Here is an 88,157-nt window from a genome sequence, read left to right as displayed (position 1 = left end):
GCCCGAATCCGTACAACATCATGAATTTCGTGCAGCGGGTGCCGGACGGTGCGTGCCTGACCCTCGAGACGTTGATGCGCAGTGTGCTGCCGGTCAACGCGATGGCGATCGCGATGGGTCTGCATCCGCGGTGCGGGAACGAGGACACGATCTGGGGTCGCAAGGGCGAGAAGATGACGTCGGTCGCGCAGGTCGAGCAGTTGGTCCGGGTGGCCGGGGAGCTGGGCCGGGAGGTGGCCACCGGTAAGGAGGCCCGCGACATCTACCGGATCGGTCAGACCTACGCCGATGCCGACGAGACCCTCGCCAAGCTCGGTTACGCCCCGAACCGCCGTCCCGGCCAGGTCGGCTTCACCCAGCACGCCTGACCGGCGCGTGGTTGCTCGCTACCACTTCCGCGCGGTGAGCAGGAGGTACTCCCAGTTCATCACGGTGCTGCCGGTGCCGTGGTCGAAACGCCGTGCAAGGTCGGCGAGTTCGTGGTCCAGCTCGGCCACCCGGGCGGGGTCGTCGGCGATGTACCGGTACACCGCGATGGTCGGACCGTAGCGGGTCTTGAAGTAGTCGCGGAAGTCTTCGGGTGTCCGGAACTGATCGATGCGGACGGTGTGCCGCGTTGCCACGACGTCGGTCACCCGATGGCCGAACAACGCCCGGACGTGGTCCTCGCGACCCCACAGCGGCGGCGGCTGCGCGCCGGGAGGGGGCGGGGGTGCGTACGGTTTCATCGTCGCGAACATCTGACCGATGAACCCCTCGGGGGTCCAGCTGAGCAGTCCGATCGTCCCGCCCGGCCGGCAGACACGGACGAGTTCGTCCGCGCTCTCCTGATGGTGCGGGGCGAACATGACGCCGACACAGGACATCACGGTGTCGAATTCGTTGTCGGCGAACGGCATGGCCTCGGCGTCCGCTTCGCGCCACTCGACCTCGGCGCCGAGTTCGGCGGCCCGGCGGCGTCCGGCGTCGAACAGTTCCGGGGTGAGGTCACCGGCGACGACGCTCGCACCGGACAGCGCCGCGGGGATGGCGGCGTTGCCGGAACCGGCCGCGACGTCGAGGACACGGTCGCCGGGCCTGACCCGGCTCGCCCGGACCAGGGCGGGGCCGAGGCCGGCGATGATGTCGGTGGCCAGGGCGGGGTAGTCGCCGAGGGCCCACATGGCGCGGTGTTTGGTCTTCAGGTCGCGGTCGGCTCGTACTGCGTCGATCGTGTCATCCATCTCGGTACTCCGGTGGGTCGGCTTCATCGGTCGAGATCCAGCCTGGCCGGTCGGCGGTGCCCGGGACAGGCACCCTCGGGGTGGGTTCCCGCCACCCGGGACGTCAGTCCTGGTCGCGGAACTGCGCCGCGAGTTCGCTGCGTGAGCGGATGCCGAGCTTCGCGTAGACGCGGGTCAGGTGGTACTGCACGGTCTTGACGGACAGGAACAGCTCGCCTGCGGCCTCCTTGTTGCTGGCTCCGCCGGCGACGAGTTCGGTCACCGCCCGTTCCTGCGGGGTCAGTTCCTCGAGCGTGAACCTGCTGCGCTTGACGTTGAGGCCGCCGGCCTTCAGTTCGCGGTCGCACCGCTGCACGTAGGAGGCGGCGCCGAGCGCGGAATACCCTTCCCGTGCGGCCTGCATGACGGCGTCGGCTTCGCGTCGTTTGCCTGCCCGGCGCAGGGTCTGGCCGTACGCGAAGTTCACCCGGGCGCGGTCGTAGGGGAGGGGCAGGGTGTCGAGTTGGGTCAGCGCGTTCTCGAACACGTCCCTGGCGGTGTCGATGTCGCCGCGCGCACCGGCGATGCGACCGCGGGCGTAGCCGAGACGCGCCATCGCGGACCGGTGCCCGCGTTCCGCGGCCCGCTCCTCGTGCGGGGTGAGGAAGGCGTCCGCGTCGTCGACGTGCCCGGCCATCACGAGCGCGTTCGCGTAGACGTCGGGCCACTGCCAGAACCCGGGCTCGTCGACGCCCTCGCGGGGTTCCAGGCGGGTGAGGGGCTCCAGCGCCCTGATGACGGCGGCGTAGTCGGCCTCCACTTCGGCGCACTGGGCGCGCGCCAGTGAGGACGGGATGAACATCATCGGGTAGTCGTGCGAACTCGCGGCGGCGAGCCGGAGATGCTCGTGCGCCGCGGGCCAGTTCCCGCGCAGCGCGTGCGTCTGCGCGCCGGTCCAATGGACGAGGGGCCGGAGGAGGTCGAGCGTGGCGTCCTCGAGTTGGTGCGCGGCACGGTCGACGGTGGCGATGGCGCCGTTCCAATCGCCGAGCGCGAATTGTGTTCGCGCCAGCCAGGCTTGCGCCCACAGCGAGATGCGGGTGGAGCCCATCCGGAAGGCCGTCGGCACGGCACTCTCGAGTTCCTGGCGTGCCGATTCGGGATCGTCCAGCGCCAGGTCGAGCCAGCCCCGGGCCATGTCGAAACGCTGGGACTGGGCGCCGAGGGCGATCTTCGCGGACAGTGTGTCGTAGTGTGCCCGCGCCTCCGCGATCCGGCCGGTGGCGGCGAGTCCGAGCCCCATGATCGCCGCTGATTCGACGGCCGACGGATCAGCCGAATCGACGAGAGCGACTGCCCGGGAACCCCATTCGACGAGGTCTGGTCCGTGCCAGCGGGCCAGCGAGTCGAGGACGCGCCGCTGGCAGATCAAGGCGGCGGTGGCCGGATCGGTCTCCGAGTCGCAAGCGGTCCAGGACTGGGTGAGCAGTGCATCGGCCTCCGCGCGACGGCCGCGTTGGATCGCGAGGTAGCCGAGCACGGCGTCGCGCAACGGGCTCTCCGGGAAACTCTCGATCTCCGGAGCGAAAGCCACTGCCTGGGACAGATTTCCGGTGCCGAGGAGGGCGTCGACGGCACGAATCAGCCGCTGCTCGCGTTCCCCCCGGTCCGCGGTGAGGCGGCTCGACTTGATCAGTGCGTCTGCGACCGCCGACCACGCCCCGACCGTCGCCCTGCTCGCGGAGTAGCGGTCGAGTTCGTCCGCGAGCGCCGGGTCGGCGAACGGGGCGGCCGCGGCGCGGTGGTCCAGGCGTCTGCCCTCGTCCTCGACGATCCGCGCGGCGTGATCGTGCAGGTCGCGCCGTCGGATCGGCCCGAGGCTGTGGTACACGGCGGCGCGGGTGAGTGGCGACGGGAAGGTCAGCACGGTCACGCCGCGGTGCTCACCGGCGGTGAGGAGGCCGGCCCGGTGAAGTTCGTCGAGCGCGTCCACCGGGTGTTCGATGCCGGCGAGTGCGGCGGCGTCGGCGAATCTCGGATCCCCGGCCAGGACTGCGGCCGCTTCGACGAGCGCCCGGGCCTGCGGGGAGGCCTCCGACAGCAGCGACCGTACTTTCGCCGCGAACGTGTGCGGCACCGGGAGGACCGCCTGCCAGCGTCCCCACAGAACAGGATCGACCTCCTGGAGGAGTTGCGTGAGGTGCCGCGGATTCCCGGCCGTGTGCTGCACCAGTTGGTGCGCGACCGGGGTGGGAAGGTCGACGTGCGCGAGGCTGCTCGCGAGGGCGCGAGTGTCGGACGCATCGAGTGGGCGGACGCGAACCCGATGCCTGCTGTGCCGGTCGAGAACATCGAGGACGTCCGCGGGAACACCGTCGGGCGGATCCGGGTTCGTGACGAGAACGATCACGGCCGGGCGGTCGAGCAGCTGCACGGCGGAGGTCAGCGACTGCAGCGACGCCAGATCTGCCCAGTGCGCGTCGTCGACCACGACGACGAACGGCGTGTCACCGGCGCGCGGAGCCGCCGCCGTGACGAATTCACGGGCGACGTCGAGAGGTTCCTGCGCCGTGACGGCCGCACCCAGTAGCTGTTCGGCGACTCCGAAGGGGCGGCTCGACGCCCACGGGGCACACACCGCGGAGAACGCGGGCACGTCGGAATGCGCGGCGAGGAAGTGTTCCACCAGAGTGGTCTTGCCGATGCCCGGCACACCTTCGACGACCACGACGACGGGCACACCCTGGGCGGTCTCGTGCAGGGCCGCCTCGAGTTCGGCGAGCTCGCGGGAACGTCCGACGAACTCGATATTCCCTGGGTCACTCACGTCACTCACCGTATCGCGACGCGCTATTTCGGCGTCTTCCTGGCGAAAATTGGGAACGCTTGTAACGTGAGGTGAGAAGCTGCTGGTCAGAGCGAACACGAGTCGAAGGATTCGGTGAATTCATGACGGAGGCGAACTCCACGAAGCTGGAGCGGGTGGCGATCCGCTTTGCCGGAGACTCGGGTGACGGTATGCAGTTGACCGGCGACCGGTTCACGTCGGAGGCGGCGGCGTTCGGCAACGACCTCGCCACCCAGCCCAACTTCCCCGCCGAGATCCGGGCGCCGCAGGGCACCCTGCCCGGGGTGTCGTCGTTTCAGATCCAGATCGCGGACTACGACATTCTCACGGCCGGAGACCGCCCGGACGTCCTGGTCGCCATGAATCCGGCGGCGTTGAAGGCGAACGTGGCCGATCTGCCGCGCGGCGGCATGATCATCGTGAACACCGACGAGTTCACCAAGCGCAATCTCGCGAAGGTCGGTTACGCCACGAGCCCGCTCGACGACGACTCCCTCGAGGACTACGTGGTGCATCCGGTGGCGATGTCGACGCTGACGTCGGGCGCGGTGGAACCGGCCGGGCTGAGCCGGAAGGACGGCGAGCGGGCGAAGAACATGTTCGCGCTCGGGCTGCTGTCCTGGATGTACAACCGCCCCACCCACGGCATCGGGCGGTTCCTGCAGACCAAGTTCGCGGAGAAGCCGCAGATCGCGGAGGGCAACCTGCTCGCGTTCAAGGCCGGGTGGAACTACGGGGAGACGACGGAGAGTTTCGCGACGACGTACGAGGTGTCGGCGGCGACGCTCCCACCGGCCACGTACCGCCAGGTCACCGGGAACACGGCCCTCGCCTACGGGGTGGTGACCGCGGGGCAGCTGGCGTCGCGGGACGTCTTCCTCGGCACCTACCCGATCACCCCGGCGTCGGACATCCTGCACGAGCTGAGCAAGCACCGGAATCTCGGCGTCACCACGTTCCAGGCGGAGGACGAGATCGCCGGGATCGGCGCGGCGCTGGGCGCGTCGATCGGCGGTGCGCTCGGGGTGACGAGCACGTCCGGGCCTGGGCTGGCGCTCAAGAGCGAAGCGATCGGGCTGGCGGTGATGACGGAGGTTCCGCTGCTCGTCATCGACGTCCAGCGTGGCGGCCCGTCCACCGGTCTTCCGACGAAGACGGAGCAGTCGGACCTGTTGCAGGCGATGTACGGGCGCAACGGCGAGTCGCCTGTGGCCGTGATCGCACCGTGCTCACCCGCGGACTGTTTCGATGCCGCGGTCGAGGCCGCCCGGATCGCGTTCACGTACCGCACCCCGGTGCTGTTGCTGTCGGACGGTGCGATCGCGAACGGAAGTGAACCGTGGGCCGTCCCGGACGTGTCCGCACTGGACCGGATCGATCCCGGTGTCGACACGGCACCGCCGGTGGACGGCGAGTTCGCACCGTACGTCCGCGACCGGGAGACGCTCGCGCGTGCCATGGCGCTGCCGGGAACTCCCGGGCTCGAACACCGCATCGGCGGTCTGGAGAAGGCCGACGGCAGCGGCGACATCTCCTACGATCCCGCCAACCACGACCTGATGGTCCGGTTGCGCCAGGCCAAGATCGACGGAATCACCGTTCCCGACGCCGTCGTCGACGACCCGTCGGGGGAGGCCGACCTGCTGCTCGTCGGGTGGGGAAGTTCGTACGGGCCCATCGGCGAGGCCTGCAGGCGTGCTCGCCGAGAGGGCAAGAAGGTGGCCCACGTGCACGTGCGCAACCTGAACCCACTGCCCGCGAACCTCGGTGCGGTGCTGCGCAGTTACGCGACCGTCGTCGCCCCGGAGATGAATCTGGGACAACTCGCGATGATCCTCCGCTCACGGTTCCTCGTCGACGTGCAGTCGGTGACCAAGGTGAAGGGCCTCGCGTTCCTCGGCGACGAACTGCACGAGGTGATCGACTCCGCGCTGGCCGGGACGTTGCGGGAGCACGAACTCGCGAAGACGTCCGACGCGCTCGCGTCGGCGACCTATCGATCGACCGGACCCCGGCAGGAGGAGTCGGCGTGACCGCGCAGCGTAGCGCGCATGCCCGGTCCTTCGGGGCCGTGTCAGCGCGTCGATTTCGGCCTGCCGGGAGCGCGGGGCGGTCGCCGCTGTTGCTCGATGTACTGCCGGATGATCGAGGTCGGTGCCCCGCCGCACGATGCGGCGAAGTAGCTCGGGGACCAGAGGTGTCCGTTGATGGAGTGCTGGTTCACCCATCCGGGGTGCTGGTCGCGCAGGCGGCGTGCGGAGACGCCTTTGAGGCTGTTCACCAGCTTCGAGACTTGGATGGTCGGAGGGTAGTCGATCAGCAGGTGCACGTGGTCGCCCTCCCCGTCGAACTCGACCAGCCGGGAACCGAAGTCGTCGCACACGCTGTGCATCACCTGTTCGCAGGTGGTCAGCATCTCGTCGGTGAGGGCTCCGTGCCGATATTTGGTAACAAAGACCAAGTGGACGTGCAGGGCGGAAACTACGGAGCGGCCGCGTCTGTATTCCGGTTCAGAAACCATAGACCAATGGTATTCTGTGGGTGTGCAGTTGCGATACCAGTACCGCGTCTATCCGACGCCCGGTCAGCAGGACATGCTGGCCCGGTCGTTCGGGTGTGCACGGGTGGTGTTCAACGACTGCCTGCGCATCCGCCAGGACGCGTATGCGGCCGGGGTGAGCCTGTCGGATACCGCCGTACAGAAGCAGGTGGTCACCGCGGCGAAAAAGACTCCGGAGCGGGCCTGGTTGGGCGAGGTCGCCTCGGTGGTGCTGGTGCAGGCGTGCCAGGACGCGCGGCGGGCGTACCGAAACTGGTTCGACTCGCTCTCCGGGAAACGGAAGGGCCGCATGGTCGGCGCGCCGCGGCTGCGGTCCCGCCGGGACAATCGGCAGACGATCCGTCTGACCCGCAACGGGTTTTCGATCCGACCGAACGGGAAGCTGTACGTGGCGAAGGTCGGCGAGGTGGAGGTCGCCTGGTCCCGCGATCTGCCGTCGGAACCGTCGTCGGTGACGATCGTCAAGGATGCGGCGGGCCGGTATTTCGCGTCGTTCGTGGTCGAGACGACCGACGAACCGCTGCCGCCGGTCGATGCGGAGGTCGGGATCGACCTCGGGTTGGCGACGTTCGCGGTGCTGTCGAACGGCGAGACGATCAGCTCGCCGAAGTTCCTGCGCCGTGCCGAACGCAAGCTCGGCAAGGCGCAGCTGGTTCTCTCGCGCAAGGAGAAGGGCAGCAACAACCGGGTCAAGGCACGTCTTCGCGTCGCGAAGGCCCACGCCAGAGTGTCCGACGCCCGCAGGGACTGGGCGCACAAGCATTCCACGGCGATCATCCGCGAGAACCAAGCGGTGTTCGTCGAGGATCTGTGCGTGCGGGGGCTGGCGCGGACACGGTTGGCGAAATCGGTACACGACGCCGGGTGGGGGATGTTCACCCGCATGCTGGAGGAGAAAGCCGCCCGCTACGGGCGCACCTTCGTCAAGGTGGACCGGTTCTATCCGTCGTCGCAGATCTGCTCCCGATGTGGGGTCCGGGGCGGCCCGAAACCGCTCTCGATCCGGGAGTGGACATGCACGGTGTGCGGCGCGGTTCACGACCGCGACGTCAACGCCGCGAAGAACATCCACGCCGCAGGACGTGCGGAGTGGTTAAACGCCTGTGGAGGGGTCGTCAGCCTTCCCTCCTAGTGGGAAGCGAGCCCCGGTGAAACAGGAACCCACCCCAGCGGCGCGCAGCGGCGCAGAAGGAATCCCGGCCGTTCACGACCGGGAGGACGTCAAACGGATGATCAGTCGGTTGGGCGCGGATCTGGGCCTGAGCGCCACCGCGCACGTGCCCCGGACCGACGAACCGCAGAAGGCCAAGGACTTCACGTCGGACCAGGAGGTCCGCTGGTGTCCGGGGTGCGGAGACTACGTCATTCTCGCGACGATCCGAAGCTTCCTTCCGGAGTTGGGACTTCGGCGTGAGAACCTGATGTTCGTCTCCGGCATCGGATGCTCGAGCCGGTTCCCGTACTACCTCGACACGTACGGTCTGCACTCGATCCACGGCCGCGCGCCCGCCATCGCGACGGGCCTCGCGGTGACGCGCCCGGACCTGTCGGTGTGGGTGGTGACCGGCGACGGCGACGCGCTGTCGATCGGCGGCAACCATCTCATCCACGCCCTGCGGAGGAACGTCAACCTGACGATCCTGCTGTTCAACAACAGGATCTACGGGCTGACGAAGGGCCAGTACTCCCCGACGTCGGAGGTCGGGAAGGTCACCAAGTCGACGCCGCTGGGGTCGGTGGACCACCCGTTCAACACGCTGTCCCTCGCGTTGGGCGCCGAGGCGACGTTCGCGGCCCGCGCGATGGACTCGGACCGCAAGGGGCTGACGGAGGTGCTGCGGCAGGCGGCGGCCCACCGCGGCACGTCCTTCGTGGAGATCTACCAGGACTGCCCGATCTTCAACGACGGCTCGTTCGACGTCCTGCGCAAGGACGGTTCGGAGCAGCGCCTGATCCCGCTGGTCCACGGCGAGCCGATCGTGTTCGGGGGTTCAGGCGAATACTGCGTCGTCCGATCGGGTTTCGGTCTGAAGGTGGTCGCGACCGACGACGTCGACCGGGACGAGATCGTGGTGCACGACGCCCACACCGACGACCCCGACTACGCCTACGCTCTGTCGAGGTTGTCCGATCAGGATCTGACGCACACCGTGACGGGTGTGTTCCGCAGCGTCGCGCGGGACACGTACGACGACATGGTGCGTCTGCAGAACGAGATCGCGCGGGAGACGGACCCGGTCGACGACGGTTCGCTGCAGCGGTTGCTGACCGGTCACGACACCTGGACGGTGGAGTAGGACTCCTCGCTCGTGGTCGCAACCGCATCCCGTTGGCGCGGGACGAAGAACGTCACGATCCCGCCCAGGACGGCGATGCCTGCGAAGACGTAGAACGCCACCTGGCTGCTGATGCCGGCGCTGATCAGGGCGCCGCCGATCAGCGGGCCGAAGATGCCGCCGAGCCGGCCGAACCCGGCGCACCAGGCCACCCCGGCGCCGCGCGCGGACGTCGAGTAGTAGTTGGAGACGAATCCGTAGATCAGGACCTGGGTGCCGATGGTGCCGACTCCGGCGACGGCGACGGACGCGAGGAGCACCGGAAGCGGGAAGCCGAGCGTCAGGAGGATCAGGGCCAGCGCGGCGAGACCGAACGTGGTGGCGACGACGCGTTGCGGTCCGATACCGTCGGCTACCTTCGAGGCGATCAGGCCGCCGAGGATGGCGCCGCCGTTGAGGACGAGCAGGAACGACAGCGACCCCTTCGCGTTGAACCCGGCGTCCTCCATGATCTTCGGAAGCCACGTGTTGAGGCCGTAGGTGAGCAGCAGGCCGGAGAAGCTCATCAGGCCGAGAAGTGCGGTTCCCCAGGCGTAACGGCGCGTCGCGAGTGCCGCGAAGCCGACCTTCTCGACCGACGCCCGGTCCGCGGCGATCTCCTCGGCGCCGGGCATCGGGATACCCGTCCGTTCGGAGACGCGACGGGCCTTGTCCTCCTGCCCGCGGGCGACGAGCCACTTCGGCGACTCCGGCAGTTTCGCGAGCGCCAGCGGAAGGAGGATCACGATGGGCAGTGCGCCGATCCAGAAGAGCCCGCGCCACCCGATCGTGTCGCGCAGGACGATCGCGAGGAGGGAGGCGAGCACTCCGCCTGCGGGGACGCCGCTGTAGACGATCGCGTTGTACAGGTTCCGCTTTCCGGGAGGGGCGAACTCCGCCACCATCGCGCCCGCGGTGGCGACGAGGCCCCCGACGCCGATGCCGGTGAAGAACCGCAGCAGGCCGAACATGGTGACGTTCGTGGCCAGCGCGGCGAGTCCCATGCCCACGGAGAACCATGCGATGTTGACGAGCATCATCCGGCGCCTGCCGAGGTAGTCGCCCACCGCGCCTGCGGTGAGTGCGCCCACCATGACGCCGATCAGCGCGTACGAGCCCAGTGCGCCGGCCTGCTGGGCGGAGATCTCGCCGAGTTGGCCGGGATCGTTCATCAACGTCGGGAGGATGGTGCCGTACACGACGAGGTCGTAGCCGTCGAAGATGATCGCGATCGTGGCGATCGCGACGATCCAGGTGACGGCGCTTCGGTGTCTCGGACTTGCCCAGGTGCCGGGGGTGGATTGGGTCATGGTGATCTCCGCTCGGTGGGTGTGACGGGGAACCGGGTCTTATATGAAAGTGCGTTGTGTCACAGTCGAATTCGGGTAGAGAAATGCCCCATCGGCGAGACGGTGCAATGCGCCCCGCCGATGAGGCGGTCGAGATCTGTGGGGGTTAGCCGAGGTCGCCACCGGCGACGGGCAGGACCGAGCCGGTGATGTACGAGGCCTCGTCCGAGGCGAGGAAGACGATCGCGGCGGCCTGCTCGTCGAGAGTGCCGTACCGCTTCATCAGGGACGAGTCGACCGTCTGGTCGACGATCTGCTGATACCAGGCCTTTTCCCGATCGGTCTCCGCGCCGGGACCGCGGGGGACACGACGAGCCGGCGCTTCGGTGCCGCCGGGAGCGGTGGCCACCACGCGGATACCGTACTGCGCCGCTTCGAGCGCGAGGGAGGCGGTGAGGGCGTTGACCCCGCCCTTCGACGCCGCGTAGGGCACGCGGTTGACACCCCGGGTGGCCACCGACGACACGTTGACGATGGTGCCCGACTGCTGCGCGATGAGGTGGGGGAGGACGGCACGGCACGTCCACAGGGTCGGGAACAGCGAGCGCTGCACCTCCGCCTGGATCTGCTCGGCGGTGTAGTGCTCGTACGGCTTGGCCCAGATGGTGCCGCCGACGTTGTTGATCAGCACGTCGAGCCGGCCGTGCTGCTGCCGCGCCTCGTCGATCGCCGCCTCGGCGTCGGCGAACTGCTCCAGGTCGGCGGTGATGCTGTGCGCCTCGGTGCCGTTCTCCCGCAAGCCCTTCGCGACGTCGTGTACGAGGTCGGCGCGGTCGATCAGGATCAGCGACGCACCCTCGGCCGCGAGTCGGGTCGCGACCGTCAGCCCGATGCCCTGCGCTGCGCCGGTGACCGCGACCACCTTGCCGTCGAATCGGTGCGGAGTGACGAATCCACTCATGCGACGGCACTCCTCTCGATGGCGCGGCACATGGTGGCCTTCGCGTGCGCGCTGTGGCTGACGATCAGGTCGTGGGCGGCGGCGCGGTCACCCCTCTCGAACGCGGCGACGATGTCAAGGTGGTCGTGCTGGATGTGCTCGTCCACCCAGTCCGCGGTGCGGAGCACCTTGGTCATCAGCTGGGTGACCTCGAGGCGGTTGTACGCCTCCAGGAGTACGTCGTTGGCGGTGCAGCGGAACAGGAACTCGTGGAACGAGGCATTGGTGTCGGTGAACGCGCCGGCGTCCGTGAAGTGGTCGTTCTCGATCGATTCGCAGGAGGTCTCGGCGAGGATCCGGTACTCGGACAGCTGTTCCCGCGTCATCCGGCCGATGGTCAGTTCCATCGCGCCGAGTTCGAGGGCCATGCGGGCGTCGAACTGCGCATCCGACTCGGACAGCGGCTGGTGCTCCTCGCCGATCTCGTACTCGGGTGCCGCCGGGGCCGCGTCCGCCGCCGGCGGTGCGGATGGCTCGGACCCGCTCGGTGTCGCCGCGTTATTGAACTTCTCGAAGTAGAAGTTCGCCGGCGTGACGCCCTCCGCCTTCAGGTGGTCGCGCACCGCTTCGACCATGGGCGGCGGGCCGCACAGGTACACGTCCACGTCGCCGTCGTTCAGGTGCGCGGGTTCGAACAGGCCGGTCACGTACCCCTTGTTCGGGGCACTGCTCGCCGGGTCGGACACGCAGTAGTCGAACGTGAACTGCGGCAGCGACTTCGTGTACTCCTCGAGCTTGTCCAGTTCCACCAGGTCCGCGTCGGACGACACACCGTAGATCAGGTGCACGGGGTGGTCGGCGGCGTCGGCGCGCATCTTGTCGAGGATCGACAGCAGCGGGGCCAGCCCGGTGCCGCCGGCGAGCAGCAGTGCGCGGCGCTTCTGCTCACGCAGGAAGAAGCTTCCCATCGGGCCGGTGAACTCGAGTGCGTCGCCGACCTGGGCGCGGTCGCGGAGGTACTCCGACATCAGGCCGCCGTCGGTGATCTTGACCAGGAACGACAGTTCCTTCGACGTGGGTCCGGTGCTGAACGAATAGGACCGCGTCGCTTCGGTTCCGGGAATGGTGATGTTGACGTACTGCCCCGGGAGGAAGACGAGGTCGTCCCGGTTCGCGATCTCGATGGTGAACCCGATGGTGGTGTCGGAGAACTTCCGGATCTCCGTGATCGTCGACGTGAACGTGCCCGCCGCCGTCTTGGCGACATCCGAGGTGGTCGGGATCTGCAGCACCAGATCGCTTTCCGGCATCATCTGGCACGGAAGGCAGTAACCCTGCTCCGCCTCGTCGTCGGTGAGCGCTTCTTCGATGTAGTCGCCGCCGTCGTAGGTGCCGGACTCGCAGAGCGACTTGCAGGTGCCGCACGCCCCGTCTCGGCAGTCGAGGGGAATGTTGATGCGTGCGCGGTAGGACGCGTCGGCGACCGTCTCGTCGCCGTCACACTTGATGAAGCGGGTGATCCCGTCCTCGAAACTCAGTGCAACTTGGAAAGTCATGGAAAACAGCTCGATTCGCGAAGAATGGAAGGAGATCAGATGTGATAGATGTCGACCACGTGGTGGATGTAGTCGTTCTTGAGCACGACCTTCTTCTTCATGATCAGAGGCTGCTCACCGGAAAAGTCGATCGTGTAGAAGGAGTTCCCGAAGTACGTGTCGACCATGTTGTACCGGAAGTACAGGGTGAACCAGTTGAACCGGATGTCCACGACGTCGCCGCGCCGCTCGATCACCTCGACGTTCGAGATGTTGTGCCCGGTGCGCGGTTCCGGGAGGCTCGTCGCGCTCGACCGGTCGGTCTTGATGCGGAACACCCGGTCCTCGATGCCGCCGCGATTGGCGTAGTAGATCAGGGAGATCTCGGTCATCGGGTCGGTGGTCAGTTCACCGTCGTCGGCCCACGCCGGCATCCAGAACTCGGAGTCGGGGTGATAGCACTCGATCCACTTCTCGAACTCGCGGTCGTCGAGGTAGCGGGCCTCACGGTAGAGGAACTGCTCGATGTCGTGCTGGGTGACGGTGCTTTCGGCTACTGCAGTCATGGTGATCGTCTCCCTCAGCGGTTGTTCGCGGCAACGTCGGCGTCGAGCGCCTTGGTGAGCGTCTGCACCCAGTAGCCGTGCTGGATCGGGTAGAGGCCCTCGTCCTCGGTCTTCACACCACTGGAGATGGGGTTGATGCCGATCTTCTTCGCGTCCTCGTCGGGGCCCCGGAGTTGATGGGTGACACCGCGGCTGAGGTCGTTGAACGGTGCGGCGCCGGCCTGGTACGTCTTCTGGCAGGAGCGGAACTCCTCGAGATCGTCCGGGGTGGCCATGCCGGTGGCGTTGAAGAAGTCCTCGTACTGGCGGATGCGGGCGGCGCGTGCCGTCCGGCTCTCACCCTTGGGGGCGATGCAGTAGATGGTGACCTCCGTCTTGTCGACGGAGATCGGACGGAAATGCCGGATCTGCGAACCGAACTGGTCCATCAGGTACACGTTCGGGTACAGGCACAGGTTGCGGGACACCCCGATCATCCAGTCGGCGCGGTCCTCGCCGTACTCGGCGACCAGTTCGTCGCGGCGCTCGTTGAGGGGGCGGTTGGCGGGGTCGGCCCACTTGGTCCACAGCAGCAGATGGCCGTTGTCGAACGAGTAGTAGCCGCCCTGCTGCTTCGACCACTTGCCGGCGTCCATCGCCTTCGTGGCGTTGGTGGACTCACCGGATTCGCGCCGCGATGTGGTCGCCGCGTAGTTCCAGTGGGTGGCGGACACGTGGTAGCCGTCGGCACCGTTCTCGGTCTGCAGCTTCCAGTTGCCGTCGTAGGTGTACGTGGACGCACCGCGCAGCACCTCGAGTCCGTCGGGGGACTGGTCGACGATCATGTCGATGATCTTCGTGGTGTCCCCGAGGTGTTCCTCGAGCGGCGGGACGTCGGCGTTGAGGCTGCCGAACAGGAATCCGCGGTAGTTCTCGAACCGCGCGACCTTGGTGAGGTCGTGGGAGCCATCCTTGTTGAACTGCTCCGGATAGCCGGCCTCGCGCGGGTCCTTGACCTTGAGCAGCTTGCCGGAGTTGTTGAACGTCCAGCCGTGGAACGGGCAGGTGAATGTGGTCCGGTTGTCCGTCTTGCGCCGGCAGAGCATCGCGCCGCGGTGGCTGCACGCATTCACCAGGGCGTTGAGTTCGTCCTCCTTGTTGCGGGAGATCACGATCGGCTGGCGGCCCATGTACGTGGTGAAGTAGTCGCCGACATTCGGGATCTGGCTCTCGTGGGCCAGGTAGATCCAGTTGCCCTCGAAGATGTGCTTCATCTCCAGTTCGAACAGGTCCTCGTCGGTGAAGACGCTTCGTCGCACCTGGTAGCGGCCGGTTTCCGAGTCTTCGATGAGTGCGTCGGCCAGCTTGGCGCGCACGTCCTCGGACGGCGCTGAGTACAGGGTTTCAGTCATGGGATCCTCCAAGATCTCCGGGGGCTTGCGCCCTGCGGGGGCGCCCGGGTCCGGCAATGGATTCCACTCTTGCAGCCTGTGCGCTGCATCACACTAGGCATTTACCGAGTACTGGCTAGGACGTGTTCGGCATGCGCACGCCGGGGTCTCGGGGGCCCCGGCGTGCATCGATCCCGTGATCAGCCGGCGGGGGTGAACTTCTCCCGGAAGATGCGCCGCGGAGCCATCCGCCTGCGTTTGAACGCTTTGATCCCGGCGTCGACCATCGCGGGCGGCCCGCACAGGTATCCGGAGTGGCCGCGACAGGTGTCGAAGTCCTCCACGAACGCATCGGTGACGTAACCGGACCGCCCGGACCACGCCTCGTCACTCAGGCACGGAACGTATCGGAACCCCGGGTGCGCCCGCTCCCATTCCCGCAGCAGGTCCACGTCGTACAGGTCGGCTTCCCCGCGCACGCCGTGATACAGGTGGACCGCCCGGTCCGGTTCTTTCGTGAGTGCCTGGCGAGTTATCGATTTCAGCGGGGCGAGACCGGTTCCGCCGCCGAGCAGGATCATGGGACCTTCGTCCTCCGGGTCGAGACGGAAGTCGCCGAGCGGGCCCACCATGTCCACGCGCTCACCGACGGACATCGAGCTGAACACCCAGCCGTCCGTCGCCGCTCCGCCTGGTTGCCTGCGGATGTGGAACTCGAGCTGTTTCGACTCGCCCGGCGTGTTCGCCATCGAGTACTGGCGACCGTGGCCGGTGCCGGGGACCCGCAGTTCGACATACTGCCCTGCGGAGAATTCGAGCGGGCTGTCGAGCGTGACGAGAACACGCCTCGTGTCGCGGGCGACGTCCTCGATCGCGCTCACGGTGCCGACGAAGTCCCGCAGTGCGTGGACGTCGCCCGCGGGCGACGCGTCCAGGCGTTCGACCACCGTGTCGCTGCACGGGGTCGCCTGGCAGGCCAGCGCGAACCCCTGCTCGCGCTCGGCCGGGGACAGGGTGTTCTCGGGCGAGCGCCCGTGGTCGACGGACCCCGACACCACCCGCAGCTTGCACGTCCCGCACGTGCCCTGATTACACGAGTTCGGCATCCACACGCTGCCCCGGAGGAAGGCGTCCAGGATCGGCTGGTCGGGGCGGCATTCCACGCTGTCGGTGCCGACCGAGACGGTGAAGGTCACGGCTACACCTCCCACGTGGTCCGCAGAGCGGTCGGACCGCGGAAACCCCAGCCCCAGAACTCGACGTCTGCGCCGGCGTCACGTTCGAGGTTCGGGATCGCCTCGAACAGCTCCTCCAGGCCGATCCGGCACACGTGGTTGGCGAAGTAGATGCCCGCACACGCATGGTTGCCGGAACCGAACGCCAGGTGGGGGAGCGGGGGACGCGTCATGTCGTAGTCGGTGGGGGCGTCGTAGACGGCGGTGTCGTGGTTGGCCGAACCGTAGGACAGCAGCACCACGGATCCCTCGGGAAGGAACACGTCCCCCAGCGTGACGTCCCGGGTGCTGATGCGGGCGGTGGCCGACCAGATCGGGGAGGTCCAGCGCATTCCCTCGGAGATCGCCCGCGGAATCAGCGCCGGCTCGTCGACGACGGCCTCCAGCTGCTCGGGGCGGGTGAACAGACCCACGAGCGTCGACGCCATGCCGTGGCCGGGCTCCTGCATCGCGCCCAGCAGGTAGACGAACAGGGTGGGGTAGATGTACTCGCGGTCGCGGACCTGCCCCTCGGGCATGCCGTCGTGCAACCAGTGCGAGATGGCGCTGTCGTCGGGGTCGACGGTCCACTTGTCGATGAGCGGATCGACGACGGCCCGGATCTCGGCCTTCGCCTCGTCGCCCTGCACGAAGCCCTCCGGGTTCGTGAATTCTCCGTTCGCGTCCACGCCCGCGTTGGTGAAGGAGTTCGACAACCGGTGGAACCAGTCGCGCAACGTGTCCGAGCTGACGTCGTTCAGACCCAGCAGATCACCGAGTGCGCGCACACTGACCGGCTCGCAGTACTGCGACACCAGATCGGCGGTGCCGTCGTTCTCGAACTGCTCCACGTAGCGCCGCGCGATGGGCCGGACGAGCCCGTCGACCCACCGATCCACCTCCGACGGTTGCAGCGCCGGGTCGACCATCGACCGCAGGTCACGGTGGATTTCACCGTTGACTCCGATCACCGCCGGGTGGCCGAACGTGCGTCCGCCGGCCTTCGTGATGATCCCCTCGAAGTCGGGGCTGTTGGCGATGGTGTGGCACAGGTCGGCGGTGGTCGCGACGAACGACCCGAGAACCGGAATGTACGCCAGGGGCGCCTCGGCGCGCAGCCGTTCGTAGACCGGGTACGGGTTGCGCTCGAGCTCCGTCATCGTGATCTCGTCGATCCAGGACAGCGTGGCGGTCATGTCAATTCTCCTCTTCGGAAACAACTTTCGCGGCCGTGGCGGCGTGGGGAGAACGTATTGCGCAGGTCGGCGGGTCGTCTAGCCACTCTGCGCGGGGTCTGGACGATGTGCGCGACAAGTTGTGATCGGCATCTCAGTTATCCTCGACCCGGAGTCCCGGCGCAGCTTCAATTGGTCGGAATCGATTCTTCAGCGAGGCAGGTGCATGACGATGGCATCGACGATCACCGAGACCCGGGACTGGGATGCGGCGTCGAGAGCGGTGGCCGGTGCGTACTTTCCCCATACGCTGACCGACCTGTCGTCGGGCGGTGCGATGACCTTGTCGATGCGGACCGTCGACTTCGGTCCCGTCACCCTCGGCAGGTTGGGCTGGGGCGCGGACGTGTCGATTGAATGTGACTACCCGGGTGCGTACGAGGTCAACATCCCGCTGTCCGGTTCGCTGGAGTCCCGTTCGCCGGGAGGCACGGTGGTGTCGCGGCCGGGGCAGGCCACCGTCTTCCGGGCGGACGAGCCGACCCTGATCACCCGGTGGAGCGGCGACTGCTCGGTGCTCGGCGTCAAATTCGACGGCGACTTCCTCGAACAGGAGGCCGACCGGATCCTCGGTTCCGAGCTGCGGACCGGGCTGCGCCTGCCCGCACAGCTGGATCTCACCGGTGCGGCCGAAAACAGCTGGTTCCGTCTGGTGCGCTCACTGACCGCGCAACTGCGGGAGCCGGCCGACCTTCTCGCGAACCCGGTGGTCGGCCCGCAACTCGCCGGCGCGATCACGTCGGCGTTCATCCTCGCCGTCACCCCCGACGAGGAGGCCCACCCCAGCGCCCCGCGACCGCGGATCGTCAAACGGGTCCTCGACGGACTTCACGACGATCCGGCAAGGGCGTGGACCGCGGCCGACATGGCCGAGTTGGCGGGCACCAGTGTCCGCCGCCTGCAGGAAGGGTTCCGCCAGTACGTCGGGCGCAGCCCCTCCGAATGCCTCCTCGACATCCGGCTGAGCCGCGCTCACGAAGACTTGAAGGCGCTGGGTTCGAGTGTCACCGTCTCCGAAGTCGCTGCCCGATGGGGTTTCACGCACGCGGGCCGGTTCTCCGCCGCGTACCGCCGTAGGTACGGCAAATCCCCGTCAGAGCTCGTTCGCTTCTGACGGGGAGTGCGCGTGTGTGGGGCTACTTGTTGCCGAAGTACGAGACGTCGTCGTTGCCGATGAGGTCGGGCACCGTCCAGCCGTCGAGGTCGTACTCGGCCAGGCACTGCTCGGCGAGTCCCTTCATGGAGGCGACGTCGCCGCGGTTCTCGGCGGCGAACAGCAGCTCGGCCTTGACGTTTTCGTGGTTGCCGGAGTAGTTGCGCTCGTAGAGTTCGTGGCGGCCACCGAATTCGCTGCCGATCGAATCCCACCGGGCCTTCATGATCTTGACGCGTTCGACGGCGGTCATGCCGTCGGAGCCGCGAACGTACTTGTCGAGGTACGGGCGGACGTCGGGGCTCTTGAAGTCGCGTGCGCTCGAGGGGAGGTAGATCAGGCCGGACGCGACGTCCTGCTCGATGATCTCCTTGATCCGCGGGTAGCCCTGGATCATGAACATGCGGTACGTGAGGCCGTACTCGAGCTTGGGGATGACGGTGTCGCCGATCCACGGCTCGGGGTTGCGTGCCATCGATTCGGTGAGTGACCAGAACAGGTTTCGCCAGCCGATGACTTCGCCGACGCGGGTCTGCACACCGCGGAATCCGCCGGCGCCGGTGGCATCGAGGGCCTTCATCAGCATGCCGGCGATGAAGTCGAGCTTCACCGCGAGACGCGTGCAGCCCTGGAACGTGAAGCGGGGCAGGAACCCGGACTGCGGGAAGAAGCCGTTGATCTTGTCGACGTCGCCGTACATGAAGACGTTCTCCCACGGCACGAGCACCTTGTCGAAGATGAAGATGGTGTCGTTCTCGTCCATCCGGCTCGACAGCGGGTAGTCGAACGGGGAGCCCATCACGGCCGCGTTCTGGGTGAACGAGGACCGGCAGATCAGCTTCACGCCCGGCGCGTCCATCGGGACGGTGCAGATGAGCGCGAATTCCTTCTTCTTGATCGGCAGCCCGTAGTGGGCGATGAAGTTGTAGTTGGTGATGGCGGACCCGGTGGCCACGACCTTCGCGCCGGAGACGATGAGGCCGGCGTCGGTCTCCTTCTCCACCTTCATGAACACGTCACCGACCTCGTCCGGCGGGAGCTGCCGGTCGACGGGCGGGTTGATAATGGCGTGGTTCCAGTACAGGACCTTTTCCTGCGATTCCTTGTACCAGCGCTCGGCGTTGTCCTGGAACGGCGAATACAGCTCCTTGTTCGCGTGCAGGGTACCGAGGAAGGAGGCCTTGTAGTCGGGGGAGCGACCCATCCAGCCGTACGTCATCCGCGCCCAGGTGGCGATGGCGTCGCGTTCCTTCAGCAGGTCGTCCGAGGAGGTGGGGGCCTTGAAGAACGGCATCGTGACGCCGCCGTTGCCGGTGTCGGTGGACGTGGTGACCTTGTCGACGTGCTCACCGGTGTGCATCGAGTCGTAGAGACGCGCGGTCATCCGGATCGGGTTCCGGAACGCCGGGTGCGTCGTGACGTCCTCGACGCGCTCGCCGTGCAACCAGATCTCGCGGTCGTCCTTGAGGGACTCGATGTACTCGTCACCGGTCATCGGGCGGGTCGCGAAGTTCGCGGTGCGGTTGGCTTCACAGTCCGCGGCAGGGTTGACCTTCGTCGGGTCGAGCGTGGTCTCGGGAGCGCTTTCGGTGGTGGTCATGGTGGGTCCTTTCGGATTCGGCGGTCAGTGGACGGGCTGAAGGTGGAAGGGGGCGAAGGAGGTGGTGGAGTCGAACCATCCGCTGTTCGGATCGTCCATCGATCCGTTCCACGCGGCCGACGCCGACGGGGAACCGAGGTCGTGGAACGTGCTCCGGTAGAACAGCAGTGGATCCTTGCCGCTCGATTCGGCGGCCACGATTTCACCGATGAAGATGATGTGGTCGCCGCCGTCGTACTCCGCCCACGGTTCGCAGGACAGCGTGGCGGCGGCGCCGCAGAGGACGGGGGCGGTCGGTCCGTCGGCCCACACGGGTTCGGGGTTCTGCGGGCGTCCGGCGAAATGCATCGCGGTGTCCACCTGGTCCGCGGCGAGGATGTTGACGGCGAACGGCGACTTGCTCAAGTAGTTGCAGGCCTTCGACTTTCGGGTCAGGGTGATCTGGCACAGCCTCGGCTCGATCGAGACGGCGGTGAAGGCGGTGACCGTCGCTCCGTGCGGCAGACCGTCGGAGTTGGCGCACGTGATGACCGTGACTCCGCTGGCAAACTGCCCGAAAATGTTCCGGAGTTCGCGCTGCTCCATGTTCGGAGCCTCCCTTCCTGTCCGGGGCGCTGTTGAGGTACGGAGAAACGTACGACTGCGGGAACGGGGCGTCGATCCGCTGAGCGCGGAGGTGATCCGCTTTGCGCGGCGAGTTGAGGCGGGGGCCTCGATTGCATTGCGAAGTGTGCGCGGTCACACTGGTGCCATGTCGGCCACGTCGAAGATTTCCCGCCCCGAGGACTGGGACGAGGCGTCGCACGTCGTGTCGGACGTGTACTTCCCGCACACCCTCACGCCGCTGAGCAGGTCGAAGGCCACCAATACGGTCGCGGAGGCAGTGGAGTTGGGCCCGGTGAAGATCACGCACATCGGCTGGGGTGCGGACGTGTCGATCCGGTCCGACCACCCCGGCGCGTACGCCGTCAACGTCCCGCTGTCGGGGCACCTCGAGTCGGTGACCGGCAGGAACGAGGTGCTGTCGGCGCCGGGTTCCGGGACGATCTGCCCGCCCGACACGTCGACGCTCATCACCAACTGGAGCGAGGAGTGTTCGATCATCGGGGTCCGCGTCGACCGGGACCACCTGCACCGGGAAATGTCGCGGATCCTGGCCCGGCCCGACATCCAGCTACCCCCGCAGATCGATGTGACCACCGAGAACGGCGCGAGTTGGCTCGCTCTGGTGCGGTCGTTGCTGAAGCAGATGCTGGAGTCGGATGGGGTGCTGAACAACGCGCTCGTCGCGGAGCAGTTGTCGGGGGCGGTCACCACCGCGCTGGTGCTCGCCGCGGTCCCGGACGACGGGGCCGGGGTGGGATGCGCGCGTCCGCGGATCGTGAAGCGGGTGGTCGACGAGATCCACGCCGACCCGTCCCGCGCCTGGACGGCGGCCGACATGGCCGAGGTTGCCGGGGTCAGCGTGCGCCGGTTGCAGGAAGGGTTCCGCGACTATGTCGGGGTGAGCCCCCGCGACTACCTGCTGGACGTGCGACTCGAACGCGTCCACGACGACCTGCTGCGCGCGAACGGTGCACAGACGGTCGCCGAAGTCGCGATGCGGTGGGGTTTCACCCACACCGGCCGGTTCGCGGCGGCGTACCGCCGCAAGTACGGTGTGGCGCCCTCGGAGGCGCTCCGGGGCTGACGGCCCGGGCTCAGTCGACGTAGGAGAAGATGGTCGCCATGCCCGCGGCGAGGTGATAGTCGTTGTGGCAGTGTGTGATCCACTGACCTGGATTGGTCGTGTCGATGTCGGCGGCGACGGTCTGGCCGGGGAGCACGATCACGGTGTCCTTCCGCGGTCCGGAGCCGTCCATCCGGGCCACCGCGAACGTGTGCCCGTGCAGGTGCATGGGATGCCACATCATCGTCTTGTTCGTGTAGACCAGCCGTACCCGCTGATCCGAGTGCACCGTCAGGGGTGTGTGGTCGGGATACGCCTGGCCGTTCACCGTCCACGAGTAGGCCTTCATGTCGCCGCCGAGCGACGCCTCCAGGGTGACGGCCGGGTCGAGAACCGGTAGCCGCGCGGCCTCGGTGGCCTGCAGGTCGGCCACGGTGAGTGGCGGTGCCGCGAGCTCGGCGGGCATCACGGAGGGCGCGGGTGCCGCGCCGCCCCCGGTGCGGATCACCGCGAATCCCTGCGCCCCCTTCCCCTCGGCAACGGCGACCAGCGGGAACACCCCGTCCTGCAGGGTGACGACGGCGTCGTACCGCTCGCCCATGCCGATCAGCACCGAATCGGTGTCGACCGGATCGACGGGGAAACCGTCCGTGTCCGTGACGGTCAGCCGGTGGCCACCCAGCGCGACCCGGAACGCCGTGTCGTCGCCGGCGTTGATCAGCCGGATGCGGGCGCGTTGCCCCGCTCGCGCCGTGAAGACCACCGGGTCGGCGGGAGTTCTGCCGTTCACGAGATACACCGGATACCGCACATCCCCGGCATCGCCGCCGAGCGCGGCCGACGTCATATCGGGCATGGACGCCATCCGCCCGCCGCGCAGCTCGTCGAAGACCTGCGTCGGCGTGCGATCGGTCAGCCAGTCGGACAGCACGACGACGAACTCGGCGTCGTAGTTCGCGGGTGCTGCAGGGTCGTCGACGATCAGCGCCCCGTACAGCCCGCGGCCGCGCTGGAGATCGCCGTGCGTGTGATACCAGTACGTTCCCGGGTCGGGCGGGATGAAGTCGTAGACGAACTCGTCCCCCGCCGGGATCGGGGCCTGCGTGACGTCCGGGACCCCGTCCATGTCGTTGCGGATGGCCAGCCCGTGCCAGTGCACGGTCGTGGGGTCCGGGAGCTGGTTGCGACACCGCACCTGGACCCGGTCGCCGACGTTCGCGCGCACGACCGGGCCCGGCAGTTGCGTGTTGTACAGCCACGCCGCGGTGCGCGTACCTGCGAGGTCGACGTCGGACTGCGCCGCGGTCAGTTCGTAGGCGACCGGACGGCCGCCGGGGAACCGCCGCGACTCGGCCTCGGCGAACGTCCGCACCTGCGGCGAATCCGGTCCGATCGCCGCCTCGGTGTTCTCGTTGCGGGCGCAGGCCGCGGTGAGTCCGAGCAGCGCGGCTCCCGCGCCCCATTGCAGCACGTGCCGCCGGGACAACTGCACGTCGAGTGGACGGTCGCCGGGCATCCCCCGCTCCTTCCGCGGGTAGACCATTTCCCGTGACGCTACCCGGGTGGGTTACGCGAGGGCGCCGATTCGCGCCCGGTCGCGGAGGGCGATGAGTTCGCGGGCGTGCGCCTCCAGCTTGCGATCCTCGTCGGACTGCGGAACCCACTGCCGCGCAGCCGTGGTCGCGCCGTCGTCGTCGACAGCGGCGACGACGGTGAGGCAGTGGGTGGTGAGGTTCATTTCCCGGGTGCGCGGGTCGCCCGATCGCACGTGCACCGAGATGTGCATGGTCTGCGCGCCCGTGTGCAGCAGGCGGGCGTCGACCTCGACGACGTGCCCGATCTGGATCGGGCGGTAGAACCGGACACCGCCGGCGTACACGGACACGCACGGGGTGCCGTTCCACGACGTGCCGCACAGGTAGGCGGCCTCGTCGATCCAGCGCATCACGGTCCCGCCGTGCGTCTTGCCGCCCCAGTTGACGTCGGTGGGCGCGGCCAGGAAGCGGGTCAGCGATTCCGGTGCGGTACCCGCGTCGGTGTAGCTCTGCTTGCTCATCGCCTCTTCGATGTCGGCCCGCAGGCCGATGCGCATGACGGCCTCCTCGGACTCGGCGTGGTCGGCGGCGGTGACGGGCTTCCACGGCGGCACGGTCGTCGGCTTTCCGGAGTCGTCGACGGCCACGAAGATGATCAGGCAGTTGCTGGCCTCGGTGAACTGGCCGGTCCGAGGGTCGGCGGACGAGACCGTGCACTGGATGTGCATGCTGGAGCGCCCGGTGTGGACGAGGCGCGCTTCGACCTCCACGAGATGTCCGGACTCGATGGACCGGGTGAATTTGATGTTTCCGACGTACGCGGTGACGCAGTAACTCCCGCTCCAGCCGACCGCGCAGGCGTACGCGGCCTTGTCGATCCATTCGAGGATGCGGCCGCCCTGGACTGCACCTCCGAGTGTCGCGACCTCGGTGGGTGCGGCGAGGAAGCGGAGGGTGATGCTGCGGGGAGGGGTGGTCATCGATGTGTTCCTCGGGTGTTCGACGTGGCCGGCGCGAGGGCGCGCACCGGGCGACGGCGAAACGTCGTTGTCCGCCGGTGGCCGGGAAATTATCCCACAGTTGCCCCGTACCGACCCGTTCGCGATGTGAACGGAGCGCAGTTGACGAACGCCTGTGACTGCGCGCACACTCGACCACGACCGCACAGCGTTCCCTGTGTACGCACAGCGTGCACGAGTGATCGGATCAGGTGATGACCTCAACGTCGACGACGACCGCACCCCGGGCCGACCGGGCCTGCCTCGACTACGTGGACCGGGAGTTCTACCTCCCCGCGCAGCGGGTGCTGCCGTGGACCGCGAACCTCGCGGCACTTCCCGGCGAACCCGGAACGCCGCTGCGGATGACGGGCGTCGTCCGGTCCCGCACCGGCGAACCGCTGTCGGGTGCGGAGATCGAGATCTGGCACGCGGACGCCGACGGATGCTATTCCGGGTATTCCGTGGAGATCCTCCGCAACAACCTGCGCGGCATCGTCGTCACCTGCGCGGGCGGTCGCTTCGACATCGCGACGGTGCAGCCCGCGCCGTGCGAATTCTCCAGCGCCCGAGGCGATGCCGACGTGGGGCACCTCAACGTGATCGTGCACGCGCGCGGGTTCCGCCCGCTCGCGACGAGGCTGGTCCCTACGCCCGGCGCGTCGAGAGAAGTGGGCAGTTCCGCCGTCGAGACGCTTGTCGACGTCGGTGCCGATGGAGTGGTCTCCTGCGACTTCGTGCTCGATCCGATCTGACCGGCGTGCCGCCGTCAGCCGGCGTAACCCATGTCCGCGCTCAGGGCGGCCGCGGCGGCGAGGACGCACGGAACGGCCTGTTCGCGGAACTGCGCCGGAGTGTTGCGCGCGGACGACGTGGAGCACGCGACCACGCCGACTACCGTGCCGCCGGCGTCGCGGACCGGTGCGGCGAGCGAGATGAGCCCCTTCTCCAGTTCCTCGGCCGTCAGGGCGAACCCCTGCTCGCGGACCTTGGTCAGTTCCCGCTCGAGTTCGGCCGCGGAGCCGATGGTTTCGGGCCCGAGTTTCTGGAACGTGGACTCGGCGACCACCTGCTCGACGACGTCGGCGGGGGCCCAGGCCAGGAGCGCACGGCCCATGGACGTGGCGTACGCGGGGACACGGGTGCCCACGGAGACGTTGATGCTCATGATCCGCCGGACGGGGACGCGCGCCGCGTAGACCACGTCGGCGCCGTCGAGCACACCGAGCGACGCGGACTCCTGGGTCTTCTCGGCCACCTCGAGCAGCCGGGGCATCGCGGCCTCGATGAGCGCGTGCGACTCCGAGTAGTGCTGTCCGATGCTGAGCACGCGGGGGGTGAGCGACCACCGGCCTCCCGCCCCCGCGACGTACCCCAGCTTCTGCAGGGTGAGCAGGATCCGGCGGACGGCGGGGCGCGACAGTCCCGCTTCCGTCGCGAGTTCGGCGAGCGTCGGGTTCGGGCGCTGGGCGTCGAAGGCCAGCAGCACGGCGAAACCGCGCTCGATGCTCTGGATGTAATCGCGATCGCTCTCGGTCATTGCGGCCTCCACCAGCGATTCGTGTGCGTCTTCGGACTCGGGGTTGACATTTCAATGTGACTGCGCGCACAGTAGTGGTGTACGCACAGCGTGATGTTAGTACGCACAGCGTACATATGCAAGACCCTCCGGCGTGTGAACACCCACCGCGTCGCCCAAAACTCGATACCAGCCCTGTCCGAATTCCTTCAGCCCGAGGAGAAACGATGACCACCACCGAGAGCCCCACCGCAGCCGGATCCGGCTCCGCCGCCACCGACAAGTTCAAGGCCGAGCGCGTCAGCGCCGACACCTCGCCCGAGCGGCTCGCGGCGATCGCCAAGGACGCCCTCGGCGCGCTCAACGACGTGATCCTCAAGCACGGCGTCACCTACCCCGAATACCGCGTGTTCAAGCAGTGGCTGATCGATGTCGGCGAGGGCGGCGAATGGCCGCTGTTCCTCGACGTGTTCATCGAGCACTCCGTCGAAGAGGTCCTCGCCCGCTCCCGCAAGGGCACCAAGGGCAGCATCGAGGGCCCGTACTACATCGAGAACTCGCCGGAACTGCCGTCCACGTGCACCCTGCCGATGCGTGCCGAGGACGAGAAGATCACCCCGCTCGTCTTCGCCGGCCAGGTCACCGACCTCGACGGCAACGGGCTCGCCGGGGCGAAGGTCGAACTGTGGCACGCCGACAACGACGGCTACTACTCGCAGTTCGCACCGCACCTGCCCGAGTGGAACCTGCGGGGCACGATCATCGCCGACGACGAGGGTCGCTACGAGATCACCACGATCCAGCCTGCGCCCTACCAGATCCCGACCGACGGCCCGACTGGCCAGTTCATCGAGGCGCAGAACGGCCACCCGTGGCGTCCCGCGCACCTGCACCTCATCGTGTCGGCGCCCGGCAAGGAGTCGGTCACCACGCAGCTGTACTTCAAGGGCGGCGAGTGGATCGACAGCGACGTCGCGTCGGCCACCAAGCCGGAACTGATCCTCGACCCGAAGACCGGCGACGACGGCAAGAACTACGTCACCTACAACTTCGTGCTCGACCCCGCGTGACCCGTTCCACCCGTACAGAAAGTGATCCGATGACCGACCTGTCGATCGTCTCCGTCGAAACGACGATCCTCGATGTGCCGCTGGTGCGTCCCCACAAGTTCGCGACCACGTCGATGACCGCGCAGCCGCTCCTGCTGGTCGCGGTCGAGACCGCCGGCGGCGTGACCGGCCACGGCGAGGGCGTCGTCCCCGGCGGCCCCTGGTGGGGCGGCGAGTCGGTGGAGACGATGCAGGCGATCATCGAGAAGTACATCGCCCCGGTCCTGCTGGGGCGGCGTGTCGACGAGATCACCGGCATCATGTCGGACATCGAAAGGGTGGTCGCCAATGCACGTTTCGCGAAGGCGGCCGTCGACGTCGCGTTGCACGACGCCTGGGCCCGCAGCCTGGGCGTACCCGTGCACACGCTGCTCGGCGGCGCCTTCCGGAAGAGCGTCGACGTCACCTGGGCCCTCGGCGCCGCACCCGCCGAGGAGATCATCGAGGAGGCCCTCGGCCTGGTCGAGTCGAAGCGGCACTTCAGTTTCAAGCTGAAGATGGGTGCGCTCGACCCTGCCGTCGACACGGCTCGGGTGGTCCGGATCGCCCAGGCGCTCGAGGGCAAGGCCGGCGTCCGGATCGACGTCAACGCCCGTTGGGATCGGCTGACCGCGCTGAAGTACGTGCCCCGCCTCGTCGACGGCGGCGTCGAACTGATCGAGCAGCCCACACCCGGTGAGCAACTCGAGGTCCTCGCCGAGCTGAACCGGCTCGTCCCCGTCCCGGTGATGGCCGACGAGAGTGTCCAGACTCCGCACGACGCCCTCGAGGTCGCCCGCCGCGGCGCCGCCGACGTCATCGCGCTCAAGACCACCAAATGCGGTGGCCTCGCCAAGAGCCGCGAAGTGGTCGCGATCGCCAAGGCCGCCGGAATCGCCTGCCACGGAGCCACGTCCATCGAAGGCCCGATCGGGACCGCGGCGTCCATTCAGTTCGCCTGCGCCGAGCCCGGCATCAACTTCGGCACCGAACTGTTCGGGCCCCTGCTGTTCAGTGAGGAATTGCTGCAGGAACCGCTTCGCTACGCCGACGGCCAGGTGTCCCTGCCCGAAGGCCCCGGACTCGGAGTCGAGCTCAACATGGACGCAGTCAAGACCTGGACCAGGAACTGAGGAGGACACCACCCGATGGCACTCTTTCACGTGCGCATGGACGTCGCCATTCCCCGCGACCTCGACCCGAAGGTCCGGGACGAGACGATCGCCAAGGAGAAGGCCTACTCGCAGGAGCTTCAGCGCTCCGGCAAGTGGCCCGAGATCTGGCGGATCGTCGGCCAGTACAGCAACATCAGCATCTTCGACGTCGAGTCGGCCGACGAACTGCACGAGATCCTGTGGAACCTTCCACTGTTCCCGTACATGAAGATCGAGATCATGCCGCTCACCCGGCACGGTTCCGACGTCAAGTAGGCCTCCGGCCTGTGCGTGGTTGACGAGTCTCTGGACTCGTCAACCACGCACAGGCGGCGGAGCCGCCTATTTCTGCCGCGCGAGCAGTTGGTCCACGGCGCGCACGCTGAGGACGTGGTCGAGTGCCATGGTGGCGCTGCCGACGACGCCGGACAGTTCCCCGTGCGTCCAGGGGAGGATCTGAAGCTGTTGGGTGGCAACGGCGATCGCGTTGCCGTACAGGGTTTCGCGTAGCCCGGCGACGAACGTGTCGTACGCCTGCGCCATGTCGCCGCCGACGATCACGACCTCCGGGTTGAGGAGGTTGATCGCCCCCGACAGGACCTCGCCGATCTGGCGCCCGCTCTCGCGGATCATCCGCCGGGCCTCGGCGTCGCCGGCGAGCGCGAGGGTGATCACGTCGCGGATGTGCGTCACTTCGCGTCCCTGCTCCTGCAGGTTGCGGACCAGCGCCCAGCCGCCGGCGACGGCCTCGATACATCCCACATCACCGCAGCGGCACACCACCCCTTGTGCCGCTGCGGTTTTCGTGTGTCCGATCTCGCCTGCCGCGCCCAGGGCGCCCCGCTGCAGCACGCCGCCGGACACGAGTCCGGCGCCGAGCCCGGTCGACGCCTTGATGAGCAGCATGTCGGCGAAGTCGCGGCGTTCCCCGCGTCGCTCGGCCAGGACCATGACGTTGGCGTCGTTGTCGACGAAGACGGGCGCGTCGGTGACATCGGCGAGGAACGGCTGCAGCGGAACGCCGTCCCAGCCCGACATCATGGGAGAGTTCAGGCTGCACCCGCGCTCGGTGTCGACGGTGCCGGGGAGACTGATCCCGATCCCGACCGTCCGCCCCGCGGTCTCGCCCAGGCCCTCGCGCAGCGCGATGAGACGCCTCGCGATGACGGGCATCAGCTCGGCCGGGCTCGTGCCGATTTCCTGCTCCACATCCTCGGCGACGATGACGTCGCCTGCGAGGTCGCAGATGGCCAGCTGGGTGCGGCTCCGGCCGATGGCGGCCGACAGCACCACTCCGGCCTGCACGTGAAACGAGAGTTTCACCGGCGGGCGTCCGCCGGTCGACACGCCCTCTTCGCGTTCGACGACGAGTCCCGACGCCTGCAGTGACGACACCCGGGCCGCGACGGCCGTGCGGGACAGCCCCGTGAGGTTGCCGATCTCGGTGCGCGTGGTGGCTAGCCCTGCGCGAATGAGGGCGAAAACGTCGCCACCCGTCGCCGGGGAGGTCGTCGAGCGAGGCGTCCGCATGCAGGCCATTCAACCAACCGGACACGCGTCTGACAACGTAAGGTTCAGATCTTTGTTCGTCGAAATACTTAAGTCTGTATTGATCAAAAGCCAAAGGTCGCCTACTCTCGTCTGTGATGGCCCACACATCCGGCTTTCAGAGGGAGATGACATGTCACCAGCGACCACCGTGGAACCGTGCGATTTCGTCGTGTTCGGCGGCACCGGCGACCTGGCGGTTCGTAAGCTGCTTCCCGCGCTCTACCTGCGCGACAGGGACGGTCAGCTGCCCGCCGAAACCCGCGTGATCGGTGCCTCGCGAGCCGGTCTCGACACCGACGGCTACCGCGACAAGGTGCGAGGAGAACTCGCGCGGTTCGTCTCCGGCGATCAGCTGGATTCGGACACCTGTGAGCGATTTCTCAATCGCCTCGAATACGTCACCGTCGACGTCGCGGACCCGGCGAACTGGGCGGGCCTGCAGGACTGTCTCGCCGACCGGGACGGCGCCATCCGGGTATTCTACCTGGCGTGCGCTCCCGGCCTGTTCGGGCCGATCTGCGAGAACCTCGCCCTGAACGGTCTCGCCGACGCGCAGTCCCGCGTCGTGCTGGAGAAGCCCATCGGCCACGACCTCGCCTCGGCACGCGCCGTCAACGACGCGGTCGGCGCAGTGTTCGAGGAATCGCAGATCTTCCGCATCGACCACTATCTCGGCAAGGAGAGCGTCCAGAACCTGCTGGTCACTCGATTCGCCAACACGTTCCTCGAGCCGCTGTGGAACTCCTCGTCGATCGACCACGTGCAGATCAACGTCGCCGAGTCGCTCGGAGTGGGCAGCCGCGGCGGCTACTACGAGTCGGCGGGCGCGCTGCGCGACATGCTGCAGAACCACCTCCTGCAGATGCTCTGCCTCGTCGCGATGGAGCCGCCCACCTACGTCGACCGCGAGACCGTGCGCGACGAGAAGCTGAAGGTGCTCCAGGCCCTCAAGCCGATGAGCCCGCAGGACGTCGAACGCTGCACGGTCGCAGGCCAGTACGGCCCCGGGCTCGCCGACGGGAAAGCCGTCCCCGGATACCAGGACGACGTCGAGAACCCGGACAGCACCACCGAGACGTTCATCGCCGTCAAGGCCGAGATCCAGAACTGGCGGTGGGCCGGCGTGCCGTTCTACCTGCGCACCGGCAAGCGCATGGACCGGCGCTGCTCGGAGATCGTCGTGCAGTTCAAGCCCGTCCCGCACCCCATGTTCCCGGGCAGCGAGGGCCACAGCGAACCCAACCGCCTGGTCATCCAGCTGCAGCCCCACGAGGGCATGCGTCTGCACATGACGGCGAAGGAACCCGGCCCCGGCGGTATCCGCCTCAAGCCGGTGTCGCTGGACCTCAACTACATCGAAACGTTCAAGCGTCCGTCGCCCGACGCCTACGAGCGGCTGCTGATGGACGTGGTCCGGGGCAACCCGACCCTGTTCATGCGCCGCGACGAGGTGGAGGCCGCCTGGGAGTGGGTCGAGCAGATCCTCGTCGGGTGGGAGAAGTCCGAGCGTGGACCGCGGCGGTACCCGGCGGGCACCAACGGACCCACCGACGCGACCATCCTGATCGAGCGCGACGGCCGCGCCTGGCACGAAGGAGTTACCGCATGACCGACGCGCCCACACCCACCGCCGACGTACACCCCGTCCTCGCCGCCGTCACCGAACGCATCATCGAGCGCAGCAGGCCCGAGCGCACGATCTACCTCGACCGCATCCGGCAGGCCGCCGACCGCGGTCCGGCGCGCGGCAAGCTGGCCTGCGCGAACCTGGCGCACGGCTTCGCCGCGTCCGGCCCGGCCGACAAGAAGGCGCTGCGCGCGTTCGTCAAGCCCAACATCGCGATCGTCTCGTCGTACAACGACATGCTGTCGGCGCACCAGCCGTTCGAACACTTTCCCCGGCAGCTCAAGGCCGCGGTCATGGAGGCCGGCGGCATCGCCCAGTTCGCAGGCGGCGTCCCCGCCATGTGCGACGGCATCACCCAGGGCCGCGACGGAATGCAGCTGTCCCTGTTCAGTCGCGACGTCATCGCGATGGCGACGGCGATCGGCCTGTCCCACGACATGTTCGACGGCGCCCTCATGCTCGGCGTGTGCGACAAGATCGTGCCCGGAATGCTCATCGGCGCACTCGGATTCGGCCACCTGCCGACGATCTTCGTGCCCGCCGGGCCGATGACGTCCGGTCTGCCCAACAACGAGAAGTCGCGCGTCCGCCAGCTGTACGCCGAGGGCAAGGCCGACCGCGAGCAACTGCTCGATGCCGAGGCTGCGTCCTACCACGGTGTCGGCACCTGCACGTTCTTCGGCACGGCCAACTCCAACCAGCTGCTCATGGAGGTCATGGGCCTGCACCTGCCCGGATCCAGCTTCGTGAACCCGGGCACCCCGCTGCGGGAGGCCCTCACGTGGGAGGCGGGAAAGCGCGTCACCGGTCTCACCTCGCTCGGCGACGACTACACACCGGTCGGTGAGGTCGTGGACGAGAAGGCCGTGGTCAACGGTTGCGTCGCACTGCTCGCGACCGGCGGTTCGACCAACCACACGATGCACCTCGTGGCGATCGCCCGCGCCGCAGGCATCACCCTCACGTGGGACGACCTGTCGGAACTGTCCGCGATCGTGCCGCTGCTCGCCCGGATCTACCCCAACGGCTCGGCGGACGTGAACCACTTCCACGCGGCGGGCGGCCTCGGCTACGTCGTGTCGTCGATGCTGGATGCGGGACTGCTGCACGAGGACGTGAAGACCGTCGTCGGCGCCGGACTCCGCCGGTACACCGAGGAGCCGAAGCTGTCCGGCGAGGGCGTCGAATGGCAGCCGGGCACCAGAATCAGCCTCGACACCAGCGTGTTGCGCGGACCGGAAGATCCGTTCGACGTCAACGGCGGCCTCAAGATGCTGACCGGAAACCTGGGTTCGTGCGTGATGAAGACGTCGGCCGTCCACCCGGACCACCGCGTGGTGACCGCCCCGGCCCGGGTGTTCGACGATCAGCTCGACTTCCTCGCCGCGTTCGAGGCGGGAACGCTGACCGGCGATTTCGTGGCCGTGCTCCGGTACCAGGGGCCGCGCGCCAACGGCATGCCCGAATTGCACAAGCTCACACCGGTGCTCGGCGTTCTGCAGGATCAGGGCCGCAAGGTCGCGCTGGTTACCGACGGCCGGATGTCCGGCGCGTCCGGGAAGGTGCCCGCGGCCATCCACCTCACCCCCGAGGCGGCGGCGGACGGACCGCTCGCGCGGGTGCGTGACGGCGACGTCCTCACCGTCGACGCCGTGACCGGATCCGTGAACGTGCACGTAGGCGACGAGGAACTGGCCGCCCGCCCGGCGACCGGTCGTGCGCTCAGTGCCGACGAATGGGTCGGCACGGGCCGCGAACTCTTCGCCGGCCTGCGTGCCGCCGTCGGACCGGCGACCCAGGGCGCCAGCGTTTTCCACCCCCAACCCGTCTAAGGAGTATTCAGTGACGAACAGCCCCTCCCTCCTCGACCGCGTCCCGGTCATCCCCGTCGTCGTCGTGGACGACCTCGGCGACGCGGTGCCGGTGGCCCGCGCGCTGGTGGCCGGCGGCATCCCGATGATCGAACTGACCCTGCGGACGCCGTGCGCCCTCGATGCCATCAAGGCGATCGCGACCGAGGTGCCGGAGATCTGCGTCGGCGCGGGCACGATCGTGGAACCGGTGCAGGCCGCGCATGCGGCCGACGCGGGAGCGCAGTTCCTCGTCTCGCCGGGCAGCACCGAAACCCTGCTGAAGGCGATGACGGACACCGGACTGCCGCACCTCCCGGGCGCGGCGACCGTCTCCGAGGTGCTCTTCCTGCTCGAGCACGGCTACCGCGAACTCAAGTTCTTCCCCGCCGAGGCGTCGGGCGGCGCGAAGTTCCTCGGCTCGATCCACTCACCCGTTCCGGCCGCGCGGTTCTGTCCCACCGGCGGCATCTCGACGTCGAACGTCGGCGATTACCTGTCGCTGCCCAACGTCGGCTGCGTCGGCGGATCCTGGCTCACGCCCGCCGACGCCGTGAAGCAGCAGGACTGGGACCGGATCAGCGGACTCGCACGTGAGGCGGCGGCACTCGCCCGATAGCGCGTGACGCGGCGCGGTACGGTGAATCGTGCGCGACAGTGACAACGGTGATTCCCAGCGGCCGGGTTCTCAGTCCTCGCTGAAATCCGCCAACCAGCACCGTGTGGTCCGCGCGCTCCAGACGTCGGGTGAGCTCACCCAGGCGGAGATCGCGCGTCGCACCGGATTGGCCCCCGCAACCGTCTCCAACATGGTCAAGGAATTGACCGCGGCCGGGATGGTCGCCGTGCCGGGCGGCGACCACCCCGGCCAGCGCGGCCGGGCGGTGCGGCTGACCCGCCGGATGGGCCTCGCGGTCGGGATCGACTTCGGGCACCGCCATCTCACCGTGGCCGTCGCCGACATGGCACACCAGGTGCTCGCCGAGGAACGCGTCGAACTCGGTGCGGGTCACCGCGCGGAGGACGGCGTGGTGCAGGCGGGCGCCCTTCTCGACGCGGCCCTCGACCGACTCGGCTGCGACCGCACGTCCGTCCTCGCGGTCGGCATGGGTCTGCCCGCACCGCTCGAGACCGACACCGGCGAGGTCGGCGGCCCGTCCATCCTCCCCGGCTGGGTCGGTGTCGACGCGGCCGCCATCGCGTCGGAGTATCTCGGCACCGCCGTGCACGTCGACAACGACGCGAACCTCGGTGTGCTCGCCGAACACATGTGGGGAGCCGGCCGCGGCACCACCGACCTCGCCTACATCAAACTGTCCGACGGCGTGGGTGCCGGCCTCGTCCTCGACGGCCGGCTGTACCGCGGAAGAGGCGGCACCGCAGGCGAAATCGGCCACCTGACCCTCGACGAGTTCGGGCAGGTGTGCCGCTGCGGCAACCGCGGCTGCCTCGAGACTCTCGTCGCCTCGCACGTCGTGATCGGGCTGCTCGCCCCGAGTCGCGGTCCCGATCTGAGCATCGCCGACATCGTCGCGATGGCCGAGCGCGGCGACGCCGCCTGCATCCGGGTGCTCGCCGACACCGGGCGCCACGTCGGCGTCGCGGCAGCGAGCCTGTGCAATCTCGTCAATCCCGAACGACTCGTCATCGGCGGCGAACTCGCACTGGCCGGCGAACTGCTCCTCGGGCCGATGCGTGAGGTCGTCGGCCGCTACGCGGTGCCCAGCGCGGTCCGCTCCCTGGACATCCGCGTCGCCGAACTCGGCCCCCGCGCTCAGGTGCTCGGCGCCGTCGCCCTGGGTCTGCGATCCGCGCTTCCCGCCTGACTGTTCGCCGCTGAATTCCCGCTCCGGTCAGGGCGCGAGCCCTGCGTTCTTCGCGTCCCTCGTGTTCATTGGTGAATATAAATCGGACAAACACGCCTTCCTATGTTCATGTCTTGACGATTCGTGGTTTCGTTGCCTACTGTGTTCCACACCACAACGACTGCGCACTCTGCGCAGGCCTCGGCCCGATCCGAGTCTCGATCACCCCTTGCTCACGAGGAGTCCCATGACTGAAAACGTCCTGTTGCCCGGCGCGGAATCGCCCGGCGACACCGCAGAGGGCACTTCGGTTCCCGTCCGGTTCGCGGTCGTCGCCGCACTCGGCGGCCTGCTGTTCGGCTACGACAGCGCAGTGATCAACGGCGCCGTGTCGGCGATCGAGGGCAAGTTCCAGGTCGAGTCCGCTCTCCTCGGCTTCGCGATCGCCTCGGCGCTGCTCGGTGCCGCGGCGGGAGCGATGCTGGCCGGGCGGATCGCCGACCGGTACGGACGCCTCGTCACGATGCGGGCCGCCGCGGTGATGTTCCTGCTGAGCGCCATCGGCACCGGATTCGCGGCCAACGTCGAGATGCTGGTGACGTTCAGGATCGTCGGCGGCATCGGTGTGGGTCTGGCCTCGGTCATCGCACCCGCCTACATCGCTGAGATCTCGCCCGCCCGGGTGCGTGGACGTCTCGGGTCGCTGCAGCAACTCGCGATCGTCACCGGCATCTTCGTCTCGCTCCTGGTCGACTACGCCCTCGCCGCGCTCGCCGGCGGGTCGCAGGAAGAACTGTGGTTCGGGCTCGAGGCGTGGCGGTGGATGTTCCTCGCGATGTGTGTGCCCGCGCTGGCCTACGGTCTGCTGTCACTGACGATTCCCGAATCCCCCCGCTACCTGATCGCTCAGGGGCGCATCGCCGAGGCCCGCGGCATCCTCGCGGTCCTGCTCGGCGAGAAGGGCCTCGACCTCAAGATCGAGAGCATCCGTTCGACGCTGGCCCGCGAGACGCAGCCGTCGATCCGCGACCTGAAGGGCTCCGCGTTCGGCCTGATGCCGATCGTGTGGATCGGTATCGGACTCTCCGTCTTCCAGCAGTTCGTCGGTATCAACGTGATCTTCTACTACTCGAGCGTCCTGTGGCAGGCCGTCGGCTTCGACGAGGGCAGTTCCCTGAAGATCACGGTCATCACGTCGGTGGTCAACATCGCCACCACACTCATCGCCATCGCCTACATCGACCGGGTGGGCCGCCGGCCGCTGCTCATCATCGGCTCCGCCGGCATGGCCGTCACGCTCGCGACCATGGCGTTCATCTTCGGAACCGCCTCCACCACGGTCGTGAACGGTGTCACGACGCCGCAGTTGACCGGGCTGCAGGGGCCGATCGCGCTCGTCGCCGCCAACCTGTTCGTGGTCGCGTTCGGAATGTCCTGGGGCCCGGTCGTGTGGGTCCTGCTCGGTGAGGCGTTCCCCAACCGCATCCGGGCCGCCGCGCTGTCGCTCGCCGCGGGTGYCCAGTGGGCGGCGAACTGGCTGATCACCGTGACGTTCCCGTCCATGAAGGACTTCTCGCTCGGAATCTCGTACGGCTTCTACGCCGTCTGCGCGGTGCTGTCGCTCGTTTTCGTGCTGCGCTGGGTCAAGGAGACGAAGGGCGTGGAACTCGAAGCCATGCACTCCGATTCGATCGTGTAGGCCTTTCCCGCCACGACGAAGACGCCCGCGAGGATCTCACTCGCGGGTGTCTTCGTCGTCCTTCATCTGCTCGACGGCCGTCGCGGATTCGCTCACGATCGCGCGCATGGCCGCCTCCGCCGCATCCGCGTCGCCCATCTGGATGGACGACGCCACCACGCCGTGCAGGCGGATCGCCTCGGTCTCCGCGACGTGCGGCATCAGCGAGTGCCGGGTGCGGCCCTCGAGCACCTCCACGACGATCTGCGACATCGCACGCAGCAGGGGATTGCCCGACGCGGTCAGCAGTGTGCGGTGAAAGTCGGAATCGTGGGCCAGGTACGCATCCGTGTCCGCCGCGCGGGACGTCGACGACATTCCGATGACGGCCGCCGTCAGCGCCCCGCACTGCTCCGGCGTCGCCCGGGTCGCCGCGAGACGCGCGGCGAGCGGTTCGATACCCGACCGCAGTTCGCTCAGGCTCGACAGCTGGTCGAACCGCTGCGGTCCGGCGAGTTTCCAGCGGATCACGCTCGGGTCCAGTGAATTCCAGTGCTCCTCGCTCAGCACGGTGATCCCGACGCGACGGCGGACCGCCAGAAGTCCGAGGGATTCGAGAACCCGAACCACCTCGCGGACGACGGTGCGGGAGACGGAGTACTGGGTGACCACGTCGTCGGYGGAAATGCGGGTGCCGGGTGCCAGGGCTCCGGCCACGATGTCGCCGCCGAGCCGATCGAGCACCGTTTCGTGCAATTGCCGGTACTCGGCGCCCTCTGCGTTGGTCATCCGCCGATGGTCCCACGGTTGCCCCCATTGAACACACGTTGGCGCGCTCTTCAGACTCTAAGTAGTACTTATTCGGATTTCACCTTGAAATCATATGGTTTATAAGGCAGAGTGACCTGAGTCACGAACAACGGCCATTCCAATACCGATCTCCCTGGAGCAACAGAATGAGTACCGCGTCACTACTCGCAGCGGCCGACAGCGCCGGCACCGACGCGCAGCTGATCACGGCCGCCGTCGTCGGCGTCGCCGCCATCATCGCGCTGATCACCTGGCTCAAACTCCACCCGTTCCTCGCACTGTCGATCGGCGCCGTCGGTGTCGGCATCGGCGCAGGTCTCGGCGCCACGGACTCGGTGAAATCGTTCGTCGAGGGCTTCGGCGCCACGATGGGGAGTGTCGGAATCCTGATCGGCTTCGGTGCCATGTTCGGCAAGCTGCTCGCCGATTCGGGTGGCGCCGACCGCGTCGTCGACACCCTCGTCGGGCGCGCCGGACCGCGGACGCTGCCCTGGATGATGGCACTGGTCGGCGCGGTGATCGGCCTGCCGATGTTCTTCGAGATCGGCCTCGTGCTGCTGATGCCGGTCATCATTCTCGTCGCGCGCCGTTCGGGGCTGTCGCTGATGCGCATCGCGATTCCCACCCTGGCAGGCCTGTCGGCGATGCACGGTCTCGTTCCGCCCCACCCCGGGCCGCTGGTCGCGGTGGCGGCGCTCAACGCGAACCTCGGACTCACCCTCGCGCTCGGCGTTGTCGTCGCGATTCCCACCGTCATCGTCGCCGGACCGCTGTTCAGCAAGCTGGCGGCCCGCTGGGTGGACGTCCCCGTCCCCGAGCTCTACGTGACCGTCGAAGACCGGGAAGGTGCCGAGGCCGCGGCCGAGCGTCGCCGCCCCAGCTTCGCGGCCACCCTCTCCGCCATCCTGCTCCCGGTCGTCCTGATGCTGGGCAAGGCCATTGCCGACGTCGTCGCCGCCGGCTCGGAGTCGCCCGCGAAGGCACTGCTCGACTTCCTCGGAACGCCGGTCGTGGCCCTCGGGCTCGCGGTGCTCGCCGGAATGCTGCTCCTCGGCCGGGGCGGTGGCATGGATCGCAACGCCATCGCGGCGTCGCTGGAGAGCTCGCTGCCGCCGATCGCCGGAATCCTCCTCATCGTCGGTGCGGGTGGCGGATTCAAGCAGGTCCTGATCGACACCGGCATCGCCGACGTGATCGCCGAAGCGATCAAGGGCAGCGCCCTCCCCGTCCTGTTCCTCGCCTGGCTCGTGGCCGTGCTGATCCGTGTCGCCACCGGATCGGCCACCGTCGCGACCGTCACCGCGTCCGGCATCCTCGCGCCCGTCGCTGCCGAGCTGACGTCCACGCACGTCTCGCTGATGGTGCTGGCGATCGGCTCCGGCTCGCTGTTCCTGTCGCACGTCAACGACGCGGGATTCTGGCTGGTGAAGGAATACCTCGGCGTCACGGTGGTACAGAACCTGAAGACGTGGACGGTGATGGAGTGCATCATCTCCGTCACCGGTCTGGCCGGTGTCCTCGCGCTGAGCGTGTTCATCTAAAGGGGGTCGAGAATGTCGAGTGAGGTTGGTGAGATGCACGTGAGTACGCGCGAACCGGTAGGACGCACGCCGCAGACCGCGGATCCCGTCCTGGTGCTGATGGGCGTGTCCGGGTCCGGGAAGTCGACGGTCGCGGGAATCATCGCCGGCGCGATGGGCTGGGACCTGCAGGAGGGCGACGCGCTGCATCCTCCGGCGAATGTCGCGAAGATGGCGTCGGGGCAGCCGCTGACCGACGAGGACCGCTGGCCGTGGCTCGATCTCGTCGCCGGGTGGATCCGGGACCACACCGACAACGGTCTTCCCGGGGTCATCACCTGCTCCGCGCTCAAGCGCAGCTACCGCGACGTCCTGCGCGGAGACAACGTCGTGTTCGTGCATCTCGCCGGGTCGCGGGCGCAGATCGGCGAACGGCTGACCGCCCGGCTCGACCACTTCATGCCCCCGTCGTTGCTGGACACGCAGATTTCGACGCTCGAGCCGATCGAGCCCGACGAGGACGCCATCGTGGTGGACGTGGGCGGATCGCCGACGCAGGTGGCGACCGAGATCATCGCTCGACTGGAGCAGCGGCTCGGCCGGTGAACTTCCGGTAATCGGACGGAAATTCAGTCGAAGTCGCTCGGTAACGGGCGGCTTCGACTTACCGTGGCGTGTGGTCTCGGGGGATATGGGTGTGTTTCTCCCCGGATCGCCCTAGGGTGTCCAGTTAGCTGGACAAGCGTCCGATACAACGGAGGGCAGTATGCGAACGCGTGAATCGATCGTGTGGCACTGGGATGTCAGTCGGCGGGCGCGCATGACGTTCTGGTTCGCCAGGGCTTTCGTCAAACCGCTGTTCACGATATGGCCGACGACGGACCGCGGCATCGAACTACTCGCGGCTCTCGACGAACTCATCGACCGGCTACCCAAGCCGAAGGGGCTCGACATCGAGGCGATCTCGCTCGGCGGGGTGCCGTGCGAGAAGATCACCCACCCGCGACCCACCGTCACCTCGATGGACGGCGCCACCATCCTCTACTTCCACGGCGGCGGATTCGTGTTCTGCGGGCTCGCCACCCACCGGGCGCTGTGCGGTCTGCTCGCCGCGCGTTCGGGTGCGCCCGTCGTCTCGGTCGAGTACCGGCAGCTTCCCAAGGGGGCGATCGGGGCGTCGCTGGTGGACGCCATGACCGCATACACCGAGATGCTGAAGGTCTGCGACGACCCCAGCAGGGTGATCGTCGCGGGGGACTCGGCGGGCGGGTACCTCGCGATGAAGGTCGCCGAAGTCGCCGCGTTGCGGGGCATCACCCGGCCGGCGGCCGTCATCGGATACTCGCCGCTGCTCAACCTCGACCTCGAGGATCACGACCCCGATTTCATGAAGCGCGACGCGTACCTGCCGATGTCGCAGGTGGCCAAGCTGAAGGACCGCTGGCTGGCCGGGCCCGACCAGATTCCCGGTGCCCAGTCGCCCGTGAACGCGGATCCCGCACTGTTCCCACCGGTCTTCCTCACCGCCGCCGAGTACGAGATCATGCGGCCCGACGTCGAAATCATCACCGACCGGTTCGATCGAGAGGGACGGCAGATCGAGACCCACATCTGGAGTGGACAGATCCACGCGTTCCCGGTGATCGGCAAGGTGCTGCGGGAAAGCCGCACGATCATCGGGCTCACCGTCGACTTCGCGTCCCGCGCACTCACGGAGCCGAAGCGGCACTCGGCCTGAACGGCAGAACGGGTGGGCCTGTGCCCACCCGTTCCGCCGTCCGCGGACTATGCGGGGTTGAGCACCCTGCGCAGCAGCGGTGACACCGTGATCAGCAGTCCCAGCAGGGCGACACCCGTGACGAGCACGAGGCCGGAGTGGAACTGGTGGAACCCGGCGCCGCTGATGCCGGTGGCGGTGTGCGAGCCTGCGGTGACGAGCGCGGTGGTCAGCGCCAGCACGAGCGCGGCACCGACCTGTGCGGACGTCTGCACGAGCCCCGACGCCAACCCCTGCTCGGAGTCGTCGACACCCGACGTGGCCTGGGCCATGATCGACGTGAAGCCCAGCGCGAAACCGACACCCAGCAGCACCACGCTCGGCAGGATCGCGATCGTGTAGTCGGGCTGATCGCTCCCGGCGAAGAGGAACCACAGGTAGCCGAGGCTCAGCGACGTGAGTGCCGCGATGATCATGCGGGCGGTGCCGAACGCGTCGATCAGACGGCCCACGAACGGCGACCCGAAGGCCACGATGATGCCCGCGGGGAGAAGACCCAGCGCCATCTCCAGCGGCGACCATCCGAGCACCGACTGCAGGAAGATCGTCATCATGAACTGGAAGCTCAGGTAGGAGCCGAACAGCGCGACGATGCTGAGGTTCGCCCGCACGATCGAACCGACCCGCAGAATGCTCAGCCGCACGAGCGGGTGCGCGACCCGGTTCTCCACGACGAAGAACGACGCCAACAGGGCAGCGGCCAGTGCGAACGAGCCCAGCGTGAGCGGATCGGCCCAGCCGCGAGCCGGCGCCGACACGACGGTGTAGACGGCGAGCAGCATGCCCGACACCAGCGTGGCGGCTCCGACGATGTCGTGTCCGCCGGTGTCGGCGGCTCGGTCGCGGGGGATCAGGGCGGCGCCTGCGACCAGGGCGAGCACCGCGAACGGCACCGGCATCAGGAACGTCCAGCGCCACCCGGCGCTGGTCAGCAGCCCGCCCAGGATCAGTCCGGACGAATAGCCGCTGGCTCCGAAGACGGAGAAGATCGACAGCGCCCGGTTACGGGCGGGACCCTCCTTGAACGTGGTGGTGAGGATCGACATCGCGGTCGGCGCGGTGAACGCGGCGGCGAGTCCCTTCACGAAGCGGCTCGTGATGAGCAGCGTGCCGTTGTCGACGAGTCCGCCGACCAGGGACGCGATCGCGAACACGGTCAGCGCGATCAGGAAGACGCGGCGGCGTCCGAGGAGATCGGCGGTGCGTCCGCCCAGCAGCAGCAGACCACCGAATCCGAGGACGTATCCGTTGATGATCCATTGCAGCGAGGTGGTCGACAGCCCGAGTTCGGTTCCGATGGAGGGCAGTGCAACACCCACCATCGAGACGTCGAGACCGTCGAGGAACATCACGAGGCACAGCACGGCCAGGACGCCCCAGAGGCGGGGAGTCCAGGCCTGGTCGGTCGACGGGGCGGTGGTGGCGCCCGGCGAGGTGGCGAGGTCCGGGGTGGCGTCGCTGATAGTCACAGGGAGAATGTAGATGCACGTGCAATCAATGCGCAAGCACTAATTTCGTTTGCATTTAATTCGCTTGCACGTTTTTCGTGCGCGCGCTAGGGTGCGGACCATGAGCTCAGAAGCGGACCTGCGCGGCACGTGGCGGCTGCTCGCGAGCCGATACAACTCGATCGCCTGCGAGTTGGATCGTGAGATGCAACACGCGCACGGCCTGAGCATGAGCGATTTCGAGACACTCGACCGACTGATGGACACCGCCTGCGACCGGCCACGGATGCAGGACCTGGCGGCCGAGATGTACCTCAGCCCCAGTGCGCTGTCCCGGAGCGTTGCCCGGCTGGAGAAGGCGGGCCTGGTCGCCAGAGCGCTGTGCGAGGCGGACCGGCGCGGCGTCTTCGTCGACGTCACCGACGCCGGCCGCGAGGTACACGCCGACGCCAAGAAGATTCAGCTGGGTGTACTCACCGAAAGGCTTTCGGAAGCAACCTGATTCGTCACGTCAACGAGGTGGGTGTCGCATAGTCGTCGGACGGGAACTCGCCGTCGACGACGGCGGTCACCACCGTGTTCTCGAGTGTGATCGCCCCGCCGTGATTGTCCAGGAACGCGGTGTCCGCGGCGTCGCGCCCCGTCGCGATCCGCAGCAGTGCCGAACGCGGGGCCAGCCGGGTGGCGTCGACCACCCGCCACTCGGAATCGACGAACGCCTCGACGACGGCGTGGAAGTCCATCGGATCGCAGCCCGGCGCATACACCGCCGCCAGCCGCGCCGGGATGGTGACGGCCCGCAAGAGCGCGACCGTGAGGTGGGCGAAGTCACGGCACACCCCGGCCCCGGACAGCATCGTGTCGACGGCACTGTCGGTGGATCTGCTCGACCCCGCCTGGTACAGCAGCCGCGACCCCACCCACGTGGTGATGTCCTGCAGCAGTTCCGGGTGCGGCTTCGACAGGTTGAACTCCCCGCCGGTGAAACCGAAGAACTTGTCCGCCTCGGCATATCGGCTCGGGCGCAGATACTTCGACAGGTCGTAGTCGGTGACGGGAGGCGAATCGGCCTTGCCCAGAACCGAAGCCGAGTACTCGACGTGCAGCGAGCCGCGTGGACTGTCCAGCAGGTGGACGCGAGTTCCGTGCTCCGCCACCATCTCTCGTGCCTCGACCGGGTTACCGTCGAGGGTGAACGTCAGCGACTCCGACAAATCCGAACCGGGGGTCCGGGCCACCGCGATCTTGAATTCGAGACTGGTGGGGTCGGTGACCTCGATGTCGAGAGTGGCGGTGACGTGACGTTTCATCAGCCCATCCTGGCATCCCGCGTCCGGGGGTGCAGAACCCCCCGGCGGAGTCAGGCCCGAACGCGTGGCCGCAACCACTCGACGAGATCGTCGAGTACCTCCTCGTTCTCCGGTTCGTTGAACACCTCGTGGAACAGGTTTTCGTAGATCTCCACCGTGAGATCCTCCGAACCGGCGTACTCCGCGATGAGTTCCGTGCCGTGCACGCTCGCGAGCCCGTCGTCCCGCCCGTGCTGGAGCAGCAGGGGAACCTTCAACGACGGCAGGCGCTCCGGCAAATGCTCGGCAGCCAGAATCATTCCGCGCGCAATCCCCGCAGGCACCTTCCCGTGGTGGACGAGGGGATCCTCCTCGTAGGCCGCCACGACCGCCGGATCGCGGGACACCAGCTTCGCGTCGAGTGATTCGACGGGCACGCCGGGGAGGAAGCGGCCCACCAGCTTGCCGATCTCGACCACCACGCGCGGTGTCCCGCTCGTCACGTCGACCGCGGGTCCGGACAGCATGAGTGCCTTCAGGTCCTGCTGGTGGTCGAGGGCGTACGTCAGTGCGATGGAACCGCCCATACTGTGCCCGAGGAGGAACCGGTCGGTGCCCGGCCAGTCCGTCGACGCGATGCCGAACAGCTGGTGCAGGTCGTCGGTGAATTCGCGCCAGTCCTTCAGATGGACCCGTTTGCCGCCCGACCGCCCGTGTCCGCGGTGGTCGGGCGCGTAGATCGCCAGATCGAGTTCGCCGAGTCGCTCGATCACGTGGTCGTAGCGCCGGGCGTGTTCGCCGAAGCCGTGGCACAGCACCAGCACGCCGCGCGGGCGCCGCTCGGGAAGCCACACGTCGTAGACGATGGGAATTCCGCCGACGCCGGCGAAGGACGATTCTCGATGCTGCATGATGCCCCTTCGTGGTCCGAATTCGACGACTCAGATCATTGCACGGTGAGGTACCCCGACAAGCGGAAAATTAGGGGATCGGTCCCTTCGACAACAGGTCGATCACGGCTCGGGAGGTGCGTCGCCGCAGCCATCCACGCGGCCCGTCCTCGCCGAGCGCGGCGCGGGCGGCGTTCAAGCCCGACACCCCGTGCACACCGCCGCCCGGGTGCGCCGAGGCGCTGCCCAGGTACAGGCGCTGAACCGGGGTTTCCGAGCGGGAGATGCCCGGCCCGGGCCGGAAGACCAGTTGCTGATGGAGTTGCGCCGTCCCCCCGTTGACGGCGCCGCCCACGAGATTCGCGTCGGCCGCCTCGAGATCCGACGGGCGCTGGACGACGCGCCCGACGACCCGATCCGCGAAACCGGGTGCGTGTGCCTCGAGGACGTCGTCGACCCGCGCCGCCAGCAGGTCGGCAGACGCGTTGTCGATGATGTCGCGCGGTAGATGCGTGTACGCCCAGGCGCTTTCGGTGCCCTCCGGTGACCTGCTGGGATCGGCGGTCGTCATCTGCCCGAACAGCAGGAACGGGCGGGCCGGGACGGTGCCGGTGGTCAGGTCGGCCATCCACCGGACGAGGCCGTTGTCGTCGGCGCCGAGGTGGACGGTCCCCGCACCGCTCAGGCTGGGCGAACGCCACGGAATCTTCTGTGACAAGGCGTAATTGACCTTCAGCACCGGCGTGTCCCACTCGAAATGGTCGAGATCGGCACGCACCCGGGCGGGGACGGCATGGTCCGGCAGCAGCGACCCGTACAGCGCGGGCGCCGAGACGTCGGCGATCACCGCCCGGCGTGCCGTGTAGCGGGCACCCGACGCCGTCCGCACGCCGACGGCGCGACCGGACCGAACCTCGATCCCAGTCACCGCGTCGCCGTAGTGGAAATGCGCGCCCGCGTGCTCGGCCCGGCGTACCATCGCGGCCGACAACTCGCCCGCGCCGCCCACCGGGACGGGGTACCCACCGTCCTGGGCGAGCATCGTCAGGATGTACCCCATGACGCCGCTGCCCGGTGCGTCCGGAGGGGTGTCGGCGTGCATCGCGTTGCCCAGCAACAGCAGTCGTGCCGCCTCGTCGCGGAACAGTTCGTGCGCCATCCGCCGCGCAGGAAGGAGGAGGAATCGCGCCACCCTCAGCGACTCGGCGGTGCCCAGCCGGCGCAGCAGGGCGCTCGGGCCCCGCACGGGAGGGAACGGGCTGAACAGGATGCTCAGCAGCGGTTCCTTGATGTGGTGCCACTGCTCGACCAGCGCCGTCCACGCGACGCCGTCGCCGGGTTGCCTGCGTTCGAGGTCGGCGGCCGTGTCGGCCGGGTCGGGATGAATCACCGGCGCGTCCTCGTCTGCAGCGGAGCGGGCGTGCCCGACCGCGCGGGGCGCGTGACTCCAGCGCAACCCGTGCGACTCGAGGTCCAGCCCGCGCAGCGCGGGGGACACGGTCGACAGGGGATAGAACGCGCTGAACAGGTCCGACGTGAAGCCTGGGACGAGTTCGGCCGACCTCACCGCGCCGCCGGGCGTCGGCTGCGCCTCCACGACCGCGACGTCCCAGCCTGCATCGGCGAGAGTCGCGGCCGCGACGAGCCCGTTGGGACCGGATCCGATGACCACTGCGTCGACGTTGCTCACCCGACCAGGCTGTCAGAAAAGTCAGCGCTCCGCTCGATGCTCAGAGGGACGACGGCGTGAACGTCACCGGCAGATGCTTCAGTCCGTTGATGAAGTTGGAGCGCAGCCGCTGGGCAGGCGCCGTCTGCTCCATGTCGGGCATCCGACGCAGAATCTCACTCAGCATCACCTTCATCTCGGCGCGAGCGAGGTTGGCGCCGAGACAGAAATGGTGACCGCCGCCGCCGAACGCGATGTGCTGCGAGTAGTGGCCGGTGGGACGGTCGATGTCGAACGTGTACGGATCGTCGAACACCGCCTCGTCACGGTTCCCCGACATGTGCCAGATGACCACCCGCTCGCCCTCGGAGATCTCGACGTCGTGCAGCACAGTGTCCCTGGTCGCGGTCCGGCGGAACTGCATGACCGGTGTGGCCCACCGCAACCCCTCCTCGATCAGGGCGTCGAGCTTCGACGGATCCTCGAGCACCTTCCGGCGCTCCTCGGGATGCTCCATCAGCGCCAGCTGGGTGTGCGAGATGGCGTTGCGGGTGGTCTCGTTTCCCGCGACCGCGAGCAGCATGAAGAACATGTTGAAATCGAGTTCGCCGAGCTTCTCGCCGTGGACGTCGGCCTGGATGAGAGCTGTCGCAATGTCGTCGCGCGGGTGCCGCTTGCGGTCCTCGAACATCTCGAGGCTGTAGGCGAACATCTGTCCGGCCGCCGCGCGTTCCTGACCTTCCGCGAGGTGGAATTCGGGATCGGACGAGCCGATCATCTGATTCGTCAGGTCGAAGATGAGCTTGCGGTCCTCCTGGGGCACGCCGAGGAAGTCGGCGATCGCCTGCAGCGGCAGTTCGGACGCGACGTCGACGACGAAGTCGCACTCGCCACGCTCGATCACCGCGTCGACGATGCTCGTGGCGCGCTGCGCGAGAATGTCGTGCAGCTGGCCGATGCGGCGGGGCGTGAAGCCCTTGCTGACAATCTTCCGCAGCGCCGTGTGGTCCGGTGGGTCCATGTTCAGCATCATCAACTGCTGGCCCGCCAGGTCGTCGGGGGCAAGGTCGTCGATGTAGGTGGCGCCCCGCCACGACGAATACGTCTCGGCGTCCCGGTTCACGGTCACGATGTCCGCATGCCGGGTGACGCACCAGAAGGGGTCGCCGCGCTCGTCGAGGTGCCGGTAGACCGGAGCCTCGCGCCGCAACGTGGCGAACATCTCGTGGGGCACGCCCTGCACGAAGGTGTCCGGGTTGTAGAGATCGACGTCGGCGAGCTTCACGGTCCCTCCTGAGGCCTCACGTACGAGAATACGTTCTAGTCCTGGAGGATGTGGGGACAACGAAAACGGCCCCGGAGAATTGAATCTCCGGAGCCGTTTCCACTTGGTAGCGGGGACAGGATTTGAACCTGCGACCTCTGGGTTATGAGCCCAGCGAGCTACCGAGCTGCTCCACCCCGCGTTGCATTGACAACACTACACCCTTCCCGGAGTGCTCTTGACCAACCCCGGGGAGGGCTAGGTCACATCAACCGGAACTGGACCATTTCGATGGCGTTCTCGATCGCCTCGGAAACCTCCCGCAAGCGCTCGTCCGCGCCGGCCGCAGCGAGAATCTGCAGGCGGTCGGCGTCGCCCATCGGAATGTACGTGGCGATCTCGTACAGCCTCGTGCCGAGGGACCCGCGGAACCCGCCGATGACCGGAACGTCGGGCGGGACGTTCCCGGTCTCCGTCGCGAGACGTCGGAGGAGGCCGTACAGGAATTCGAGTCTCTCGATCAGCGACGGGAATTCGTAATCCGCCGTCTGGGTGCCGGAGTTCTCGTCCGGCCACACATCCACCTCGGCGATCGGATACGGGTTGTCCGGCAACCACTTCGACACCTTGATGCGTTCCTCGGTGCGGCAGAACAACTCGTACCGGCCGTCGCCGATCGACGCGTGGGATTCGATCCGCGCGATCGTGCCCACGTCGTGGCGCACGTCGCCGCCACCCACCTCGTTGCCGCGAGCAATGAGCACGACCCCGAATCGCGGACCGTCCGGTGCGTCCAGGCAGTCGCGGACCAGTTCCTGATAGCGGGGTTCGAAGACGTGGAGGGGGAGCTGCTGACCGGGCAACATCGTCGAGCCCAGCGGGAACATGGGGAGCAGAGTCATCAGGGGATTCTCAATCGGGGTACGGGCGTCGCCGGCAACGGGTCGACGCGATCGATCTCGTCCGTCAGGTGTTCCGACCACGTCAGGAGGCCGGCGATGTCGAGGCCGTGTGGCGCCTCCACCTCGTAATGCCGGATCCGGTCGTGGCCCTGGCGCAGCAGCGACCGCGCACCGGTCTTGTTGCCCCGCRTCAGGTGGGTGAGACCCACAGCGAGCTGCGCGAGCCCCTGCCACAGTTCCCGCTCGTCCTCGGGTGCGATCTTCCACGTGCCTTCGAGGATTTCGTGGGCGTGGAACGGCATGCCGTGGTCGAGTAGCCGCTGAGCCTCGGTGATCGCCTCGTCGGGCGGTAACCGCAGGTCGTCGGGGATGCGCGGCACACCCTCGGCGTCGTGAGGCAGGGGCCGGCCAAGCTCGTCGCGGGGGCGTGCGTTGAGCGGCTTCCCCGTCCCGTCCCTGTCCCGATCGGTCATGGGACAAGGGTAACGCTCAGCCGCGGGTCGGCGAAGGGTTGGCAAGGGCCGCAGACACGCGTTTCGACAACTCGTCGCGAACCACCCGGACCGTCGCCGACCGCAGGTGAACACGGTCGTCCTGGTGATAGAGGTACCGGCCGTCCTGTTCCACGTCGATCCAGGTCAGTTCACCCAGAACGGGCTCGTCGAGTCCGCTGCGCGCACCACGGATGCAGATGTAACCGATCCCGGTTCGCGGTCGGCCGACGATCCGTCGGAGCAGAGTGCCGTCGGAGGCCCGGGCGTTCTGCAGGACGGACGTCGTGGCGCTTCGGCTCTGGAGGTCGTCGGGGTGCGCGGTCAGCGACGGGGTTCGTCCGGGAGCGCAGTCGGGCAGGTCGTCCAGGAGTCGGGCGGTGAACTCGTCGACGCTCTCCACGCCCGCGTCGCTCTCCACGCCCGCGTCGATCCGGATGTCGCCGCGTCCCGGTTCGTCGCGGAGCTGTTCGGCGACGACGGCGACCCGGCCACGGATGCTGCCCCTCCGCCGGATCCCGGAGTCGAGTTCGGGGGAGGGGGCGAGCACCGTGACGGACACCTGCGGGTTCCGGAGCACCTGGATCGCGGCGACCAGTTTCGGTTCGTCGAGCGCGAACCGCCACTGCTCGAGTTCGCGTTGCTGGATCGCGTACTGGTCTTCCGTCGCCGCGGCGGACCGGTACTTCAGCGGGTACGGCATCCGGTCGAGATCGGTTGCCTCCCAAAGGCACATGAATTGAGCTGACGTCAGCCGCCAGTTCATGCGCCGATCACCGGCGGTGCGACGGGGTCGAGTTTACCGATCAGGTCGTTGCCGTTGTCGACGGTGATGAGGTAGCTCGGCGTCTGATGCTCCGTGTCGCCCTCGCCGTTTCCGCCTGCCCGGCCGGGCGCACCCATCATGCCGGGTGCCATACCCATCCCGGGGCGACTCATGCTCGGTTTCACCGGCGTCGCCGCCGCGGCAGCGGCCGCCGCCCCTGCACCCGCCGCCGCACCACCCGACGGGATCGGGCCACCCGGAACCACACCACCCGAGTTGGACTCGGACTCGCGTTTGTCGTTCTTCCGGCGCGTGCTCGACGCCGAACCCCCGACACCCGATCCGCCGGCGCCGGATGCACCGGACCCCGAACCACCGGCGATCCCGCCATAGCCCGTGCCGCCCGTGCCGTTGCCCGACTGCGAACCTGCACCAGCAGCGTTCTGCGCATTCGCAGCCGCAGTCTGTGCGGCCGAACCGGATCCGGCACCGGCACCGGCGCCCTGATTGGCGGCAGCCTCGGCATTCGCTGCAGACGTGGTCGCGGCATCATCCTCCGCGGAACCCTCGGCCCCAGGGGTCTCACCATTCACAGACGCATCGCCATCGCTCGGCGCGGAGAAGGTACTGCTGTCGGATGTGTTCCAAGAACTGGGGCCGCCCGAGGTAGGCGCAGTGAGATTCGGATCGGTCGAACCGGGCCCGCCGCTGAGTGAATGCGGTGCCGGGAGGACCGGAACGTTGGTACCCACGTCCCGGTAGTTCGGGACATAGATGTTCTGCAGCTTCCGAATGGCCTCTTCCCTCGCCGCATCCCGCGCTGCTTCCTGAGCTTCGGCGGCAGTGGGCGTCAGAGGGAGAAGGCTGAGGGGTTGTTCCGACGTCGGCGCGGGGATGCTGTTCTTCACATCCTGCGCAGCGCTACTGAGAATGTCGAGCTTCACGCCAATCGCCTGCACTCCCGAGGTCAACTGGTCACTCACGCCCGCAAGGGTTTCTGTTGCCGCGAGCGCCGCGTCGGCGGCGGCGCCCTCCCACTTTTCGGCAATCGTGTTCTTCAGAAGTGCGAACCCGAAGCCAATGGGCAGCGAGCCGACGATCGCGTGGCAAGCCTGAGCAAGATCCCCGATGACACTCGGATCCAAATCCTGCGTCTTCGCATAGATCTCCGAATGCTGCCAGCCTTCGAAGCTCTCCATCGTCGTGATGTACGGCGGATCGATGTCCTCTGACCCGAGTTGCTGCGCGGACCTCTGCAACCGTGTGCGGTGCTGATCGCCGGCGCCATTCGGCAGTACTGCATCGAAAAGGGGAGCGAGCGGGTCCTTCGGTGCCATCGGTCAGTCCCCCTTCGGGATGAACGGCTCAAAGGTGCGGGCTGTCTCTTCCAGTCCCGCACACCATTCGGCCTCCGGTGCATCAACCCCGTGACCCTGGAAAACGCTCCGGTCAAGAATAAGCACCCCATAAGGGGTTTCGATCGACAGTRCGCACGCGTTTGGTTTGTTGGTTTCCCATTTGAGAAGCGCAGGCCGTCCGTTGATTTCGGTCGGGGTTGAGTATCCCTTGGTTTTCTCCCTCTCCTCGGCGAATGCGATATTTCCCGACAGAATATTCAAGCCGTAGAGGCGCTGCTGTGTGTCGTAACTGCATCCAAGGAAGGTATAAGAATCGGGTGTGAAGTCAGCGTTTGTTTCGCTCGTAGGGTCGTATCCAGCCGCGACGAGAGTGTCATCAGGCAGATCGAGGCAGGGATCGAACGAGACTGGTGGGCGATCAGATTGATCGACGTGGCGCGGTGTACGTGCAGAAGTCGGGGTGGATGCACTGTCGGGACTCGATTGGCCATCCGCAGTCTGCGACCCGCACCCCGCTAGGAACGCGACGGCCAATACCGCCCCCGTACGCACGATGACACGGCTCATCGACTGACTTCCCCCTCCATTGCGCCTAGAGCTCGACTAATCGCGCTATCGGCATCTGCGAATTCTTCGCCACCCGTTATGAACGTGTCGCGCATTACTTCGATAACTTTCCGAAACTGGTCAAGTCGCTCAACTACTGAGCCGGACCCGTTGCCACCATTCAGTTTCTCCTCATAGCGAGATTGCAGCTGAATCGCAGAGTCGAAACTGCCGAAGCCAGTGACGTTGCTTAGTGCTCTGGACTTCTTGAGAGCGTCATCAAGCTGGTCGATCATCGTGTTGCAGATGCCCACGCATCGTTGGATGGCGTCATCTTCCAGACGCAGTGTTTTGCTCATTCCCATCCCCCCAGTGCTCGACAGGACCCCCTCGGCCGCGTGCGGAGATGCTACCGCACGGGTGTGTCATTCGGTCTGGTGCGCAGCGCTGCAATGTTCAGGCTGCGTTGAGGAATTCGATGAGGATGCGTTCGACGGGTGAGTCGGTCTGAAGCTCGTGGAATGGCAATGGTTTCGGTAGTGGTGGTGCTGTCGATCGGTACCGGTGTCCGGTGGGGGTGTAGACCTCGATGTGGTGCAGTCCTCCGGGCCGCTGATGAGGGGTGGCGTTCCATCCTGCGCCTTGTTTGGCGTAGTTGCAGGCTGCGCACAGACCGGCGCCGTTGTGCGCGGTCGTCGGGCCCTCGCTTTCGCGGGGTCGGATGTGGTCGTGGTGCCGGATCGGGGCATCGCACCAGGGTGTCCGGCAGGTTCGATCGCGTAGATCGATGAGCCTCGCCAACCCGGCGGGGAAGCAGCGGGCCCGGGATTCGGTCGCGGTCAGCGCTCCCGACTGTGGGTTGGCGTACAGACGGCGCAGGTTCACCCGCGTCGCATCTCCGGTGTCTGGATCGATCGCTGCCTGGACTGCCTCGGAAATCCAGTGCCCCGCCAGTTCGGCGGGGACAGGCCCGTATCCCTGCACGTGGGCTGGTTCGGATCCGTTGTCGAGGAGGGCGCGATCGGAGATCACCAAGTTCACGGTGATCGGCGGTGTCGTCGCCGTGTGGTGTGTGCCGGTGACTCTGGACACGAGGAGGTCGGCCATGATCTGCGACCGCGTGCGTTCGTCGCCCGCGGCGAGGATCGAGTCGGCGTCACGTGCGAGGGTGGCGTGCACCGCGACCCCCTGCGCGACGGGTAGCAGGGCGCTGACGTAGGCCATGGTGTCCGGTGCGGGACGGGAGGTGACCCGCCGATCCGACACGGCCTTGCGCGCCCGCCGCACCACGGCCTCGGCGTCGACTTCCGCGGCTGCCGCGCGAACTTTCGCGCACACCGCCTGGTCGCCGAGCCCGTCCAACGTTGCCGGGTCGCCGCACAGCAGGTAGTCGATCGCTGTGCGATCTTCTCGGGTCAGGCATGCCGTTTCGCGGACGAGGATTGTCGCTCGCCACTCGCTGAGCAGCCCTCGCTCGAGCAGCGCCAAGGTGCAGGGCATCTCGTGGACGAGAGCGGTCGCCATGCCGAGATGGCGACCGCCGCGAAATGGTGAGTCCCGTCGTGCCAGCGCAACCTGGTTTGCGATGCCGCGCCCGCGCTGCGGCAGCGGCACATTGYGGTCCGCTCGTTCGGCTCGGATGGAGGCGTCGAGGTCTGCGGTCACCCGGGCCTGTACGCCGGCGCATGCGGCCTTCACCTCTTCCAGTGCCCGGAGTACATCGATGCGCGTCGCATCGTCGATATCCCGATCGAGTTTCGGCACCTCGGCCAGAAACGCGATTACCGCCCCTGTATCCACCCCGACCCCCCGCGACTGCCGAATCCCCCGAATCGAACGTATGTTCTATCTTAACCCGACCACGGGACCCCGGCAATACCCAACGCAATACCTACGCTGCCCCGACCAGTCGCATGGCGAGGCCGGCGTAGAGGTCCGCGACGGTCTCCGGCTCGGTGTAGGCGCCTGCGGGAAACCAGCGGCAGATGTCGACGCACAGTGACATGAGGGCGAGGGTGACGCCTTCGCCGTCGGGGACGGTGAATTCGCCGGATGCTGCTCCGGCGTCGACGACGGAGCGGACGATGTGGGTGATGTCGCGGCGCAGTTTGACCACGTCGCGGTAGTGCTCCGGCGTGAGGGCGTTGAGTTCGTACTGGACGACGCGGGCCTGTGCGTGGTGGGTGGCCTGCCAGCTCGCGAACGCGCCGATCAGCGCTTGCAGTCTCGTCGAGGGTGCCTCGTCTGGGAGGTCTGCACTCACGACGACGTCGAGCGCGGCGGTGTGGCCTTCGTAACTGATCGCGAAGAGCAGTTCTTCCTTGGAGCGGTAGTGCGGGTACATCGCGGCCGGGCTCATGTCGAGGCGGGCGGCGATCTCGCGAGTGGTGGTGCCTCCGTATCCGCTGGTAGCGAACGCGTCGACGGCTGCAGCTCGGATGCGGGCGGCAGCCTTGGACGGGCTGATCACCTGACTGGGTGATTCGCTCATGTCTTTCTCCATCCTCGGCTGCGCGGCTGTTGACAATACCGCGTCACCCCATCAGTATAAGCAAGCGCTTAGAAAATAAGCAGACGCTTACATGCTCGAAGCGTGAACCAGTCAAAGCTCGACATCCAGAAGGAGCGGTCATGCGACGCACCCTGTACGGCCCCGATCACGAGGCATTCCGCGAATCGGTCCGGGAGTTCGTGAACCGCAACCTGCTGCCGGTGGCAGACAAGCTCATCGCGCAGCGCTTCATCGACCGCGAGATCTGGCTCGAGGCGGGCCGCAACGGTTTCCTCGGCCTCGAGGTCCCGGAGGCGTACGGCGGAAGCGAGGCCGGCGACTACCGGTTCAACGCAGTCCTCGGGGAGGAACTCGCACGCGCAAGCGCCGCAGTGTCGTCGAGCTTCGGCATTCACGCCGATGTCGTCGCGCCGTATCTCGTGCAGCTCACGACCGAGGAGCAGAAGCAGCGCTGGCTGCCCAAGTTCTGCACCGGTGAACTGCTCACCGCGATCGGCATGACCGAGCCTTCCGGCGGTTCCGACCTCGCCTCGCTCAAGACCACCGCGGTCAAGGACGGCGACGACTGGATCATCAACGGTTCCAAGACGTTCATCACCAACGGCTACAACGCCGACCTGGTGATCGTCGCCGCGCGCACCAGCCCCGAGAAGAAGTCCAAGGGCATCACGCTGTTCGCCGTCGAGACGGGCATGGAGGGCTTCGAGCGCGGACGCAAGCTCGACAAGGTCGGCCAGCACGAGTCCGACACCGCCGAACTGTTCTTCGAGAACGTGCGCGTGCCGTCGACGAACATCATCGGTGAGATCGACCGCGGTTTCATCCACATGATGGAGATGCTGCCGCAGGAGCGTGTCGGCGCCGCCGTCTCGAACATCGCGCACGCCGCGCCGATTCTCGAGGAGACGATCCAGTACGCCAAGGACCGCAAGGCATTCGGGCAGCCCATCGGGTCGCTGCAGTGGAACAAGTTCCTTCTCGCCGACCTCGTCACCCGTGTCGAGGTCACCCAGGCGTACGTCGACAACTGCGTCGCCGCACATGCCGACGGCGAGCTGACGGCAGTGGACGCCGCGAAGGCCAAGTGGTGGACTGCTCAGGTGCAGAACGAGGTCCTCGACCACTGCGTACAGCTGCACGGTGGCTACGGGTTCATGATCGAATACCGTGCCGCGCGTGCGTGGATGGATGCCCGTGTCACCAAGATCTGGGCCGGTTCCAACGAGATTATGAAGGAACTGATCGGCCGCGACCTCGGCCTCTGAGTCCGCACCCCCACAGCCCGACGACAAAGGAGTCGCTTCGTATGTCCGTTCTCGACAAGTTCAGCTTGACCGATCGGGTGGTCGTCGTGACCGGTGCGTCGTCGGGCCTCGGGGTGGCGTTCGCGCRGGCGGCGGCGGAGGCGGGCGCCGACGTGGTGCTGGCTGCGCGCCGTACCGACCGTCTGGAGAAGACCGCGGAACTGGTTCGGGCCGCGGGACGTCAGGCGTTGTGCGTCGCGACGGACATCGTCGACCCGGCGCAGGCGCAGAACATGATCGACGAGGCGATGGAGAAGTTCGGCCGCGTCGACGTTCTCGTCAACAACGCGGGCGTCGGTACTGCCGTCCCCGCGACGAGGGAGACGCCGGAACAGTTCCGGCAGGTCGTCGACATCAATCTGAACGGCTCCTACTGGGCGGCGCAGGCGGCGGGCAGGGTCATGAAGCCGGGCAGCGCGATCGTGAACATCGCGAGCGTGCTGGGCCTCACGACCGCGGGACTTCCGCAGGCCGCGTATGCCGCGAGCAAGGCCGGGGTCATCGGTCTGACCCGCGATCTGGCGCAGCAGTGGGGTGCCCGCAAGGGCATCCGCGTGAATGCGATCGCTCCCGGATTCTTCGAGACGGAGATGACGGACCAGTACCAGGACGGGTACCTCGAATCGATGAAATCGCGTCTGGTTCTCGGTCGCCTCGGTGACCCGGAGGAGCTGGCCGCGACCGTGGTCTGGCTCGCGTCGGACGCCGCGGCGTACGTCACCGGTCAGACGATCGCGGTGGACGGCGGCATCACCATCACCTGAGCGCCGGGTTGGGCGGGGCTGCGGTGCTGGCGTATAAGTAGGAAATGACCACGCGCACCGTCCATGAAGAGTGGGACGACCAGCCCGCCCCGTCGATGGCGGCCACCGATCTGCTGCGGGAGCCTCCGGCGACCCCTCGCGGTGCACGCACGCGCGCGGCGCTGGTGGCGGCCGCGCGGACGGTGTTCGAGCGGTCCGGGTACCTCGACGCCAGGCTCACCGACATCACGAAGGAAGCGAACTGCTCGACGGGGTCGTTCTACACCTACTTCGACAACAAGGAGCAGGTCTTCGCCGCCGTCCTCGAGGTGGCGCAGGAAGACATGATGCACCCGGGCATGAAGCGGGTGCAGGACACCGACGACCCCTACGCGGTGCTGGAGGCGAGCAACCGCGCCTACCTGGAGGCCTACCGGCGCAACGCCAAGCTGATGGGGCTGCTCGAGCAGGTGGCGCACATCGACCCGGCGTTCGCGGACCTGCGGCGTCAGCGGGCCGACGCGTTCATCGCGCGCAACGCGCGGGGGATCGCCGAGCTGCAGGCGCGGGGCATCGCAGACAAGGAACTGGACCCGATGCTGGCGTCGCGTGCGTTGTCGGGGATGGTCAGCAGGCTGGCGTACAACGTGTTCGTGGCCAGCGTGAACGGGACCGACGGCACTCCTGTCGACTTCGACGACGTCGTGTTCACGACGACGCGGATCTGGGCGAACGGACTGAGGTTCCCCGAGCGGAGCTGAGCTCTCGCTGGCGGCGTGAGCGTATGGGACACTTCGGTCCACAAAACTGAATCCGACACCGGGTTCAGGTGATTTCTGTGGAAGACTGGGGCCACGTCCGTGTCCCCTCGAGGGAGGAATCTCGTGCAGGTTGCGCAGAAGGTCGCCGTCGTCACCGGTGGCGGAGGTGGAATCGGCAGTGCACTCGCGGAGCGGCTCGCCGCCGAGGGTGCCAAGGTCGTCGTCACCGACCTCGACGGCACCGGGCTGGAAACGATCGTCCGGAGAATCGACGCCGAGCATCCCGGCGCTGCGCTGGCAGTGCAGGCCGACGCGTCCGACGACGCTCAGATCGCGTCGGTCATCGACGCCGCGGAGCAGGCCTTCGGGCCCGTCGACCTTTACTTCGCCAACGCGGGTGTCGCGGCAGGCGACCAACTCGAACCCGACGACGCCGTGTGGGACCTCGCCCTCGATGTGAACGTCCGAGCGCACATCCGGGCGGCCCGCCGCCTCGTTCCCGGCTGGATCGAGCGCGGGGAGGGGTACTTCGTCAGCACGGCGTCGGCCGCCGGGCTGCTCACTCAGATCGGGTCCGCCCCGTATTCGGTGACCAAGCACGCCGCCGTCGGATTCGCCGAATGGCTGTCGGTCACCTACGGCGACAAAGGCGTCCGCGTCAGCTGCCTGTGCCCGATGGGCGTCAACACCAAACTGCTCACCGACGACGCCGCCCTGTCGGCCACCGCCGCACGCGCCGTCACCACCGCGGGTTCGGTGCTCGAACCGGCCGAGGTGGCCGAATGCGTGCTCGCCGCAATGGAAGCCGAACAATTCCTGATCCTTCCGCACCCCGAGGTGCTGGAGATGTACCGGCACAAGGGCGCCGACTACGACCGATGGATCCGGGGCATGCGCCGCTACCAGGCGACGCTCCTGGCCCAGCCGTCCTGACCTGACCGAGAAGCGAACTGCGCAAATACCGTACGAAGACCGAGAACAACCAGCATGGAGGAAACAAGTGAGCCAGGAACGTAGAACCGCCATCGTCACCGGGTCCGCCAGGGGCATCGGCGCCGCCGTCGCGAAGCGGCTGGCGAGCGACGGGTACGCCGTCGCCGTGCTCGACCTCGACGAGGCAGCATGTGCCGGCACCGTCGACGCGATCAAGGCCGCGGGCGGCGAAGCCCTGGCCGTGGGCGCGAACGTCGCCGACGAGGCGTCCGTTGCCGCGGCAGTCGAACGGGTGGCGAATGAACTGGGCGCCCCGACGATCCTGATCAACAACGCCGGAATCACCCGCGACAACCTGCTGTTCAAGATGACCGTCGACGACTGGGATGCCGTGATGAACGTGCACCTGCGTGGCGCGTTCCTGATGTCGCGGGCCGTGCAGAAGCACATGGTGGACGCCAAGTTCGGCCGGATCGTGAACCTGTCGAGCACGTCCGCGCTCGGCAACCGCGGGCAGGTCAACTACTCCGCCGCGAAGGCGGGTATGCAGGGCTTCACCAAGACCCTGGCGTTCGAACTCGGCAAGTTCGGTGTCACCGCAAACGCGATCGCCCCCGGGTTCATCGAGACGGAGATGACTGCCGCGACCGCCGAGCGGGTGGGTGTCGGCTTCGAGGACTTCAAGAAGGCGGCGGCGTCGCAGATCCCCGTCAACCGTGTCGGGCAGCCCGAGGACATCGCGCACACCGCGTCGTTCTTCGTCAGCGAGGGCGCCGGATTCGTGTCGGGTCAGGTTGTCTACGTCGCCGGTGGACCGAAGGACTGATCGATGAAGGCGTGGCGTGTACACGAACTGGGTCAGCCGCGGGACGTCCTGACGTTCGAGGACATCCCCGACCTCGAGCCGAAGCCCGGAGAGTTGCTGGTCAAGGTGCTCTCCGCGGCCGCCAACTTCCCGGATGTGCTGTTGTGCCGCGGTGAGTACCAGATCAAGCCGCCGCTTCCGTTCACTCCCGGTGTGGAGCTGTGCGGCGAGGTGGTGGAGCTGGGGGAGGGCGTCACCGGGTTCGCCGTCGGCGAGCGGGTGATCGGCATGCCGAGCCTGCCGAACGGCGGATTCGCGGAGCTGGCCGTCATGTCGGCGGCCACCGCGTTCCCCGCCCCGGAGGCCCTCGACGACGCCGAAGCGTCGGCACTGTCGATCGGGTACCAGACGGGATGGTTTGCGCTGCACCGCAGAACGCAGATCCAGCCCGGCGAAACCCTGCTCGTCCAGGCCGCGGCAGGTGGTGTGGGCAGCGCGGCCGTGCAACTGGGCAAGGCGGCAGGCGCCAAGGTGATCGGCGTCGTCGGCGGGCCCGAGAAGGCGGCCTACACGCGGGAACTCGGTGCCGACCTCGTCATCGACCGGCACAGCGAGGACTTCGTCCAGGCCGTGAAGGACTTCACGGACGGCCGCGGTGCGGACGTCGTGTTCGATCCGGTGGGCGGCGACTCCTACACGAAGTCGACCAAATGCATCGCGTTCGAGGGGCGCATCATCGTGATCGGGTTCGCGAGTGGCACCATCCCGTCACCCGGGCTGAACCACGCGCTGATCAAGAACTACTCGATCATCGGGCTGCACTGGGGTCTGTACAACGCCTACGACCCCGCCGCCATCCGGGAGTGTCACGACGAGCTGACGAGGATGACGGCGGCCAGCGAGATCAAACCGATGATCAGCGAGCGACTCGGGCTCACCGACGTCGCGGACGGCATCGGACGCCTCGGCGAGGGGACGACGGTCGGACGGCTGGCGTTCCTGCCCGGACGCTAGCGGGCGCGCTTCGCGTACAGCTCCTCGAGGTTGTGCCGCAGGGTGGCCTCGGTGTTCTTCACGGCCGTTTCGACGAACGGTTCGACGATGAGACCGAGGGCCCTGCCGGTGAGACCGCCGGGGAGTTTGTACGCGAAGTCCACGCTGATCTCGGTCTTGTCCTCACCGTGCGCGGTGAACTCCCAGGTGGAGGAGTTGGCGGCGCCGTCGAGCGACGCCAGGGTGATGACCCGGTCCTGCACCCACTCGGTGACCTCGAGGCGGGAGCGCAGGGTGCTCGGGCCGATGTGTATCGCGGCGTCGAATGTCGACTCCAGCCCCTGGTCGAATTCGCCGATCGGACGGAATTCCGAGACTCCGAACATCCAGTCGGGGACCGTCCGGTAGTCGTCGATGTACGCGAATGCCACGTGGAGGGGCACGGCTGCGATCGCGGAGTGACGGACGTGGATCATCGGGTGGTCCCTGGCTCTCTGTCGGAGAAGGCTGTCGATCTGGGCGACCTCGTTCGACTCTAGTCAACTCCCGCGACCACGGCAGGGGAGCGGCGGGTTCCTGTTCTACCGTAGGACCCATGACGGTAGAGGGCACCCAGCGCGGCAGTTCGTGGCGTGAGTACACCGACCAGGGGTTGTCGAAGGTTCTGGCCGCGGCGCTGGCGGCGTTCGTCGAGAAGGGCTACGACGGCGCGTCGATCCGTGAGATCGCATCGCGGGCCGGCCTCTCGGTCCCCGGTCTCTATCACCATTACCCCTCCAAGCAGGCGTTGCTGGTGGGGCTGACGAATGTCGTGATGCGGGATCTCCTCGATCGCAGTCGCGCGGCGGTGTCCGAGGCGGGCCCGACGCCGGGGGAGCGGTTCGACGCGGTCATCGAGTCGTTGCTGCGGTTCCACATGTTCCGCCGGGAACAGGCCTTCGTCGCGTCCCGTGAGACGCGGAGCATGGAACCGGAGAGCAGGCGGGCGTACATCGCGCTGCGCGACGAGCAGCAGGAGATGCTCGACGACATCGTCCGGGACGGGGTTGCGGCCGGGCATTTCCGGACACCGTTCCCGCAGGACGCGAGCCGCGCCGTGGTCACCATGTGCGTCGCGGTGTCCACCTGGTACCGCGAGGACGGGCCGTTGTCGCCCGACGAACTGGTCGAGCGGTACCTGGCGATCGCGAGGAGTGCCGTCGGCACATCCGACTGAGGCTTGACCCCGTTCCGAACCTGTGGGATTCTCGGGAACGACTTCGACCGAGCGAGTGATCGGTCGGTACCGGAGTCGCCGTACTGACTGGAGGTAGTTGTGGCGATCGATCTGTCCTATGCACCCGAGGTGACCGCACTCGTCGAGAAGACCGAGGCGTTCATCCGCGAAGTCGTGCTGCCCATCGAGGACGAGCACGGCGGCGACATCACCGCCGCCGGTGGCGACACCCTGCGCGTGCAGATGCAGAAGGCGGCCAAGGACGCCGGAGTCTTCGCCCCGCACGCACCCGTCGAGTACGGCGGGCACGGCCTGAACATGACCGACCGCGCGCCCGTCTTCGAGGCCGCCGGCTACTCGCTGTTCGGCCCGACGGCACTGAACATCGGCGCACCCGACGAGGGCAACGTCCACATGCTCGCGCACATCGCGAGCCCCGAGCAGAAGGAGCGGTTCCTCGCCCCGCTCGCGAACGGCGACGTGCGGTCGGCGTTCGCCATGACCGAGCCGTCGCCCGGAGCCGGCTCCGACCCGTCCGCGCTGACCACGCGCGCCGAGAAGGTGCCGGGCGGGTGGAAGATCAACGGCCACAAGTACTTCATCACCGGAGCCGACGGCGCCGGATTCTTCATCATCTTCGCTCGCACGTCCGGCGTGCCCGGCGACCGCGGCGGCGCCACGATGTTCCTCACGCCGGCCGACGCGGAGGGGCTGACGGTGGGGCGTCACATCGACACCCTCGACCGGGCGATGATCGGCGGGCACTGCGAGGTGTTCTTCGAGGATCTGTTCGTCCCCGACAGCGGGGTTCTCGGCGAGGTGGACCAGGGATTCGCGTACGCGCAGGTCCGGCTCGGGCCCGCCCGGATGACGCACGTCATGCGCTGGCTGGGCGCCGCGCGCCGCGGCCACGACGTCGCCGTGGCGCACGTCGCGCAGCGTGACGGTTTCGGCGGCAAGCTGGGCGATCTCGGCATGGTCCAGAAGATGATCGCGGACAACGAGATCGACATCGCCGCCACCCGGGCGCTGCTGACGCGGGCCTGCTGGGAACTCGATCAGGGCGGCCACGCGAGCAACTCGACCTCGATCGCGAAGACCTACGCCGCGGAGGCGATCTTCCGGATCGTCGACAACTCCGTGCAGATGTGCGGCGGCCTCGGGGTGTCCGGCGACCTGCCACTCGCACGGCTGTCCCGTGAGGTGCGGCCGTTCCGCGTGTACGACGGCCCGTCCGAGGTGCATCGCTGGGCCATTGCCAAGCGCGTGGTGGGTGCCGCGAAGAAGGCCGCGCGGGAGGCAGGCGCATGAGTGAACATCGCGGCCTCGATCTCGTTGCTCTGCAGAAGTTCCTGTCCGACTCGAATGTCCCTCTGAATGGCGAGTTGCGGGCCGACCTGATCTCGGGCGGCAAGTCCAACCTCACGTACGCCATTCTCGACGACTCCTCGCGGTGGGTGCTGCGAAGGCCGCCCACCGCGGGGCTCACACCCTCCGCGCACGACGTGGCCCGCGAGTTCCGCATCACCTCGGCGCTGCAGGGCACCGACGTGCCGGTCGCCGCGACCGTCGCGCTGTGTGAGGACGACAGCGTGATGGGCGCGCCGTTCACCGTGGTGGAACACGTGACGGGCCAGGTGATCCGGACCAAATCGGACCTCGATGCTCTGTCCGACGCGGACATCGATTCGTGCACCGACGAACTTGTCCGCGTGCTCGGCGCGTTGCACAACGTCGACTACGACGCCGTCGGCCTGGGTCAGCTCGGCCGCGCGGACGGCTACGTGGCCCGGCAGGTGAAGCTGTGGGCGAGTCAGTGGGGGCGGGTGAAGACGACGGATTCCGCCGACGTCGACCGCCTGCATGCCGCACTGGCCGAGTCGATTCCGCAGCAGTCGGAGTCGTCGATCGTGCACGGCGACTACCGCATCGACAACACGATCCTGGCGCCCGGTGACGTGAGCACCGTGGCGGCGGTCGTGGATTGGGAACTCTCGACCCTCGGTGACCCGCTCACCGACGTCGCTCTGATGTGCGTCTACCGGCATCCGGCTCTCGACCTGGTGCTCGGCGAACCGGCGGCGTGGACGAGCCCGCGACTGCCGTCGGCCGACGATCTGGCGCAGCGCTACACCGTGGCGTCGGGGCGTGAACTGGTGCACTGGAACTTCTATCTGGCGCTCGCGAACTTCAAACTCGCCGTCATCGCCGAGGGCATCAACCACCGCTACCGGGCCGGCGCCACCGTCGGTGACGGTTTCGACAAGGCAGGCGACGCGGTGCCCGAATTCATCGCGGCGGGCCTGCGCGCCCTGAAAGGACAGACGGTATGAGCCGCAGCGCACTGATCACCGGTGCCTCGCGTGGCATCGGACTCGGCATCGCCACCCGCCTCGCGGAGCAGGGGTACGGGCTGACGATCACGGCTCGCGATCGTGAGCGGCTCGAAGCGGTGGGCGCCGACCTGCGGACCGCAGGCGCGAAGGACGTCGTCGTGGTCGCCGGGGATCTCGCCGACGAGGAATCGGCGGGACGGGTCGTCGAGGCGCACGCCGACGCCTTCGGTTCGCTGAACGCACTGGTACTCAACGCCGGGGTGGGTACCGCCGGCGCCATCGGCGAATTCCCGATGCGCCGATTCGACAAGAGCCTGGGCGTCAACCTGCGGGCGCCGTTCAGCCTGCTGCAGCAGTCGCTGCCTCTGCTCCGGACCGGTGCGGCGGAGAACCCGGGACGCGGATCCAAGGTCGTCGCCCTGGCATCGATCACCGGCGTGTACGCCGAGGCAGGGCTTGCCGTCTACGGGGCCACCAAGGCCGCGCTGATCTCGCTCACCGAGACGCTGAACGTGGAGGAGTCGTGCAACGGGATCTCCGCGACCGCCCTCGCCCCGGCGTACGTCGACACCGACATGGCCGCGTGGACGCACGACACGATTCCGCCCGAGACGATGATCGAGGTGAACGACATCGTCGAACTCGTCGACGCCCTGCTGCGGCTGTCCTCGCGCGCGGTGGTCCCGAAGATCGTCGTCGGACGGGCCGGAACGGACGGCTACCGCGCCTAGTCCTCGTCTTCCTGCGCCTCGCCGCGCTTGCGGAAGAACTTGAACCCGGGGACGCCCTGGATCGCCTGACGCACCCCCTGGACCTCCTCGAGGAGCTGGTGGATCTCCGGCGACACGGTGTCGAGGGTCGCCAGGATCGGCAGTAGCCCCTCCATGCGCATCGTCAGCTCGGGCAGGTGGTTCACCAACCCGATCGCGGCGTGAATCTCCTCCTCGGTGAGGTCGTCGACGAACCGCTGCGCGAGTGGGGCGGCCTTCGTCGCGAGCGGCTCGTACAGGCCGATCAGCGTCTGCGCCGACGCGGACGTGTTCCCCGCCGTGGCGACGACGGTGGCCGCCGCTTCCGCAACCCCGTTCGCCCGCGCCACCGCGATCTCGGCGCCGTCGCAGATCGCCTCGATGCGGGCGATCAGTGCCTCGACCTGGTCCAGGAGGACACCGATCCGGCCGGGAAGGGAGACGACGAGTTCAGCGGTGTCCACCGACCACCGGGCGACACCGGTGACGGTACGCACCAGGTCGCGGGTGCCGAGTTGTACGAGAGCCATCGGCCCATCCTGCCTGATGTATTCCGCACCTCACGTTTCGGTCGTGGCAGACGTCTACCTTCCAGAGGCCCGTACACCTGGAAGGATTGGCACCGTGAATGCCGACCGAGCAGCACACACTGTCATCGATTCGCCGATTGGCCCCCTGACGCTGGTGAGCGTCGACGGGGTGCTGAGCGGCATCTACATGGTCGAACACCGGCATCAGCCGAATCCCGCGACGTTCGGCGACCGCGACACCGCAGGGTTCGACGAGGCAACCACCCAGCTCGCCGAATACTTCGACGGCCGGCGGACCGACTTCACCGTCCCGCTCGCTGCGCGGGGCACCCCGTTCCAGAAACGAGTGTGGGACGCTCTGCGCACCATCCCGTACGGCGACACCTGGACGTACGGTCAGCTGGCCGATTCCCTCGGCACTCCGACCGCGGTTCGCGCGGTGGCGACGGCGAACGGCAGGAATCCGATCAGCATCATCATCCCGTGTCACCGGGTGATCGGGAGCAACGGCAGCCTGACGGGGTATGCGGGCGGTCTCGACCGCAAACGGTTCCTGCTCGAACGCGAAGCGGAACGGGCGGGGCTCCGGCTGAGCCGATGACGCTGAAGCCGTTCGAAGACGTCGTGGCCGAGCACGGCCGGACGGTCCTGCGGGTCTGCCGGGCCGTGGTCGGTCCGGTGGACGCCGAGGACGCCTGGTCGGAGACGTTCATCGCCGCGATGCGCGCGTACCCCGATCTGGGTCCGGAGAGCAACGTCGAGGCGTGGCTGGTGACGATCGCGCACCGGAAGGCGCTCGACCACATCCGTGCGCGCGACCGGCGGCCCGTCCCCACCGACGAACTGCCGGAGCAGACGACCGACCGCGGACTTCCCGGCGGCCAGGACCCGGAGTTGTGGAAGGCGGTCGGTGCCCTGCCGATGAAGCAGCGGGCGGCGGTGGCGTATCACTACCTGGCAGGGCTGCCGTATACCGAGATCGCGGTGATCCTGGGCAACTCCCCGGCCGCGTCGCGGCGGGCGGCCGCGGACGGCGTTGCGGCGCTACGCAAGACCCTCTCGATCTCTGTGAGTGGAGACATCACATGAACATGCCCGACATCGTCTACGCCCTGTACCCGTTGGACTCCCCGGTCGAGCAGAAACTGCGTGAGCGTCTCGCCGCCGCCGCCGCCGAAGCCGGGCTCCTCGACGTCGCGTACCGGACACTCGACACCCCGGTCGGTTCGCTGCTGCTCGCCGCCACCGATCGCGGGCTGGTGCGGGTCGCCTTCCCCAGCCAGGATCACGACGCCGTGCTGCAGACCCTCGCCGAGCAGATCAGTCCCCGGATCCTGCGCGCACCGGCCCGGCTCGACCGGGTCGCCCACGAGATCGACGAATACTTCCTCGGCAGGCGCACGAGCTTCGACGTCCCGCTGGACTTCCGGCTGTCCAAGGGATTCCGGCTCGAGGTGCTGCGCCATCTCCCCGATATCGACTACGGGCACACCGCCAGTTACGCGGCGGTCGCAGTCGCCGCGGGCAGTCCGAAAGCGGTGCGCGCGGTCGGCACCGCGTGTGCGCTGAATCCGCTGCCCGTCGTGGTGCCCTGCCACCGGGTGGTCCGCAGCGACGGCAGCATGGGCCAGTACGCCGGTGGGCCGGAGGCCAAGTCGATTCTGCTGACCTTGGAGGCGGCGGCATGACCACCGTGACGCAGCGCGTGAACGCTCTGAATTGGCCGACGCTGCACGCCGAGACCGACGCCGCGGGGTGCGCGCAATCGGAGCAGATCCTGACCGCCGAGGAATGCGGGCAGATCGCGGACATGTACGAGGAGGTCGACCGTTTCCGGTCCACCGTGGACATGGCCCGGCACCGCTTCGGCTCGGGACAGTACCGGTACTTCGACTATCCGTTACCGGAGGTCGTGGCCGAACTCCGCGCCGCCTTCTACCCGAAACTGCTTCCCGTGGCACGGGACTGGGCGGTCAAGCTGAGGCAGCCGTCGCCGTGGCCGGACACCCTGGACGAATGGCTGGACATGTGCCACGACGCCGGTCAGAAGCGGGCGACGCCGATCCTGCTCAGCTACCGGGCGAACGACTGGAACGCGCTGCACCGCGACCTCTACGGCGACCTGGTGTTCCCGTTGCAGGTGGTGATCGGGCTCGACCGACCGGGGGTGGATCACGAGGGCGGCGAGTTCATGCTCGTCGAGCAGCGACCCCGCGCCCAGTCGCGAGGAACGGTGACGACGCTGCGGCAGGGTCACGCGCTGATCTTCACCACCCGGGACCGTCCCGTGCGCTCGACCCGCGGTTGGTCGACGGGGCCGGTACGGCACGGCGTCAGCACCATCAGACGCGGCACCCGCCGGACCCTCGGCCTGGTCCTGCACGACGCGGAGTGACCGTGATGTCCGCCTTGATACCCCGACCCCGGACCGTGGTGGCGCCCGGCGCCGTCCGCGTCCCCGACTGGCTCACGCCGGAGGAGCAACGCCACCTGGTGGCCGAATGCCGGCGCTGGGCCACCGCGCCGGTCCCGATGCGGGCCGCGCAACTGCCGACGGGACACCGCATGTCGGTGCAGACGGTGTGCCTCGGCTGGCACTGGAAGCCGTACTCCTATTCGCGCACCGCCGACGACGCGGGCGGTGGGCGCGTCGCGCCGCTACCCGACTGGCTGGTCGAACTCGGCCGGCGGGCGGTCGGCGACGCCTACGGGGAGCCCGCCGCCGGGTACACGCCCGATGCCGCGCTGATCAACTTCTACGACGACGCCGCGAAGATGGGCATGCACCAGGACAAGGAGGAACGATCCGATGCGCCCGTGGTGTCGTTGAGCATCGGCGACACGTGCACGTTCCGGTTCGGGAACACCGCCACCCGCACCAAGCCGTACACCGACGTCGAACTGCTGTCCGGCGACCTGTTCGTGTTCGGCGGCGAGTCGCGCTTCGCGTATCACGGTGTGCCGAAAGTGCTTCCCGGCACGAGTGATCCGGGCTGCGGGTTGACCACGGGGCGACTGAACATCACGCTGCGGGTGACGGGACTCGTGGACACATGAGAGTGCGACTGCCGTATCGGGGTCCGTTCACCCACGCACCGCTGTGGGGTGCGCTCCGCGCGCACACCGTGGCCGGGCTCGAGTGGCACGACCCCGACGGAACCCACACCCGGGTGCTGGACGGGCCGCACGGGCCCGCGCTGGTGTCCGTTCACGTGCGACCCGCCGGCGGGTATGTCGAGGCGCACCTGACACCGGCGCACCGCGACGACGTTGAGGCACTGACCGCCACGGTCCGGCGCTGGCTCGACCTCGACGCGGATCCGCTGCCGATCGACGCCGCGTTGAGCCGCCACCCGCAGCTTGCTCCGCTCGTGGCGCAACGGCCGGGACTGCGGCGCCTGGGGAGCGTGGACGGGTTCGAGACGGCGGTCCTGACCGTTCTCGGACAACAGGTTTCGCTGGCCGCTGCCCGGACGTTCGGCAGCCGGCTCGTGGCCGCGTACGGCCTTCCGGTCCACGACGGGTTCTTCGCGTTCCCCGAACCGGAGACGCTGGCGGCGCTCGCACCCGAACAGTTCCGCTCGACCCTCGGTCTCACCGGGGCCCGGGCCCGGACGGTGCTCTCACTCGCCGAGGCCGCGTCGAACGGACTGCGCCTCGGCGCGGACACCGACCCGGCCGAGTTCCGGGCCGGTCTGCTCGCGCTGCCCGGCATCGGTCCGTGGACGGCGGACTATCTGACGGTGCGGGTACTGGGCGACCCGGACGCGTTCACACCCGACGACCTCGTCCTCAAACGGGCGCTGGGGGTCAAGACCGGCAGACAGGCTGCGGAACTCGCCGAGGCGTGGCGGCCCTGGCGGGCGTACGCCCTGTTCCACCTGTGGACGGCTGAGGCGTATTAGTCCTTGGCCTTCGCCAGCGCCGACGGCCACCAGATCTTCTTGCCGATGTCGTGGGAGAGCGCTGGGACGAGAATGCTGCGCACGACGATCGTGTCGAGCAGCACGCCGAACGCGACCGCGAACCCGACCTCGGCGAGGAACACCAGCGGTAGCACACCGAGGACCGCGAACGTCGCGGCGAGCACGACACCGGCCGACGTGATGACCCCACCGGTCACCGCCAGACCGCGCAGCACACCGGATTTGGTGCCGTGTTCCTCGGTTTCCTCGCGGACCCGCGTCATCAGGAAGATGTTGTAGTCGATGCCGAGGGCCACCAGGAACACGAACGCGAACAGCGGGAACGCGGGATCCGCGTTCGCGAAATGGAAGACATGGGTGAAGAAGAGCCCGCACACCCCGAGCGTGGCCGCGAACGACAGGACCACGGTGGCGATGAGGATGATCGGCGTGAGCAGCGCGCGGAGTAGGAGGGACAGCACGACGAAGATGACGACGAGAACGATCGGGATGATCAGGTTCCGGTCGTGCACCGACGCCGTCTGCACGTCGAGAGTGGTTGCCGTGCTGCCACCGACGAGCGCGTCGGCGCCGGGCACGGCGTGTGCCGCGTCCCGCAGTCGTTTCACCGTCTCGAGAGCTTCCGGCGAATCGTACGAGTCGGCGAGGGTCACGTTGACGACCATTCGCCCGTCGATCGGTGCGGCGGTGAGGAAGTCGGGTGCGCACCCCTGTCCGGCCGCCGAAGCCACCGCCGCCGGGTTCGACTTGACGAGGGCGGACAGCTTCTCGACATCGACCTGCGGGCACACCGCGCCGGGATCCGTCGACACACCTTCCACGCCGCTCACGGCTGCGATGACCGCGTTCGTCTGATCGGCGTTGGTGACGATGACGGCGGGTGCGCCGGCGCCCGGATCGAATTTGGAGTCGTACAACTCCTGGCCGACGACGGCGTCCGGCCGGTTGGTGAAGTTCTCCGAAGAGGACAGCCCGTCCGTCTTCAGGCTGCCGATGCCGACCAGGAACAGCACGGCCAGCAGCACCGTCGTCCCGATCCAGAGGGAGCGGTCCTTGCTTCCGACCTGGGCGGCGATCTTGCCCCACAGACCGTGCGTGGTGAGGTCGGCGGCCTCGTCCACCTTCGGTTTCCGCGGCCAGAACACCCACCGTCCCGCCGCGGACAGCGCCACCGGCAGGAACGTCATCATCACGAGGTACGTGCACGCGATGCCGATCGCGGCGACCGGACCGAGGCTCTTGTTGGAGTTCAGTTCGGAAAACGTCAGGCACAGCAGACCGAGGATGACGGTGACCGCCGACGCCGTGATGGCAGGGGCGGATTCCTTCCAGGCCTTGATCATGGCGTCGAACCGGCTGGGATAGAAGTGCAGTTCTTCCCGATAGCGGGAGATCAGGAGCAGCGCATAGTCGGTGCCCGCCCCGATCACGAGGACGAACAGGATGCCCTGACTCTGCCCGGTGAGCGTGAGCACCTCGGCCTTGGCCAGGAAGTAGATGACCATCGACGCCAGACCGAGCGCGAGCAGGGCCGAGAAGAGCGGGAAGAACCACAGCACCGGGGAGCGGTACACCACCAGCAGGATGAGGACCACCACGAGCAGGGCCGCGCCCAGCAGGGCGCCGTCGAGACCGGCGAACGCGTCGATGAACGCCACCAGCAGACCGCCGGGACCGGCGGGGAGCACCTCGAGCCCGGTGGCCGCGCTCTTCGCGGCGGTGAGGACGTTCTCCTCGGTGGCGGCGAGCACGTCACCGGCGACCGCCGTGCCGTCCTCCTTCGCGACGAGGGGAACGAAGATTGACGCCGTGGTGCCGTCCTCCGAGAACTGCGGCTGCGACATGCCTTCGGCGTCGACGCCGTCGACGGCCGCGATGGCGTCGTGCGCCTGAGCGACGGCCGCCTTGTCCTGGTCGGTGAGCGGTGCGTCGCTGTGGAACAGCACGAAACCGGGGATGGTTTCGACGGTGAGGAACTTGGACGATTCGTTGGTGACGATCGTCGATTCGGCGGAACTCGACAGGTAGGCGGCGTTGTCGTTCTTCTGGACCTCGGTGAGCTTCCCCTGGAAGGTCCCCCCGAATCCGCCCGCGAAGAACGCGACGATCGCGATGGCCACGATGGTGAACGCGGGCCAGCGAAATCTGCGCGACTTCTCGCCGCTCGTGCTCGAGTCCGTCGAATCCAACTTCGTCATGGGTTCTCCTTCGCCGCCCCCGCCAGCAGTGCGTCCCAGTACACCATGCCGAGCGCACCCACGACACCGGAAACTTGCGCGGGTCAGGCCTCGTCGGAGGTTTCGGCGTAGCAGTCCCGCACCGCCACATCCATCGGAAACCGCACCCGCGTCTCGCCGAACAGCAACCGGGTGGCTACGTCGACGGCGCCCAGAACATGCCGCGTCGCGGACTCCGGATTCCGGGTGTGCACCATCACCTCGTCGTGCTGGAAGAAGACCAGTTCGCTGTCCGGTTCGTCGGCCAGGCGGCGTCGCAGATCGGCGAGCACGCACAGCGCCCACTCGGATGCCGTGGCCTGCACCACGAAGTTTCGGGTGAACCGGCCGCGGGACCGTGCGTCGCCGTGGGACCAGAAGTCGGGTGACGGCGGCGGGCAGGCGCGGCCGAGCCACGAGTGCACGATCTCGCCGCGTTCACCGGCGCGGGCCGCCCTCTCCACGTATTCGACGGCGACGGGAAAGCGGGTGCGCAGCAGGGTGAGCAGGGAACGGGCCTCGCCGGCGGTGGCGCCGTACAGCACACCGAGGATCGCGACCTTGGCCTTGCCGCGGTCGCCGTCGAACGTCTCCGCCGCGACCGGTGCGTACAGGTCGTCGGCGCCCGCGGCGGCGACCATGCGGGTGTCACCCGACATGGCGGCCAGTATGCGGGGTTCGAGTTGGCCGGCATCGGCGATGACGAACGTGTGACCCGGGTCGGCGATCACGCTCGACCGCAGCGGTTTCGGAATCTGCAGTGCGCCGCCGCCGCGGCTCGCCCAGCGGCCGGACACCACGCCGCCGGGGACATAGACCGGGCGGAACCGGTCGTCGCGGACCCAGCTCTCCAGCCACTGCCAACCGTTCGTGCTGAACAGCTTGGACAGATCCCGATGGTGCAGGAGGAGCGGGACGGCGGGGTGATCGACCTCGCGCAGCAGGTGTTTGCGGGTCGACGCGAGTTCGATGCCCTCACGGCGAAAGGCGTCGACGACCTCGACGTGGGACGCCGGGTTGATGCGACGACCGAACGCCGCCCCGATCTCGACGGTGACGTCCTGGATGCGCTGCGGCAGGTCGTACCCGGCGGGGCGGGGCCCGAGCGTCGTCTCGAGGAAGGCGCGGTGGGCGGCCGTGGAGAACGGCAGCCCGTCGAAACTCATCTCCGCGGCGGCCAGCGCTCCCGCGGACTCGGCGGCCACCAGCAGGTCGAGTTTCGCATCGTCACCGATCGTCTTCCGCTGTTCCGCGAAATCGGTGACCACCTGCGCCGGATCCGTGGCGGGTGCGGTGTCGAACAGACCGGGGCGTTCGTCGACGGGTTCGTCGGCCGGCGGCGCCGGAACGCCGTCGCGCATGCTGAGGACGGCACGGGTGAGTGCGAGGTCGTGGCAGCGCCGCACCCGCACCCCGGCCCGCAGCAGCGCCGGATAGACGGCGGCGGTACTCGTCCAGACCCAGCGGGGGTGCTCGGCTGCTTCGATGTCGCGGACCGCGGCCACGCCGTCGGAGTGTCGACGCGGCGACTCGACCGGGACTCCCGCGGGATCGGTGCGCACGGTCGTCGCGCCACCCTCGGCGCCGGGAACCATGACCACTCTCACGGGCCCAGTCTGCTCTGCGCCACCGACAGGCGATAATCCGCCGCAGAACGGGGGTGAATCCGCAGGTCGGCACTACACTGAACGCAGACGCTTCTCGCCGGAAGGAGGGGCATCCGATGGCAACCATCGAAGAGTTCGAGCAGACGGTGACCGACAAGGTGATCGCCGGACTGCACGACAGATTCGCCGACTACGAGCGCCGCGGAGTCGGACTCACCGAACTCGGCGACCCCGATCGGTTCGTCGAGCGGATCCTGGCGGCGGTGCCCGCCCCGCATCCCTGGTACGAACAGTTCGGTACGGCCTGGTCGTCCGCGCCCGCGTGACTCACGCCCCGGCCGCGTCCACGTCGGGTTCGGTCTGTGCCTTGTGGCGGCGGTGCAGACCCTTGCGGTCGTAGAACCGGGTGATGACGGCGCCGAAGACGAGGCCGATGAGCAGGCCGGCGAAAGTCATCCACACGGCGTGGATGAGGCCGGCGTCGCCCGAGGCGCCGAAGAACATGATGGCGCGCACCCCGATGTAGATCTGGTGCATCGGCTCGAACTCACCGAGCCAGCTGTACAGCCGCGGCGCCGCCTCGAGCGGGATCGTGCCCCCGGACGAGGGGAGTGCGAGGACGACGAAGACCATCAGGTTGATGAGCAGGCCCAGGTTCCCGAACGCGGCCATCACGGACATCGCCGTGATCCCGACGGCGGCGATCGCGAACGCGCCGTACTCCCACAGCGCGAGCGGATCGGTGATCGGCAGCCCGAGGGCGGAGCTGATCCACAGGTAAAGCCCGGACACGATCATCGCCAGCAGTACCATCACCGCCCACTTGATCAGCAGGGTGTTGAAACGGGAGATCGGGACCGCCTCGTTGTGCAGGTACAGCGGCCCGACCTCGGTCGGGGTGAATCCCAGCATGCCGTCGATCAGGGTGCTCGCGATGGTCGCACCGGTGAATCCCGCCAGGACGATCAGCAGCGCGTAGTAGAACGCCGCCAGGCCGAAACCGGTGCCGTCCGGCAGCGGGTTGTGGGCCACGACCCGCACGTCGATGGGGTCGTCGAGCACCAGCCGGCTGGCCCCCGACAGCTGGAGGCCGGGGGCCGTCGCCTGGAGTTGCTGCGTCACCTGGGTGGTGAGTTGCTCGCCCATCGTCTGGTTGGCCTTGTCCATCGCCATCTCGCCGATGTTCTGGACGAGGTTCGCACTGATCGTGCCGGCGCGGGGGTTCGTGTAGATGGTGATCACGGGTCGTTCGACGTCCCCGGGGATCACGCTCGCCTGGGCGAGGATGAGTGTGCGTTTCGTGAAGTCGCTCGGGATGACGATCGCGCCGTAGATCTCCCCGTTGTCCAGTGCGGACTGGGCCTGCGCGATCCCGATCTGCCGCAGTTCGATCTTGTTCGGATCGACGCCCTCGAGGAGGCCTGCGGCGATCTGGTTGCCGAAGTTCTGCTGCTGCGGCGGATCGGAGTTGGGCACGGTGTCGCCCTCGTCCTGATTGACGAGGGCGATGGGGAAGTGGTGGAGGTGCTCGGGGGGATTGAGCATGCCGCCCATGTACAACGCGGCGAGCAGGGACATGACGACGGAGACCAGGAGCACGGGGGCTATCCAGAACCGCGGTGTCCGCAGCACACTCATCTTGCCGGTATCGCTGGTTTCGTGTGCCATGGCCCCTCGCGTCCTCCCGTGTCCGTGTCGCTCCCCGGATCGACCAGCCGGATCAAGAGTAGGCGGTGGGATCGCTCACTGCGCCGAAGTGACCTCGAACCAGGCGTCGAGCGTCGGCTCACCGACGAGGTCGACGAGATCGACCTGGACTCCGTCCGCGCGCCACCGTTCGACCAGCGCCATCACGCGCACGGAGTCCATTCCCTCGTCGAGGAGGTTCGCGTCGTCGTCGATGTCGGTGACCGGGACGTCGAGGACGTCGGCCACATCGGCGCGGATTCGGTCGCGGGTCGGAACTGTGCTGGGAGCGGAACTCACTGTCATCCTCCGGTGCGTCGGCCGGACCCCGGCGCGTTGAGCCGGTCCGACCACATGGGGTAGGTTGCTGGGTTAGTGAAGCCTAAGCATAGTTGCTCTCCGCGCGAACGGCGAAACGGAGAGCTGTTGCAACCGAATGTGAATGGATGACAATGGCTGGATTATCGCGATACGCAATCGACTTGACGCCTCTCCGGACGAGTCGCGAGTTCCGATACATCTTCATCGCCCGCACGATCTCCATCTTCGGTCTGGGCCTGCTCCTGGTGGCGGTGCCGCTGCAGGTGTACGACATGACGAATTCCACACTGGCAGTGGGCGCGGCGAGCATCGTCGTGGGCTCCTCGGTGTTCATCGGCACCCTGTTCGGCGGCGTGATCGCCGACCGGTACGACCGCAGACCGGTCATCTCGCTGGCCCGTGCCGCGGCGGGTGTGGCCTTCGCTATTCTCGCGGTCAACGCGTTCCTGCCCACACCCCAGTTGTGGATCATCTACCTGTGCGGCGTGATCGAGGGCCTCGCAGGCGGCATCTCCGCGACCGCGTTGATGGCGGTGATCCCGTCGCTGCTGCCCAAGGACAAGATGGCCGCCGCCGGTGCCCTGATGACCGTGATGGCCGATCTCGGGACGGTCGCGTCACCCGCCATCGGCGGTGTGATCATCGCGGCGACGTCCGTGGGCACCAACTACGTTCTCGCCGCGGTGTCCTCGGGGATCACCGCGTACTGCATCGCCAGGCTGCCATCGCTGCCGCCGCCGGTCAAGAACACCGAGAGTCCGCTGCGGTCGATCGCCAGCGGTTTCACCTACGCCGCCAAGGACTCCGTGGTCGGCGGGACGCTGCTGGTCGGCTTCTGCGCGATGATGCTGACCGGCTGGAACGTGCTGCTGCCCGCCTACGCGAGCCAGGTGCTGCACGCCGGGCCGGCCGCCACCGGACTGCTCTACAGCGCCCCCGCCGTCGGTGCCCTCACCGGATCACTCACGAGCGGCTGGACGGGAACGGCTCGTCGCGGGGGCCTGATCGTGTTCCTCGCGGCCATGATCGCGTCGGCCGGACTGATCGGCGTCGGCGCCGTCCCGATGATCGCGGTCACGTTCCTCGGTCTCGCCGCGCACGGCTTCGGCCGGGTGCTCGGCGACATCCTCCGGTACGCCGTCATCCAGACCGAGACTCCCGAGGAGTACCGCGGACGCGTCGCCGGCGTGTGGGGCGCCCAGATCTCCACGGGCTCGGCTGCCGGTGCGCTCGTCGCGGGCGCCGTCGGCGCGGCGGTGGGACCGCGGGAGGCGTTCCTGCTCTACGGAGCCGGCGGCATCGTGGTGCTGACGGTTCTCGCGCTGGGCCTGAAGGGATTGCGCACCTACAGCAGTGCCGCTGCCGAAGAGGACGACCTCTCGGCAGCGGCACAGTGACGCGCTCAGGTGGGAACTAGCTGGCCTGAGCGTTGTTCGCGGCCTGCGACAGCTGCGGGAGCAGYTTGTCGAGCAGCCACGGCACGCTGAGCACGTTCGGCGAGCTCGACGCGAACACCAGCGGCGGATCGGTCAGACCCACGTAGGCGTTGTCGCGCACGGCCTTCACCCCGGCGAACAGCGGGTTCGACTGGACCTCGTTCTGCAGTTCGGGCGAGAGGTACCAGGCGAGCAGCACATCCGGGTTGTACGTCGGCAGCAATTCCATGCTGACCGGAGCGGCGAACTTGGTCTGGTCACTGCTCTCACGCAACTTCTGGGCGAGCGGGTCGACCGTGAATCCGAGGCTTGCCAGCATCTTCAGGCGAGGATCGGTGTCGAAGTAGAAGTTGTACGACCCCGGCTCGGTGCCGCTGCCGAAGGCCACCGTCTTCCCGGCGAACTCGGGGTGCTGCGACTTCGCCTGCGCCAGGGTGTCCTGCGTCTGCGTCACCAGCGCCTCGGCCTGTGCCGACCGGCCGAGGGCCTTGCCGACCGTGGTGATCTGGTCTTCCCAGCTGGTCGCCCAGCGACGCTCCGGGTACGCCACGGTGGGGGCGATCGCCGACAGCTTGTCGAACTGCTCCTGGTTCACACCGGAGTGCACGGCCAGGATCACGTCGGGGTCGAGTGCCGCGATCTGCTCGTACGGCATCTCCTTGCTCGACGCCGTCAGCAACGCGGGTTCCGCGTTCGGGTCGAGCTCTTCGAGCTTCGCACGCGACCACGGCAGCAGGCCGTCGTCGGTTCCGGTGTCCGACTTCATGTTCTGCACGGCGACGGGCACGACGCCGAGCGACAGTGCCGCGTCCTCGCTGCCCCAGCCGAGCGTGACGACGCGTTCCGGTGCCTCCGGGATCTCGGCGGTGCCGAGCGCAGACGGAATCGACACGGGAAAGGCCGACGCGTCGGCCTGTCCGGTGGCGGATCCCGCCGCGTCGGTCGAGTCGGACGTCGACTCGCTGCAGGCACCCGCGAACAACGCGGTTGCCGCCATCATCACGATTCCGGCTCTACGCCAGTATCTTCCGGACGTTTTCATCGATCTCCCTGTTCTTTGTTGATGGGGTTCATGGGCGAGCCGAACGAGGCGAGCGCCTCGTTCACGACGGAACCGACTTCGCCGATCCACCGCGGCTGAGTCATGTCCTTGTGCTCGCAGTCGAGGTCGTGGTTGACGATGGTCCCGGTCAGGTAGGGCCGCCACAAGTCGTACGTCGCCGCGGTCGCAGGATTCCTGGCCGCGGTGAAGAAGAGCATGTCGGAGTCCACGACGATCTGTGAGGGTTCGGATTCGAGGCGCACGGCGTTCGCGAAGTTGTCGATCATCGCGGCCGGTGTGTGCTCGTTGATCCCGGCGAGGGCACTGCCCTCGCCGCGCAAGATGTCGATCACGTGCTGCCGGTCGAGGCCACCGCCGCGGTGCGGCTCGGTGTCGGAGGCGAGCAGCGGTTCGGGGTCGTAGCCGACCATGTAGAGCAGCGCGGCGAGCGCGTCCTGCTCCGTCGGCATCGACGCCCACGCGTCCGACGGGAAGGAGTCGAGCATGACGAGCATGCCGAGTTCCTCGCCCTGATCCTGCAGTGCGCCCGCGATGGCGTGCGCGACGACGCCGCCCAGCGACCATCCGAGGAGGTGGTACGGGCCCGTCGGCTGCACGGTCCGCATGTGCTCGATGTATTCGGCGGCCATGTCCTCGAGCGTTTCCGGCGGCCGCTTGGACGTCGACAGGTTGGAGGCCTGCACGCCGTACAGCGGGTAGTCGTCGTCGATGTGCCGCAGCAGGCCTGAATAGCCCCAGCTGATTCCGCCGGCGGGGTGGAAGCAGAACACCGGCGCCTTGGATCCCTCGGTGCGGAACGGAAGCAGGACGGCGAGTGCGTCGGCGTCGTGATCGTCGTCGAGACGGCCCGCCAGCTGGGCCACGGTCGGCGCCGCGAACAGCGAGGCCACCGTCGCGGTGACGGACAGCCTCTTCGAGATCGCGCTCATCAACCCGGCCGCCATCAGCGAGTGGCCACCGAGGTCGAAGAAGCTGTCGTCGATGCCGACCCGCTCGATGCCGAGGGCCTCCGCGAACAATTGGCACAGCACCTCTTCGCGGGCCGTGCGCGGCCCCCGCTCGGACACCTGCAGGGACAGGTGCGGAACGGGGAGCGAAGACTGGTCCAGCTTGCCGTTCGGCAGGGTGGGGAATTCGTCGACCGCGATGAACGCCGCCGGGATCATGTAGTCCGGCAACCGGCTGGCGGCGCGGCGGTGCAACTGGTCGGGGTCGATCCGGCCGCCCGGCACCGACGTGGCGTACGCGACCAGCCGCTGATCACCGGGCCGGTCCTCGCGGACCACGACGACGATGTGCTCGACGTCCGGGTCACCGGCCAGCACGGCCTCGATCTCGTTGAGTTCGATGCGGAATCCGCGCACCTTGACCTGCGAGTCGGCCCGGCCGGTGAAGTAGATCTGACCGTCCCGGCCCCACCACACCACATCCGATGTCCGGTACATGCGGCTGCCCGGCTCCGCGAACGGGTCGGCGATGAACCGTTCCGCCGTCTTCGGAGTCTGGTTGCGGTATCCGCGGGTGACGCTGTCGCCCGCGAGATACAGCTCACCGGACACGCCGGGAGGCACCGGCCGGAGCGCGTGGTCCAGGACGTAGGCGTGCTTGCCCGGATCGACGACGCCGATGGGGACGGGACCTTCGTGCCCCGGTTCGACGAGGGCGAGGGTGGCGTTGACCGTGCACTCGGTGGGTCCGTACGCGTTGAACAGCCGGCGGCCGGGTGCGTACCGCTCGATCAGCTGCGGGGTGAGCTTCTCGGCGCCGAGCATCAGGTCGACGCCCTCCGGGATGGGATGCTCCGGCGGGAACGCGGCGGCGAAAGACGGTGGCACACCGACGAAGTTCACGTCGTGTTCGTTGATGACCCGGGCGAGGGGCTCGCCGGGGATGCGATCGGCGTCCGTCGCGACCACCAGCGTCCCGCCCGAGAGCACCCCCCACATGATCTGCCAGAACGCGAGGTCGAAGCTGATGGACGAGAAGTGCAGCGCACGCGTGGTGTGGTCCATCCCGATCACGTCCGACTGCAGCGACAGCAGGTCCGCGATGCCCAGGTGGGGGACGACGACGCCCTTGGGAACTCCCGTCGATCCGGACGTGTAGATGAGATACGCGGCGTCGTCGAGTTGCAGTGGCCTGGTGCGGTCGGCGTCGGTGGGGGCGGTGACGGGCTGGGTGTCGAGCAGCGCCTGCAGGTCCGGATCGTCCAGGTCGAGAACGGGCACGGCGGTGCCCAGCGGGGTGCGGTCGGGCACACCGACGGACGAGGTGAGGATCGCGATCGGGGCGCCGTCGGCGAGCATGTGCGCGATCCGGTCGGCCGGGTACCTGGGGTCGACGGGAAGATATGCGGCACCGCTCTTCAGCACGGCGAGGACACTGATGATCAGCTCGGCTGATCGGTCGAGGGCGAGCGCGACCACGTCGCCGGGGCCTGCGCCCCGCGAGATCAGCAGGTGGGCAATCCGGTTCGCGCGTTCGTCCAGCTGCCGGTAGGTGAGCGAGACGGCGGGCCGCACGCTCGATCCGACGACGAGGGCCTCGGCGTCGGGGGTGCGGGCCACCTGCTCCGAGAAGTACTCGTCGAACGTGCGGGCGGGAATGGAGTGCTCCGAGTGCGACCATTCGCCGAGCACCCGCTCCCGCTCCTGCGGGGTCAGGACGTCGAGCAAACCGATCCGCTGCTCGTGATTCGCGACGAGGCGCTCGATCACCACGGCGAGTCGGTCGGCGAGGGATTCGACCGTTGCGACGTCGAAGAGTTCGGTGGAGTACTCGAACGTGACGTCGACGCCGCCGCTGTCCGGACGTTCCTGGAAGCGGAGCGCCAGATCGAATTTCGCGGACGTCGCGTCGAGCATCCGCACGGCCGCGGTCGTTCCGTCGAATTGCTCCGCCGCGGCGTCCTGCTTCCAGTGTGAGAGCATCACCTGGAACAGGGGGTGGCGGGCCGACGACCGTGGGGGATTGACCAGTTCCACGATGCGGTTGAACGGTACGTCGGCGTGGTCGACGGCGTCGAGGTCGACAGCCCGGACCCGGTCCAGCAACTGGTCGAACGTCGGGTCGCCCGAGACGTCGGTCCGCAGCACCACTGTGTTGATGAAGCAGCCCACCATCGCGTCGAGGTCGGGGTGACTACGACCCGCGACGGGCACCCCGAGGGCGATGTCCTCCCCGGCGCCGAGCCTTTCGAGGAGTACGGCCACCGCGGCATGGACGATCATGAAGAAGCTCGCGCGCCGCTCGGCGGCCAGCGCATCGACGGCCGCGTGCAGCGACGGCGGCAGCGTGCGGTGCACGCTCGCGCCGCGATTGGTGGGCAGGGCAGGTCTCGGGCGGTCGGTGCGCCAGCCCAGTTCGAGCGGCAGCCCGGCGAGTTGCTCACGCCAGTAGTCGAGCTGGCCGGTCAGCAGCGGGGTCGCGTCGTCGCCGGCGCCGATGCGTCCGCGCTGCCACACGGCGACGTCCGGGTACTGCAGCGGCAGCGGCGTGAACTCCGGTGCCCGTCCGGCGCGGCGGGCGTTGTACGCGAACGCGAGATCGTCCAGCAGCTTCGACTGCGACCATTCGTCGCCGATGATGTGGTGCATCAACAGGACCAGCGTGTGCTGCGGTTCGTACAGCACCGCGCGCAGCGGCGGCTGGTCGGTGAGTCCGAGCCCCACCGTCGTCATCGCCGCGATGTGCCCCTCGATGTTGCCGACGTTGTCGACGCGTTCGAGCCGGACCTTCGCGTGTGCCGCGGGAAGCACGACCTGGTGGGGCATGGAGTCGACGAGGGGGAACACCGTCCGCAACGACTGATGCCGGGTCACGACGTCCGCGAGCGCCGCGGACAGCGCATCCGGTTCGAGGCCGTCCCCGAAATCGACCGCCAGTGCAAGCAGGTACGTTCCGCCACCGGCCGCGCTGTCGAGGAACCACAGGCGTTCCTGCGCGGGTGACAACGGCACCGGCGTGCCCTCGGGGAGGTCCCGCGGGGACGGCCTGCTCGCCTGCACCTGCTCGCCGGCGTCCTCCAGCTGCGCGGCCACCGTGGCCACGGTCGGGTTCTCGAAGACCGCCGCGACCCGCAGCGGCACACCGAGTTCCGCGGTGATCGCGGATACGAGGGCGGCGGCGAGGAGGGAGTTTCCGCCGAGCGCGAAGAAGTCGTCGTGGACGCCGACCTGCTCGGCGCCGAGGATCGACGTGAACAGCGGGAGAATCCGGGCTTCGGTGTCGGTCCGCGGTGTGTCGCCGGACTGTCCGAGCCAACGAGGGGCGGGCAGCGCGTCCTTGTCGACCTTGCCGTTGTGGGTCAACGGCAACCGGTCGAGCAGCACCAGCGCGGACGGCGTCATGTACCCGGGCAGCGTGCGGACGAGGTGTGCCCGCACGTCCTCCTCGACCGTGTCGGGCGTGCTGCCCGGCCGGGGAACGACGTATCCGACGATCCGCTGGTCGCCGCCGGCCTGCTCGTGCACCGTCGCGACCGCCGCCTGCACGTCGGGAACCGCGGTCATCGCGGCGGTGATCTCGCCGAGTTCGACACGGTAGCCGCGTAATTGGATCTGGTCGTCGATCCGGCCGTGGTAGTGGAGGGCACCGGTCGCGTCGTACCGGGCGAGATCGCCGGTCCGGTACATGCGCGTCCCACTGGAGGCGAACGGGTCGGCGACGAACCGCGCCGACGTCAGGTCGGGACGCCCGAGGTAGCCGGGGGACAGTCCGGGCCCGGAGACGTAGATTTCGCCGGTGATGCCGGGCGGCACCGGGCGCAGTCCCGGCCCGAGAACGTAGGTGCACAGGTCGCCGAGCGGCGCCCCGATGTCCACGACGTCGGCGCCGGTGACCTTCGTGGCGGTGACGTGGACGGTGGTCTCGGTGATGCCGTACATGTTGATCAGGGTCGTTTCCGCACCCGGACCCGAGGCGGTGAACCAGGCGCGCAGGACGGCCGGATCGAGGGCCTCACCGCCGAACACGACGTACCGAAGCCGCAGCCGGTCGAACGAGTCCGCGCGGACGAGAGCGTCGACGAGATGCCCGAACGCGGACGGCGTCTGGTTCAGGACGGTGACACCCTCGTCGACGAGAAGGGCGGCGAGGTCGGCCGGTGACGTGAGGGTGGTCTCGTCGACCGTGACGATGCGGCCGCCGTGCAGCAGTGCACCCCAGATCTCCCACACGGAGAAATCGAACGCATACGAATGCAGCAGCGGCCAGCAGTCGTCCTCGGTGAACGTGAACCATTCCCGGGACACCTCGAACAGGCGCATCACGTTGCGGTGCGGAATCGGAACGCCCTTGGGCACACCGGTGGATCCGGATGTATAGATGATGTACGCGATGTCGTCGGCGCGCACCGGGTTTTCGAGTTCCCCGACGCCGGATTGCGGCGCGCCCTCCTCGACGCGGGGGAGGTCGCCGAGCAGATCGGCGGATCCGATTCCCAGCGTCGGCTGCGCGTCCCGCAGGATGAACCGGGCCCGTTCGGCCGGGGAGGACGGATCGATCGGCAGGTAGGTCGCGCCGCTGCGGAGAATCGCGAGGACGGCGACGATCAGATCGGTGCCGCGGGGGAGGCTGACGGCCACGACCGTGCCGCGTCCGGCACCGGCCGACCTCAGCCGGCGCGCCAGGGCGGCGCTGCGCTCCGAGAGTTCCCGGTATGTCAGGTCGTTCACCGCGACCCGGTCCGGGTGGGTGCGCACCTGCGCGAGGACGGCGGAGACGATGCTGTCGGGAAGTGCCGCTGCCGTGCCGGTCCGGTCGAGTCCGGCCGCCGACCGCCACAAGTGCAGTTCGTCCGGGGCGCAGACGTCCACGACCGCGACGGGTTCCGTTGCCACGGAGATGCTTCGGAGGTAGTGCGCGAAGCGGTGTGCGTGGTTCCGGATCTCGACGTCCGTGTAGACCTCGGGGTTTCCGGCCCATTCGAGCGTGAGTTCGTCGCCGGCGCCGGAGACGGAGATCACCACGTCCTCCACCGGACCGGTGGCCAGTTGGTGCACCGACCCGGAGGTGGGGCCGAAAGCGATTCTGGCGGCGAACGGTTTGACGTTCACCACCGCTCCGCCGGTGACGCGGCTCCCGGCGTCCCGGACGCGCTGGAACGGCCGGGTGTCGGACAGTGCCGCGGCCACCCGGCCGGTCACGTCGGCGAACGTCGGTCGTGCGTGGAGGGGAATGCGGAGCGGCACGATGTTCGTGGCCGTCACGGGCGACGCCAGCTCGATTCCGTTGCGGGCCAGCACCGGAATGTGGAGCGTCACCTCCTCGGCGCCGGTGTGGGAGCCCAGGTACGCGGCGGCGGCCGCGTACACCGCCTCCGCCCACGTGGTCGCCTGCGTGGCGGCCGCGGCGCGCAGGCTCTGAGCGACGTCGGGGTCGATCGCGATCGTGTGCCGATGCGGATCGGGCACGGGTCTGCGTACCGTGTCACTGAATCCGACCGGACGCGAGGCGGCAGGCGGCGCGCCCTCGGGGGTCGCGGCGTCGAACTCGTGTGCCGCCCGGACGTGCTCGCGCAGCGGCGGGAACTTCGCCGGTCGGGGTTCGGTGCCCGCGAGCCGGGCCGTGTACAGCGCCGCGACACGGCGGGTGAGCAGTGAATACCCGTACGCGTCCAGCAATGCGTGCGGGGCGCGAAGGTACCAGATTGCACCGGATTCGGCTGTGATCAGTGCCGTGCGCACGAGGGGAGCGGTGTCGAAGTCGAGTGGTCGGCGCACGTCCTCGCGCATCCACTCCACCGCCGCGGCCCGGTCGAGATCGACGCACTCGAGTTCGGGCGCGTGATGTCGATCGTGCACCTGGATCACGTCGGCCGAATCGGCGTCGGGCTCGGCAACGAAGCGGGTCGAGAGCACCTCGGCCTCCGCGATCACCGTGCGTATCGCCGCGGCGAGAGCGTCGAGGTCGACAGGGGCCGCGACCTCCACGTATTCGGCCGTCATGAACGCCGACCGGGTCGGGTCCAGTTGGTGCCCGGCCCACAGTTCGCGCTGGGCGGCGGTCAAGCTGACGTCGGTGTCCGCCCCGGTCTGCAGGGTGGACGGCGACGATATCGAAAGGGACATCTAACAGGCGCTCCTGATGCTTTCGGCTTTCGGGCTTGGGGCTTTCGGGCTTTCAGCTGCTCGGCGTGTCAGGTTAGCCTAACCACATAAGCTGTGGTGATCCGACTGCCGAGCCTCAGCCGACTTCGAGCGGGGAGAGTGCGGTTACCAGCGCATCCGTGGTGGTCACCGAACCGCAGCGCTTCGCGGCATACGTGAGCGCCATGAGGTGCTCGTCACGGCTGAAATCCGCAGTCGCGTCGGACACCAGGAACGGCTGGACGTCCGCCATGAACGCCTCGGCGGCACTCAGCATGCAGCCCATGTGCGCGTAGACGCCCGTCACGATCAGCTGGTCGCGGCCGTGATGGCCGAGCAGCTGCCGGAGGTCGGTGCGCTGGAAGGCCGAATACCGCCATTTGGTCACCTGGATGTCACCGTCGCGGGGGGCGAGCGGCTCGACCACCTCGGTGTCACGACCCGACGTCAATCCCGGGCCCCAGAAGTCGGCGAGGATTCCGCGACGCGACGGGTGCTGGTCACCGGGCTGCATCGTGTAGATCACGGGAATCCCGGCTTCCGAGCAGAGTTCGCGGATCCGGACCATGTTGGCCATCGCGGTCGACATGGGCTCGGCACGTACGTCGTACGCGTCGATGAAGTAGTTCTGCATGTCGTGGACCAGCAGTGCGGAGCGCCGGGGGTCGAGGCGCCAGGTCACCTTCGATTCGGGGACCTCGTGGATCTCCGGGATCGTGTAGGTCGAAATGGGTGGGATGGCCATATGGTTCCTCACTGTCGGTTCTGTCGATTTCTGGGCGTATGCCGCGCGAATCTCGGTGAACGACAGCGCTCCGCCCCACCACTCGCGCATTCGGTTAGGTTAGCCTTTGCAACCTGGCTTCTGCAATCGCCAGGTGTGCGGGTGTCCGGCGCACAGTAAGGTGACTGACCGGTGGGGGCCGGGCACTGGCCTCCCGCGCCGGATCCGCCGACCAGGAGAGATCGTTGACCAAGCTGCTGTTACTGCTGCTGATCGTTGTCGTGATCGTGGGCATCGTGCTGATCCTGCGGAATCGGTCCGGAAAGAACACGGCGCCTGCTGCCAGGGTCGATCCGCTCGCCGACTACCCGGAGGTCTACGACCCGTACAAGATCGGAGTCGGCGACATCATCACGTACGCCGGAATCGATCACGTCGTGCGCGGGACCATCACCCTCGACGAAGAGGGATACATCTGGCACGAACACCTCCTCGACGGGTCGACCGGCCAGCGATGGCTCACCGTCGAGAACGACGAGGGCAACCTCGACATGACGCTGTGGATGCGCCGCGAGGGCACGGGCCTCGAACCGGGCGGTGACGTGATCCTCGACGACGTCGTGCACCGGCAGATCGAGCGCGGCACCGCCTCGTTCACGGCGGAAGGCACCACCGGGACCGCACCCCAGGGCATCGTCGACTACGCCGACTACGCGACCGCTGACAAGACCGGCCTGCTGTCCTTCGAGCGCTGGGCGCGGACGCAGTCGTGGGAGGTCTCCACGGGCCGCGCCGTCACCCGGGGTGAGCTCACCGTGATCCATTCCGGTCCGCCGCAGTGACACTGCACGTCCTCGACATCGAATCCCGGGATGTGACGGCCGAGGCGCTCGGTCTCGTCGTGAACGCCGAAACGCCGCTTCCGCTGGCCGAACTCACCATCACCTACGGTGACGAGCGGGTGACCCTCGGCGTGCTCGGGGCGTCGCACGCGGTGACGGCGTCCGCGGCGGGCAGCCGGATCACCGAGCAGGTGTCGTGCGACGCGATCCGGGCAGGCGGCAGACCGCTCCCGGTGTCCGACAGCGCGGGCGGGTACCGATTCGACTCGACCACCGACATCGTCGACCGCGCCCGCCTCGAGCAGACCGCCGACTGGCTGCGGCGGCAGGCCACCGAGGTGGAGGGGTGGATCTGCGGGGCGTTTCCCGGAGATCACACCGCGCTGACCGCGCTCACGGCGACGCGTGAGCATTCCGGCGGATGGGCCTGGCAGACCTGGCATCTGTATCCGGTAGACAAGGGTGGGGTGATCGTGAAAACGCGAAGCAGGTGGCTGCCGTGAGCAGGTTCGGGACACGCGTGCGGCTCGCCCCGATGCTGCTCCTGGTGCTGGCCGCGACCGCGTGCGGCGGCGGGGTGCGCGACTACATCGCCGACACGTACGCCCTGCAGAACACCGCGGGCGACGCGAAGACGTACACGTCGAAAGACCCGGTGGGTACCACCGTCTCGTCGATCGTCGCGGAGGAGCCCCCGGCGGCTCGGAAGGCGGACGGCGGCAGCGAATACCTGCGCTACGACGACGACATCGTCACGGTCAGCGCCGCGCCGGGCGGCGGCAGCCTCGTGCGCGTCGAAGACATCGACGGACGCTACCGAAGCGGCGGGTTCGCCTATCTGGGGCCCGGTTTCAACCCCGGCTCACCGGCGGGCGGCGCCGGCGGCAGCGGCGGATCCGGCAGCGCGAAATGACAGAGACCACTCGACTCGGGAGAAGCGCGTGAATACCACCTACACGGCGGCAGCAACGGAAATCGGCAGCGTCGACGTCGGACTGCTCGCCGTCGGCATGCTCGGCACCCTGGCGTACTTCGTCATCGGCATCGCCGTCCTCGGCGTCGGCTTCGCCGTCCTCGACCTCGCCACCCCCGGCAATCTCCGGCACCAGGTGTACGTCGACAAGAACCCCAACGCGGCAATCCTCCTGGCGTCGAACCACCTTGCCCTCGCCGTCGTCGTGGTCACCGCGATCCTCACCAGTTCCGACGGATTCGCACAGGGACTCGCCGACTCCGCGGTCTACGGCCTCTTCGGGGTACTGCTGCAGGTCATCGCGCTGCGACTGATGAATGTGCTGCTGCCCGGCCAGTTGGTCGGACTGGTCGGGAACCCGCAGATGTGCGGTGCCGCCTGGGCGGTCGGTGCGAGCCTCTTCGCCATCGGCCTCGTGAACGCCGCCGCACTCACCTGATCTCGTGACGACCACAGCGGCAGAGCCGAATTCCTCCACCACCCGCGCTCTCAGTGGACGGTCCAGGGCGTTCCTGCTCGCCGCTGTGGCCGCGTGCGCCGCGTGCGGGTTGATCTACGAACTGGCCCTGCTGACGCTGTCGGTCAGCCTGACCGGCGGCGGGATCACCCAGACGTCGCTGATCGTCGCGGGTTTCGTGGCCGCACTCGGGGTCGGTGCCCTCGCCGCCAAACCGCTGCTGTCCACCGCGGCCGCGTCGTTCGTGGTCGTCGAGATCGTTCTCGGACTCGTCGGCGGGTTCAGCGCGGTGACCCTGTACGTGACGTTCACGTTCTTCGGTTCCAGCGCAATCATTCTGGTGCTCGCCACCGCGCTGATCGGTGTGCTCGTGGGCGCCGAGGTGCCGTTGCTGATGACGCTGCTGCAGTCGGGCCGCAGCGACACCGGCGCCGAGAGCACCGGAAAGGTGCTGGCAAACCTGAACGCCGCCGACTATGCGGGCGCCCTGGTCGGCGGCCTGCTGTGGCCGTTCGTCCTGCTGCCCGTCGCCGGGATGATCCGCGGCGCCGCGATCACCGGCATCATCAATCTCGTCGCCGCCGCGGTCGTGGCGCTGATCCTGCTGCGCTGGCAGCTGAGCCTGCGCACCCGGCTCCTCGCCGTCGTGGCGCTGCTCGTTGCCGCCGCGTGCATCGCCGTGCTGCTGGTGCGCGCCGACGGCATCGAGACCACGTCCCGGCAACGCCTCTACACCGATCCCGTCGTCGCCGCGGAAAGGTCGCAGTACCAGGAGATCGTCGTCACCGAACGCGGCGGAGACGTGCGGCTCTTCCTCGACGGCGACCTCCAGTTCTCCAGCGTCGACGAACACCGGTACACCGAATCGCTCGTGTACCCCGCGATGGCGGACGACCCCAAACGGGTACTGATCCTCGGCGGTGGCGACGGCCTCGCAGCCCGAGAGGTCCTGCGACTGCCGGGGGTCGAGGAGATCGTGCAGGTGGAACTCGACCCGGCGGTCATCGAACTCGCGAACACGCGACTGTCCGGGCTGAACCAGGGTGCTCTGCGGGATCCGCGCGTGCACGTGGTCCTGGACGACGCGTTCCGGTGGCTGCGGGACGCACCCGACTCGGGATTCGACGCCGTCATCGTGGACCTCCCCGACCCCGACACCCCGGCGCTCGGCCGCCTGTACTCCACCGAGTTCTACGGTCTCGCCGCCGCGGCCCTGAACCCCGGCGGACTGATGGCCGTGCAGTCGGGCAGTCCCTACTCGACGCCCGACGCGTTCTGGCGCACCACGTCGACCGTCGCGTCGGCGGGCCTGGCCGTCACGCCGTACCACGTGCTGGTGCCGAGCTTCGGGGACTGGGGGTACGTCCTCGCCCGGCGCGGCCCCGAACCGCCAGCGCTGCGCCTGCCCCGCGACGTCCCCGAACTCCGCTTCCTCGACGAACCGACCCTCGCCGCGTCCGCGATCTTTCCGCGCGACCGTCCCCGCCGCGAACTCGAGCCCTCGACCCTCGACCGCCCGCGCATCGTCGACGACATGCGGAAGGGTTATGAGCGCTGACGCACCCGTGAGTACTTATTAACGTCGGGGGGGATGTTGCGGAATTGAGTGACGGTGGTGTGGCTGTGTTCGGCGCGTTGGGCGGGTGCCGGTGCGGGCGGGGGTGGCCCCGCCTGGTCAGGTGGTGGCCGGGAGGGTGTTTCCTGCGGTCAGGTGGGTGAGGATCTTGCCGATGTTGTGGACCGCGGCGTGGAAGGCCCATTCGCTGCGGGCCCGGTCGAGGCCGCGGCTGGTGAACCGGCGGAATCCGAGGTTGTGTTTGGCGTGCCCGAACACGGTTTCGGCGATGGGTGAGCGTTGGCGGTAGGTGGCGATGCCGGCCTCGGTGCCGATGCCGGCCTCGGTGC

At 68.0% G+C, this 88,157-nt stretch carries 82 protein-coding genes and 1 tRNA gene; 42 read left to right on the top strand and 41 right to left on the bottom strand.

Annotation, left to right across the window (positions count from 1 at the left end; translation table 11 throughout):
* The coding region (locus AC1DWT_RS14885; protein WP_477921120.1) for a 3-keto-5-aminohexanoate cleavage protein at positions 1-368 on the top strand (368 nt) is incomplete at its 5' end.
* An 18-nt stretch (positions 369-386) separates the two neighbouring features.
* Here AC1DWT_RS14885 and AC1DWT_RS14880 read toward each other — a convergent pair.
* Positions 387-1,223 carry a class I SAM-dependent methyltransferase gene (locus AC1DWT_RS14880; protein ID WP_206013340.1) on the bottom strand — a complete coding sequence of 279 codons (837 nt, stop codon included), beginning with the start codon at positions 1,221-1,223 and terminating at the stop codon, positions 387-389.
* 103 nt (positions 1,224-1,326) lie between these two features.
* Positions 1,327-4,029 carry a helix-turn-helix transcriptional regulator gene (locus tag AC1DWT_RS14875; protein ID WP_206013338.1) on the bottom strand — a complete coding sequence of 901 codons (2,703 nt, stop codon included), beginning with the start codon at positions 4,027-4,029 and terminating at the stop codon, positions 1,327-1,329.
* 122 nt (positions 4,030-4,151) lie between these two features.
* Here AC1DWT_RS14875 and AC1DWT_RS14870 point away from each other — a divergent pair, with 122 nt between their 5' ends.
* A complete protein-coding gene (locus AC1DWT_RS14870; RefSeq protein WP_206013336.1) occupies positions 4,152-6,083 on the top strand; it encodes a 2-oxoacid:acceptor oxidoreductase subunit alpha in 1,932 nt (643 codons plus the stop codon).
* Between the two features lie 41 nt (positions 6,084-6,124).
* Here AC1DWT_RS14870 and tnpA read toward each other — a convergent pair whose 3' ends face one another.
* Positions 6,125-6,571: an IS200/IS605 family transposase gene (tnpA, locus tag AC1DWT_RS14865; RefSeq protein WP_206013333.1), complete on the bottom strand. Its 447-nt coding sequence runs from the start codon at positions 6,569-6,571 to the stop codon at positions 6,125-6,127.
* A gap of 22 nt (positions 6,572-6,593) precedes the next feature.
* On the opposite strand from tnpA, the gene AC1DWT_RS14860 reads away from it, so the two are divergent.
* Positions 6,594-7,742, top strand: a complete 1,149-nt coding sequence (locus AC1DWT_RS14860) for an RNA-guided endonuclease InsQ/TnpB family protein (RefSeq protein WP_206013331.1) — start codon at positions 6,594-6,596, stop codon at positions 7,740-7,742.
* A 97-nt stretch (positions 7,743-7,839) separates the two neighbouring features.
* Positions 7,840-8,907: a 2-oxoacid:ferredoxin oxidoreductase subunit beta gene (locus AC1DWT_RS14855; RefSeq protein WP_206015988.1), complete on the top strand. Its 1,068-nt coding sequence runs from the start codon at positions 7,840-7,842 to the stop codon at positions 8,905-8,907.
* Here the strand turns inward: AC1DWT_RS14855 and AC1DWT_RS14850 are convergent.
* The 7 genes from AC1DWT_RS14850 to AC1DWT_RS14820 form a co-directional block, all read right to left on the bottom strand.
* The gene (locus AC1DWT_RS14850; protein WP_206013330.1) at positions 8,883-10,235 is read right to left on the bottom strand and encodes an MFS transporter; all 1,353 of its coding nucleotides are present in this window, start codon (positions 10,233-10,235) and stop codon (positions 8,883-8,885) included. The genes AC1DWT_RS14855 and AC1DWT_RS14850 overlap by 25 nt on opposite strands.
* A gap of 145 nt (positions 10,236-10,380) precedes the next feature.
* Positions 10,381-11,175, bottom strand: a complete 795-nt coding sequence (locus AC1DWT_RS14845) for a 1,6-dihydroxycyclohexa-2,4-diene-1-carboxylate dehydrogenase (RefSeq protein WP_206013328.1) — start codon at positions 11,173-11,175, stop codon at positions 10,381-10,383.
* Positions 11,172-12,710 carry a benzoate 1,2-dioxygenase electron transfer component BenC gene (gene benC / locus AC1DWT_RS14840; RefSeq protein ID WP_206013326.1) on the bottom strand — a complete coding sequence of 513 codons (1,539 nt, stop codon included), beginning with the start codon at positions 12,708-12,710 and terminating at the stop codon, positions 11,172-11,174. Before benC ends, AC1DWT_RS14845 begins: the two co-directional genes overlap by 4 nt.
* A 35-nt stretch (positions 12,711-12,745) precedes the next feature.
* The gene (gene benB / locus AC1DWT_RS14835) at positions 12,746-13,255 is read right to left on the bottom strand and encodes a benzoate 1,2-dioxygenase small subunit (protein WP_206013324.1); all 510 of its coding nucleotides are present in this window, start codon (positions 13,253-13,255) and stop codon (positions 12,746-12,748) included.
* A 14-nt stretch (positions 13,256-13,269) separates the two neighbouring features.
* Entirely contained in the window at positions 13,270-14,646 is a 1,377-nt protein-coding gene (gene benA, locus AC1DWT_RS14830; protein WP_206013322.1) for a benzoate 1,2-dioxygenase large subunit, read from the bottom strand.
* A 179-nt stretch (positions 14,647-14,825) separates the two neighbouring features.
* On the bottom strand, positions 14,826-15,821 hold the full coding sequence (locus tag AC1DWT_RS14825; protein WP_206013320.1) for a 2Fe-2S iron-sulfur cluster-binding protein: 996 nt from the start codon (positions 15,819-15,821) through the stop codon (positions 14,826-14,828).
* A gap of 2 nt (positions 15,822-15,823) precedes the next feature.
* The gene (locus AC1DWT_RS14820) at positions 15,824-17,035 is read right to left on the bottom strand and encodes a cytochrome P450 (RefSeq protein WP_206013318.1); all 1,212 of its coding nucleotides are present in this window, start codon (positions 17,033-17,035) and stop codon (positions 15,824-15,826) included.
* A 205-nt stretch (positions 17,036-17,240) separates the two neighbouring features.
* Here AC1DWT_RS14820 and AC1DWT_RS14815 point away from each other — a divergent pair, with 205 nt between their 5' ends.
* Positions 17,241-18,188: an AraC family transcriptional regulator gene (locus AC1DWT_RS14815; RefSeq protein WP_072947612.1), complete on the top strand. Its 948-nt coding sequence runs from the start codon at positions 17,241-17,243 to the stop codon at positions 18,186-18,188.
* Positions 18,189-18,210: 22 nt separating this feature from the next.
* Here AC1DWT_RS14815 and AC1DWT_RS14810 read toward each other — a convergent pair whose 3' ends face one another.
* Both AC1DWT_RS14810 and AC1DWT_RS14805 read right to left on the bottom strand, forming a co-directional pair.
* On the bottom strand, positions 18,211-19,827 hold the full coding sequence (locus tag AC1DWT_RS14810) for a 4-hydroxyphenylacetate 3-hydroxylase family protein (RefSeq protein ID WP_477921112.1): 1,617 nt from the start codon (positions 19,825-19,827) through the stop codon (positions 18,211-18,213).
* A 24-nt stretch (positions 19,828-19,851) separates the two neighbouring features.
* Entirely contained in the window at positions 19,852-20,412 is a 561-nt protein-coding gene (locus AC1DWT_RS14805) for a flavin reductase family protein (RefSeq protein ID WP_072947617.1), read from the bottom strand.
* 166 nt (positions 20,413-20,578) lie between these two features.
* Here AC1DWT_RS14805 and AC1DWT_RS14800 point away from each other — a divergent pair, with 166 nt between their 5' ends.
* Positions 20,579-21,517: an AraC family transcriptional regulator gene (locus AC1DWT_RS14800; RefSeq protein ID WP_072947619.1), complete on the top strand. Its 939-nt coding sequence runs from the start codon at positions 20,579-20,581 to the stop codon at positions 21,515-21,517.
* Positions 21,518-21,527: 10 nt separating this feature from the next.
* Here the strand turns inward: AC1DWT_RS14800 and AC1DWT_RS14795 are convergent, their stop codons facing one another.
* Together AC1DWT_RS14795 and AC1DWT_RS14790 are read right to left on the bottom strand one after the other, a co-directional pair.
* Positions 21,528-23,012, bottom strand: a complete 1,485-nt coding sequence (locus tag AC1DWT_RS14795; protein WP_206013316.1) for a multicopper oxidase family protein — start codon at positions 23,010-23,012, stop codon at positions 21,528-21,530.
* A 51-nt stretch (positions 23,013-23,063) separates the two neighbouring features.
* Positions 23,064-24,011: an acyl-CoA thioesterase gene (locus tag AC1DWT_RS14790; protein WP_072947625.1), complete on the bottom strand. Its 948-nt coding sequence runs from the start codon at positions 24,009-24,011 to the stop codon at positions 23,064-23,066.
* A 233-nt stretch (positions 24,012-24,244) separates the two neighbouring features.
* Here AC1DWT_RS14790 and AC1DWT_RS14785 point away from each other — a divergent pair, with 233 nt between their 5' ends.
* Positions 24,245-24,784 carry a dioxygenase family protein gene (locus tag AC1DWT_RS14785; RefSeq protein ID WP_072947628.1) on the top strand — a complete coding sequence of 180 codons (540 nt, stop codon included), beginning with the start codon at positions 24,245-24,247 and terminating at the stop codon, positions 24,782-24,784.
* 14 nt (positions 24,785-24,798) lie between these two features.
* Here the strand turns inward: AC1DWT_RS14785 and AC1DWT_RS14780 are convergent, their stop codons facing one another.
* The gene (locus AC1DWT_RS14780) at positions 24,799-25,569 is read right to left on the bottom strand and encodes an IclR family transcriptional regulator domain-containing protein (RefSeq protein ID WP_072947631.1); all 771 of its coding nucleotides are present in this window, start codon (positions 25,567-25,569) and stop codon (positions 24,799-24,801) included.
* Between the two features lie 206 nt (positions 25,570-25,775).
* Between AC1DWT_RS14780 and catA the strand changes: the two genes are divergently transcribed.
* The 3 genes from catA to catC are packed head-to-tail and all read left to right on the top strand — an operon-like array spanning position 25,776 to position 28,066.
* A complete protein-coding gene (catA, locus tag AC1DWT_RS14775; protein WP_206013314.1) occupies positions 25,776-26,618 on the top strand; it encodes a catechol 1,2-dioxygenase in 843 nt (280 codons plus the stop codon).
* A gap of 29 nt (positions 26,619-26,647) precedes the next feature.
* Positions 26,648-27,769, top strand: coding sequence for a muconate/chloromuconate family cycloisomerase (locus tag AC1DWT_RS14770; protein WP_072947635.1), 1,122 nt, complete (start codon positions 26,648-26,650; stop codon positions 27,767-27,769).
* Positions 27,770-27,784: 15 nt separating this feature from the next.
* Positions 27,785-28,066 (top strand): muconolactone Delta-isomerase, encoded by a 282-nt coding sequence (gene catC, locus AC1DWT_RS14765; RefSeq protein ID WP_072947638.1) that lies wholly within the window; start codon positions 27,785-27,787, stop codon positions 28,064-28,066.
* Positions 28,067-28,132: 66 nt separating this feature from the next.
* Here the strand turns inward: catC and AC1DWT_RS14760 are convergent, their stop codons facing one another.
* Positions 28,133-29,320 carry an ROK family protein gene (locus AC1DWT_RS14760; RefSeq protein WP_072947641.1) on the bottom strand — a complete coding sequence of 396 codons (1,188 nt, stop codon included), beginning with the start codon at positions 29,318-29,320 and terminating at the stop codon, positions 28,133-28,135.
* Between the two features lie 151 nt (positions 29,321-29,471).
* Between AC1DWT_RS14760 and zwf the strand changes: the two genes are divergently transcribed.
* The 5 genes from zwf (at position 29,472) to AC1DWT_RS14735 (ending at position 36,322) form a co-directional block, all read left to right on the top strand.
* The gene (gene zwf / locus AC1DWT_RS14755; RefSeq protein ID WP_206013313.1) at positions 29,472-30,950 is read left to right on the top strand and encodes a glucose-6-phosphate dehydrogenase; all 1,479 of its coding nucleotides are present in this window, start codon (positions 29,472-29,474) and stop codon (positions 30,948-30,950) included.
* Complete coding sequence (edd, locus tag AC1DWT_RS14750) at positions 30,947-32,800, top strand: phosphogluconate dehydratase (protein WP_206013311.1); 1,854 nt, start codon at positions 30,947-30,949, stop codon at positions 32,798-32,800. Before zwf ends, edd begins: the two co-directional genes overlap by 4 nt.
* 10 nt (positions 32,801-32,810) lie before the next feature.
* On the top strand, positions 32,811-33,437 hold the full coding sequence (gene eda, locus AC1DWT_RS14745) for a bifunctional 4-hydroxy-2-oxoglutarate aldolase/2-dehydro-3-deoxy-phosphogluconate aldolase (RefSeq protein WP_206013310.1): 627 nt from the start codon (positions 32,811-32,813) through the stop codon (positions 33,435-33,437).
* A 28-nt stretch (positions 33,438-33,465) separates the two neighbouring features.
* Positions 33,466-34,644, top strand: a complete 1,179-nt coding sequence (locus AC1DWT_RS14740; RefSeq protein WP_074933891.1) for an ROK family transcriptional regulator — start codon at positions 33,466-33,468, stop codon at positions 34,642-34,644.
* 226 nt (positions 34,645-34,870) lie between these two features.
* Positions 34,871-36,322: a sugar porter family MFS transporter gene (locus tag AC1DWT_RS14735; RefSeq protein WP_477921104.1), complete on the top strand. Its 1,452-nt coding sequence runs from the start codon at positions 34,871-34,873 to the stop codon at positions 36,320-36,322.
* A 36-nt stretch (positions 36,323-36,358) separates the two neighbouring features.
* Here AC1DWT_RS14735 and AC1DWT_RS14730 read toward each other — a convergent pair whose 3' ends face one another.
* Positions 36,359-37,090 carry a FadR/GntR family transcriptional regulator gene (locus tag AC1DWT_RS14730; protein ID WP_477921102.1) on the bottom strand — a complete coding sequence of 244 codons (732 nt, stop codon included), beginning with the start codon at positions 37,088-37,090 and terminating at the stop codon, positions 36,359-36,361.
* A gap of 167 nt (positions 37,091-37,257) precedes the next feature.
* Here AC1DWT_RS14730 and AC1DWT_RS14725 point away from each other — a divergent pair, with 167 nt between their 5' ends.
* The 3 genes from AC1DWT_RS14725 to AC1DWT_RS14715 all read left to right on the top strand — a co-directional run bounded on the left by AC1DWT_RS14725 (position 37,258) and on the right by AC1DWT_RS14715 (position 40,369).
* Positions 37,258-38,652 (top strand): GntP family permease, encoded by a 1,395-nt coding sequence (locus tag AC1DWT_RS14725; protein WP_072947666.1) that lies wholly within the window; start codon positions 37,258-37,260, stop codon positions 38,650-38,652.
* Positions 38,653-38,685: 33 nt separating this feature from the next.
* Positions 38,686-39,237: a gluconokinase gene (locus AC1DWT_RS14720; RefSeq protein ID WP_072947669.1), complete on the top strand. Its 552-nt coding sequence runs from the start codon at positions 38,686-38,688 to the stop codon at positions 39,235-39,237.
* A gap of 160 nt (positions 39,238-39,397) precedes the next feature.
* Complete coding sequence (locus AC1DWT_RS14715) at positions 39,398-40,369, top strand: alpha/beta hydrolase (protein WP_206013308.1); 972 nt, start codon at positions 39,398-39,400, stop codon at positions 40,367-40,369.
* Between the two features lie 47 nt (positions 40,370-40,416).
* Here the strand turns inward: AC1DWT_RS14715 and AC1DWT_RS14710 are convergent, their stop codons facing one another.
* Positions 40,417-41,913, bottom strand: coding sequence for an MFS transporter (locus AC1DWT_RS14710; protein WP_206013306.1), 1,497 nt, complete (start codon positions 41,911-41,913; stop codon positions 40,417-40,419).
* A 64-nt stretch (positions 41,914-41,977) separates the two neighbouring features.
* Here AC1DWT_RS14710 and AC1DWT_RS14705 point away from each other — a divergent pair, with 64 nt between their 5' ends.
* Positions 41,978-42,358, top strand: coding sequence for a MarR family winged helix-turn-helix transcriptional regulator (locus AC1DWT_RS14705; protein WP_206013304.1), 381 nt, complete (start codon positions 41,978-41,980; stop codon positions 42,356-42,358).
* Between the two features lie 4 nt (positions 42,359-42,362).
* Here AC1DWT_RS14705 and AC1DWT_RS14700 read toward each other — a convergent pair whose 3' ends face one another.
* The 13 genes from AC1DWT_RS14700 to AC1DWT_RS14640 form a co-directional block, all read right to left on the bottom strand.
* On the bottom strand, positions 42,363-43,166 hold the full coding sequence (locus AC1DWT_RS14700; protein ID WP_095862386.1) for a transglutaminase-like domain-containing protein: 804 nt from the start codon (positions 43,164-43,166) through the stop codon (positions 42,363-42,365).
* Positions 43,167-43,216: 50 nt separating this feature from the next.
* Positions 43,217-44,056: an alpha/beta hydrolase gene (locus AC1DWT_RS14695; RefSeq protein WP_072947680.1), complete on the bottom strand. Its 840-nt coding sequence runs from the start codon at positions 44,054-44,056 to the stop codon at positions 43,217-43,219.
* A gap of 70 nt (positions 44,057-44,126) precedes the next feature.
* Positions 44,127-45,725 carry a phytoene desaturase family protein gene (locus AC1DWT_RS14690; RefSeq protein ID WP_072947683.1) on the bottom strand — a complete coding sequence of 533 codons (1,599 nt, stop codon included), beginning with the start codon at positions 45,723-45,725 and terminating at the stop codon, positions 44,127-44,129.
* Between the two features lie 40 nt (positions 45,726-45,765).
* Positions 45,766-46,989 (bottom strand): cytochrome P450, encoded by a 1,224-nt coding sequence (locus AC1DWT_RS14685; protein ID WP_206013302.1) that lies wholly within the window; start codon positions 46,987-46,989, stop codon positions 45,766-45,768.
* 104 nt (positions 46,990-47,093) lie between these two features.
* Positions 47,094-47,170 (bottom strand) — tRNA-Met (locus tag AC1DWT_RS14680).
* Positions 47,171-47,231: 61 nt separating this feature from the next.
* Positions 47,232-47,870: an LON peptidase substrate-binding domain-containing protein gene (locus AC1DWT_RS14675; RefSeq protein WP_072947689.1), complete on the bottom strand. Its 639-nt coding sequence runs from the start codon at positions 47,868-47,870 to the stop codon at positions 47,232-47,234.
* On the bottom strand, positions 47,870-48,343 hold the full coding sequence (locus AC1DWT_RS14670; protein ID WP_477921096.1) for a DUF309 domain-containing protein: 474 nt from the start codon (positions 48,341-48,343) through the stop codon (positions 47,870-47,872). Before AC1DWT_RS14670 ends, AC1DWT_RS14675 begins: the two co-directional genes overlap by 1 nt.
* A 16-nt stretch (positions 48,344-48,359) precedes the next feature.
* Entirely contained in the window at positions 48,360-49,127 is a 768-nt protein-coding gene (locus AC1DWT_RS14665; protein WP_206013301.1) for an ESX secretion-associated protein EspG, read from the bottom strand.
* Entirely contained in the window at positions 49,124-50,464 is a 1,341-nt protein-coding gene (locus tag AC1DWT_RS14660) for a hypothetical protein (RefSeq protein ID WP_206013299.1), read from the bottom strand. Before AC1DWT_RS14660 ends, AC1DWT_RS14665 begins: the two co-directional genes overlap by 4 nt.
* Positions 50,465-50,467: 3 nt before the next feature.
* Positions 50,468-51,052: a DUF3558 domain-containing protein gene (locus AC1DWT_RS14655; protein ID WP_477921093.1), complete on the bottom strand. Its 585-nt coding sequence runs from the start codon at positions 51,050-51,052 to the stop codon at positions 50,468-50,470.
* Entirely contained in the window at positions 51,049-51,390 is a 342-nt protein-coding gene (locus AC1DWT_RS14650) for a hypothetical protein (RefSeq protein WP_338051154.1), read from the bottom strand. Before AC1DWT_RS14650 ends, AC1DWT_RS14655 begins: the two co-directional genes overlap by 4 nt.
* 97 nt (positions 51,391-51,487) lie before the next feature.
* Complete coding sequence (locus AC1DWT_RS14645) at positions 51,488-52,831, bottom strand: HNH endonuclease signature motif containing protein (protein ID WP_477921091.1); 1,344 nt, start codon at positions 52,829-52,831, stop codon at positions 51,488-51,490.
* Between the two features lie 91 nt (positions 52,832-52,922).
* Positions 52,923-53,522, bottom strand: coding sequence for a TetR/AcrR family transcriptional regulator (locus AC1DWT_RS14640; protein ID WP_206013292.1), 600 nt, complete (start codon positions 53,520-53,522; stop codon positions 52,923-52,925).
* Between the two features lie 140 nt (positions 53,523-53,662).
* Between AC1DWT_RS14640 and AC1DWT_RS14635 the strand changes: the two genes are divergently transcribed.
* The 6 genes from AC1DWT_RS14635 (at position 53,663) to AC1DWT_RS14610 (ending at position 59,103) form a co-directional block, all read left to right on the top strand.
* Positions 53,663-54,808 carry an acyl-CoA dehydrogenase family protein gene (locus AC1DWT_RS14635; RefSeq protein WP_206013290.1) on the top strand — a complete coding sequence of 382 codons (1,146 nt, stop codon included), beginning with the start codon at positions 53,663-53,665 and terminating at the stop codon, positions 54,806-54,808.
* A 41-nt stretch (positions 54,809-54,849) separates the two neighbouring features.
* Positions 54,850-55,611 carry an SDR family NAD(P)-dependent oxidoreductase gene (locus AC1DWT_RS14630; RefSeq protein ID WP_477921088.1) on the top strand — a complete coding sequence of 254 codons (762 nt, stop codon included), beginning with the start codon at positions 54,850-54,852 and terminating at the stop codon, positions 55,609-55,611.
* Between the two features lie 44 nt (positions 55,612-55,655).
* The gene (locus tag AC1DWT_RS14625; protein ID WP_005569496.1) at positions 55,656-56,351 is read left to right on the top strand and encodes a TetR/AcrR family transcriptional regulator; all 696 of its coding nucleotides are present in this window, start codon (positions 55,656-55,658) and stop codon (positions 56,349-56,351) included.
* A 123-nt stretch (positions 56,352-56,474) separates the two neighbouring features.
* The gene (locus AC1DWT_RS14620; protein WP_095862392.1) at positions 56,475-57,284 is read left to right on the top strand and encodes an SDR family oxidoreductase; all 810 of its coding nucleotides are present in this window, start codon (positions 56,475-56,477) and stop codon (positions 57,282-57,284) included.
* Between the two features lie 67 nt (positions 57,285-57,351).
* Entirely contained in the window at positions 57,352-58,110 is a 759-nt protein-coding gene (fabG, locus tag AC1DWT_RS14615) for a 3-oxoacyl-ACP reductase FabG (protein WP_206013288.1), read from the top strand.
* A 3-nt stretch (positions 58,111-58,113) separates the two neighbouring features.
* Entirely contained in the window at positions 58,114-59,103 is a 990-nt protein-coding gene (locus tag AC1DWT_RS14610; protein ID WP_206013286.1) for an NADPH:quinone oxidoreductase family protein, read from the top strand.
* Here the strand turns inward: AC1DWT_RS14610 and AC1DWT_RS14605 are convergent.
* A complete protein-coding gene (locus tag AC1DWT_RS14605) occupies positions 59,100-59,558 on the bottom strand; it encodes an SRPBCC family protein (protein ID WP_072947722.1) in 459 nt (152 codons plus the stop codon). The genes AC1DWT_RS14610 and AC1DWT_RS14605 overlap by 4 nt on opposite strands.
* A 119-nt stretch (positions 59,559-59,677) precedes the next feature.
* Between AC1DWT_RS14605 and AC1DWT_RS14600 the strand changes: the two genes are divergently transcribed.
* From AC1DWT_RS14600 to AC1DWT_RS14585, 4 genes are all read left to right on the top strand, one after another.
* Positions 59,678-60,298 (top strand): TetR/AcrR family transcriptional regulator, encoded by a 621-nt coding sequence (locus tag AC1DWT_RS14600; protein WP_072947725.1) that lies wholly within the window; start codon positions 59,678-59,680, stop codon positions 60,296-60,298.
* A gap of 99 nt (positions 60,299-60,397) precedes the next feature.
* On the top strand, positions 60,398-61,609 hold the full coding sequence (locus AC1DWT_RS14595) for an acyl-CoA dehydrogenase family protein (RefSeq protein ID WP_206013284.1): 1,212 nt from the start codon (positions 60,398-60,400) through the stop codon (positions 61,607-61,609).
* Positions 61,606-62,631, top strand: coding sequence for a phosphotransferase family protein (locus tag AC1DWT_RS14590; RefSeq protein WP_095862396.1), 1,026 nt, complete (start codon positions 61,606-61,608; stop codon positions 62,629-62,631). Before AC1DWT_RS14595 ends, AC1DWT_RS14590 begins: the two co-directional genes overlap by 4 nt.
* On the top strand, positions 62,628-63,365 hold the full coding sequence (locus AC1DWT_RS14585) for an SDR family NAD(P)-dependent oxidoreductase (protein WP_206013283.1): 738 nt from the start codon (positions 62,628-62,630) through the stop codon (positions 63,363-63,365). The genes AC1DWT_RS14590 and AC1DWT_RS14585 overlap by 4 nt, the downstream gene beginning before the upstream one ends.
* On the opposite strand, the gene AC1DWT_RS14580 is transcribed toward AC1DWT_RS14585, so the two are convergent.
* Positions 63,362-63,913, bottom strand: coding sequence for a ribulose-1,5-bisphosphate carboxylase/oxygenase large subunit (locus AC1DWT_RS14580; protein ID WP_072947736.1), 552 nt, complete (start codon positions 63,911-63,913; stop codon positions 63,362-63,364). The genes AC1DWT_RS14585 and AC1DWT_RS14580 overlap by 4 nt on opposite strands.
* A 94-nt stretch (positions 63,914-64,007) precedes the next feature.
* Here AC1DWT_RS14580 and AC1DWT_RS14575 point away from each other — a divergent pair, with 94 nt between their 5' ends.
* Genes AC1DWT_RS14575 through AC1DWT_RS14550 form a run of 6 tightly spaced genes read left to right on the top strand, consistent with a single transcriptional unit; the run spans position 64,008 to position 67,818 of the window.
* The gene (locus AC1DWT_RS14575) at positions 64,008-64,514 is read left to right on the top strand and encodes a methylated-DNA--[protein]-cysteine S-methyltransferase (RefSeq protein WP_206013281.1); all 507 of its coding nucleotides are present in this window, start codon (positions 64,008-64,010) and stop codon (positions 64,512-64,514) included.
* The gene (locus AC1DWT_RS14570) at positions 64,511-65,002 is read left to right on the top strand and encodes an RNA polymerase sigma factor (RefSeq protein WP_206013279.1); all 492 of its coding nucleotides are present in this window, start codon (positions 64,511-64,513) and stop codon (positions 65,000-65,002) included. The genes AC1DWT_RS14575 and AC1DWT_RS14570 overlap by 4 nt, the downstream gene beginning before the upstream one ends.
* Positions 64,999-65,601, top strand: a complete 603-nt coding sequence (locus tag AC1DWT_RS14565) for a methylated-DNA--[protein]-cysteine S-methyltransferase (RefSeq protein ID WP_206013277.1) — start codon at positions 64,999-65,001, stop codon at positions 65,599-65,601. The genes AC1DWT_RS14570 and AC1DWT_RS14565 overlap by 4 nt, the downstream gene beginning before the upstream one ends.
* Complete coding sequence (locus AC1DWT_RS14560) at positions 65,598-66,308, top strand: 2OG-Fe(II) oxygenase (protein ID WP_095862401.1); 711 nt, start codon at positions 65,598-65,600, stop codon at positions 66,306-66,308. The genes AC1DWT_RS14565 and AC1DWT_RS14560 overlap by 4 nt, the downstream gene beginning before the upstream one ends.
* Positions 66,309-66,313: 5 nt before the next feature.
* On the top strand, positions 66,314-66,970 hold the full coding sequence (locus AC1DWT_RS14555) for an alpha-ketoglutarate-dependent dioxygenase AlkB family protein (RefSeq protein ID WP_095862729.1): 657 nt from the start codon (positions 66,314-66,316) through the stop codon (positions 66,968-66,970).
* Positions 66,967-67,818: a DNA-3-methyladenine glycosylase family protein gene (locus tag AC1DWT_RS14550; RefSeq protein WP_206013275.1), complete on the top strand. Its 852-nt coding sequence runs from the start codon at positions 66,967-66,969 to the stop codon at positions 67,816-67,818. The genes AC1DWT_RS14555 and AC1DWT_RS14550 overlap by 4 nt, the downstream gene beginning before the upstream one ends.
* Here the strand turns inward: AC1DWT_RS14550 and AC1DWT_RS14545 are convergent.
* Complete coding sequence (locus AC1DWT_RS14545; RefSeq protein WP_206013274.1) at positions 67,815-70,037, bottom strand: MMPL family transporter; 2,223 nt, start codon at positions 70,035-70,037, stop codon at positions 67,815-67,817. The genes AC1DWT_RS14550 and AC1DWT_RS14545 overlap by 4 nt on opposite strands.
* A gap of 83 nt (positions 70,038-70,120) precedes the next feature.
* Positions 70,121-71,662: a bifunctional 3'-5' exonuclease/DNA polymerase gene (locus tag AC1DWT_RS14540; RefSeq protein WP_477921078.1), complete on the bottom strand. Its 1,542-nt coding sequence runs from the start codon at positions 71,660-71,662 to the stop codon at positions 70,121-70,123.
* 116 nt (positions 71,663-71,778) lie between these two features.
* Between AC1DWT_RS14540 and AC1DWT_RS14535 the strand changes: the two genes are divergently transcribed.
* Positions 71,779-71,988, top strand: a complete 210-nt coding sequence (locus AC1DWT_RS14535; RefSeq protein WP_072947758.1) for a hypothetical protein — start codon at positions 71,779-71,781, stop codon at positions 71,986-71,988.
* A 1-nt stretch (position 71,989) separates the two neighbouring features.
* Here the strand turns inward: AC1DWT_RS14535 and AC1DWT_RS14530 are convergent, their stop codons facing one another.
* Both AC1DWT_RS14530 and AC1DWT_RS14525 read right to left on the bottom strand, forming a co-directional pair.
* Positions 71,990-73,330, bottom strand: coding sequence for a YhgE/Pip domain-containing protein (locus AC1DWT_RS14530; RefSeq protein ID WP_477921076.1), 1,341 nt, complete (start codon positions 73,328-73,330; stop codon positions 71,990-71,992).
* Positions 73,331-73,405: 75 nt separating this feature from the next.
* The gene (locus AC1DWT_RS14525; RefSeq protein WP_072947763.1) at positions 73,406-73,654 is read right to left on the bottom strand and encodes a phosphopantetheine-binding protein; all 249 of its coding nucleotides are present in this window, start codon (positions 73,652-73,654) and stop codon (positions 73,406-73,408) included.
* 146 nt (positions 73,655-73,800) lie between these two features.
* Here AC1DWT_RS14525 and entS point away from each other — a divergent pair, with 146 nt between their 5' ends.
* A complete protein-coding gene (gene entS / locus AC1DWT_RS14520; RefSeq protein WP_477921073.1) occupies positions 73,801-75,066 on the top strand; it encodes an enterobactin transporter EntS in 1,266 nt (421 codons plus the stop codon).
* A 16-nt stretch (positions 75,067-75,082) separates the two neighbouring features.
* Here entS and AC1DWT_RS14515 read toward each other — a convergent pair whose 3' ends face one another.
* From AC1DWT_RS14515 to AC1DWT_RS14505, 3 genes are all read right to left on the bottom strand, one after another.
* Complete coding sequence (locus tag AC1DWT_RS14515) at positions 75,083-76,147, bottom strand: iron-siderophore ABC transporter substrate-binding protein (protein ID WP_072947768.1); 1,065 nt, start codon at positions 76,145-76,147, stop codon at positions 75,083-75,085.
* On the bottom strand, positions 76,144-83,238 hold the full coding sequence (locus AC1DWT_RS14510) for an amino acid adenylation domain-containing protein (RefSeq protein WP_477921071.1): 7,095 nt from the start codon (positions 83,236-83,238) through the stop codon (positions 76,144-76,146). The genes AC1DWT_RS14515 and AC1DWT_RS14510 overlap by 4 nt, the downstream gene beginning before the upstream one ends.
* A gap of 115 nt (positions 83,239-83,353) precedes the next feature.
* On the bottom strand, positions 83,354-84,001 hold the full coding sequence (locus AC1DWT_RS14505) for an isochorismatase family protein (protein ID WP_206013265.1): 648 nt from the start codon (positions 83,999-84,001) through the stop codon (positions 83,354-83,356).
* Positions 84,002-84,225: 224 nt separating this feature from the next.
* Between AC1DWT_RS14505 and AC1DWT_RS14500 the strand changes: the two genes are divergently transcribed.
* Genes AC1DWT_RS14500 through AC1DWT_RS14480 form a run of 5 tightly spaced genes read left to right on the top strand, consistent with a single transcriptional unit; the run spans position 84,226 to position 87,810 of the window.
* Positions 84,226-84,822 carry a DUF4178 domain-containing protein gene (locus tag AC1DWT_RS14500; protein WP_072947777.1) on the top strand — a complete coding sequence of 199 codons (597 nt, stop codon included), beginning with the start codon at positions 84,226-84,228 and terminating at the stop codon, positions 84,820-84,822.
* Complete coding sequence (locus AC1DWT_RS14495; RefSeq protein ID WP_072947780.1) at positions 84,819-85,325, top strand: DUF2617 family protein; 507 nt, start codon at positions 84,819-84,821, stop codon at positions 85,323-85,325. The genes AC1DWT_RS14500 and AC1DWT_RS14495 overlap by 4 nt, the downstream gene beginning before the upstream one ends.
* Complete coding sequence (locus AC1DWT_RS14490) at positions 85,313-85,735, top strand: DUF4247 domain-containing protein (RefSeq protein ID WP_206013264.1); 423 nt, start codon at positions 85,313-85,315, stop codon at positions 85,733-85,735. The genes AC1DWT_RS14495 and AC1DWT_RS14490 overlap by 13 nt, the downstream gene beginning before the upstream one ends.
* A gap of 28 nt (positions 85,736-85,763) precedes the next feature.
* Positions 85,764-86,234: a DUF350 domain-containing protein gene (locus AC1DWT_RS14485; protein WP_072947786.1), complete on the top strand. Its 471-nt coding sequence runs from the start codon at positions 85,764-85,766 to the stop codon at positions 86,232-86,234.
* Between the two features lie 4 nt (positions 86,235-86,238).
* The gene (locus tag AC1DWT_RS14480; RefSeq protein ID WP_206013262.1) at positions 86,239-87,810 is read left to right on the top strand and encodes a polyamine aminopropyltransferase; all 1,572 of its coding nucleotides are present in this window, start codon (positions 86,239-86,241) and stop codon (positions 87,808-87,810) included.
* A gap of 117 nt (positions 87,811-87,927) precedes the next feature.
* Here the strand turns inward: AC1DWT_RS14480 and AC1DWT_RS14475 are convergent.
* On the bottom strand, positions 87,928-88,157 hold a 230-nt coding region (locus AC1DWT_RS14475), incomplete at its 5' end, for a transposase (RefSeq protein WP_477921066.1).

The organism is Rhodococcus sp. P4_B6 (assembly GCF_056402215.1).
This window is presented reverse-complemented; position numbering and strand designations above follow the sequence as displayed.

Coding starts and splice junctions, on each gene's coding strand:
- AC1DWT_RS14705 (WP_206013304.1), top strand. CDS start 41,978: ATGAGCTCAGAAGCGGACCTGCGCGGCACGTGGCGGCTGCTCGCGAGC.
- AC1DWT_RS14700 (WP_095862386.1), bottom strand. CDS start 43,166: ATGAAACGTCACGTCACCGCCACTCTCGACATCGAGGTCACCGACCCC.
- AC1DWT_RS14845 (WP_206013328.1), bottom strand. CDS start 11,175: ATGAGTGGATTCGTCACTCCGCACCGATTCGACGGCAAGGTGGTCGCG.
- AC1DWT_RS14580 (WP_072947736.1), bottom strand. CDS start 63,913: ATGGCTCTCGTACAACTCGGCACCCGCGACCTGGTGCGTACCGTCACC.
- AC1DWT_RS14545 (WP_206013274.1), bottom strand. CDS start 70,037: ATGACGAAGTTGGATTCGACGGACTCGAGCACGAGCGGCGAGAAGTCG.
- AC1DWT_RS14660 (WP_206013299.1), bottom strand. CDS start 50,464: ATGGCACCGAAGGACCCGCTCGCTCCCCTTTTCGATGCAGTACTGCCG.
- AC1DWT_RS14815 (WP_072947612.1), top strand. CDS start 17,241: ATGACGATGGCATCGACGATCACCGAGACCCGGGACTGGGATGCGGCG.
- benB (WP_206013324.1), bottom strand. CDS start 13,255: ATGACTGCAGTAGCCGAAAGCACCGTCACCCAGCACGACATCGAGCAG.
- AC1DWT_RS14550 (WP_206013275.1), top strand. CDS start 66,967: ATGAGAGTGCGACTGCCGTATCGGGGTCCGTTCACCCACGCACCGCTG.
- AC1DWT_RS14555 (WP_095862729.1), top strand. CDS start 66,314: ATGTCCGCCTTGATACCCCGACCCCGGACCGTGGTGGCGCCCGGCGCC.
- catC (WP_072947638.1), top strand. CDS start 27,785: ATGGCACTCTTTCACGTGCGCATGGACGTCGCCATTCCCCGCGACCTC.
- AC1DWT_RS14635 (WP_206013290.1), top strand. CDS start 53,663: ATGCGACGCACCCTGTACGGCCCCGATCACGAGGCATTCCGCGAATCG.
- AC1DWT_RS14570 (WP_206013279.1), top strand. CDS start 64,511: ATGACGCTGAAGCCGTTCGAAGACGTCGTGGCCGAGCACGGCCGGACG.
- AC1DWT_RS14510 (WP_477921071.1), bottom strand. CDS start 83,238: ATGTCCCTTTCGATATCGTCGCCGTCCACCCTGCAGACCGGGGCGGAC.
- AC1DWT_RS14720 (WP_072947669.1), top strand. CDS start 38,686: ATGCACGTGAGTACGCGCGAACCGGTAGGACGCACGCCGCAGACCGCG.
- AC1DWT_RS14505 (WP_206013265.1), bottom strand. CDS start 84,001: ATGGCCATCCCACCCATTTCGACCTACACGATCCCGGAGATCCACGAG.
- AC1DWT_RS14805 (WP_072947617.1), bottom strand. CDS start 20,412: ATGGAGCAGCGCGAACTCCGGAACATTTTCGGGCAGTTTGCCAGCGGA.
- AC1DWT_RS14715 (WP_206013308.1), top strand. CDS start 39,398: ATGCGAACGCGTGAATCGATCGTGTGGCACTGGGATGTCAGTCGGCGG.
- AC1DWT_RS14850 (WP_206013330.1), bottom strand. CDS start 10,235: ATGACCCAATCCACCCCCGGCACCTGGGCAAGTCCGAGACACCGAAGC.
- AC1DWT_RS14650 (WP_338051154.1), bottom strand. CDS start 51,390: ATGAGCAAAACACTGCGTCTGGAAGATGACGCCATCCAACGATGCGTG.
- AC1DWT_RS14640 (WP_206013292.1), bottom strand. CDS start 53,522: ATGAGCGAATCACCCAGTCAGGTGATCAGCCCGTCCAAGGCTGCCGCC.
- AC1DWT_RS14855 (WP_206015988.1), top strand. CDS start 7,840: ATGATCAGTCGGTTGGGCGCGGATCTGGGCCTGAGCGCCACCGCGCAC.
- AC1DWT_RS14785 (WP_072947628.1), top strand. CDS start 24,245: ATGACCTCAACGTCGACGACGACCGCACCCCGGGCCGACCGGGCCTGC.
- AC1DWT_RS14760 (WP_072947641.1), bottom strand. CDS start 29,320: ATGCGGACGCCTCGCTCGACGACCTCCCCGGCGACGGGTGGCGACGTT.
- AC1DWT_RS14525 (WP_072947763.1), bottom strand. CDS start 73,654: ATGACAGTGAGTTCCGCTCCCAGCACAGTTCCGACCCGCGACCGAATC.
- AC1DWT_RS14675 (WP_072947689.1), bottom strand. CDS start 47,870: ATGACTCTGCTCCCCATGTTCCCGCTGGGCTCGACGATGTTGCCCGGT.
- entS (WP_477921073.1), top strand. CDS start 73,801: ATGGCTGGATTATCGCGATACGCAATCGACTTGACGCCTCTCCGGACG.
- benC (WP_206013326.1), bottom strand. CDS start 12,710: ATGACTTTCCAAGTTGCACTGAGTTTCGAGGACGGGATCACCCGCTTC.
- AC1DWT_RS14560 (WP_095862401.1), top strand. CDS start 65,598: ATGACCACCGTGACGCAGCGCGTGAACGCTCTGAATTGGCCGACGCTG.
- AC1DWT_RS14530 (WP_477921076.1), bottom strand. CDS start 73,330: ATGGCACACGAAACCAGCGATACCGGCAAGATGAGTGTGCTGCGGACA.
- AC1DWT_RS14800 (WP_072947619.1), top strand. CDS start 20,579: ATGTCGGCCACGTCGAAGATTTCCCGCCCCGAGGACTGGGACGAGGCG.
- AC1DWT_RS14810 (WP_477921112.1), bottom strand. CDS start 19,827: ATGACCACCACCGAAAGCGCTCCCGAGACCACGCTCGACCCGACGAAG.
- AC1DWT_RS14780 (WP_072947631.1), bottom strand. CDS start 25,569: ATGACCGAGAGCGATCGCGATTACATCCAGAGCATCGAGCGCGGTTTC.
- AC1DWT_RS14870 (WP_206013336.1), top strand. CDS start 4,152: ATGACGGAGGCGAACTCCACGAAGCTGGAGCGGGTGGCGATCCGCTTT.
- AC1DWT_RS14600 (WP_072947725.1), top strand. CDS start 59,678: ATGACGGTAGAGGGCACCCAGCGCGGCAGTTCGTGGCGTGAGTACACC.
- AC1DWT_RS14725 (WP_072947666.1), top strand. CDS start 37,258: ATGAGTACCGCGTCACTACTCGCAGCGGCCGACAGCGCCGGCACCGAC.
- AC1DWT_RS14820 (WP_206013318.1), bottom strand. CDS start 17,035: ATGACCGCCACGCTGTCCTGGATCGACGAGATCACGATGACGGAGCTC.
- AC1DWT_RS14790 (WP_072947625.1), bottom strand. CDS start 24,011: ATGACCACCCCTCCCCGCAGCATCACCCTCCGCTTCCTCGCCGCACCC.
- AC1DWT_RS14695 (WP_072947680.1), bottom strand. CDS start 44,056: ATGCAGCATCGAGAATCGTCCTTCGCCGGCGTCGGCGGAATTCCCATC.
- AC1DWT_RS14535 (WP_072947758.1), top strand. CDS start 71,779: ATGGCAACCATCGAAGAGTTCGAGCAGACGGTGACCGACAAGGTGATC.
- AC1DWT_RS14565 (WP_206013277.1), top strand. CDS start 64,999: ATGAACATGCCCGACATCGTCTACGCCCTGTACCCGTTGGACTCCCCG.
- benA (WP_206013322.1), bottom strand. CDS start 14,646: ATGACTGAAACCCTGTACTCAGCGCCGTCCGAGGACGTGCGCGCCAAG.
- AC1DWT_RS14880 (WP_206013340.1), bottom strand. CDS start 1,223: ATGGATGACACGATCGACGCAGTACGAGCCGACCGCGACCTGAAGACC.
- zwf (WP_206013313.1), top strand. CDS start 29,472: ATGTCACCAGCGACCACCGTGGAACCGTGCGATTTCGTCGTGTTCGGC.
- AC1DWT_RS14585 (WP_206013283.1), top strand. CDS start 62,628: ATGAGCCGCAGCGCACTGATCACCGGTGCCTCGCGTGGCATCGGACTC.
- AC1DWT_RS14590 (WP_095862396.1), top strand. CDS start 61,606: ATGAGTGAACATCGCGGCCTCGATCTCGTTGCTCTGCAGAAGTTCCTG.
- AC1DWT_RS14795 (WP_206013316.1), bottom strand. CDS start 23,012: ATGCCCGGCGACCGTCCACTCGACGTGCAGTTGTCCCGGCGGCACGTG.
- AC1DWT_RS14770 (WP_072947635.1), top strand. CDS start 26,648: ATGACCGACCTGTCGATCGTCTCCGTCGAAACGACGATCCTCGATGTG.
- edd (WP_206013311.1), top strand. CDS start 30,947: ATGACCGACGCGCCCACACCCACCGCCGACGTACACCCCGTCCTCGCC.
- tnpA (WP_206013333.1), bottom strand. CDS start 6,571: ATGGTTTCTGAACCGGAATACAGACGCGGCCGCTCCGTAGTTTCCGCC.
- AC1DWT_RS14610 (WP_206013286.1), top strand. CDS start 58,114: ATGAAGGCGTGGCGTGTACACGAACTGGGTCAGCCGCGGGACGTCCTG.
- AC1DWT_RS14665 (WP_206013301.1), bottom strand. CDS start 49,127: ATGAACTGGCGGCTGACGTCAGCTCAATTCATGTGCCTTTGGGAGGCA.
- catA (WP_206013314.1), top strand. CDS start 25,776: ATGACCACCACCGAGAGCCCCACCGCAGCCGGATCCGGCTCCGCCGCC.
- AC1DWT_RS14625 (WP_005569496.1), top strand. CDS start 55,656: ATGACCACGCGCACCGTCCATGAAGAGTGGGACGACCAGCCCGCCCCG.
- AC1DWT_RS14605 (WP_072947722.1), bottom strand. CDS start 59,558: ATGATCCACGTCCGTCACTCCGCGATCGCAGCCGTGCCCCTCCACGTG.